This is a genomic window from Acinetobacter sp. ANC 4648 (assembly GCF_002135345.1).
GTDB lineage: Bacteria > Pseudomonadota > Gammaproteobacteria > Pseudomonadales > Moraxellaceae > Acinetobacter.
In genome coordinates this window covers 461,374-576,716 of the sequence record NZ_NEGI01000002.1, presented here as the reverse complement: position 1 = coordinate 576,716, position 115,343 = coordinate 461,374, and the positions used below count along the sequence as shown (strand labels likewise).

102 protein-coding genes (2 of these 102 only partly in view) are annotated in these 115,343 nt (G+C 38.2%); 71 read left to right on the top strand and 31 right to left on the bottom strand.

What is annotated here, in order from left to right; genetic code table 11:
- The 4 genes from tig to B9T27_RS05745 form a co-directional block, all read left to right on the top strand.
- Nucleotides 1–920 carry the 3' portion of a trigger factor gene (gene tig, locus B9T27_RS05760; protein WP_086205879.1) on the top strand. Its footprint begins 412 nt before the window's first position, so 920 of the gene's 1,332 nt are visible here — the last part of the coding sequence; its start codon lies beyond the left edge, outside the window; the stop codon is at nucleotides 918–920.
- A gap of 192 nt (nucleotides 921–1,112) precedes the next feature.
- On the top strand, nucleotides 1,113–1,724 hold the full coding sequence (gene clpP, locus B9T27_RS05755) for an ATP-dependent Clp endopeptidase proteolytic subunit ClpP (protein WP_086205878.1): 612 nt from the start codon (nucleotides 1,113–1,115) through the stop codon (nucleotides 1,722–1,724).
- A gap of 48 nt (nucleotides 1,725–1,772) precedes the next feature.
- Nucleotides 1,773–3,083 (top strand): ATP-dependent protease ATP-binding subunit ClpX, encoded by a 1,311-nt coding sequence (gene clpX, locus B9T27_RS05750; RefSeq protein ID WP_086205877.1) that lies wholly within the window; start codon nucleotides 1,773–1,775, stop codon nucleotides 3,081–3,083.
- Nucleotides 3,084–3,246: 163 nt separating this feature from the next.
- On the top strand, nucleotides 3,247–3,999 hold the full coding sequence (locus tag B9T27_RS05745; protein ID WP_086205876.1) for a DUF2846 domain-containing protein: 753 nt from the start codon (nucleotides 3,247–3,249) through the stop codon (nucleotides 3,997–3,999).
- A 286-nt stretch (nucleotides 4,000–4,285) separates the two neighbouring features.
- Here the strand turns inward: B9T27_RS05745 and B9T27_RS05740 are convergent, their stop codons facing one another.
- Nucleotides 4,286–4,822, bottom strand: a complete 537-nt coding sequence (locus B9T27_RS05740; RefSeq protein WP_086205875.1) for a DUF2059 domain-containing protein — start codon at nucleotides 4,820–4,822, stop codon at nucleotides 4,286–4,288.
- 108 nt (nucleotides 4,823–4,930) lie between these two features.
- Entirely contained in the window at nucleotides 4,931–6,457 is a 1,527-nt protein-coding gene (locus B9T27_RS05735; RefSeq protein ID WP_086205874.1) for a fumarate hydratase, read from the bottom strand.
- Nucleotides 6,458–6,995: 538 nt separating this feature from the next.
- Here B9T27_RS05735 and B9T27_RS05730 point away from each other — a divergent pair.
- A complete protein-coding gene (locus B9T27_RS05730; protein WP_086205873.1) occupies nucleotides 6,996–7,640 on the top strand; it encodes a class I SAM-dependent DNA methyltransferase in 645 nt (214 codons plus the stop codon).
- A 209-nt stretch (nucleotides 7,641–7,849) separates the two neighbouring features.
- Nucleotides 7,850–10,060 carry a TonB-dependent receptor gene (locus B9T27_RS05725; RefSeq protein ID WP_086205957.1) on the top strand — a complete coding sequence of 737 codons (2,211 nt, stop codon included), beginning with the start codon at nucleotides 7,850–7,852 and terminating at the stop codon, nucleotides 10,058–10,060.
- Between the two features lie 176 nt (nucleotides 10,061–10,236).
- Here the strand turns inward: B9T27_RS05725 and pta are convergent, their stop codons facing one another.
- The 3 genes from pta to B9T27_RS05710 form a co-directional block, all read right to left on the bottom strand.
- Nucleotides 10,237–12,375 (bottom strand): phosphate acetyltransferase, encoded by a 2,139-nt coding sequence (gene pta, locus B9T27_RS05720; protein WP_086205872.1) that lies wholly within the window; start codon nucleotides 12,373–12,375, stop codon nucleotides 10,237–10,239.
- Nucleotides 12,376–12,444: 69 nt separating this feature from the next.
- Nucleotides 12,445–13,662 (bottom strand): acetate/propionate family kinase, encoded by a 1,218-nt coding sequence (locus tag B9T27_RS05715; protein WP_086205871.1) that lies wholly within the window; start codon nucleotides 13,660–13,662, stop codon nucleotides 12,445–12,447.
- A 448-nt stretch (nucleotides 13,663–14,110) separates the two neighbouring features.
- Nucleotides 14,111–15,376, bottom strand: a complete 1,266-nt coding sequence (locus B9T27_RS05710; RefSeq protein ID WP_086205870.1) for a glutamate-5-semialdehyde dehydrogenase — start codon at nucleotides 15,374–15,376, stop codon at nucleotides 14,111–14,113.
- A gap of 293 nt (nucleotides 15,377–15,669) precedes the next feature.
- On the opposite strand from B9T27_RS05710, the gene B9T27_RS05705 reads away from it, so the two are divergent.
- The gene (locus B9T27_RS05705; RefSeq protein WP_086205869.1) at nucleotides 15,670–16,995 is read left to right on the top strand and encodes an alpha/beta fold hydrolase; all 1,326 of its coding nucleotides are present in this window, start codon (nucleotides 15,670–15,672) and stop codon (nucleotides 16,993–16,995) included.
- 124 nt (nucleotides 16,996–17,119) lie between these two features.
- On the opposite strand, the gene B9T27_RS05700 is transcribed toward B9T27_RS05705, so the two are convergent.
- Both B9T27_RS05700 and nagZ read right to left on the bottom strand, forming a co-directional pair.
- Complete coding sequence (locus tag B9T27_RS05700; RefSeq protein WP_086205868.1) at nucleotides 17,120–17,965, bottom strand: class I SAM-dependent methyltransferase; 846 nt, start codon at nucleotides 17,963–17,965, stop codon at nucleotides 17,120–17,122.
- 121 nt (nucleotides 17,966–18,086) lie between these two features.
- Entirely contained in the window at nucleotides 18,087–19,106 is a 1,020-nt protein-coding gene (nagZ, locus tag B9T27_RS05695; RefSeq protein WP_086205867.1) for a beta-N-acetylhexosaminidase, read from the bottom strand.
- 185 nt (nucleotides 19,107–19,291) lie between these two features.
- On the opposite strand from nagZ, the gene B9T27_RS05690 reads away from it, so the two are divergent.
- The 8 genes from B9T27_RS05690 to B9T27_RS05655 all read left to right on the top strand — a co-directional run bounded on the left by B9T27_RS05690 (nucleotide 19,292) and on the right by B9T27_RS05655 (nucleotide 32,054).
- A complete protein-coding gene (locus B9T27_RS05690) occupies nucleotides 19,292–21,478 on the top strand; it encodes a carboxy terminal-processing peptidase (protein WP_086205866.1) in 2,187 nt (728 codons plus the stop codon).
- 206 nt (nucleotides 21,479–21,684) lie between these two features.
- Nucleotides 21,685–23,751 (top strand): EAL domain-containing protein, encoded by a 2,067-nt coding sequence (locus tag B9T27_RS05685; RefSeq protein WP_086205865.1) that lies wholly within the window; start codon nucleotides 21,685–21,687, stop codon nucleotides 23,749–23,751.
- A gap of 118 nt (nucleotides 23,752–23,869) precedes the next feature.
- Entirely contained in the window at nucleotides 23,870–25,462 is a 1,593-nt protein-coding gene (locus B9T27_RS05680; protein WP_086205864.1) for a peptide chain release factor 3, read from the top strand.
- A gap of 101 nt (nucleotides 25,463–25,563) precedes the next feature.
- Complete coding sequence (locus B9T27_RS05675) at nucleotides 25,564–26,376, top strand: hypothetical protein (protein WP_086205863.1); 813 nt, start codon at nucleotides 25,564–25,566, stop codon at nucleotides 26,374–26,376.
- A 91-nt stretch (nucleotides 26,377–26,467) separates the two neighbouring features.
- On the top strand, nucleotides 26,468–27,451 hold the full coding sequence (locus B9T27_RS05670) for an RsiV family protein (RefSeq protein WP_086205862.1): 984 nt from the start codon (nucleotides 26,468–26,470) through the stop codon (nucleotides 27,449–27,451).
- Nucleotides 27,451–28,278, top strand: a complete 828-nt coding sequence (locus B9T27_RS05665; RefSeq protein ID WP_086205861.1) for a TatD family hydrolase — start codon at nucleotides 27,451–27,453, stop codon at nucleotides 28,276–28,278. Before B9T27_RS05670 ends, B9T27_RS05665 begins: the two co-directional genes overlap by 1 nt.
- Nucleotides 28,279–28,393: 115 nt before the next feature.
- Nucleotides 28,394–31,153 (top strand): aconitate hydratase AcnA, encoded by a 2,760-nt coding sequence (gene acnA, locus B9T27_RS05660; protein WP_086205860.1) that lies wholly within the window; start codon nucleotides 28,394–28,396, stop codon nucleotides 31,151–31,153.
- Between the two features lie 130 nt (nucleotides 31,154–31,283).
- Complete coding sequence (locus B9T27_RS05655) at nucleotides 31,284–32,054, top strand: ThiF family adenylyltransferase (RefSeq protein WP_086205956.1); 771 nt, start codon at nucleotides 31,284–31,286, stop codon at nucleotides 32,052–32,054.
- Between the two features lie 18 nt (nucleotides 32,055–32,072).
- Here the strand turns inward: B9T27_RS05655 and B9T27_RS14855 are convergent, their stop codons facing one another.
- Nucleotides 32,073–32,216: a hypothetical protein gene (locus B9T27_RS14855; RefSeq protein WP_171263328.1), complete on the bottom strand. Its 144-nt coding sequence runs from the start codon at nucleotides 32,214–32,216 to the stop codon at nucleotides 32,073–32,075.
- Between the two features lie 105 nt (nucleotides 32,217–32,321).
- Between B9T27_RS14855 and B9T27_RS05650 the strand changes: the two genes are divergently transcribed.
- Nucleotides 32,322–33,224: a LysR family transcriptional regulator gene (locus B9T27_RS05650; protein ID WP_086205859.1), complete on the top strand. Its 903-nt coding sequence runs from the start codon at nucleotides 32,322–32,324 to the stop codon at nucleotides 33,222–33,224.
- Nucleotides 33,225–33,262: 38 nt separating this feature from the next.
- Here B9T27_RS05650 and dusA read toward each other — a convergent pair whose 3' ends face one another.
- Entirely contained in the window at nucleotides 33,263–34,267 is a 1,005-nt protein-coding gene (gene dusA / locus B9T27_RS05645; RefSeq protein ID WP_086205858.1) for a tRNA dihydrouridine(20/20a) synthase DusA, read from the bottom strand.
- Nucleotides 34,268–34,471: 204 nt separating this feature from the next.
- On the opposite strand from dusA, the gene B9T27_RS05640 reads away from it, so the two are divergent.
- The gene (locus B9T27_RS05640; RefSeq protein WP_086205857.1) at nucleotides 34,472–35,116 is read left to right on the top strand and encodes a HEPN domain-containing protein; all 645 of its coding nucleotides are present in this window, start codon (nucleotides 34,472–34,474) and stop codon (nucleotides 35,114–35,116) included.
- A gap of 207 nt (nucleotides 35,117–35,323) precedes the next feature.
- Here B9T27_RS05640 and B9T27_RS05635 read toward each other — a convergent pair whose 3' ends face one another.
- Entirely contained in the window at nucleotides 35,324–36,514 is a 1,191-nt protein-coding gene (locus tag B9T27_RS05635; RefSeq protein ID WP_086205856.1) for an MFS transporter, read from the bottom strand.
- Nucleotides 36,515–36,534: 20 nt separating this feature from the next.
- On the bottom strand, nucleotides 36,535–36,963 hold the full coding sequence (locus tag B9T27_RS05630; RefSeq protein WP_086205855.1) for a RidA family protein: 429 nt from the start codon (nucleotides 36,961–36,963) through the stop codon (nucleotides 36,535–36,537).
- A 71-nt stretch (nucleotides 36,964–37,034) separates the two neighbouring features.
- Between B9T27_RS05630 and soxR the strand changes: the two genes are divergently transcribed.
- A complete protein-coding gene (gene soxR / locus B9T27_RS05625) occupies nucleotides 37,035–37,556 on the top strand; it encodes a redox-sensitive transcriptional activator SoxR (RefSeq protein WP_086205854.1) in 522 nt (173 codons plus the stop codon).
- On the opposite strand, the gene B9T27_RS05620 is transcribed toward soxR, so the two are convergent.
- The gene (locus B9T27_RS05620; RefSeq protein ID WP_086205853.1) at nucleotides 37,539–38,429 is read right to left on the bottom strand and encodes an LD-carboxypeptidase; all 891 of its coding nucleotides are present in this window, start codon (nucleotides 38,427–38,429) and stop codon (nucleotides 37,539–37,541) included. The two genes, soxR and B9T27_RS05620, sit on opposite strands and share 18 nt — an antisense overlap.
- 12 nt (nucleotides 38,430–38,441) lie before the next feature.
- Nucleotides 38,442–39,368 (bottom strand): DMT family transporter, encoded by a 927-nt coding sequence (locus B9T27_RS05615; protein ID WP_086205852.1) that lies wholly within the window; start codon nucleotides 39,366–39,368, stop codon nucleotides 38,442–38,444.
- A gap of 894 nt (nucleotides 39,369–40,262) precedes the next feature.
- On the opposite strand from B9T27_RS05615, the gene B9T27_RS05605 reads away from it, so the two are divergent.
- The 4 genes from B9T27_RS05605 to B9T27_RS05590 all read left to right on the top strand — a co-directional run bounded on the left by B9T27_RS05605 (nucleotide 40,263) and on the right by B9T27_RS05590 (nucleotide 44,808).
- A complete protein-coding gene (locus B9T27_RS05605) occupies nucleotides 40,263–41,390 on the top strand; it encodes a Re/Si-specific NAD(P)(+) transhydrogenase subunit alpha (protein WP_086205851.1) in 1,128 nt (375 codons plus the stop codon).
- An 11-nt stretch (nucleotides 41,391–41,401) separates the two neighbouring features.
- A complete protein-coding gene (locus B9T27_RS05600; protein ID WP_086205850.1) occupies nucleotides 41,402–41,716 on the top strand; it encodes a proton-translocating transhydrogenase family protein in 315 nt (104 codons plus the stop codon).
- 12 nt (nucleotides 41,717–41,728) lie between these two features.
- Nucleotides 41,729–43,183, top strand: a complete 1,455-nt coding sequence (locus tag B9T27_RS05595) for an NAD(P)(+) transhydrogenase (Re/Si-specific) subunit beta (protein WP_086205849.1) — start codon at nucleotides 41,729–41,731, stop codon at nucleotides 43,181–43,183.
- A 398-nt stretch (nucleotides 43,184–43,581) separates the two neighbouring features.
- Nucleotides 43,582–44,808, top strand: a complete 1,227-nt coding sequence (locus tag B9T27_RS05590; protein WP_086205848.1) for an ammonium transporter — start codon at nucleotides 43,582–43,584, stop codon at nucleotides 44,806–44,808.
- A gap of 58 nt (nucleotides 44,809–44,866) precedes the next feature.
- Here the strand turns inward: B9T27_RS05590 and rsfS are convergent, their stop codons facing one another.
- From rsfS to B9T27_RS05565, 5 genes are all read right to left on the bottom strand, one after another.
- Entirely contained in the window at nucleotides 44,867–45,268 is a 402-nt protein-coding gene (gene rsfS, locus B9T27_RS05585) for a ribosome silencing factor (protein ID WP_086205847.1), read from the bottom strand.
- A gap of 87 nt (nucleotides 45,269–45,355) precedes the next feature.
- Nucleotides 45,356–46,153, bottom strand: a complete 798-nt coding sequence (locus tag B9T27_RS05580; RefSeq protein WP_086205846.1) for a hydroxypyruvate isomerase family protein — start codon at nucleotides 46,151–46,153, stop codon at nucleotides 45,356–45,358.
- A 51-nt stretch (nucleotides 46,154–46,204) separates the two neighbouring features.
- Entirely contained in the window at nucleotides 46,205–47,071 is an 867-nt protein-coding gene (locus B9T27_RS05575) for an NAD(P)-dependent oxidoreductase (protein WP_086205845.1), read from the bottom strand.
- An 86-nt stretch (nucleotides 47,072–47,157) separates the two neighbouring features.
- On the bottom strand, nucleotides 47,158–47,949 hold the full coding sequence (locus tag B9T27_RS05570; RefSeq protein WP_086205844.1) for a crotonase/enoyl-CoA hydratase family protein: 792 nt from the start codon (nucleotides 47,947–47,949) through the stop codon (nucleotides 47,158–47,160).
- Nucleotides 47,950–48,047: 98 nt separating this feature from the next.
- On the bottom strand, nucleotides 48,048–50,852 hold the full coding sequence (locus B9T27_RS05565) for an ATP-binding protein (protein WP_086205843.1): 2,805 nt from the start codon (nucleotides 50,850–50,852) through the stop codon (nucleotides 48,048–48,050).
- A gap of 152 nt (nucleotides 50,853–51,004) precedes the next feature.
- Between B9T27_RS05565 and cysM the strand changes: the two genes are divergently transcribed.
- The 4 genes from cysM to B9T27_RS05545 are packed head-to-tail and all read left to right on the top strand — an operon-like array spanning nucleotide 51,005 to nucleotide 56,529.
- Nucleotides 51,005–51,931 carry a cysteine synthase CysM gene (gene cysM / locus B9T27_RS05560; protein ID WP_086205842.1) on the top strand — a complete coding sequence of 309 codons (927 nt, stop codon included), beginning with the start codon at nucleotides 51,005–51,007 and terminating at the stop codon, nucleotides 51,929–51,931.
- Nucleotides 51,932–51,969: 38 nt separating this feature from the next.
- Nucleotides 51,970–52,791 carry a 3'-5' exonuclease gene (locus tag B9T27_RS05555; protein ID WP_086205841.1) on the top strand — a complete coding sequence of 274 codons (822 nt, stop codon included), beginning with the start codon at nucleotides 51,970–51,972 and terminating at the stop codon, nucleotides 52,789–52,791.
- Between the two features lie 9 nt (nucleotides 52,792–52,800).
- Nucleotides 52,801–54,177 (top strand): 23S rRNA (uracil(1939)-C(5))-methyltransferase RlmD, encoded by a 1,377-nt coding sequence (gene rlmD, locus B9T27_RS05550; RefSeq protein ID WP_086205840.1) that lies wholly within the window; start codon nucleotides 52,801–52,803, stop codon nucleotides 54,175–54,177.
- A gap of 45 nt (nucleotides 54,178–54,222) precedes the next feature.
- Entirely contained in the window at nucleotides 54,223–56,529 is a 2,307-nt protein-coding gene (locus tag B9T27_RS05545; protein ID WP_086205839.1) for a RelA/SpoT family protein, read from the top strand.
- A gap of 49 nt (nucleotides 56,530–56,578) precedes the next feature.
- Here the strand turns inward: B9T27_RS05545 and B9T27_RS05540 are convergent, their stop codons facing one another.
- Nucleotides 56,579–57,355, bottom strand: coding sequence for an SDR family oxidoreductase (locus tag B9T27_RS05540; protein ID WP_086205838.1), 777 nt, complete (start codon nucleotides 57,353–57,355; stop codon nucleotides 56,579–56,581).
- A gap of 129 nt (nucleotides 57,356–57,484) precedes the next feature.
- Between B9T27_RS05540 and mazG the strand changes: the two genes are divergently transcribed.
- From mazG to B9T27_RS05490, 10 genes are all read left to right on the top strand, one after another.
- Nucleotides 57,485–58,273: a nucleoside triphosphate pyrophosphohydrolase gene (gene mazG / locus B9T27_RS05535; RefSeq protein WP_086205837.1), complete on the top strand. Its 789-nt coding sequence runs from the start codon at nucleotides 57,485–57,487 to the stop codon at nucleotides 58,271–58,273.
- Nucleotides 58,257–58,694: a ComEA family DNA-binding protein gene (locus B9T27_RS05530; RefSeq protein WP_086205836.1), complete on the top strand. Its 438-nt coding sequence runs from the start codon at nucleotides 58,257–58,259 to the stop codon at nucleotides 58,692–58,694. The genes mazG and B9T27_RS05530 overlap by 17 nt, the downstream gene beginning before the upstream one ends.
- Before the next feature lie 160 nt (nucleotides 58,695–58,854).
- Nucleotides 58,855–60,330, top strand: coding sequence for a polynucleotide adenylyltransferase PcnB (pcnB, locus tag B9T27_RS05525; RefSeq protein WP_086205835.1), 1,476 nt, complete (start codon nucleotides 58,855–58,857; stop codon nucleotides 60,328–60,330).
- A complete protein-coding gene (folK, locus tag B9T27_RS05520; protein ID WP_086205834.1) occupies nucleotides 60,327–60,815 on the top strand; it encodes a 2-amino-4-hydroxy-6-hydroxymethyldihydropteridine diphosphokinase in 489 nt (162 codons plus the stop codon). Before pcnB ends, folK begins: the two co-directional genes overlap by 4 nt.
- A 43-nt stretch (nucleotides 60,816–60,858) precedes the next feature.
- Nucleotides 60,859–61,668 carry a 3-methyl-2-oxobutanoate hydroxymethyltransferase gene (gene panB / locus B9T27_RS05515; protein WP_086205833.1) on the top strand — a complete coding sequence of 270 codons (810 nt, stop codon included), beginning with the start codon at nucleotides 60,859–60,861 and terminating at the stop codon, nucleotides 61,666–61,668.
- Between the two features lie 2 nt (nucleotides 61,669–61,670).
- Nucleotides 61,671–62,516 (top strand): pantoate--beta-alanine ligase, encoded by an 846-nt coding sequence (panC, locus tag B9T27_RS05510; RefSeq protein WP_086205832.1) that lies wholly within the window; start codon nucleotides 61,671–61,673, stop codon nucleotides 62,514–62,516.
- 27 nt (nucleotides 62,517–62,543) lie between these two features.
- Nucleotides 62,544–63,395 (top strand): RNase adapter RapZ, encoded by an 852-nt coding sequence (gene rapZ, locus B9T27_RS05505; RefSeq protein ID WP_086205831.1) that lies wholly within the window; start codon nucleotides 62,544–62,546, stop codon nucleotides 63,393–63,395.
- Nucleotides 63,392–63,661 (top strand): HPr family phosphocarrier protein, encoded by a 270-nt coding sequence (locus tag B9T27_RS05500; RefSeq protein WP_086205830.1) that lies wholly within the window; start codon nucleotides 63,392–63,394, stop codon nucleotides 63,659–63,661. The genes rapZ and B9T27_RS05500 overlap by 4 nt, the downstream gene beginning before the upstream one ends.
- Nucleotides 63,662–63,663: 2 nt before the next feature.
- Nucleotides 63,664–64,200 (top strand): ribosome biogenesis factor YjgA, encoded by a 537-nt coding sequence (yjgA, locus tag B9T27_RS05495; RefSeq protein ID WP_086205829.1) that lies wholly within the window; start codon nucleotides 63,664–63,666, stop codon nucleotides 64,198–64,200.
- Nucleotides 64,201–64,534: 334 nt separating this feature from the next.
- Nucleotides 64,535–64,999: an OmpA family protein gene (locus tag B9T27_RS05490; protein ID WP_086205828.1), complete on the top strand. Its 465-nt coding sequence runs from the start codon at nucleotides 64,535–64,537 to the stop codon at nucleotides 64,997–64,999.
- Between the two features lie 302 nt (nucleotides 65,000–65,301).
- Here B9T27_RS05490 and B9T27_RS05485 read toward each other — a convergent pair whose 3' ends face one another.
- From B9T27_RS05485 to B9T27_RS05475, 3 genes are all read right to left on the bottom strand, one after another.
- Nucleotides 65,302–66,765, bottom strand: a complete 1,464-nt coding sequence (locus tag B9T27_RS05485) for an amino acid permease (protein WP_086205827.1) — start codon at nucleotides 66,763–66,765, stop codon at nucleotides 65,302–65,304.
- Between the two features lie 2 nt (nucleotides 66,766–66,767).
- On the bottom strand, nucleotides 66,768–67,799 hold the full coding sequence (locus B9T27_RS05480) for a class I SAM-dependent methyltransferase (RefSeq protein ID WP_086205826.1): 1,032 nt from the start codon (nucleotides 67,797–67,799) through the stop codon (nucleotides 66,768–66,770).
- Nucleotides 67,800–67,871: 72 nt separating this feature from the next.
- The gene (locus tag B9T27_RS05475; protein WP_086205825.1) at nucleotides 67,872–69,242 is read right to left on the bottom strand and encodes a uracil-xanthine permease family protein; all 1,371 of its coding nucleotides are present in this window, start codon (nucleotides 69,240–69,242) and stop codon (nucleotides 67,872–67,874) included.
- A 172-nt stretch (nucleotides 69,243–69,414) separates the two neighbouring features.
- On the opposite strand from B9T27_RS05475, the gene typA reads away from it, so the two are divergent.
- The 3 genes from typA to B9T27_RS05460 all read left to right on the top strand — a co-directional run bounded on the left by typA (nucleotide 69,415) and on the right by B9T27_RS05460 (nucleotide 72,608).
- Nucleotides 69,415–71,250: a translational GTPase TypA gene (gene typA, locus B9T27_RS05470; RefSeq protein ID WP_086205824.1), complete on the top strand. Its 1,836-nt coding sequence runs from the start codon at nucleotides 69,415–69,417 to the stop codon at nucleotides 71,248–71,250.
- A gap of 190 nt (nucleotides 71,251–71,440) precedes the next feature.
- A complete protein-coding gene (gene mscL, locus B9T27_RS05465; protein WP_086204078.1) occupies nucleotides 71,441–71,869 on the top strand; it encodes a large conductance mechanosensitive channel protein MscL in 429 nt (142 codons plus the stop codon).
- A gap of 124 nt (nucleotides 71,870–71,993) precedes the next feature.
- Nucleotides 71,994–72,608 (top strand): hypothetical protein, encoded by a 615-nt coding sequence (locus B9T27_RS05460; protein ID WP_228146146.1) that lies wholly within the window; start codon nucleotides 71,994–71,996, stop codon nucleotides 72,606–72,608.
- Nucleotides 72,609–72,628: 20 nt separating this feature from the next.
- On the opposite strand, the gene B9T27_RS05455 is transcribed toward B9T27_RS05460, so the two are convergent.
- A complete protein-coding gene (locus B9T27_RS05455) occupies nucleotides 72,629–72,913 on the bottom strand; it encodes a peptidylprolyl isomerase (protein WP_086205822.1) in 285 nt (94 codons plus the stop codon).
- Complete coding sequence (mutM, locus tag B9T27_RS05450; RefSeq protein WP_086205821.1) at nucleotides 72,910–73,770, bottom strand: bifunctional DNA-formamidopyrimidine glycosylase/DNA-(apurinic or apyrimidinic site) lyase; 861 nt, start codon at nucleotides 73,768–73,770, stop codon at nucleotides 72,910–72,912. Before mutM ends, B9T27_RS05455 begins: the two co-directional genes overlap by 4 nt.
- Nucleotides 73,771–74,201: 431 nt before the next feature.
- On the opposite strand from mutM, the gene B9T27_RS05445 reads away from it, so the two are divergent.
- The 4 genes from B9T27_RS05445 (at nucleotide 74,202) to B9T27_RS05430 (ending at nucleotide 79,765) form a co-directional block, all read left to right on the top strand.
- On the top strand, nucleotides 74,202–75,473 hold the full coding sequence (locus B9T27_RS05445; protein WP_086205820.1) for a carbohydrate porin: 1,272 nt from the start codon (nucleotides 74,202–74,204) through the stop codon (nucleotides 75,471–75,473).
- A gap of 18 nt (nucleotides 75,474–75,491) precedes the next feature.
- Nucleotides 75,492–77,627: a TonB-dependent receptor gene (locus B9T27_RS05440; RefSeq protein ID WP_086205819.1), complete on the top strand. Its 2,136-nt coding sequence runs from the start codon at nucleotides 75,492–75,494 to the stop codon at nucleotides 77,625–77,627.
- 14 nt (nucleotides 77,628–77,641) lie between these two features.
- Nucleotides 77,642–78,754: an NADH:flavin oxidoreductase/NADH oxidase gene (locus tag B9T27_RS05435; RefSeq protein WP_086205818.1), complete on the top strand. Its 1,113-nt coding sequence runs from the start codon at nucleotides 77,642–77,644 to the stop codon at nucleotides 78,752–78,754.
- 87 nt (nucleotides 78,755–78,841) lie between these two features.
- Nucleotides 78,842–79,765: an AEC family transporter gene (locus B9T27_RS05430; RefSeq protein WP_086205817.1), complete on the top strand. Its 924-nt coding sequence runs from the start codon at nucleotides 78,842–78,844 to the stop codon at nucleotides 79,763–79,765.
- Between the two features lie 54 nt (nucleotides 79,766–79,819).
- Here B9T27_RS05430 and B9T27_RS05425 read toward each other — a convergent pair whose 3' ends face one another.
- Both B9T27_RS05425 and B9T27_RS05420 read right to left on the bottom strand, forming a co-directional pair.
- On the bottom strand, nucleotides 79,820–80,617 hold the full coding sequence (locus tag B9T27_RS05425) for a tetratricopeptide repeat protein (protein WP_086205816.1): 798 nt from the start codon (nucleotides 80,615–80,617) through the stop codon (nucleotides 79,820–79,822).
- A 238-nt stretch (nucleotides 80,618–80,855) separates the two neighbouring features.
- Nucleotides 80,856–81,563: a DsbC family protein gene (locus tag B9T27_RS05420; protein WP_086205815.1), complete on the bottom strand. Its 708-nt coding sequence runs from the start codon at nucleotides 81,561–81,563 to the stop codon at nucleotides 80,856–80,858.
- Nucleotides 81,564–81,786: 223 nt separating this feature from the next.
- Between B9T27_RS05420 and B9T27_RS05415 the strand changes: the two genes are divergently transcribed.
- Entirely contained in the window at nucleotides 81,787–82,032 is a 246-nt protein-coding gene (locus B9T27_RS05415) for a hypothetical protein (RefSeq protein ID WP_086205814.1), read from the top strand.
- A gap of 50 nt (nucleotides 82,033–82,082) precedes the next feature.
- Here B9T27_RS05415 and B9T27_RS05410 read toward each other — a convergent pair whose 3' ends face one another.
- Nucleotides 82,083–82,805: a YgfZ/GcvT domain-containing protein gene (locus B9T27_RS05410; RefSeq protein ID WP_086205813.1), complete on the bottom strand. Its 723-nt coding sequence runs from the start codon at nucleotides 82,803–82,805 to the stop codon at nucleotides 82,083–82,085.
- A 236-nt stretch (nucleotides 82,806–83,041) separates the two neighbouring features.
- Here B9T27_RS05410 and acnD point away from each other — a divergent pair, with 236 nt between their 5' ends.
- From acnD to B9T27_RS05315, 19 genes are all read left to right on the top strand, one after another.
- Nucleotides 83,042–85,648 carry a Fe/S-dependent 2-methylisocitrate dehydratase AcnD gene (gene acnD / locus B9T27_RS05405; RefSeq protein ID WP_086205812.1) on the top strand — a complete coding sequence of 869 codons (2,607 nt, stop codon included), beginning with the start codon at nucleotides 83,042–83,044 and terminating at the stop codon, nucleotides 85,646–85,648.
- 125 nt (nucleotides 85,649–85,773) lie between these two features.
- The gene (locus B9T27_RS05400) at nucleotides 85,774–86,166 is read left to right on the top strand and encodes a hypothetical protein (protein WP_086205811.1); all 393 of its coding nucleotides are present in this window, start codon (nucleotides 85,774–85,776) and stop codon (nucleotides 86,164–86,166) included.
- Between the two features lie 124 nt (nucleotides 86,167–86,290).
- Nucleotides 86,291–86,425, top strand: coding sequence for a zinc ribbon-containing protein (locus B9T27_RS14945; protein WP_086205810.1), 135 nt, complete (start codon nucleotides 86,291–86,293; stop codon nucleotides 86,423–86,425).
- A 138-nt stretch (nucleotides 86,426–86,563) separates the two neighbouring features.
- On the top strand, nucleotides 86,564–87,142 hold the full coding sequence (locus B9T27_RS05390) for a DUF4126 domain-containing protein (RefSeq protein ID WP_086205809.1): 579 nt from the start codon (nucleotides 86,564–86,566) through the stop codon (nucleotides 87,140–87,142).
- Between the two features lie 134 nt (nucleotides 87,143–87,276).
- Nucleotides 87,277–87,987, top strand: coding sequence for a hypothetical protein (locus tag B9T27_RS05385; RefSeq protein WP_416224388.1), 711 nt, complete (start codon nucleotides 87,277–87,279; stop codon nucleotides 87,985–87,987).
- A gap of 394 nt (nucleotides 87,988–88,381) precedes the next feature.
- A complete protein-coding gene (locus B9T27_RS05380; protein ID WP_086205807.1) occupies nucleotides 88,382–88,828 on the top strand; it encodes a hypothetical protein in 447 nt (148 codons plus the stop codon).
- A 491-nt stretch (nucleotides 88,829–89,319) separates the two neighbouring features.
- A complete protein-coding gene (locus B9T27_RS05375; protein WP_086205806.1) occupies nucleotides 89,320–89,568 on the top strand; it encodes a DUF6868 family protein in 249 nt (82 codons plus the stop codon).
- 55 nt (nucleotides 89,569–89,623) lie between these two features.
- Entirely contained in the window at nucleotides 89,624–90,325 is a 702-nt protein-coding gene (locus B9T27_RS05370; RefSeq protein WP_086205805.1) for a DUF1003 domain-containing protein, read from the top strand.
- A 130-nt stretch (nucleotides 90,326–90,455) separates the two neighbouring features.
- The gene (locus B9T27_RS05365; RefSeq protein WP_086205804.1) at nucleotides 90,456–91,121 is read left to right on the top strand and encodes an RluA family pseudouridine synthase; all 666 of its coding nucleotides are present in this window, start codon (nucleotides 90,456–90,458) and stop codon (nucleotides 91,119–91,121) included.
- A gap of 79 nt (nucleotides 91,122–91,200) precedes the next feature.
- Nucleotides 91,201–91,488: a hypothetical protein gene (locus B9T27_RS05360; protein ID WP_086205803.1), complete on the top strand. Its 288-nt coding sequence runs from the start codon at nucleotides 91,201–91,203 to the stop codon at nucleotides 91,486–91,488.
- A gap of 99 nt (nucleotides 91,489–91,587) precedes the next feature.
- Nucleotides 91,588–91,959: a ribonuclease E inhibitor RraB gene (locus tag B9T27_RS05355; protein WP_086205802.1), complete on the top strand. Its 372-nt coding sequence runs from the start codon at nucleotides 91,588–91,590 to the stop codon at nucleotides 91,957–91,959.
- A 153-nt stretch (nucleotides 91,960–92,112) separates the two neighbouring features.
- A complete protein-coding gene (locus B9T27_RS05350; protein ID WP_086205801.1) occupies nucleotides 92,113–92,559 on the top strand; it encodes an SRPBCC family protein in 447 nt (148 codons plus the stop codon).
- A gap of 97 nt (nucleotides 92,560–92,656) precedes the next feature.
- The gene (locus B9T27_RS05345; protein WP_086205800.1) at nucleotides 92,657–92,998 is read left to right on the top strand and encodes a DUF2004 domain-containing protein; all 342 of its coding nucleotides are present in this window, start codon (nucleotides 92,657–92,659) and stop codon (nucleotides 92,996–92,998) included.
- 524 nt (nucleotides 92,999–93,522) lie between these two features.
- On the top strand, nucleotides 93,523–93,864 hold the full coding sequence (locus tag B9T27_RS05340) for a zinc ribbon domain-containing protein YjdM (protein WP_086205799.1): 342 nt from the start codon (nucleotides 93,523–93,525) through the stop codon (nucleotides 93,862–93,864).
- Nucleotides 93,865–94,076: 212 nt separating this feature from the next.
- Nucleotides 94,077–94,418 carry a YegP family protein gene (locus B9T27_RS05335; RefSeq protein WP_086205798.1) on the top strand — a complete coding sequence of 114 codons (342 nt, stop codon included), beginning with the start codon at nucleotides 94,077–94,079 and terminating at the stop codon, nucleotides 94,416–94,418.
- Nucleotides 94,419–94,566: 148 nt separating this feature from the next.
- Nucleotides 94,567–95,190 carry a DUF2939 domain-containing protein gene (locus B9T27_RS05330; protein WP_086205797.1) on the top strand — a complete coding sequence of 208 codons (624 nt, stop codon included), beginning with the start codon at nucleotides 94,567–94,569 and terminating at the stop codon, nucleotides 95,188–95,190.
- Nucleotides 95,191–95,308: 118 nt separating this feature from the next.
- Nucleotides 95,309–95,773 (top strand): YybH family protein, encoded by a 465-nt coding sequence (locus B9T27_RS05325; RefSeq protein WP_086205796.1) that lies wholly within the window; start codon nucleotides 95,309–95,311, stop codon nucleotides 95,771–95,773.
- A 143-nt stretch (nucleotides 95,774–95,916) separates the two neighbouring features.
- Nucleotides 95,917–97,086 carry a low temperature requirement protein A gene (locus B9T27_RS05320; RefSeq protein ID WP_086205795.1) on the top strand — a complete coding sequence of 390 codons (1,170 nt, stop codon included), beginning with the start codon at nucleotides 95,917–95,919 and terminating at the stop codon, nucleotides 97,084–97,086.
- A gap of 12 nt (nucleotides 97,087–97,098) precedes the next feature.
- Entirely contained in the window at nucleotides 97,099–97,503 is a 405-nt protein-coding gene (locus B9T27_RS05315; RefSeq protein ID WP_086205794.1) for an NUDIX hydrolase, read from the top strand.
- A gap of 157 nt (nucleotides 97,504–97,660) precedes the next feature.
- Here B9T27_RS05315 and B9T27_RS05310 read toward each other — a convergent pair whose 3' ends face one another.
- Nucleotides 97,661–98,593, bottom strand: coding sequence for a tRNA-dihydrouridine synthase (locus B9T27_RS05310; RefSeq protein ID WP_086205793.1), 933 nt, complete (start codon nucleotides 98,591–98,593; stop codon nucleotides 97,661–97,663).
- A gap of 118 nt (nucleotides 98,594–98,711) precedes the next feature.
- Entirely contained in the window at nucleotides 98,712–99,521 is an 810-nt protein-coding gene (locus B9T27_RS05305) for a cytochrome C assembly family protein (RefSeq protein WP_086205792.1), read from the bottom strand.
- A gap of 143 nt (nucleotides 99,522–99,664) precedes the next feature.
- Here B9T27_RS05305 and ffh point away from each other — a divergent pair, with 143 nt between their 5' ends.
- On the top strand, nucleotides 99,665–101,071 hold the full coding sequence (gene ffh, locus B9T27_RS05300) for a signal recognition particle protein (protein ID WP_086205791.1): 1,407 nt from the start codon (nucleotides 99,665–99,667) through the stop codon (nucleotides 101,069–101,071).
- A gap of 96 nt (nucleotides 101,072–101,167) precedes the next feature.
- Here the strand turns inward: ffh and B9T27_RS05295 are convergent, their stop codons facing one another.
- Both B9T27_RS05295 and B9T27_RS05290 read right to left on the bottom strand, forming a co-directional pair.
- The gene (locus B9T27_RS05295; RefSeq protein WP_086205790.1) at nucleotides 101,168–101,899 is read right to left on the bottom strand and encodes a type III pantothenate kinase; all 732 of its coding nucleotides are present in this window, start codon (nucleotides 101,897–101,899) and stop codon (nucleotides 101,168–101,170) included.
- A gap of 35 nt (nucleotides 101,900–101,934) precedes the next feature.
- Nucleotides 101,935–102,687 carry a biotin--[acetyl-CoA-carboxylase] ligase gene (locus B9T27_RS05290; protein ID WP_086205789.1) on the bottom strand — a complete coding sequence of 251 codons (753 nt, stop codon included), beginning with the start codon at nucleotides 102,685–102,687 and terminating at the stop codon, nucleotides 101,935–101,937.
- Between the two features lie 411 nt (nucleotides 102,688–103,098).
- Here B9T27_RS05290 and B9T27_RS05285 point away from each other — a divergent pair, with 411 nt between their 5' ends.
- The 7 genes from B9T27_RS05285 to ligA form a co-directional block, all read left to right on the top strand.
- Complete coding sequence (locus tag B9T27_RS05285) at nucleotides 103,099–103,521, top strand: hypothetical protein (RefSeq protein WP_086205788.1); 423 nt, start codon at nucleotides 103,099–103,101, stop codon at nucleotides 103,519–103,521.
- A 325-nt stretch (nucleotides 103,522–103,846) separates the two neighbouring features.
- Nucleotides 103,847–107,608 carry a BapA/Bap/LapF family prefix-like domain-containing protein gene (locus B9T27_RS05280; RefSeq protein WP_086205787.1) on the top strand — a complete coding sequence of 1,254 codons (3,762 nt, stop codon included), beginning with the start codon at nucleotides 103,847–103,849 and terminating at the stop codon, nucleotides 107,606–107,608.
- A 553-nt stretch (nucleotides 107,609–108,161) separates the two neighbouring features.
- Nucleotides 108,162–108,965, top strand: coding sequence for a sulfite exporter TauE/SafE family protein (locus tag B9T27_RS05275; protein WP_086205786.1), 804 nt, complete (start codon nucleotides 108,162–108,164; stop codon nucleotides 108,963–108,965).
- Between the two features lie 152 nt (nucleotides 108,966–109,117).
- Nucleotides 109,118–109,813, top strand: coding sequence for a GntR family transcriptional regulator (locus B9T27_RS05270; RefSeq protein WP_086205785.1), 696 nt, complete (start codon nucleotides 109,118–109,120; stop codon nucleotides 109,811–109,813).
- Nucleotides 109,814–109,823: 10 nt separating this feature from the next.
- The gene (gene smc / locus B9T27_RS05265; RefSeq protein WP_086205784.1) at nucleotides 109,824–113,276 is read left to right on the top strand and encodes a chromosome segregation protein SMC; all 3,453 of its coding nucleotides are present in this window, start codon (nucleotides 109,824–109,826) and stop codon (nucleotides 113,274–113,276) included.
- 1 nt (nucleotide 113,277) lies between these two features.
- Nucleotides 113,278–114,294 carry a cell division protein ZipA C-terminal FtsZ-binding domain-containing protein gene (locus B9T27_RS05260; RefSeq protein WP_086205783.1) on the top strand — a complete coding sequence of 339 codons (1,017 nt, stop codon included), beginning with the start codon at nucleotides 113,278–113,280 and terminating at the stop codon, nucleotides 114,292–114,294.
- Between the two features lie 79 nt (nucleotides 114,295–114,373).
- Nucleotides 114,374–115,343: the beginning of an NAD-dependent DNA ligase LigA gene (ligA, locus tag B9T27_RS05255; protein WP_086205782.1), read on the top strand. The gene runs 1,073 nt beyond the window's last position; the window shows 970 of its 2,043 coding nt (coding positions 1–970); it begins with the start codon at nucleotides 114,374–114,376; its stop codon lies beyond the right edge, outside the window.

Here is a 115,343-nt window from a genome sequence, read left to right as displayed (position 1 = left end):
TGCTTGAAAACTTACAAAAGCAACGCCAAACTTGGGCTGAAACCAAAGGTATGGCTAAAAAAGATATGCAAGTAACTTTCGATTTCGAAGGTACTGTTGATGGTGAGAAGTTTGAAGGTGGTGCTGCTGAAGACTTTAAACTTGTTCTAGGTTCAGGTCGTATGATCCCTGGCTTCGAAGACGGTATCATTGGTATGAAGAAAGGCGAAGAGAAAGTAATTGATGTTACTTTCCCTGAAGACTATCAAGCTGAAAACCTTGCTGGAAAACAAGCACAATTCAAAATTACTGTGAAGCAAGTTGAAAAAGCAAAACTTCCAGAAATTGATGCTGAATTCCTTAAAATCTTTGGTTTGACTGAAGAAGAAGGCGTTGAGAAATTAAAAGCTGACGTTCGTAAAAACATGGAACGTGAAGTGAAAAATGGCCTTCGTAACCAAGTGAAAAGTGCAACTTTTGATGCGCTTGTAGCTGCAAACGAAATTGAAATTCCAGCTGCGATGATGGCTCAAGAAATTGACCGTCAACGTCAACAAATGATTCAACAATTCACTCAACAGTTTGGTGCTCAAGGTGCGCAAGCATTTGATAGCAGCATGCTTCCAGATGATTTGTTTAAAGAACAAGCTGAAAAAGCAGTTAAACTTGGCATCTTGGTCAGCAAAGTTTTAGCTGATGCGAAACTTGAAGTTGATCCAGCTCGTGTTGAAGCATATATCAATGATATGGCTTCTTCTTACGAAGATCCAACTGAAGTGATTGAATACTTCAAAAATGATGAAAAACAACGTGCTCAAATTGAAGGCGTTGTCTTAGAAGATCAAGTGGTTGATTACATTTTAGCTTCAGCTAAAGTAACTGATACCGCTGTAAGTTATGAAGAATTGTTGAAAGAGCAACAAGCTCGTCAACAAGGTTAATAGCTTGTAGTAATAAAAAGGCGCTTTTAGCGCCTTTTTTTATGTTGTTGAAACTTTGTTAAATGTCCTGTATTCACAATGCATATCCAAAAAAAATCTGTTATTTAATGGGGAATATTTTGCATTTTCAGTAATTATCCCTCATATTGTGAATATGAGTTAAGTAACAAAAAATTCAGGAATAAATAACGTATGTATGTTCCAATGATTGATAATGCTTTAGTTCCGATGGTTGTAGAACAATCTTCTCGTGGTGAGCGTTCTTTTGATATTTTTTCACGTCTTTTACGTGAGCGTGTGATTTTCTTGACTGGTGAAGTTGAAGATAACATGGCGAACTTAATTGTTGCTCAAATGTTATTTTTAGAAGCTGAAAACCCAGAAAAAGATATCCATCTGTATATTAACTCACCGGGTGGTTCTGTGACTGCCGGTATGGCGATTTACGATACCATGCAATTTATTAAACCCGATGTGGTGACGTATTGTATGGGGCAAGCAGCCTCTATGGGTGCTTTTTTGTTGAATGCCGGTGCTAAGGGCAAACGTTATTGTCTTGAAAATGCGCGTGTCATGATTCACCAACCATTAGGTGGTTTCCGTGGTCAGGCATCTGATATTGAAATTCATGCACGTGAAATTCTATATATTAAAGAGCGTTTAAATCATTTGATGGCAGAGCATAGTGGTCAGGATTTTGCTCGAGTAGCACGTGATACAGACCGTGATAATTTTATGACAGCTCAAGCTGCTAAAGAATATGGCCTTGTGGATGAAGTGCTTTCGAAACGTCCGAAAAACTAAGTCGTTACAAGTGTTCAAACAAACAAAGATTCAAAATTTGGAGTGAAAATGTCCGAACATCCTCAAGGACAAAAGCATTGTTCATTTTGTGGTAAAACACAGTCTGAAGTTGGGAAACTAATTGCAGGCGAGGACGCTTACATTTGTAATGAATGCGTAGATGTGTGCTTAGACCTCGTCCAAACCAGTCAGCAGGTTGAAACTGGTGATTGGGCAACGCGTCCTTTGCCTAAACCACATGAAATTCGTGCGGCTTTAGATCAGTATGTTATTGGGCAGGATACTGCAAAGAAAACCTTATCGGTTGCGGTATATAACCATTATAAACGTCTAAAAGTGAGTCAATCGGGTCACAAACGTGAAGATGCTGTAGAAATTGCCAAAAGTAATATTTTGCTGATTGGCCCGACAGGTTCGGGTAAAACTTTGTTAGCACAAACGTTGGCTCGTCTTTTAGATGTTCCTTTTGCGATGGCAGATGCAACCACCTTAACCGAAGCAGGTTATGTGGGTGAAGATGTTGAAAACATTGTACAAAAGCTTTTGCAAAAAGCTGACTATGATGTAGAAAAAGCGCAAAAGGGTATTATTTATATCGATGAAATCGACAAGATTACCCGTAAATCAGAAAATCCATCGATTACGCGTGATGTCTCTGGTGAAGGTGTACAGCAAGCGCTTTTAAAAATGATTGAAGGTACCGTTGCTTCTATTCCACCACAGGGTGGTCGTAAGCATCCGCAACAAGAATTCATTCAAATTGATACTTCAAATATTTTATTTATTTGTGGTGGTGCTTTCTCTGGACTTGAGCGTGTCGTACAACAACGTCAGGAAAAAGGTGGAATTGGATTTACCGCTGATGTGAAAAGTAAAGATGATACTAAAAAAATCTCAGAACTTTTCCGTCAAGTTGAAGCTTCAGACTTAGTAAAGTTTGGTTTAATTCCAGAATTTATTGGTCGTTTACCTGTAATTGCAACATTGGAAGAGCTGGATGAAGAAGCATTAATGCTTATTTTGACAGAACCGAAAAATGCTTTAACACGTCAATATCAATATCTGTTTGAAATGGAAAATGTGGATCTTGTTTTTGAAGATTCGGCATTGCGTGCAGTAGCGAAAAAAGCATTAGCACACAATACTGGTGCACGTGGTTTACGTTCAATTCTAGAAAAAGTATTGCTTGAAACGATGTATGACTTACCTAGTCGTGTAGATGTAGGCACTGTAGTCATCAATGAAGCGGTGATTAATGACAAGGCTGAACCTGAATATCAAACAGCACGTCAAGTAAAAGTGGATCAGAAAATTGAAGAGAAAGTTGATTTAAAAGTGATTGATAGTAAATCAGCATAATCTGATTGACGTTTATTGCTTTGCAACTCATCTGAAACGTGCAAGAAGTTTAACTTTTTGCACGTTTTTTATGTCTAAAAAGACATTGCAATGTTAAGCTCGCTATGGAAAATAGAGTCTTGATTAAAAACGAAAAATAAAAAATACGTGATGAGGGATAATCATGCGTTACCTAGGTTTAATATTTTTAGCGAGTTGTAGTCTAACTGCATGTCAGAGCCACAAAGCTCCCGAACAACTGCATGCAACTCAAGTGCTCTCAACTTTAGATGCAATTAATTTTGAAAAAGAAAATTCATCAATGCATGCTAAGTTGGATCAATATAAAATTGGGAAATTCTCAGTAGGTTCTTGGGTCAATCAGGAGCCTGGTCAATTTTTTAAATTGGTCAAACCACAAAACCCACAAGCGGCAGTCATCTATTTTTATCGTCCAGACAGTCGTTGGAATCGACAAGAAATTATTGCATCTAATTTTTTCTTAAATGGTAAGCGTGTGCCGAGCTTGATTAGTAATCATTACTATTGGGTAGAATTGGCTGAAGGGGATTATAAATTGAGTTTAAGCCGTCCTCTAGCGGCAATACATTTCCAGAAACCTAAAATAGCTTATCTGACTGTCAAATCGGGTGAGCAATATTTTATCAAATATGAAGAAGAGCAATTCCGTGGTGGTCCAAATGGTGAAGCAGGGTTATTACGTATGGGGCCTTTGATACAAATGCCAACCCGTCAAGCCTTAAAAGAAATTGGTATGACCCAATTGAAAACACCGGGCTTAAATTTTGTTGCTCAAGTGACGCCTGAAGGTCGAGTGATTAAGCCTAGAGAAGAAATAGATAGTGGGGTTTACCATACCAGTGATGATGCTCATTTAACCCAACCTTTTAAAATTTGGAATCCATTAACTTGGTAAGTTGATAATCGAGTGTTAAAAAGGTGATTAATCACCTTTTTTATGGGGCTTATCAAGTCTTAATTTATTAGTGACTATTATTTATTATTGCTCATGATTTTAAATGTAATTCTGACACGATTAATATTGGTTTAGAACGGATTGAATAAAGCTGTTGTGGTTGAATTTTACTCAAATTCACTTAAGATTTTAAGTCGCTATTTAGTGCAAGATATAAGGGCTTTAAACATACTTCGCCTTGCGTAGCCATTTGAGTTCACGCAGGCGATGTGATTTGGTGAACAGTCTAATTATTCGATTGTGCTGCTTTTTTTAAGGCTTCAAGTTGAGCATTAATCTCTTTAAAATCCTGTTCAGAGTTTTGCATGCTACTGATTAAGCGTGAATTCATGATTTTCATAGATTCTTGAGCGACTTGTGGGGCTTTATTTAAAATTGATTGGCCTATCGGACTAGAATAAAATTCAATTTGAGCCTGAATTTCTTCTGCGTTATACACATCTTTATAAATTTTTTGATAGATCGGCTGCATTTCTTGCCACGAAACGGTCTTTTTACTTTGCTCATACATTTTATCAGCCAGTTGATTCGCCACGATTTGTTCTTGTGGTGTTAATTGTTCATGCTTAACAATATTTTGTACAATACTATATGCTTGCTGATCCAGCTGAGGTCGAATTTGTTGCATCGTTTTTTGTAAGAGTTGATCAAGGTTCATGACTTGCATCAATTTGTGTATAGCTTGATCCGTAGGTTGTACAGCAAAAGACATACTTGAAAAAAGACTGATAGTACAAGCCAACATCCACTGTTTAGTTTTCATTTATTTATCTCAGAGTATAAAAAAGCACCCTAATCATAGAGTGCTTTTAAAAGTATATTCAAGTATTTAGCACGATTTATAACGAAGTTCTAAACTGTGTATTTATACTTAGTTTACTGCAGCATCAACTACTGGGATTTTACCAATTTTGGCTTGCCAGATTTTTGGTGCAATTGCATGGATTGAAGTACCATTTACATCTACAGCAACCGATACAGGCATATCTTCAACTACAAATTTGTAGATTGCTTCCATACCTAAATCAGCAAATGCAACCACTTCAGCTTGGCGAACTGCTTTAGAAACAAGGTATGCAGCACCACCAACAGCCATCAAATAGGTTGCTTTATGGTCTTTGATTGCTTCGATTGCAGTTGGACCACGATCAGCTTTACCAATCATACCGAATAGACCTGTATGTTCTAAAACCTGACGGGTGAATTTATCCATACGTGTTGCAGTCGTCGGGCCAGCAGGGCCAACCACTTCGTCACCAACAGGATCTACAGGGCCAACGTAGTAAATAAATTTACCTTTAAGATCTACAGGTAATTCTTCACCTTTGTCGATCATTTCACACATACGTTTATGTGCAGCATCACGACCTGTATAGATTGTACCGTTTAGAAGCAAAGTGTCACCTGGTTGCCAAGCGTTCATTTCTTCTTGCGTAATATTGTCTAAATCTACACGTTTAGATTTTGAAGAATCCCAAGTCACTTCAGGATAATCAGAAAGTTTAGGTGCTTGAATATGCGCAATACCTGAACCATCGAGTTGGAAGTGTGCATGACGCGTTGCAGCACAGTTAGGAATCATGCCGACTGGTTTACCTGCAGCATGGCAAGGATAGTCTTTGATTTTAATATCAAGAACAGTGGTTAAACCACCTAGACCTTGTGCACCAATACCTAAAGCATTTACTTTTTCAAAGATTTCCATACGGAGTTCTTCAATTTTATTTTCAGGTCCACGACGAAGTAATTCGTCCATGTTGATTTCTTCCATGAGCGATTCTTTCGCAAGCATCATGGCTTTTTCAGCAGTCCCGCCAATCCCAATCCCAAGCATACCAGGAGGGCACCAACCTGCACCCATGGTTGGAACAGTTTTAAGCACCCAATCAACAATTGAATCAGATGGATTCAACATTGCAAGTTTAGATTTATTTTCTGAACCACCACCCTTAGCAGCAACAGTGATATCGACTTTATTACCCGGAACGAGTTTGTAGTGAATCACAGCTGGAGTATTATCTTTGGTATTTTTACGACCAAAAGCAGGATCAGCTAAAACAGATGCACGCAGTACATTCGAATTTTCTAAGTAACCTTGGCGTACACCCTCATTAATTGCATCATCTAAGCTCATGGTTAAATCGAATTTAACATCTAAGCCGACTTCAAGGAATACGTTAACAATACCAGTATCTTGACAGATTGGACGATGACCTTCTGCACACATACGAGAGTTAATTAAAATTTGTGCGATTGCATCTTTTGCGGCTTGGTTTTCTTCGCGGTCATACGCACGACTCATCGCTTGGATAAAGTCTTGTGGATGGTAATACGAAATAAACTGAAGCGCGTCCTTGACCGATGTGATCAAGTCATCTTGTTTGATAATAGTTGTCATACCAAAAATCTCTTGAGCGGGCTGTTAGCTGGCGGGCTAAATTATACGGCATAAAGCAAGTTTTGTGGGTATTTGGCTGTAGTTTTAAGCTAAAGTTTAATACATTCAATCATACATTTATGATCATCAAATTTGCTGATGCAGAAGTATATTTTCATGGAATAAGATACATATAAATTTTAGAAATATTTTAAATTTTTTATGGTTGTATTTTATGGTTTATAAATTACTTTTATTCCATTTGCTAAAAGATCTTTCAAGATTAAACTTTTGTCATAAAGCTGTCATAAAACTTTTAGATAATATGCACATTAAATAGTAAAGATATGCAATATGACAGTTACAAGTGTATTGATGGTGGTTGGGTTTAGTATTTATATCGCAGCGACTTGGATGTATGGCCAAAAAGAAGATTAAGTCTGATTGCTTGATCTTTTTTTTCATCGATTACTTTTGATTGATCAGTATACTTAACAATAATATATTGCCTAAATTTGTTAATATTTTGCGTAATAATTTTTAAAATAAATCCAAATTTATGTCAGAGCAACCACATCTTACAGATCAGTCTTTTCTTGCACAGAATATTATTGAAATTTATAAAAAACACGCTCGTGCATGGACGGAATTACGGGGTGACTTTCTTTATGAAAAGGCATGGTTAGATCATTTTTTATCTTTCATTTCGCCGCAATCAGATATTCTCGATTTAGGTTGCGGTTCAGGTAAACCAATTGCAAACTATTTAATTCAAAATGGTCATGTCATTACGGGTGTTGATAGTTCAGATACGATGATTGCGATGGCACAGCAAAATTTTCTTCCCCAGAAATTTCCAGATCATCAATGGATTCATGCAGATATGCGCGCTGTGAATTTACAAAAAAAATTTCAGGGGATTTTAGCTTGGGATAGTTTTTTTCATCTGACACCAAATGATCAGCAGGCCATGTTTCAGCAGTTTTCAAAGTCCGCAGAACAAGGAACAGTATTGATGTTTACCAGTGGCCCTGCTGACGGTGAGGTGGTTGGAGATATGTTTGGGGAGGCTTTGTATCACGCCAGCCTTTCGCAAGATAAATATCGTCAGTTATTGTCTGAGCATAGTTTTGAATTAGTGAGCATGGTTGCAGAAGATGTGGAATGTGCAGGGCATACAGTGTGGTTGGCGAGACACATTTAAATAATAACGATATAAGGTCAGCTGCTATTAGAATTTTATTGTCTGGTATTCGCAAAGATGAGAAAGGATCTAGTCTTTTTTACGATCATTTTCAGATTTTTAATCTATAGGCCATTAATCTTTTGTTGTTATATTTACTTATTATTGTAAGTGTTGATGATAAACTGTATTATAATGATAACTATTCTCATTTGTTTTCTGGTGTGACGATGCCCTTTGTCAAGAAAAGCTTAACTTTAATGATGTTATCAACAGGAGGGCTTTTTGTTTCCTCTGTGACATTTGCCAATTCAGATATCAGTGATGAGCAGAAAACAGCCACAACAACGCTTCCGACGATTGTAATTGAAGCAATGGCTGATGGTGACCCAATAAAAACATATGTAGATTATAAGCAAGCGAACGTTACTAGAAATGGTCTGGATAAAAAAGATATACCACAAACCATTGATACAATTGATGTTTCCAAGTATAAGCTGTATGGCGCAAATGATTTAAGTGTGATGTTACAAGGTACACCTGGTATTTCAACCAGTTATGATACGAGAAATGATGGAATATTTATTCGTGGATTTAATGCCGATACAAATGATATTTATCGTGATGGCATCCGTGAAAGTGGGCAGTATCGACGTAGTACAGCAAATGTTGAGCGTATAGAAATTCTGAAAGGTCCTGCATCAGTCTTATATGGAAGAAGTGCAGGTGGTGGGGTGATTAATATGGTGACTAAAGTTGCCAATTTTGACTCGAAAAGTTCAGTCGGGGCATATGTTGGCTCGTATGACAATGTGGGCGGAACGATCGATATTAATCAAGCATTCAATGATAATTGGGCTGTGCGTTTGGTTGGAGAAAAATCAGATACCAATAGCTTTCGCTCAGGAATTGGATTTAATCAGGAAATGCTTTCCCCGAGTGTGACCTATCGTAGTGATGATGGAAAACTGCTTTGGAGTACAGAGTTTACCTACGATAATTTAAATAGAACACCTGATAGAGGTCCAAGTTACGATAATTTACCTTCAGGTGTTTCTATTAAAACAGGTTTTGCTGGAAGCAATGATAATATTGTTGATGAAACCAAATCATTTAGAACAGATGTTAAATATGAATTTGCACCGAATTGGAATTTTCATTGGGCTTTGAGTCATCGTGAATCTTTTCAGGATTTTGATAACTTCTTTGGTGGCACATGGTGTTCTGCTGCTGGGTTGCAAAATGATGGTAAAAAATGCAACTGGCAGGGGAAAATACGTCAAAGCTATGCTTGGCAGCAAACCACAAATAAAACGTTGATGAATACATTTGATATTACCGGACAATTTAAAACTGGTGCTTTAGACCATAAAATTATGTTCGGTAGCGATTGGTCAAATGAAAAAAGAGAGCCAATCCTTGGGAATTATTCAAGTGGTGATAAGGCTGGGCTTTATTATCGTTATGTTAATCCATTTAATCCATCGGATAGCTCACTTTCATCGGGTTGGTCAACGCTTAATGGTACACGTCCGGCAGAAACATCACATAGTCAGACCGATGCAAATTCTTTAAGCTTCTTTCTACAAGATCTAATTTCATTTAATGAAAAATATAAAATGATGCTCGGTCTTCGCTATGACAGCTATGATTTTGCAACCAATGATATTCGCAATGATAGTAAACGATCATATCGTGATGAGAGTTTAAGTCCAAATATTGGTTTCGTTTGGCAGCCAGTTGAAAGCCAAAGTTTTTACACATCGTATAGTAAAAGTTTTTCACCTTATGGTGGTCGTGGATTGTTAGGGGTGAGTACAACTATAAATCCAAGCTTGTATGATGCTGAACCCCAATATAATGAACAATATGAAATTGGTGTGAAAAGTGATTGGTTGGATGGTCGTTTAAATACTCAGCTTTCTGTATATGATATTACTAAAAATAATATACGCTATCAGCCAGATTCGATTAATCGACCGAATGAGTGGGAAGTGGGGCAAAAGCAGCAATCTCAAGGGGTAGAGCTTAGTTTTATTGGTCGAATCTTGGATAACTTATATGTCCGAGGTGGTTATGGTTATACTGATGCTGAATGGAAAAGTGATAGCCGTACGACTGTAAAAGAAGAAGATCGTTTAAAAGGTAAAAAACTAGCTGGAATATCTGAAAATACAGGAAACCTATTTGTTCGTTATTTACCAGTAGAAAAGTGGTATGGCGAGCTAGGCGCAACCTATGTGGGTTCTTACTTTACATCAGATAAAAACACGACAAAAATGCCAGACTGGACACGCTTAGATGCTGCGATTGGTTATAAAGACGATAAATGGGGCGCAACGATTGCTGTGAATAATTTAACGGATAAAGAATATTGGCGCTCAAGTTCTATGCCGGGAACTCCACGCAACTATTTATTCCGATTGAACTATTTCTTCTAAGTTTACTTGTTTAAAGAATAATTTAATCATGGCTTCTTATATATTGGTTTGAAAACAATCAAACCAATATGATGGGTTGATGTAATATCTTAGTTCCAAAATAAAATACTTGTTCCACAAAACCAAAAACCACCGGATTTTTCAATGCGGTGGTTTTTAGTTTTACATCAAAAGACTTATGCTTTTTGTTGTTCTGCTTGAATCGCAGTTAAAGCGATGGTAAACACAATGTCATCTACCAATGCCCCGCGGGACAAATCATTTACAGGTTTGTTTAAGCCTTGCAACATTGGCCCAACACTCACTACATTTGCAGAGCGTTGTACTGCTTTATAGGTAGTGTTGCCTGTATTTAAATCTGGGAAGATGAATACATTGGCACGACCTGCAACTTTAGAATCGGGTGCTTTCGATTTTCCAACACTTTCAACAGATGCCGCATCATATTGCAATGGGCCATCAATCAATAAGTCTGGACGACGTTGTTTAGCAATTTCAGTGGCTTTGGCAACTTTTTCGACTTCTGCACCTGCACCTGATGTCCCTGTTGAATAGGAAATCATCGCAATACGTGGGTCAATACCAAAGGCTTTAGCTGAATCTGCAGATTGAATTGCAATTTCAGCCAATTGTTCAGCATCTGGATCGGGATTAATGGCACAGTCACCGTATACATAGACTTCATCAGGTAATAACATAAAAAAAACAGATGAAACTAATGAGTAATCAGGCGCTGTTTTAATTAACTGGAAGGCAGGGCGAACTGTGTTTGCAGTAGTATGCACAGCACCAGAAACAAGCCCATCCACTTGATCAAGTGCCAACATCATTGTGCCCAAAACAACGGTGTCTTGTAGTTGTTCACGCGCTTGTAATTCATTGATTTTACCTTTACGTAACTCAACCATATGAGTAACATAATTTTCACGAATTAAATCTGGATCAATGATTTCTAAATCAAATGGTAGTTCGATATTACGTGCTTTGGCAACTTCAATGACTGCTTCTGGTTTTGCAAGTAATACACATTGTGCAATACCACGAGACTGACAAATTGCTGCCGCTTGAATGGTACGCGGCTCATCGCCTTCAGGCAGTACAATACGTTTTTTCGCAGCAATCGATTTTTGTACCAGTTCGTGACGAAATGCAGAAGGGGATAAACGCGGCTGGTAATCGCCATTTAATAACTGAATTAACCAGTCTGGATCAATGTGGCTTGATACGAAACGGGTGACTTGATCTGCACGTTCAGTATCATCAACAGGAATTTCATTACTTAAATTTGAAAGCTGTTGGGCTGTTTCAAAAGTACTGAGCGTTGTATGTAAAATGGGTAAACCATTTTTAATCGCAGTTTGGCAAAAATCTAAGACTAAAGCATTTGGTTCATGGTGTTCAGTTAATACTAAACCAGCCAGTGGAATGCCATTACTACTGGCTAGGCTACTGGCTAATAACACATCAATACGATCTGATGCACTAATGATGAGTTCGCCTGCAATAAATTTATGTAATTCATGTTCAATATTTGAAGCAATGAGACTGCTATGTAATACGCGACGGTGTTGCGCTTTACCTTGATTAATCCAAGCGGCTTGAATATGCGTCGCTAAGTCTGAAACACGAGGTACACTTAAGGTGTCACTAAAAGGCACGAGTCCAATAATCGGTAATTGAGCCGAACCAATATATGCATGAGATTTTTGCAAATCTGCTGCAAATTTTTGAGTGTCATGAATCAATCGTAGACTCGGATCAATGGTAACAGGAATTTGTGCTGAATCCGCTGGTAAGCCACGAGTACGCATAAACAGCACCCCAGCATTACGTGATGATGTTGCACCACCAAAGTTGCGTAACTGTGTTTCTACTTTTTCAGCAGTTTGATCGGGACGTTTAATATCTGCATTACTGACAAAGATAACTTTGGCATCCAATGCTTGCGCCAATGATGCATTTAAGTTGCTGGCAAAAGAATCACGTGCAGTCGGAACTAAACCTTCAACAATGATAATGTCGTGCTGTTTGGCTACTTGACGATGCAGGCTTACTGCTTCTTCAAGCAATTCGTCTGTTTCACCCGCATTCAGTTGGTGCGTCATTTTGGCAAAGGAAATCGGCTCAACGGTATCTGACTTGGAAATATGACGATAAAGTGCAGTGGTGCGATCAGCTTCTGCCTTAACTTCTTGTGAAAATGGTTTTACAAAGCCGGCTTTAACACCTTGGCATTCAAGTGCATAAACTAAGCCTAGGCATGCAGAGGTTAAGCCTACGCCTTCTCCAGTAGGAACTAATAAAATTGTTTTCATACAAAGTTCTTTAATTAAGAGTTCTGAAAGTATTTTAAAATTTTTTCAATATAGAAGGATTACGATTGCTTATGCAATCGTAATTTCAGCTTCAGACTTTTTTGCAGCCTGTTGAACCTCACTTTGTACAACCAAGTCAGTTTCTTTGGCGATACGACCTTCTTCATCGGTTGGAATAACCCAGATTTGAGGGCCTATGCCTGTATCAATACGACCTTCAGTACCGCGTTTTAAGCCATCATTCTGGTCTTTGCTGAGATTAAATCCAAAGTGAGGTAAGTAAGACATGGTTTTTTCACGGATATAAGCCGAGTTTTCACCAATTCCACCAGTGAAAAAGAGACCATCAATGCGAGGTAGGCCACAGCTCAATGCTGCCAGAGATTTTGCTAAGCGATAGCAGAAGACTTCAATGGCAAGTGTTGCATCTTCATTGCCTTGTTCTGAGGCTTCAATGAGTGTGCGCATGTCATTGGATAGATCAGATAACCCTAATAGACCACTTTGGCTATTGAGCATTTTATCAATTTTATAGATATCCCAACCCAGATTACTGGCTAAGAAGCTATGAATACTTGGGTCAACATCGCCACTTCGAGTTCCCATGACTACACCTTCAAGTGGGGTTAAGCCCATAGAGGTATCGACACTTTGACCATTCCAAATAGCACAAGTTGAGCTACCATTGCCTAAATGTGCAGTTAACCATCCACCTTGTTTATAGCTGCCGGCTAATTCCGAACCACGTTCTGATACATAAGCATGGCTAGTTCCATGAAATCCATAACGACGGACATTATGTTCTGTATAAAGAAATTTCGGTAATGCATAACGATAAGCATGTGCCGGCATGGTCTGATGGAATGCGGTATCAAATACGGCAACTTGTGGTAATTCAGGGAATAAACGCATAGTCGCATCAATACCGACTAAGTGCGCTGGGTTATGTAAAGGGGCAAGCGGTGTTGCTTGACGAATACGTTCTACAATTTCAGGTGTCAGTAATTCTGCTTTAGTTAGTGTTCCACCATGAACCACACGGTGACCAATGGCTTTTGGTTTATATTGTGCCAATCGACCTAAAATGGTTTCTAATGCCTTTTCATGGTCTGCATATGGAATGGCAATTTCGAGCGGTAGGTTACCAGCTGTAACACCTTTAATACGCGCATCAGCAGAACCTAAGTTTTCTGCTAAACCAAAGATTCGATCTTCACGACGCTCTGAAACAAGCGCATATTTAATGGATGAAGATCCGCAGTTAATCACTAATACTGATGTAGACACGTTTTATTACCCGCATTGTAATTTGAAGTAGTCGTCCTATTGATCTGATTACGCTTTTTATTGGTGTAATTTAGATCAGTAACAATGTTGTACCATGTGTTGTTTTTCTGTTCTAGCTAGACTTTAGGTGATTAGACTTAAGCCTTATCGACCCTTGGTTGATTAATATTTAATATTTATCAGTTAATTACCCTAACTTAGCATCACTATCTTGTCGTTAGCGTATAATATTTGCTGAAAAACGCAGATTTTTGTAAGTCTAAACTTTTTTGTTTATCCAACTTTTTTTCTCAATGAATTTTGATCCATATATCAAAAATTAGAGCATTATTTTCTTTCATTACTTTGGATATCATTTCTTTGTTCTAGTTAAAACGATGCTTGGGTAGCTATTCAACTGGATAACCTACTGAACAGCTACTATATTGTGATGATCGTGGACTGGTGATTATTGGCGAATTTGCCCATCACCTAAAACAATCCATTTTTGCGAAGTTAAACCCTCTAGTCCAACTGGGCCGCGGGCATGAATTTTATCGGTTGAAATACCAATTTCAGCACCTAAACCATATTCAAAACCATCAGCAAAGCGAGTTGAGGCATTAACCATGACTGAACTTGAATCAACGCGGGCTAAAAATTGGCGTGCCAAACTAAAGTTTTCAGTAATAATGGCATCGGTATGATGCGAGCCATACTTATTAATGTGTTGAATTGCTTCTTCCATACCGGACACAACTTTTATAGCTAAAATTGGCCCTAAATATTCCTCATACCAATCTTCTTCGCTTGCTGGTCTGACAGTTGCACCTAAAATGCGCTGTGTTGTTAGACAGCCACGTAGTTCAACTTGCTTTTCAGCATAGAGCTCTGCAATGCGTGGTAAAAATTCCTCAGCAACCTTTTCATCAACCAAGAGCGTTTCCATGGCATTACAAACGCCATAACGATGCGTTTTAGAATTTAATGCAATAGGTAGCGCTTTATGTAAATCTGCATGTGCTTCAACAAAGACATGGCAGTTCCCATCTAAGTGTTTAATTACCGGAATAGTGGCTTCACGCGTAATTCGTTCAATGAGCCCTTTACCCCCACGTGGCACAATCACATCGACATATTCAGGCATGGTAATCAGTTGGCCAACTGCTGCACGATCCGTCGTGTTAATGACTTGTACACAAGTTTCAGGTAAACCCACCGTTTTTAGGCCATGTTGAATTGCTTCAGCAATGGCTTGATTAGAGTGTAGTGCTTCAGAACCACCACGTAAAATAATGGCATTTCCAGACTTCAGTGCCAGTGATGCAGCTTCAAGTGTGACATTGGGGCGTGACTCATAAATCATGCCGACCACGCCCAAAGGTACGCGCATTTTACCAATTTGAATACCAGAAGGGCGGTAAGCAAGGTCTGTGATTTCCCCAATTGGATCAATCAAGCGAATGACATCTTTTAAACCTTGTAACATGTCTTTAAAACGTACGGGGTTAAGCTCTAAGCGATCAAGCAGAGCACTATCCAGATCATTATTTCGACCTTGAATCATATCAATTTGATTGGCTGCTAAAATTTTTGGCTCATTATTTTCTAGAGCAGTATAGATTGCAGATAAGGCATTATTTTTTACAATCGTAGATGCTGCTGCCAAAATACTTGATGCTTGGCGAGCTTGTTGACCTACAGTTTGCATATACTGTTCAATTGAATCTTGCATAGTATTCTATTTGATCGCTAAAAAACTCTATTTGATAGTAGCAGTCGGTGTGGTAACAATCTATGGATTTTCAAGAAAAAATAGCGAGTCAATTCAAGCCAGTCGTGTGTATTTGGCATATTTGACCGTTTAAACTCGATAAGCGGTCAATTAAGCGATTGCGGATAAAACAAATATTTGTATAGAATGAAACAATAAGGACATTGACCCACTGCAAATTTTATTATTTGTGATGACTGGAAGAACAACGGATCTTGCAAAATAAAAAAATAAAGCAAGAATGGAGGCAGGAAATGAATTCCATTATCCAAATGGACGCGGAATCACAACAATCTTTTTCAAGTTTTGGTTTTTTCGACACTTATCATAAAAACAGCTTTAAACAACCTGCACGAACCACGTGGATTGATGGCTGGAAAATTGAATATATGGCGATTGCTGACCCAAAAACAGCACATAATACGCCAATTGTTATTGTCGGTGGGGCATTCCAAAATTTTAATTCCTATAAATATTGTGTAGAACAGTTCTTTGAAAGTGGTCCAGTTATTCTCATTGATCTTCCTTCTATGGGAGCAAATCAACAAATTAGGAATGTGGATTCTGGACTTTCAGCAGGAACATTGGAGCTACCTGATTTATCACAGATGTTGGGTCAGTGGCTTGATATTATTAGTGTCCCGAAAGTTGCTGTGGTTGGAATTTCTTTAGGTTCTGTGATTGCTTCTTTTTTTGCAGAGCAACGTCCAGATTTAATTGAAAAAATAATTCTGATGGGGGTTATGCAAAAAACGCGTAAAAGTTGGAGAATGTTGTTAGAAGAGTCGCTTGCGCTAATGAAAGAACAGCGTATGGATGAATTTGGCCAAGCTGTGATTCTCTATTTAGTGAATCATGCCAAACTTGATAAAACTCGCATGTCTCCAACAGCGAAGCGTTTATTTTTTAAACAGATGGCGGAGTTTACAAGCACTGAGCAAGAACGCTACGAAATCAATTGTAATCGTTTATTGCGTTTATCTAATGTGCCAGTACCCATATGTAATACGCTGGTTGCATGTGGGCAATACGATAGTTTTACCTTGCCGTATGAAAATGCTAATTTTGCGTTGCAATGTCCAGATATGCAGTTTGCCATGATTGCGAATGCTGACCATCTACCCCAGTTACAACGCCGCAAAGAAACTATGAATTTATTCACCACCTATCTCAAGGGTGAATCGGTTGAAAACTTAGATGGCATCATCAATTTAACCCGCGAACAAATGCAAAATATGGAACGCCGTGGCGAGGAGCGTATCCAAGTTTTAGAGCCAAATCGTCAATTAAGCCATCGTCATTCAGATCAAGAGGTTGCCGTTGCGATTGTAGATTTAAATTACTTTGGACTTTTGATGACACTGAATGATCAATCACAGTTAAATTTTGTTGATTCACACCTGCGAGATTTGGCTTTAAATTTGTGTGATGATGAAGGTGAATTTAAGATTGAATGCTTAATTTTCGAAACCTCTGAATGCGGCATACGTGCATTATTTAAACATGGTAGCTTTGAAAATGCAGATCGTTTATTGCGGTTTATTCAACGCCAAAAGCGACTGGTAGAGGTTGCTGTATAAGTTGTTGATATAGGGTTGTATGATGATAGATTTACATGGTGTAAATCAAAAAACCAGTCCGATTTGACTGGTTTTTTATGGGCTGATCATCGATTTTAGTATTGGAAATTAAACTTACAGGTGATTAATCTAATTTTGCATGAACCATCCAGACTAAGTCTCCCAAATGCTCATTAGCATTGGCATCGGATATTTCTTGAAAATAGGTACTTGGTTGTACAACGTCTACTTGATTGAAGCCAGCTTGCTGAAAGAAAGCACAGACTTCAGTAGGCTCAATAAAATGAAAACTAAAAGCACTACGTGATATGATTTTTAATAACTTACTACTATTCCAGATCAGTTTCGCCAATTTATTTTTAACTGGTTCTGGGTACAAATCGGTTAGATAGTGTAGTGTTTTAAAACCTTTTCCATAATGCACCATAGACTGTAATAATTGTTGTAACAAGGCTTTATCAAAGTAGTTAATGAGCCCCTCACTGATAATCACCAGTGGCTTAGTGGGATCAAACTCATCGAAAGCTGTTTTAAAATCTGACGTAAATAAGTCAGCAGAGAGTACATCTGGGCTATTAGCATCTATTTGTTTTAAAGCATCTTGTTTCGTTTTTGCCATATCTGGTAAATCTAATTCACGATAATCAATCGCGGGATAGTTTTTTCTAAACCACCAGCCGCGTGGTGAAAGCCCAGCGGCAATTTCTAAAACTTGTATCTCAGGATATTGCTCAATGAGTTGAGTCAAATGTTCATCCAATAAGGTATGTCGGGTTTTTAAGGTCGTCCGCATACTGCCACCGACATATTTTTCAGCCCAACTTTCAGCAGGGTGCGCTAGATAAGCCAGCGATTTTCCTTTAGCGGTAGCAAGTAATGGATGTGAAATTCCCATTTGATACCAGATATACCCCGTATAATGTGCAGTAAAGGAAATATGGCGATGTTTGGATAGTTGTGGCTGTGTCATGGTCATCCTTAACTTAATTTATTTTTCTAAGCTTTATTGCTGTAGTTTTGAATGCTTATTTATTTGTTTGAAAATACTCAAGCAAATTAAAAAAGGAACATCTGAGATGTTCCTTTATCTTTTAACGAGAATTTTTAAACTCTTCAATGGCTTTTCTGACAGATTGCCATTCATTGCCTAATTCAAGTTGTTCTCCAATTTTGATATTGGGGATTTTTCCACGCATACGTTCCAGTCTGGCTTGGTTGGGTAAAGGTAAATTTTCGATGCCTGCCAAAGCCGTGCGTGCCGATTCACGATGATTACAAACTAAGCCCATATCACAACCTGCATTTAATGCTGCTTGAATCCGTGCATCAGCACCGCCAACAACGCAAGCGGCTTGCATCGTTAAATCATCTGAAAATAAGACACCGTCATAATTGAACTGTTGACGTAAGATTTTTTGTAGCCAAAACTCTGAAAAACCAGCAGGATTCGGATCAACTTTTTCATAAATCACATGGGCTGGCATTAGTGCATCTAGCTGTGGCATGAGCTTGATAAAGCTTTGCATATCTTTGTTATAAATTTCGTCATAACTGCGTGTATCGATTGCAGCTGCGACATGAGAGTCTGCCTTGACGGAGCCATGACCGGGAAAATGTTTGCCTGTGGTTGCCATTCCTGCACGTTTCATTCCGTGCATAAAGGCATCGACCAGTGGAACAATATCTGCCATATTTTGCGCAAAGCCGCGATCTCCAATCACATCACTGATGTCGTTGAGGTCAAGAACTGGAGCGAAGCTGAAATCAATACCCACGGCTAAGACTTCAATGGCCATTAGCCAGCCACATTTTTCAGCAAGTGCTAAAGCTTTTTCAGGTTCAGTTAAGTAGAGTTCTCCAAACTGTCCCATGGCAGGCAGTAGACTAAAGCCTTTTTTTAAACGCTGTACCCGACCACCTTCCTGATCAACTGCAATTAAAATATCAGGGCGAATTTGGCGCATATGATCGGTTAAAGCGCGGACTTGAGCCGGAGATTCTATATTTCGTGCAAATAAAATCATGCCACCGACTTGCGGAGCTTGTAATAGTTCAATATCTTCTAAGGTAAGTTCAGTACCTGCGATGTCTAGCATCAATGCGCCAATCATAGAAAATCCGTGGTTGTATTTTTAAAAAGCAACAATACTCGAATTCTGCAATGATTTGCTACATTTTGTCAGTACCGATTATGATAAAACTACACCAGATAAAGTTGTTTCAGATTTTGAAACTGTTGAGTGCAGATTGAAAAACAACATAGAAATTGGATAATCCAAGGAAGTATTAAGAATTTATGAAACTTCAAACAATCGCTTGCGCCGTTGCTATTGCGACGGGTAGTTTGTTCTTTACCCATACCATCAATCAAGCTATGGCGGAAACTAATCCTACTTCCGTTGCTCAATCTATTCATCCGAGTCAAGAGCAAGCCTTGGTGACACGCCAGTTGGCAACACTGATCGATCGTCAACATTATTTAAATATGCGCTTAGATGCAAATACATCGAATCGCATTTTAGAGATGTATATTGATAGTTTAGATCCTGAACATACTTTATTTTTAGCACCAGAAATAGAAAAATACAAAAAGCAATATGGTGCGACTTTAGGTGCTTCACTTAAAGCTGGTGATTTATCGGGTCCTTACGGCATACATGCACAATATCGTGAACGCTTAAAAGAATTTTATACGTTTATGTTGGCAGAGCTGAAAAAACCGCAAAATTTACATCAGCCCAATGAATATATAGAAGTTGATCGTGAAAAAGCGCCATTTTTTGCGACTAAAGCTGAGTTAGAAAACTATTGGCACAAAATGCTGGTCTCTCAGTTGATTAATCTGACGATTTCTAAGCAAGAAGATCAGGCCAAACAAAAAGCATTGAAAGATGATCCTTCACTTGCTAATGGTCAGAATCTAGCGTCCCCAGAAGACTTAAGTCCAGTACAAATGTTAACCAAGCGTTATACCCGACAGTTAGAGCGGATTGGACGCACCAAAAGTGATGATGTGCTTGAACGTATTCTTAATGCGATGACCTTAACTTACGATCCACATAGTAACTATTTCCCACCTGTAGATGCGATGGAGTTGAATCGTCAAACCACCTTGCAATTAGAGGGGATTGGGGTGTCGATTCGTCCAGAACGTGGTAATGAAGATTACACCAAGATAGAAACTATTGTCGATGGTGGTCCTGCAAGTAAGTCGGGACAAGTCAAATCTGGGGACCGCATTATCGGTGTGGCACAAGATGGCGACAAAATGGTGGATGTCATTGGGTGGCCAAGTTCTGAAATTGTAGGTTTGATTCGTGGTAAACGTGGTACCAAAGTTGCGGTTAAGCTGTTAGGTGCAGGTGCATCAATGAATCAGGCACGTGTGGTGACTTTAACGCGTGATGTGATCCAAGAAGAAGATGCGGGCGTTCGTACACGAACTGTTGAAATTAGTCGAGATGGTCAAAAACATAAGTTTGGTGTGCTTGAAATTCCATCTTTCTATTTAAACTATCGTGCACGTCGTGCGGGGACTGAATATCGTTCAGTCGCTGAAGATACCAGTAAAGCGTTACAATCACTTGCAGCGCAAAATGTCGAAGGCATAATCATTGATTTACGCAACAATCCTGGTGGTTCACTGGAGGAAGTGGCTAAAATGATTGGACAAGTCATTAAAGATGGTCCAGTTGTTCAAATTCGTGATGGTAATGGTAATGTTAGTGTCTTCCAAGATACTGATGGTGGAGCGCAGATTTATTCTGGTCCATTGGCAGTGATGATTAATCTTGCTTCAGCATCGGCAAGTGAGATCTATTCTGCAGCAATCCAAGATTATGGTCGTGGTGTTGTCATTGGTAGCACCACAACAGGAAAGGGAACAGCACAAGTTCAGTTAGATAGTTTAGCCTATGGTCAAGCGACATTAACCCAACGCAAGTTTTATCGTATTACAGGTGGCAGTACTCAGAATAAAGGGGTCATTCCTGACATTAAATTGGTTGATATTTATGATGAAGAGTTTGGTGAACGTAAAGCAAAAAATGCTTTAAAATGGGATACAATTCCGACTGCGCCATTTAAGCGTGAGGGAGAAATTCAAAAATATATTCCACAACTCTCTGTTCTATCACAAAAACGTGTGGCCCAAGATCCACAATTTCAATTGCTAGATACACGTAAAGCTATTGCGCAAAAAAGCAAAGAGCAGAAGAAAGCAGTGTTAGATATTGATCAACGCAAAGCTGAATTAAATGCTTTAGAGTTAAAATCACTACAAGCTGAAAATACGCGACGAATTGCAACAGGACAAAAACCATTTTCAAACTGGGAAAGTTATCAGACATCATTGGATGCATTAGCTGAATCTCGAGCAAAAATGAAAGCAAATCAGCGACCTGCTTTACCTGAAGAAGAGACTTTTGTAATAGAATCTGCGAATGTGCTATTAGATTTAGCAAATTTAAAAAAAACTAACTAAAAAGAGTTTTAAGGTATAATTGAAAAAAGCATATTCCGGTATGCTTTTTTTCAATATGTTGCTTAAAAAATAACTTGACCTTCAATGGGATAGTGATATTTTAAGCTGATTATATTCTTTAAAAAAGGTGAACCTTCGCGCAGTGATGCGTTGTATCTTTGGGGTTTCGAATAACAATAATCGATTCATTTTGGAAGCGTTGTTTTATGATTCATGTGAGTTATGACAGTAATCTCGTTATAGGTTCTGCAGTTATTGCAGTTATTACCTGTTACTGGGGTATTTCATTTGAACAACTCATTTTTAAACAATCAAATTTAAAACGTCAAAGACGATTACTTTGCCTATGTGGTTTAATCTTTGGATTCGCGATTTGGAGTATGCATTATGTAGGAATGCTGGCCTGTTATTTACCTGCTGGTTATTCTTTTGACTTAGGTTTTACTGTTTACTCATTTATTATTGCAGCCGCTGCTTCCACATTTGCTATTTGGATTACCACACGAGAAACTTTGCCTTTAGCCAGATTGGTGCTTGGGGCAATGCTCATGGGACTAGGTATTTCTGGCATGCATTATGTTGGCATGATGGGATTGAAGGTACCCAATCAAGACATTCATTATGATCCTTTATTGGTTGTTTTTTCGGTATTGATTGCGATCAGTGGATCAGGTCTGTCCTTTTGGCTAGCGTTTAAATATAAAAAAGCCATTTATTATAAGAGCCTAATCAAATTTTCGATTGCATGTATGATCGCATTTAGCATTATAGGCATGCATTATACTGGGATGGCAGCAGCTTCATTTTATACCTTAAATGATATTGCTCATGTTCTGCCACAGAATCAAGAAGGGCATGGAATTTTACTCTTTACGATTATATTGGTGACCAGTTTAATTTTAGTCGCAGCATTTGCGGTTGCTGTACTTGAACTTCGTTTAGAAGAACGTAATTTACAACTTTTAAGAGTAAATAAAGAGTTAGAGAATTTAGCTCTACAAGATAATTTAACCAAATTACCGAATCGATTATTTCTTGGTGACTACACCGAATCTTTATTTTCAGCATACAAAAGTGATAACAAAATTGCATTTGTTTATATTGATTTAGATCGCTTTAAATCTGTTAATGATGCGTTTGGACATCATGTGGGGGATGAATTACTTGTTAAATTGGCTCAAAGATTACATGTTTTACTGAAAGCTAATCAACAGTTTATCCGTATTGGTGGTGATGAGTTTTTATTGGTTTTAGAACAATCTTCGCAAGCGCAAGCTGAATATGTGGCAGAGATGGTACTGCAACAAATTCAGGAAAGTTTTCAGATTTTAGGTAAAGAAATTAATATTTCAGCCAGTATAGGAATCGCATTTTATCCAGATCATGGTCATAATTTACAAGATTTATTGATTTGTGCTGATGCCGCAATGCTACGTTCCAAAGAGCAAGGACGTAATACCTATAGTATTTTTAATTATTCAATTGACCAACGACAAAGTAATCGGAGTCAATCTAAACTGATTAATGATTTGTATAAAGCCGTTGAAGAACAACAATTTGTTTTATTTTATCAGCCAAAATTTACAGCAGAGTATAGAATTTGTGGTGTTGAAGCGTTGATTCGTTGGAAACATCCAAACTTGGGTTTACTGGCACCAGGAATGTTTATTGATGGGGCAGAACAAACGGGCTTAATTATAAAAATGGGTTATTGGGCATTGGAACAAGCCTGTATGCAAATTCAAGCATGGACGAAAAAGGGCTATGAATTTTGTCCAATTGCGGTCAATCTCTCAGCAGTTCAATTTGAACATAAGCATTTAATTCCCACTTTAGAACAACTGATTCAAAAATATCAGTTAAAAGAGGATAGTCTAATTATCGAAATTACTGAATCAACCGCAATGCATCATATTGAGATCAGTATTCAAACTTTCGAAAAATTAAGAAACTTAGGGATCCGCTTAGCGATTGATGATTTTGGTACAGGTCATTCAAGCTTTTTATATTTAAAAGATTTACCTGTAGATGAGTTGAAAATCGATCGTGAGTTCATTCGTAACTTATCGGAAGGCTCGAAAGAAGAAATTATTTTAGAAAGTATTATTCAGTTAGCGATTCGATTGGGTTTAGTTGTTACGGCTGAAGGTGTTGAAACTGAACAACAAGCGACTATTCTAAAACGTTTAGGTTGCCAGCAATTACAAGGTTATTTATTGGGTATGCCCCTGCCGGTAGAACGTTTAGAAGAAAACTATTGTTATAAAATTTGAAAGTTATCGCTTTGTAAATCCCCTCATTTAAAATAGCTGTTGATCTGCTACAATATCGCCAATTTTTAATATTGATCAATTTGGTCTTTGTGCTGCGGTTCTGCAGTAGGTATTTTTCATGAGCTTTAAAAATGAATTAGCGGCGCAGGTCGCACAGCGACGTACGTTTGCAATTATTTCCCATCCCGATGCTGGTAAAACCACCATGACAGAGAAACTGTTGTTATGGGGTAAGGCGATTCAGGTAGCAGGCATGGTGAAAAGCCGTAAGTCGGACCGAGCAGCCACCTCTGACTGGATGGAAATGGAAAAAGAACGTGGTATTTCGATTACCACTTCAGTGATGCAATTTCCTTATAAAAAGCATGTCATTAACTTGTTGGATACACCGGGACATGAAGACTTCTCGGAAGATACTTATCGAACATTGACGGCGGTTGATTCTGCACTGATGGTCATTGATGGCGCAAAAGGGGTCGAAGACCGAACCATTAAATTGATGGAAGTGTGTCGTATGCGTGACACACCGATTATTTCATTCGTTAACAAAATGGATCGTGAGATTCGTGAGCCACTTGAATTACTGAATGAAATTGAAAATGTCTTGAAAATTCAGTGTGTTCCAATTACTTGGCCTATGGGTACTGGACGTGATTTCGCAGGAGTATATAACCTTCTCGAAGAAAAATTTTATGTGTATAAGGCTGGTTTTGGTTCGACCATTACCGATATTGAAATTCGTGATGGATATGATTATCCAGATCTGCGTGAAAAAGTTGGTGATTTAGCCTTCGCTGCATTTGAAGAGTCGCTTGAACTGGTACAAATGGCGAATGATCCGTTAGATCGTGAGTTATTTTTACAGGGTAAACAAACGCCAGTATTGTTTGGTACAGCCTTGGGTAACTTTGCGGTTGATCATGTTTTAGATGCTTTCCTCACGTGGGCACCAGAACCAAAAGCACATCCGACCAAAGAGCGCACTGTAGCAGCGACTGAAGAAGGCTTTTCAGGTTTTGTCTTTAAAATTCAAGCGAATATGGATCCAAAACATCGTGACCGTATTGCATTCATGCGTATCTGTTCAGGTAAGTATGAGAAAGGTCTAAAAATGAATCATGTTCGTATTGGTAAAGATGTGCGGATTAGTGATGCATTAACCTTTCTTGCAGGTGAGCGAGAGCAGCTCGAAGAAGCATGGCCAGGCGATATTATTGGTTTGCATAACCATGGCACGATTCAGATTGGTGACACGTTTACATCAGGTGAAAATTTACATTTCACTGGTATTCCACACTTTGCTCCTGAAATGTTCCGTCGTGTACGTTTAAAAGATCCTTTAAAATCGAAACAATTGCAGAAAGGTCTGAAAGAGCTTTCAGAAGAAGGTGCAACGCAGGTCTTCATGCCACAAATTAATAATGATTTAATTGTTGGTGCAGTTGGAGTATTGCAATTTGAAGTGGTGGCTTATCGCTTGAAAGAAGAATACAAAGTAGATTGTGTTTATGAGCCCGTTAATGTGAATACCGTACGCTGGGTTTCTTGTGATGATGAAAAGAAATTTAATGAATTTAAGAAAAAAGCCCATGACCAATTGTCTGTAGATGGCGGTGGCCATTTAACTTATTTAGCACCGAGTCGTGTGAATTTACAAATTATTCAAGAGCGCTATCCTGAGATTCATTTCCGTTCAACACGTGAACATTAAGTATTTCTGCTAAAATTTTTTGTAAATATAAAAACAGCTTCCTTGTGAAGCTGTTTTTATATCAAAATAACTTGTTAAAAAATCTATAAGGATTCATGCCCATGCAAAATCAAAAAATCATCATGCTGATACTGTGTATGAGTAGTTTGGGCTTGGTGGCATGTGATTCTAAAAAAGTAGATCAGACTGCTGCATCAGATTCAAGCGCAATAGAAGCGAAAGCCGAAGTGTTACCTTATTTGAATCTTCAGCCAGTCAAAGCTGATTATGCGTTACCTTTTTGTGAAAAGAAAAATTGTATTGAAATTGATATTCAAACCCTTAAAACTCAAGATCCTTGGATGAATCAGTGGATTGCAGCCAATCAGTCCAGCATTATTCAACGTCAAATTGATTTAAAGCAAAATATGACTTTGCAACAAGCCATCAATGCATACGTCAAAAAGTCAGATGCTTGGCAGGATGATTTTAGTCAAAATAAGGCCTATGAATTACATATGCAGACGCGCATGGCTTCGCAGCGTAACCAATATGTATTATTACAAATTTCAGTACATAGTCTACAAGCTGGTGTTTCTGTCAAAGAGCGCCAGTACTTCTTTGTTGGAGATCGTAAACTTAAAAAAAGCTTAAGTATTTTAGATGTGATCCAAGCAGATAAACAGAATCAAATGAATATTTGGGTACAAAAAAAATATCAAGCTTGGTTAGATCAGCAAACACAAGACGTTAAAAGCACAGCACCGAAAAAAATATTTTGGGGGCAAGCTGACTGGTTTTTTGATGGAGAGGGAATTGGTTTACATTATCGTGCCAGTGAAATTGTTCAAGATGGGGCCCAACTGGATATTTATTTCACAAAACAACAAACACAGCAAATCCTTAAGCCTGAAATTTATCAACAGATGTTCTAAGGGTAGATACAAAACTTGATTGAGCATTCGGATTAAACGAGCTAGGCTGCTGATGAGTAATCAATTTTAAATCTCGTATAAGGTTTGTGAGATGTTAATGAATAAACATACTTTGCTATTTGGCGTGTTGGTTTCAGTTTTTGCATTATCTGCATGCCAAAAACAGGATGCCAAGAAACAGCCACAAGAGACTGAACAATCGAGTACGTCTACTGTGCCTGAGGTAACATTAAGCTTACAAGGGGAAACTGAAAAGCTGCGATTCAATTTACCTGAATGTGATGGTAATCGTTGTCCAGAATTTTCAGTGGATCGTTTGCATACCAATCAGTTTGTGGTGGATGAGATTATCGATCAAGCCATCTTAAAGCAGCTTGATCGAATTTTAGATATTGGTCATCCAAGTAAAGTAATTAAAACTAAACAAGATCAAGTACATCAAAAGCATGAGTCTGCCGATCAACAACAAACGAGTGCTGCAATTCAAAATAATGCAATAAAAACACCCGCCGAGCAAATGGCTGAGCAAGTCCAGCCTTATCTGAATGCATTTTTAGCACTAGACCAAGAGTTAAAAAATTTAGGTGCGAGTAATAAAATTAATATTATGGTCAGCCCTAAAATTCTCAATGCAGAAGATCCTTTGGCAACGGTAGTTTTAAATACCAGTAGTTATCTGGGAGGGGCGCATGGTTCATCGTCACAAACTTATTATAATTTTGATTTAAAACATCAAAAACAAGTAACTTTAGATGATATTCTCATGCCAAATCAAAAAGCCAATTTAGAAAAATTAGCATATCAAGCCTTTAAAACTTGGGTCACGGATGCCAAGCTGGCTGAAAATATAGCAGACTATGAGCAAGTGTGGAAATTTACTCTGTCGAATAATTTTTATTTGGGTAATAATGGTCTTATTTTACAGTATTCTGAATATGAAATTGGTCCCTATGTGGTCGGTTTACCACGTCTTGAAATTCCGTATGAGAAGTTGCAAAATATTGTAAAAAAACAATATTTACCAGAAAAATTGCAAGCAGCTGTTGCCACAACACAGGTGAAGGCGCAATCATAATGACTACTTATGCTTTGTTTGATACGCACACACATTTTGATGTTGCTGACTTTGATCAAGATCGTGAGAATCTAGCGTATCAAGCCAAGCATGCTGGGGTAGAGGGTCTGGTTTTAATTGGAGTTGTACAAAAACGTTTCCCCGATTTAATTAATATTCATCATCAATTAAATCAGCTTCCAGATGCACCTCGAAGTTATTTAGCACCGGGTCTACATCCTTTTTATATCGAACAGCATCAAATTGAACACTTAACGGATTTAGCTCGAATTTTAGTAACTGAAGAGTGTGTGGCAATCGGTGAAATAGGTTTAGATACCTTTTTAAAACAGCATAAGCAGCCGGAGTTATACCAAAAACAAAAAGATTTTTTTTCTGAACAAATTGAATTGGCACAACAGTTTGATAAACCTATTCTTCTGCATATTCGTAAGGCACATGCAGATGTACTGTCGATTTTAAAAAGACATCAATTTAAACAAGGTGGTATCGCGCATGCTTTTAGTGGAGGGATAGAGGAAGCCAAGGCTTTTATTAAACTTGGATTTAAATTGGGTGTAACGGGACAAATCACTAATCCAAATGCGAATAAACTGCAGACTGTCGTTCAAGCAATCGGTGCAGAGCACTTGGTTTTGGAAACGGATTGTCCAGATATGCCCCCCTTATGTTGTCAGACTTCGAATGAATATCATACTCGAAATACACCCGCTAACTTAACTTATGTGCTGAATGGATTAGCTCAAAGCTTACACATGTCGAAACCAGATTTAGCTATGCATTTGTGGAAAAACTCACTTCAAGCTTTACATCTTTCTATTCAATAGTCTTACTATTAAAAATAACCAATCAATAACACGCTGCCCATTTTTTTGGCATACATTAGTATAAGCACTGAGCACAGCCGAATAATAATTTCATACTAAGCTGGAGAGTTAACTTATGCTGAAGTACAGTAATATCAATAGTTTTAATGCATTAAAAACACTGAAATTGGCATCCGCTACGTATAAAATTTTTAGTCTAAAAGATGCTCAGAGCCATTTCGGTGATATTTCACAACTTCCTAAATCTCTTAAAGTTCTTTTGGAAAACCTACTGCGTTTTGAAGACCAAAAAACTGTAACGAAAGAGCATATTCAAGCCTTAGTTGATTGGCAAAAAACGAAAACATCAGATCAAGAAATTCAGTACCGTCCTGCTCGTGTTTTGATGCAAGATTTTACTGGTGTACCTGCAGTGGTGGATTTAGCTGCAATGCGTACAGCTGTTGAAAAAGCAGGGATTGACCCTGAGCGTATCAATCCTTTATCCCCAGTAGACCTTGTGATTGATCATTCGGTGATGGTGGATTATTTTGCAACCAATAAAGCTTTTGATGAAAATGTTGAAATTGAAATGCAGAGGAATGGCGAGCGTTATCAATTTCTGCGTTGGGGGCAGTCTGGTTTTAATAATTTTAGGGTAGTTCCACCAGGTACGGGAATTTGTCACCAAGTGAATTTGGAGTATCTTGCTCAAGCAGTATGGTTGGGAGAAAGTGATGGAGAGACCTATGCTTTTCCAGATACGTTAGTGGGGACAGATTCACATACAACCATGATTAATGGTTTAGGTGTACTGGGTTGGGGTGTTGGGGGGATTGAGGCAGAAGCAGCGATGTTGGGGCAGCCTATTTCTATGCTCATTCCGGAAGTAGTGGGCTTTAAATTAACGGGTAAATTGAAGGAAGGGATTACTGCAACAGATTTGGTTTTAACCATTACCCAAATGCTCCGTAAGAAAGGAGTAGTAGGTAAATTTGTAGAGTTTTATGGTGATGGTCTGGCCGATTTACCATTGGCTGACCGTGCCACGATTGCCAATATGGCACCTGAATATGGTGCAACGTGTGGTTTTTTCCCGATTGATGAAGTGACCTTAGGATATATGCGCTTGACGGGGCGTAAGGATGATCGAATTACTTTGGTTGAAGCTTATTGCAAAGAGCAAGGTTTATGGCGAAATATGGGAGATGAACCTATCTTTACCGATACCCTTGGCTTAGATATGAGTAGTGTTGTTGCAAGTGTTGCTGGGCCGAAACGTCCTCAAGATCGGGTTGAATTACCGAATATTCCAGCGACTTTTAACGCATTAATGGAACTTGATTTAAAACCTGCAAAAATTGAACAAGAGCGTTTGATCAATGAAGGTGGTGCAGGTGCAGCAGTCGATGCCCAGCAATCCTCTCTACAAAATGATCATCCCCATTGTGTGATTGATGGTAAGCGTTATCCTTTGGTACATGGGGATGTGGTGATTTCTGCTATTACTTCATGCACCAACACCTCCAATCCGAGCGTTATGCTTGCTGCTGGATTGTTGGCTAAAAAAGCCGTTGAAAAAGGTTTACAGCGCAAGCCATGGGTAAAAAGCTCACTAGCACCCGGTTCTAAAGTGGTGACAGATTATCTTAACGCATCGGGTTTAATGCCGTATTTAGATCAATTAGGATATAACTTAGTAGGTTATGGTTGTACTACGTGTATTGGGAATTCTGGACCATTACCGCAACCGATTGAGGATGCGGTTCAATGCTATGACTTGAATGTTGCCTCGGTACTGTCAGGAAACCGTAATTTTGAAGGGCGTGTTCACCCATTGGTGAAAACCAATTGGTTAGCATCACCACCTCTAGTGATCGCTTTTGGCTTGCTGGGTACGATTCGAAAAGACATCACCACGGAAGCATTGGGCGTAGACCAACAAGGAAATAATGTCTATTTAAAAGATATTTGGCCAACACAATTGGAAATTGATACGGCACTACAAAGTGTAAACACAGAAATGTTTCATAAAGAATATGCGGCTGTATTTGATGGTGATGCAAAGTGGCAAGCCATTCAAATTCCAAAAACTAAAACCTATGTTTGGAATGAAAAATCGACCTATATTCGCCACCCACCATTTTTTGAAGGAATTGATCAACCAGCAAAATCGATTCAAAATATTAAAAGTGCACGCATACTGGCGGTACTCGGCGATTCCGTTACCACAGATCACATTTCACCAGCTGGAAATATTAAAAAAGACAGCCCCGCAGGACATTATTTACAAGCTCAAGGGGTTGATCCGAAAGATTTCAATTCATATGGTTCACGTCGTGGTAATCATGAAGTCATGATGCGTGGTACTTTTGCCAATATTAGGATCAAAAACGAAATGTTAGGTGGTGAAGAGGGCGGAAATACTATTTATATACCGAGCGGTGAAAAACTTTCTATTTATGATGCTTCAATGCAATATCAACAGGCTGGAATACCCTTGGTGATTATTGCGGGTAAAGAATATGGGACTGGTTCATCACGGGATTGGGCCGCGAAAGGAACCAATTTATTGGGCGTAAAAGCCGTGATTACCGAGAGTTTTGAGCGAATCCATCGCTCAAATTTAGTTGGAATGGGCGTACTTCCATTACAATTGATAGAGGGTCAAACGCGTCAGAGTTTAAATTTAACGGGGCATGAAACTTTATCGATTCATGGTTTATCTGATGATTTGCAACCACATCAAATGCTGGATGTGGAGGTAAAACGCGCAGATGGCTCACTATATCGTTTCAAAGTGTTATGTCGTATTGATACTTTGAATGAAGTGGAATATTTTAAAGCAGGTGGCATCTTACATTATGTGTTGCGAAATATGATTGCTTCTGAATAATTTTATGAAAGAATTTAGAGTTCTCCAAGCCCTGCTATATGCAGGGCTTTTTTTATTTGTAATGTCAGGCAAGACGTCATTCAAGAAAAACAGTAAAATAGGTTTAAATAAATTTATTTCGATGTATGCAATGACTGATCTGCTCCAAGATGATGAATATGACCGCCGTTTTGTAGGTGTAGCTAAAATTTATGGAGATGATACTTTTAGTCATTATGAAAAAAGCCATGTCATGGTGATTGGTATTGGCGGTGTTGGCTCATGGGCTGTAGAAGCTCTCGCACGTACAGGGTTAGGTGAACTCACCTTGGTGGATATGGATGCTATTGCTGCCTCTAATATTAATCGTCAACTTCCAGCGATGACGTCAACTTTAGGTCGTGAGAAAATTGAGGTAATGGCTGAGCGCTGTTATTCAATTAATCCGAGGATCAAAATTAATTTAATTGATGATTATTTAACGCCTGAGAATGTGGTTGAAATTTTAGCCAATACGCCCGATATCATTTTAGATTGCATCGATGATGTGAAAGCCAAATTGGCACTCATGTTACATTGTCGTTTTAATAAAATTCCATTGATTGTGTCTGGTGGCGCGGGTGGAAAACTAGATCCCTTAAAGATCCGAGTCGCTGATTTATCTAAAACAGAACAAGATCCGATGTTGGCAAAACTTCGGACTCAGTTACGTGCAAAAGGCATTTGTAAAAAGCCCAAAGAAAAGTTTGGTATTAGTTGTATCTATTCAATTGATAATCCTTTTTCAAGTGAAAATGTATGTGCCAGTGCTGGTCTCCGTTGCGGTGGTTATGGCTCGGCGGTTGTGGTGACATCAAGTTTTGCAATGGTGGCTGTAGCAGAAGTATTAAAAAAGTTAGATATGAAAAAAGCGAAGTCTTAGACTTCGCTTTTTTGGATATTAATCATTGAGCAGAATTGAATTATCTTGAATGTGATTCGATTTATTTCCTGAGATATCGGCTAATTTTTTATCGTAATAATTCAAAAATAAAATAAATAAAACAATGAGCGCAAGCATTCCAATTTTTTGAGCTTTATGCATTAACTGACCTCTTTTATCGCCTCATCAAGTTTTTAAATTCTAGTGAAATTTAATGTTCTAATCTAATATGAAAAACAGAGTTATCTATCTAATTTTGAGATGCATATGCCCACACTTAAGCAATTTAACTATCTGATTAGAATTGTAGAAGAAGGTAGTTTTACTGCAGCTTCTGAAAAATTATTTATTGCACAGTCTGCTTTAAGTCGACAAGTTAAACTGCTTGAAGAGGAAGTAGATTTCCAAATTTTTGATCGAACTGAAAAGCGTGTCAAACTTACATCTGCTGGTGAAGTTTTTTATCGAAAAATTAAAAATAATTTACAGAATATGGCTGAAATTATTGAGTTTTCACAGAATATTGCAAAAGGTGCAGATCAGATTATTAAAATTGCACACTCAAGTAGTATTTTGATGGATTTTACGAAAATTGATGCATTAAAATCGGTAGGTTCAACCTATCACGTTAATTTTGAAATCAATACTTTATCTTCGGAATACCAAGTTATGGCGCTATTAAAGGGGGAAATTGATATTGGCTTTATTCGGCCACCTGTTTTACATACCTTAGATGAGTTGAATGCTGTGACAATTTATGCTCAGCCTTTATATTTAGCATGTCATAAACACCATCCATATTTTAATCAGGTTGAGGCCGTAAAAGTTCTTGATTTAAGGGAAGAAAAATTTATTTCAACGCCACACGCAATGCGTGGTGGCTTAAGTTATTTGGTATCAAACTTATGTTTAACTCAGGGTTTTTTCCCTAGAAAAGCACAGGTTCAATCCAGAAAAATATCGCAATTACAATTAGTTGCTGCAAACTTGGGTATTTGTATCGTGCCTGAAGAATTCCAAAGTATTTTACCTGAACAGGTTCAGTTATTGCCTTTAGAAAATGGACGAGTACTTTCAGAAGTTATGATAGTGTGGAACAAAGAGAAAGAGCAGTTAATTCAGGATTGTGCAGCAGCATTAGCGGACTATTTTTTAAAGCATCAATTTTAATATGAAAAATAAGGCTCCCAATCAGGAGCCTTCATTTCTTATGCTTGATTTTCTTGCAAATAATCTTCAGTACGTTGCATCGTCTCTTTAATATTCTGAATAGCATTTTCAAGGTCAGCAAAAGTTTTTGCATTACCGCCACTTAAAGCCTGACGCCATTTACGAGCACCTGGAAGATTTTGGAAGAGTCCTAAAATATGGCGGGTAATAATTGAAAGCGGTGCGCCTTCTTGTAGACGTTTAGCAATATAAGGCAGCATTTGCTCGATAATTTCAAAGCGATTCGGAGCTTCTAAGCTCCACAATTGCCCAAGTTCAGCCAATAAATACGGATTATGATAGGCCTCACGACCAATCATTACACCGTCAACGTGTTTTAAATGCTCTTGTGTTTCGGCAAAAGTTTTAATTCCACCATTGATTTCAATGATTAAATTTGGACGATCTTGCTTTAAACGGTAAACGTCTTCATAACGCAAAGGTGGCACATCGCGGTTTTCTTTTGGCGATAATCCTTGAAGTAATGCAATACGAGCATGTACGATAAAATTATCACAACCTGTTTTGGCAACAGTGTCGACAAAATGTAGCATCTCTTCATAAGACTGCATATCATCAATACCAACACGGTGTTTGACTGTAACTGGGATCTCAACAGCGTTGCGCATTTCGGCAATACATTCTGCAACCAAGTCGGGCTCCGCCATTAAGCAAGCACCAATCTTATTATTTTGTACTCGATCACTTGGGCAGCCAACATTTAAATTAACTTCATCATAGCCCCAATCCTGAGCCATTTTAGTACAGGTTGCTAAATCTTTCGGATTTGAACCGCCAAGCTGTAACACAATTGGGTGCTCTTCGTGGTTGTAGTCTAAATGACGGTTTGCTCCACCAAATAGGATTGCACCTGTCGTCACCATTTCGGTATATAAAATTGCATTTGGATTAAATAGGCGCGCAAAAAAACGATAATCACGTGTCGTCCAATCCATCATCGGGGCAACCGAGATACGGGGCTGTAAAGCTTGGATTGAAGACATAGACTAGACCTAGAGTATTAAGAGCGCAGAATTATACGTGCTTTATTGAAAAAGCAACAGTAAAGCCTAATAATCATATTATTAATACAGCTTAACAATATGATTGTTATTACAAAAATAAGAATAATCTAGCCAATTGAAGTATTGTGAAATAAATGATATTTACGTATGTTAAATAATCAATAAAAATAATTTGGGGGCATAATGTTTGTTTTAGAAGAAATATTTAAAAGTAAAAAGTGTGAAAATACAGATCAATTTAATTTAAGAATTCATCGTGGTCTCAGTTGGTTTAAAAGAGCTGTGCAATTGGATGATGATTTAGATATGAAATTTATCTGTCTTTGGATTTCATTTAATGCAATCTATGCACAAGAGTTGGTTGTTACGCAAGATAAACCAACCTTTAGGACATTTTTAGAAGCGATTTTTCAGGCAGATGCTGAGCATAGAATTGATTATCTTCTTTGGGAAAAAATGAGTTTACCAATTCGAGTACTTTTAAATCATCCTTATGCTTTCCAAGAATTTTGGGACTACCAAAATAATAAAATTAGTCAATTTTCTTGGAAAAAAGAGTTCGAGCAAGAAAAACAAAAAGTTTATCAAGCGCTGCAAAAAAAGGATTCAGTCGATATTTTATGTATGCTTTTTAGTCGCTTATATACGTTAAAACAGCAAATTTTATCTGGTGGAGTTACATATAAAAGTTCTGTGAATCGCCAGCAATTACAAGACAGTTGTAATATTTTGTCTGCGTTCATTCCTATTTTTATTCGTCTGTTATTAGAGAATGCTCAAACTCTAGATTTAGAAAAACCTTTTTATCCCGTTGTGCAGATGTCTTAGTTTCTAGACTCTATCTTTAAAGGAGAATTTAACTTTTACTGATATATCATTTAATGGATGCAATATTTAGCTAAACTATCAGGGTTAAGAATAAATCAAATTTATGGGCTGAATGGATCTCTTGATCATTCACAAGATAGGCAATGTTTATATTACCTATCTTGTGCTGTTTAACGATAATTTTTATATTTAGCCGTGATCTTTTGTTTATGCTGTTTGTGTTTTTGAATGATAAAGCATATCGAGCAAAGCGAAGAAAGCAGAGCCGATGACTAGGCAAAGTCCCGCGATACAAGTCATGACCCATCCACCATGGTGCCATGCATATATACCGAGTGCCGAACCACATGCACCACCGATGAAATAGATGGTCATATAAATTGAATTAATTCGAGACTTAGCATCAGGACGTAGTCTGAAAATAATATTTTGATTACTACTATGTACCGTGGCTAAACCGAAGTTGATAATGCCATAACCAATCACATAACTGACTAGTGACTGTCCACCGAAATAAAGGAAGCCCCAGCTGATTGCAAGAATCATGATCCCAATCCAAGTCAGTGCTTTAGTGTGTCCACGATCTGCAATTTTACCAATTTTAGTGGTCGATAATGCACCAAAGACACCAATCAGAGTCGCTACCCCTACCAGTACATCGGGTAGGTTAAAGGGTTCAGAGGTGAGTAATACTGCGATGGTAGAAAATAGAATACTCATGGCTGCAAAGGCAAAACCACCGACCAATGCTCGATACAGTAAGCGAGGCTCTTGCTTGAGTAAATGACCCATCGATTGGAAAATTTTGGCATAACTCATTTTCATGATAGGGACATGCGGTAATTTTAATTTGAGTAAAAAAGCGATAATGAGCATTAATACTGCACTAACCGCATAGATTAGCTTCCAATTGAATAAGTTGGATAGCAGTCCTGCTAAGCTAGTGGATAGTAATAGCCCCACAAGAAGACCACTCATCAGGAAGCCAACCACTTCTCCAGTTTTTTCAGGTTTTACTGCCATGGTTGCTAAGGGAATCAAAACTTGTGCTGCTACAGAAAAAAGCCCTGCAATAATGGTTCCAGCCCATAACATAGGCAAATTTACTGCAAAGGCACAGAGTAATAAACCGATTGCAGCAAAGAACATCAGCACTGGAATGAACTTGGTTTTATTTACAATGTCACCCATAGGAACAATAAGTAACAGTCCTAGAGCATAAGACACCTGAGCAAAAGTAACAGTCAAAGCCACTTGTGACTCTGGCACATTAAAGTATTGTTGAATGGAATGTACTAGGGGTTGGCAGTAATAGTTGGCACCAGCACATAAACCGCAGGCAATGGCCATGAGCCATAATAAGGGTTTATTTTGGCTAATATCGAGTGGGGGATTCATAAGACTTCCTAGCTTGTTTGTTACATACAATAAGCAGTAGCTTCAATTTCAATGAGCATACCTTGTATCGCAAGACACGGAACAGGAATAAGTGTACAAGCAGGGAAATCTTGATCTTTCCAAAGCTGTTGCATTTCCTGAATTAAAAACTGATGCTTTTTAGAGCTGTGATCAACCACTAGAACTCTTAACACAGCAATATCTAAAAGAGCGGCATCGACCGCTTCCAAAGCATTTTTTAAATTTAAAAAAGCTTGTTGTGTCTGTTCAGAGAAATCTAGAGATAGTTGTCCTCGTTGGTTTTCACCACCTTGTCCTGAAATGTGAAGTACACGTAGAAAGTGTTTAACTTCAGCGATGTGACTATACGCAAAAGGTCGTGGATTATAAAGTGTCTTTGGGTTAACGAGTTGAAAGGATCGCATTGGAAAACCAATTTTTGAATTCATAAGTTTTTCCATATCTAGTTTGATAATTTTGTTAGTATCAAAGCTAAAGTTAACTTGAGGTCAAGCTTAAATTGATAGAAAAAATAGATGATCAAAAACAGTTAAATCAATGGCTCAGCATTGGTGAGTTGGCTGAACGAAGTGATGTCAGTGTGCCTGCTTTAAGGTTTTATGAAGCCAAAGAACTCATTTGGAGTACTCGAACTGCAGGAAATCAGCGTCGCTATCAACGAGCTATGCTGAGGCGAGTCGCGATTATTAAAGTTGCTCAACAAGTGGGAATAAGTTTACAACAGGTCAAGGATGCATTTTCTGTGTTACCGAAACATGAGGTTGCGAGTAAACAGGATTGGAAGAAGATGTCACAAACTTGGCAAGCACAGCTAGATCAAAATATTGTGAGTTTATTGCAAATTAGGCAGCAATTAGATAAATGTATAGGCTGTGGATGTTTGTCATTGAAACAGTGCCCCCTACGTAATCCAGAAGATCAATTTGCACAGGAGTCAGCAGGGGCTCATTTTCAAGATGTACTCAGTACTTTATTAAACCAGAATGTTTCATCTGCTGAAATTTTAGAGGATGAGTTGTGAATCTTGTATTGATCCCGACTGACCAATCCAAAAAGGACGATTATGAGTCCCATGACCAAACCAATTACATTGATAAAGTGGTATGGCTAATGGATTAAAATGCTCACTGAAAATTTCGGTAATACTGTGCGGTACATTTTTTTGTGGGCATTGATAGAAATCTCCAAGCACTACCGCTTTAAGCTGAGTTGTATCAATGCTTTGTAAAAGTTGGACTAATGAGCGTTCTAGACGATAGTAGGGTTCACCGACATCTTCCAATAATAAAATGCTGGGTTGCTTCACTTTAAGAGCATTTGCTGTGCCTTGTAAGCTGCATAGAACAGTTAAATTTCCGCCTAAAAGCTGTAGCTTGTTAAGTTTTGAATCTTGTTGAGCGAAGGTATTTAATGCAGATAAAGCATAATGGCTGTTTTTATTTGATTCAGTAGTTGTTTGCGCTGTCGAAAGTAAGCGAATGACCTTTAATGCATCATAAGAAAGTGGTTCGTTATTTAAATTTTTGACTGCAATTTCCTGAAATACAGGGCCGTGTAAGGCTTGGCCTCCTTGCATTGCAATATAATTCAGTAAAACAGTACTGTCAGAATAACCAATAATAGGTTTTTTTAAAATCCAATCACTTAAATACGGTACTAATTCAGCGGCACCTGTACCACCACGACCACACCAAATGGCATCTACAGTAGGGTCTAAACAAGCATTTTTTAAATCTAGAATACGTTGCTCTACAGTGCCAGCTAAATAACGATATTGCGCAAAAACATGTTCAGATAAACTGACTTGGTGTCCTAGGTTTTCAAGTAGATTCTGTGCCAATTGTATTTTTTCAATATCGACGCAAGCACTGGGGGAAACAACTCTGAAATGCATATTTAATCCTGACTAATGTGCAAGTTTCTTCTTAGATAAGGTAATCATCATGACACCAATGATATTCAGTAAGCAACCAAACCATTGTATTGCATTCATGTGTTCGCCTAAAAAAGCCACAGCTAAAATAATCGTCAGAATAGGGCCAATCGATCCAATCATGGCCGATTGTGCTGCGCCTAAACGTGAAATACTTTGCGCAATCAGAATGGTTGGAAGGACGGTAACCAATAAACCTAATGCAACCCCATACCAAATTACTTCAGCTGGTAATTGATTGAGTAAGCGAACAGGATTTGGGGTGACCATGATAAAATGAGTCAAAGTACCTAAACACGCAATACTTAAAGCTAAACCAGTAAAGTTCCAAGAACCAAATTTTTGAATCAGTCGTGGCGTAAGTAATAAATAACTTGCAAAACTAATGGCACTCGCAAAGATCAAGCTAACGCCTAACCAGAAGTTTCCTTCATGGGGAACCGTACTTTGTTCTTGTAGCATGACAATGACTGTTCCACCGTAGCTTAATGCAATCGCAAAGATGCTTTTGAAACTAAGTCGTTGTTTATAAATAGCACTTGATGCAATAACCGTTAACGTTGGATATAAAAATAAAATAATACGTTCCAAGGAGGCACTGATGTACATCAAGCCAGTAAAGTCGAGCCAACTGGAAAAGTAATAGCCGATTAATCCAGCTAAAACGAGCAGCATCCAATCTTGGATAGAAATATTTTGATTACGATGACGATTCAACCAGCAGATTAAAAGGAAGAAAGGTAGGGCACTGGTCATTCTTAGTGCCATTAAGACTGTACTATCGACCAAAGGGGAGAGTGCATAGGTCTGTTTAATAAAGATAGCTTTGGTGCTAAAGAGGAAGGCAGCACATAACGCAAAGATAGAACCTAATTGCGTGCTTGATAATTTAAACTTCATACCACTCACTTTATCGAATTTGTTTTATCTAGAGGCATAAAACATGTGAAGGATGAAGTATAAAGATTTTCGTTTTAGAGGTGAAATGCAAAAAAAGAATCAGTTCTATCAAAAAACGGAATGTTAATCAGCTGTAAAAATGGCAAATTTCTCATTTTCGGCTCAGATATTAGTAGTGATAAATAAAAATAAGATGATATATAAAACAAATTTATGATTGAAATTGCATCAATTTGGTGCAAATCAGTGATTTAGAGAGTGATTCCAATCGAACATCATCATTTGGCAAAATGGCGAATAAATTTTTTAAAATATTATCTTGATCTTTTTATACTTCTTGTTCATAAAATTACTCAGGTCAAGCCAAGTATATTGAATTGTTAATTAAATTGATTTTCTATTAAAAAAATGACTCACTATGCTGACCAAGAATAGTGAATTATCAGCCAATTAATCATCTCAATTATCTGTTATAAATTGTCAGAAATGCTAATTTAATTAAAAAATAAGCAATAAAAGTTAGATTCCCTATACAAATAAAGTCATTTGGAAAATCTAAAAAAATGAAGAATTTTGTTGATTAGGTCAATCAGACTAGGGAGAAGAAAATTTTGAGGATCAAATTATGAAAGACGTTCTACAAATAAAATGTTGTATGCAAGTGGAATTGGAACTCAGAATGTAGATTTAAATATCACTTAAATATATATATGGTATGTCGTGTAATTATATTTATGAACCGTCAGTTCAAAATATAGGCATTTATTAAATAAATATTGGGTAGTAATTTAAATTAGTTCAATTAGAATCCAAAAATTCAGAACAACGCATCCTAGAGGGAAGCATCGTTATTCGCGATGTTGACTTGAAGAAAAATTAGCTTGAGGAATGCTCATGCAGATCGGAATCCCAACCGAAACTGTCGTCGGTGAAAATCGTGTAGCTGCTACGCCAGAGACAGTAAAGAAGTTGATTAACGCAGGTCATAGCGTAGTCATTGAACGTGGAGCAGGTGTAAAAGCTGCTTACATTGACAGTGCCTATGAACAGGTCGGTGCAAAAATTACGGAAGATGCCTATACAGGCAGCCAGATGATTTTGAAGGTTCGTTCACCACAAGGTGATGAGATTCAAAAACTTGCGGCGAATACAGCATTAATCGCAATGTTTGACCCCTACCGAAATACACTACTTGACCAATTTGCCTCACAACAAGTGTCTGCATTTGCATTAGAGCTTTTGCCTCGTACGCTTTCTCGTGCACAAAATATGGATGTTTTATCTTCACAAGCCAACTTGGCAGGTTATAAATCTGTACTGTTGGCTGCTGCGGAATATCAACGGATGTTCCCTATGTTGATGACTGCTGCAGGGACTGTTAAGCCTGCGCGTGTTGTGATTATGGGTGTTGGTGTTGCGGGCTTACAAGCGATTGCGACTGCAAAACGTTTGGGTGCTGTGGTTGAAGCAACAGATTTACGTCCGACTGCACGAGATCAAGTTGAATCTCTAGGTGGTAAGTGGTTAGACGTACCAATGTCTGATGAAGAAAAGCAAAAAGCTGCTGATGCTGCAAAAAATGGTTATGGATGGATGCCAGGTGAGCAATACATTCAAGATCAAGCCGCTATTGTCGATAAAGCAGTTGCGAATGCAGATATTGTTATTACCACTGCACTATTACCTGGTCGTGATGCACCACGTTTAATTAAAACTGAAACTGTGAGCAAAATGAAACCGGGTTCAATCATCCTTGATATGGCAGTTGAAACGGGGGGTAATGTTGAAGGTTCTAAATGTGGTGAAAATGTTGTCACGAGTAATGGGGTGACAATTTTAGGTATTCCCAACATTCCTTCTACAGTGTCGACGGAAGCTTCAGCACTGTATGCACGTAACGTTTTTAATTTCGTAGAAACTTTGTTTGATGCAGAGAAAAATTTTGCAGTCAATCAGGAAGATGAAATCCAAAAAGCTCTACTGGTAACTCATGGCGGCCAAGTGCTGTTAAAGCGTGGTTAAGGAGAAATTTCATGGTTGAAACGATTACAATTTTCGTCCTTGCCATCTTTGTGGGTTACTACGTGGTTTGGGGGGTAACACCTGCATTACATACGCCACTTATGGCTGTAACCAATGCACTTTCATCAATTGTTGTGGTTGGTGCGATGTTACAAACTGTGGGTATGCCTGTTTTGGGTGTCGATGCCAATGTCGCATTTCAAAGTGTTAACGTTGTAAGCGTACTTGGTGCGGTTGCGGTATTTTTGGCAAGTATTAATATTTTTGGTGGCTTTGCAGTAACTGCACGCATGCTAGAAATGTTCAAGCCTAAGCAAAAGAAATAAGAGGGCATTGATATGGAATTTATTCAAGCAAATGCAAATTGGTTGTACCTCGTTGGCGCGATCCTCTTTATTTTGACGCTTCGTGGTTTGTCAGGTCCTAAGACGGCAATTCAGGGTAATCGTTACGGTATGATCGCAATGGCTATTGCGGTTATAACTACATTTTTTATTGCCAATCATCCTGTAATTTGGATGATTGGTGGCGCGATGGTGTTGGGTGCAATTGTGGGTGTTGCTCGTGCACGCACAGTACCAATGACACAAATGCCAGAAACTGTGGCTTTGATGCACTCATTGGTTGGTTTGGCTGCGGTATTGATTGCAATTGCAGCAATTCTACATAATAACCAATTAACTGCATTGTTTACTCAGAATGAAGCGGCTTTAACGGCAGCTGGCGTTCAACATACACATATGAGCAAGGTTCATTTATTTGAATTGTTTGTCGGCTGTTTTGTTGGTGCGATTACTTTTACAGCCTCAGTATTTGCTTATGGTAAATTGGCTGCGAAAAAATGGGCAAAAACCATTTCTGGTACATGGGTTAAGCCTGTTCAAGCTTTAGTATTTGTTGCGATGTTGGCATGTGGTATTTACTTCTTTACCACGGGTAATATGCAAGCATTTTGGGCAATGACAGCATTGGCATTGCTCTTAGGTTGGGTTTGGATTGCGCCAGTCGGTGGCGGTGATATGCCGGTAGTGGTTTCGTTATTGAACTCATTCTCGGGTTGGGCTGCGGCAGGTATTGGTTTTACCCTTGAAAATAACATGTTGATTGTTGCAGGTTCATTGGTGGGTTCTTCTGGTGCGATTCTGTCTTATATCATGTGTAAAGCCATGAATCGTTCGATCATCAATGTATTATTTGGTGGGGCAATGGGTGGCGCAGTTGCTGCAACAGCGCAAACTGGTGATAAAGTTCAACGTAATCATCGTTCAGGGTCTGCCGATGATGCTGGTTTCTTGATGTCAAATGCCGATAGCGTGGTCATTGTACCGGGTTATGGTATGGCTCAAGGTCGTGCACAAAATGCAGTAAAAGAACTAGCTAATATTTTGAAAGAACAAGGTGTTACAGTTCGTTTTGCGATTCACCCAGTGGCTGGTCGTATGCCGGGTCACATGAACGTATTACTGGCAGAAGCAGATGTAGCGTATGATGATATCCTAGAAATGGATGAAATCAATACAGACTTCCCTGCAACAGATGTGGTACTGGTGATTGGTGCAAATGACGTGGTTAATCCTGCGGCAAAAGATGATCCAACTTCACCAATTTATGGCATGCCAATTTTGGAAGCGCATAAAGCACGAACCATTATGGTAATTAAGCGTTCTATGGCAACAGGTTATGCTGGTCTAGATAATGACTTGTTCTATAATGATAAGACCATGATGATTTTTGGTGATGCAAAAAAAGTGGTTGAAGATATGACCAAGGCAATTAATGGTTCTGGTCACTAATATTGAAATATTGATGTTAAAAACCACCTTCGGGTGGTTTTTTTATTTTCAAATAAATTAGTAAGATCAGTTTTGAATTTAGGTTGAGTTCTAAGCATCCAATATATAAAAGATTATATGATGTAGCCTCTTTGGTTGACTGAAGTTATTTGGACAGAGTCTTGCTCAAAAATTGAGAGTAGATGTTTGATCTACATTTAGATATGGTTTGAGTATTTTTGAACTGAGTAATTGGGAAGACAGTCTGAATTGTGCTCTAATTTGGAGCAAAGATCATTTGATTTTATTTGAAATATGGATAATATGTTTCAAATTGAATAAAATATGTGACATTAGTTAATTATTATAATGATTTTAAACTCTATACGATTGGCAAAAGCCATTTAGGGTGCTTCAAGATGAAGATTTTAAAAAGTTTTATTTGTTTGTTCTTGGCCTTTCTTCCGACTCAAATATTTGCACAAGTACAATTGTTAGATGGTGATTTTAAAGTTCTAAATGCATTACATGATGTTAAATTACTGGTGTTGGGAGGTTTTTTTGTACTCTTGATGCAAGCTGGATTTGCAGTTGTGGAGGGTGGTGGTGAACATAATTTAAAATCAATTCAATTCTTATGTGTGAACTATGTGGCGGCAATTCTTGGTGGGATACTTTTTAGTGGTCTAAGTTTTGTGATGAGTGGAGTGGCAACATACGATGTAACGCATCCGATACTCACAATTGTGCATGGTTGGCACTGGAATTTAATGTTCTTTTATACGCTGATGACGACTACGATAACAACAGTCGTAGGACGAATTATTCCATCAACAATATCGATTCATATTTATGCTTTGATTAGTTTTATTATTGCAGCTTTTATTTTTCCTTTATTTAGTAGCTGGGCTTGGGGTAATTTATTTTATGGCACTGGTTGGCTAAAACAATTAGGTTTTATTGATTTTGCTGGTTCGACGGTGGTTCACTCAATTGCTGCTTGGATTGTATTAGCTGGATATTATGTTTTAAGAAAAGATCAAAAACATCAAATTAAGAAACGAGCTATTATTTTTGGTGATTATAAAATTTTATCCCTAGCACTTGCTGGATTTGTATTATGGTTAGCGTGGTCTGGACTTAACGTGGTTTATATTTCGGCAATTCATGTTGATATTGGTGAGATTGTAGCAAATGCAATTGCTGCCTTGGTTGGTTCTGTTTTGGCTGCACTTTGTTTGTCTTTACTGTTTCTTAAGCACATGTCTTGGGAGGCTTTAATTAAGGCGGCACTGGGTGGTTTAGTTGCTATTACTGCAAGTTGTGGATTTGTGAGTTTATCTGCGGCAGCAATTATTGGTATGACTGCAGGGGCTTTAACATTATTTATCCCGTCATTATTAAAACATTGGATACATGCAAAGAATATTCGTGAAGTGGTCGTTGTACATGGGGTTTGCGGGGTGTGGGGAACATTGGCAGTAGCATTGACGCCGCATCCTGCAATTGAAGACATGTCTCAAGGGACCTTGTTTACGCAGAGTATTGGTATCTTAGTTGCATTTATTTGGAGCTTTGGGATCTCTTATATACTGTTTAAGGGTATTGTTTCTTTTCAACCCAAGCATGCCAATCAAATTGATTGAATCACGACAAAAGGTGCGACAATAAAAAAGCGACCTATAGTCGCTTTTTTATTGAAAATTATGCTACAGACTCGGGAACACCACGCCATAAGCTTTCAAGGTCGTAAAATTTACGCGCAGTTGGAAGCATGACATGAACGACAACAAGTCCGAGATCGACTAAGATCCATTCGGCATCTTTTTCACCTTCGACCCCAATCGGGCGAAATCCTGCTTTACGCGCTTCATCAGCAACATTATCGGCAAGTGCTTTCACATGACGGGTAGATGTACCGCTTGCAATAACAATGGCATCAGAGACATTGCTAATCGCGCTTACATCCATTTCAATAATTTCTTTGGCTTTTACATCTAAAAGCGCTTCATGTACAACTTTTAAACAAGTCTGTACAGCTTTATTTTGAGAATTCGTTGCGAGTTCGTGAGAATTAGAAGCGCTGGGCGATGGTTCTAAATTCATATGAAGTATATTTTCCTGACAATCACTCATCGTCTAATATAACGCCTTTAGCTAAAAAATTCAAATCACAAAATTACCTAATGCGTTTTATTCAGAAGATTGATGATGATTAAAATATTTATCTTTCCAGGTAAAGGATTGATCTGAATGTGATTGTGGCTTGTATTCAGCAGAAATAAAACCTGTATAGGAACTTTGCGATAACCATAAAAAAATGGGTTCGAAATTAATTTGAGCGGTATCAGGTTCATGCCGACCAGGACAATCTGCAAATTGAATATGTCCAATCCAATCAATATTCTCTTTAAGAGTCTCTAGTAGATCTTCACCCATCATGGCCATGTGATAACAATCATATTGCATTTTAAGTGCTGGATGCTGCACGACCTCTAAAATTTCTTGAGCTTGTGCAATATTTTGCACCAAAAATCTGGGCATATCTGTACTGTTAATCATTTCAAATACGGGTTGAATATTATGTTCTGATAATAAGTAACAGGCGAGCTTTAAATTATTGGCTAAAGTATTTAAGCATGGCAGTAGATCGGCATCTTCAGGTTGTTTGCCGGCAAGAATATTAACACTTGGAATATTTAAGGCACTTGCATACTCAATAGCAAGTTCCAGAGCTTGGTGAAAGGCAATTTCTCGACCTGGAATTCCAGCAAGCCCATAGCCACCCTGCATTAAATCTCCAGCAGGTACATTGATGAGGCAAATATCTAAATCGTAAAGTTGTATTTGTGAGCGAAGATCATCAATGCTGAGCTCATATGGAAATTGAATTTCAATATGCTGAAAACCATGTTGATGTGCCAATGCAAAGCGCTCAATTAACGGGACTTCAGTAAAAATCATAGATAAGTTTACTGCGAGTTTTGTCATTATATTGCTCCTTGCATCACGGCGTTCACTACCAATGTAGTAGGCAATGCTTTATTTTTCAACTTGTTTAATGATACTGGCTAAATCAGCAGCTGAAAAACCATTGTTTTGATGTGCTTGCAACTGAGATAAGGCTTGCTGCGCGACAGGAATATTTAGATTAAAGTGTTGTGCTAAAGTCACAGCATTATTCAAATCTTTAGAGAGCGTCTGTACTTTCCATTGCACGGGGTCAAAGCAATGTGTTGCCATGCGAGGGACTAAGATTTGAAGCGGTTTGGAGTCAGCAAAACCACCTGCGAGTGCGGGTGCCAGTAAGCGTGTATCCACACCCGCTAAATCTGCTAATGCCACGGCTTCAGCAATTAAAGCACTGTTTGCAGCTACGATGAGTTGATTGCAAATTTTTGTTGCTTGACCAGTTCCTGTAGTGCCCATACGAGTGACTCGTTGAGAAAGTACATTGTAAACAGTGGATAAGTTTTGAATGGTTGATGCATCACCGCCAGCAAAGATCACTAAGGTTCCATTTTCTGCACCAGCTGTTCCGCCTGAAACAGGAGAATCAATCCAAATGACTTGTTGTTGCTGAGCTTGGTGTGCAAGCTGCTTGGTTTTATCCACGGACAGACTTGAAAAGTCGACGATAATTTGATTCTTGGTTAAAAAAGATCGGATCTGATTAAAAACATCATCTACCGCAGTATCATCAGCAAGACAAGTGAGGATAATTGGATAGTGGTTAATTTCCTCGAGTTGTAATATTTTTGCGCCCATATCTAGCAATGCTTCGCAGGCAGAGGACGTTCTATTCCAAATGGCAACATCAAAACCTGCTTGTAATAGTCGAGTTGCCATGCGACTACCCATTAAACCCATACCTAAAAATGCAATTTTAGTTTCGCGGTTAAAACTCATAATAGAATTCTCAAATAGCTCAGATACTCTTAAAAAGTTGGAACAGTTTCAAAGAGAAATAGTTTTGAAACTGCTCTGAGATGAAATTATTTATATTGACGTGGCAGAAATTGAATTTCAGGGTTTTTATCTTTTTTACGTGCAATCTGACTATTTTTTCCAAGCAATAATTTGAGTTGCCAAATTTTCTCTAAACGTAATGATTTTTGAGGTGCATGTTGCATTGCATCTAGTACTCGTTTTGCTGCCATCAACGCATCCGGTGAGCGTTGTAGCATCTCTTTTGCTATGAGTTGTGCTTTAGCTAGAGGAGTATTGTCTAAATGCGTAACGAGGCCAATTTCTTTGGCATAGTTACCATTAAAAATTCGTGCTGTCAGGGTCAATTCTTTAGCCAAATCTAAACCAATGATGCCTTTAATCGAGCGGGTGAGACCCATGTCGGGAACGAGTCCCCAACGGCTTTCCATTATCGATAATTGTGTATCAGGATGTGCGATCCGAATATCAGCGGCCAAGGCCAATTGCATTCCAGCGCCAAAGCAAAAACCTTCAATGGCAGCAATTACAGGTACAGGTAAGTCTTGCCAAATCAGGAAGGCTTTTTGAAATAAACTTTGGCCTGGTTTAATCAGTTCCCAAGCTGCATAGGCAGTGTTTTTAGGGCTATTTAAATCTGCTAAATCGATGCCTGCACTAAATACATTGGCTTCACCTGTTAAAATAACACAACGAATACTGCGATCTTTTTTAATGTGTTGTGCCGTGCTGACCAGTTCGCGTAATAATGCAAAGCTCATTGCATTACGTTTTTCAGGACGGTTCAAATAGACTGTTGCAATACCATCTTTCTTTTCTATACGCAGTAATGTTGTCATGTTTTTGACTCTTATTTTCTTAAGCAAGAGCATAGCATGTGATGCTTTTTGATGCATGACAGTGCAGTCATTATCAATTGTCGTACAAGTAATATTGGCTAATTTGAAAAAATTTGTTGAGCTGCAGCTTCTACTTCATGAATCACCAATTGTAATTCATCTAAGCGCTTTATCGTGTCTTGAATAAATTGTTCATCTGCTTTACGACGTTCTTTGCGCAGGATTGAAATAAACTGTTCAAAACTGCCAGTGACCTGTTGTAATTTAGGCGTGCCTACATAGCGGGTTGCGCCATAAAGTCGATGTAAGACATGTTCTAGTTGTGGGAAATCCTCGAGTTCAATTAATTGTCGTATTTCTTCGATTTCAGTCGGAAAACTATCAACGAGCATTTTAAGTAAATCTTGGGCCAAATCTTCTTTATTAGCGGCCAATTGTAAACTTTGTTTCCAATCTAAAATATTGGGATCCATCGCTTCTAGAATTATGGTGCTTTCAGTTTGTTGGACTGGTTTTATAAATTTATCACTGGTCCAATGCGTTAAAATTTGAATGATTTGCTCAATTTGAATTGGCTTCGTTACATAGTCATCCATCCCAACTTTAAGTAATTTCTGTTTTTCATCTGCCAAAGCGTGTGCTGTGAGGGCAATAATAGGCATTCGCATTCCCTCTAAAGTTGATTCTAGTGAGCGAATGGCACGTGTCGTATCAATCCCTGACATGACAGGCATTTGGATATCCATAAACACCAGATCAAAGGGTTTATCTCCTTGATCTATAGTCTGTTGAATAATGTTTAGGGCCTCTTGCCCACTTTGTGCTTTAGTGGTTTTAACATTTAATTCACCTAATAGTGCTTCAAGTACAATTAGGTTGGGAAGGTGATCATCAACCGCCAAGACGTGTAAATCTTGGCCTTTAAAATCGGCATGTTGCTCTGTTTCAAAAATGGGTTTATTTTCAAGTAAATGAATTAAAGCTGTTCGACTTAAAGGTTGGTAGAGTGGTCGTGCACGATACTCATTTAACATATCTGGTTCTAGGGTCATTTGATAACCATATACAGCTAAATGACCTTGATATCGACTACGAATCTCTTTGAGTAGTGCTTCGGTATCACCACTATGATCAACAATTAGCCATGTGTTTTCACTTTCTTGCGCAAGTGATTTTAAGCGACTAAATAAATCTAAAATAGATTGTGTTTCAGTGTGTTGGACGTGGTAGTTTTCCAAATAATGTCTTAGAACATTGGCTGTCGCAGGATGGGCAAGATAGGAAACCACATGTATATCTGAGAAATCTGGATGATAAATGGCTTCATCTTCTCCAACAATAAACATGGCTGTAAACCAAAAGGTCGAACCTTTTTCTGTGGGTGCTCGTTCTTGATTATCTTCAAAGCCAATTTGTCCATGCATTAAGCTGACCAATTGCTTGGAAATCGCAAGGCCTAATCCTGTTCCACCAAATTGGCGAGTAACCGATGCGTCGCCCTGTGAGAAGGATTCAAATAATCGCTTACGGTCTGTGCCACTGAGACCAATACCACTATCTTGTACACTAAAATGTAATAAACATTGACCAATATCATCATGTTCCATACGAGCACGCACGATAATTTCACCATCTGGGGTGAATTTGATGGCATTCGAAATTAGATTAGTTAGAATTTGTTTGACCCGTAATACATCACCAATCACATGCTTAGGCACATTGTCAGCATAGTAGAATGCCATATCAATTTGTTTTTGTGCTGCTAGGGGCGACAGCATATCCATCACATCGAAAATCGCTTCTTCTAAATCAAATGGAGCTGTTTCTAATTCAAGTTTACCTGCATCAATTTTAGAGAAGTCCAACACATCATTAATTAGCGCTAATAAATGAGCAGAAGACTTGCGAATCGTTTGTAGATAAAGGCTCTGATCGTTACTCAAGTTGCCTTGACGTAATAACAGATGGATAAAACCATCAATACTGTTTAATGGGGTGCGTAATTCATGGCTAATGTTGGCGAGAAAAACAGATTTTGCCTGATTTGATGAAATGGCATGGTCACGCGCTTGTTTGTAGGTAATATTTTGGACTTCTAACGTGTCTAAAGTACGACGTAAATCATCTTCAGTTTGTTCAGTATGTTCTTTGAGTTCTAAAAAGCTAAAGTGTAGACGTTTGACTACATTAGCAATATCACGCTGTAATAAACGCAATTCGCCAGTACTATTAATGACCATATGTTGATCAAGAGTATCGGCATTTAAGCGCTGTAATTGCATCCGTATTTCGTACATCGGAGCAATCCAACGTCTTGAGTAGAAATTTAGGCACAGGAGTAACAGCAGGAGGGTCAATAATGCGGTGGTAATGAGTACAATTAATACACGGTAATGTGAAATTTCTAAAGGCTGGTTATCTAACTCAATCATCAGCCATAATTTTTTATTATGATCCATCTTGTTGAGGCGGATGCCATAAATATTATTGTGTTGATTTAGGATTGGACCAAAAAAAGTATTATTTTGCGGCGGATTTGGCCATGTTTTTTGGAATTGAGAGCCGATGCTTAAATACTTAGTATTTTGTTCATCTACGATTGCTGCACTTAATAGGTGCTTTTCATTGAACATATTTTGCAAAATATGTTCAGCGCGATCACGTTTGCTGGGGTCTTGTTGAATCAAGTCAATCAGTTTATCGGCAATATATTGATAGCGACTTAAAATGGCGATAGCTGCAAAACGTTGTTGTGCTTTGGATGAGTTGGCCGTTTCAGAAAGAACCAATGCAGTACCCACGCAAGACAAAATCATGATGGGAACAAAAATTAATGCAATTAACTGTCCGTAAGCATGATTGAGTTTTAAACGTTTGAAGAGTTTTTTATTAAAATTTGACATGCATTCAGCCACACATTCCCCATGCAGGGCATATTAACATGCTTTATAAAAAATGCTGGCGCTTTCATTATATTCAATAAAAAGGCGTGGAAAGGTGTGCAGGCTGGAAAGTTTTTTCATACAATAGGCGCACCTCGATATAGGTACACACCATGAGCAATATACAACTAGATTTTTCCGCAGACGAATTTTTATTAGACCATTATGTCGGAAAGACACCGTTGGTGCGTTTACAGCGTCTCGCAAGTCATACTCAAGCAACAGTTTTGGCGAAACTTGAGGGCAATAATCCTGCCGGTTCAGTTAAAGATCGTCCAGCCTATAATATGATTATGCAAGCTGAAAAGCGTGGTCAGATAAAGCCTGGTGATACCTTAATTGAAGCGACCAGCGGAAATACTGGAATTGCTTTAGCCATGGTTGCAGCCATGCGTGGTTATAAAATGCAACTGATTATGCCTGATAATATGAGTCAGGAACGTAAAGATGCGATGCGTGCTTATGGTGCCGAACTGATTGAGGTGACTAAAGCAGAAGGGATGGAAGGTGCACGTGACTTAGCCTTGAAAATGCAAGCCGAAGGTCAAGGTTTTGTCTTAAACCAATTTGGTAATCCAGATAATGTTGAAGCACATTACTTAACCACGGGGCCTGAGATCTGGCAACAAACGGGTGGTCAAATTACCCATTTTGTGAGTTCTATGGGGACCACAGGTACCATCATGGGAATTTCAAAGTATCTTAAAGAGCAAAATCCAGACATTCAAATCGTGGGTTTGCAGCCAGAAGATGGAGCAAGTATTGCTGGTATTCGCCGTTGGCCAGAACAATATCTCCCAACGATTTTTGATCGTAGTCGGATTGATCGTATTATTGATATTCCGCAAATTGCAGCTGAAAAAATGATGCGTAAATTGGCACGTGAAGAAGGTATTAGTGCTGGAACATCCTCAGGTGGTGCGGTATGGGCTTCGATAAAATTAGCAGAAGAACATCCGAATGCTGTAATTGTCTGTATTGTTTGTGATCGTGGAGACCGTTATCTTTCCACAGGCTTGTTTTCAGTAAAAGATGAATAAACAGCTGAAAGTTTTTTTAAATTTTTGAGTAAATAAACATGCGTTTACCCGTTTTAGTGTTTGATATCGAAACTCTCACCGATCTAAAAGCGGGAGCGCATTTGTATGGATTAGATCTTCCACAACAGGATCTTGAACAAGCCTTGGCTAAATTACGTCGTCAAGAAGCGGGTACGGATTTTCAGCGGATTGCTTTACATGAAATCGTGTGTATTTCAGGTTTGTGGATTGATGAAAATGGGGTGATGAAATTATTTTCTTTTAGCCGAGAAAATAATTCTGAAGCTGAAATTTTGAAAAAATTTCTATCCATTTTTGATAAGCGAAATCCAACGCTAGTCAGTTGGAATGGCTCACAATTTGATTTACCTGTTATTTTATTTCGTGCGATGTATCATGGTTTATCTGCACCAAGTTTGTTCGATCAGGGTGAGATTGACACACAAAAACGTTATAATAACTATCAGAACCGTTATCATCATCGTCATGTTGATTTGATGGATGTGATGGCTATGTTTAATGGTCGGCATTTCCAAAAACTAGATGATATTGCTCACTTGTTGGGTTACCCCGGTAAGCGTGGTATGACTGGTTATTTGATTCCAGACTATGTCAAAAACCAGCAATGGCTTGAGCTGACCAGCTATTGTGAAGGTGATGTACTGAATACTTGGTTGATTTTCTTACGTTGGTCATTACTCAAAGGGCAAATCACTTTAGAAGACCATCGTTTATGGACACAAGCCACTATTCATTATTTACATGGTCAGCCACAGCAGAATGAGTTTCTAGCAGTATGGCATGACATGTCACAACATACCGATTTCACCGTTAAAGATTTTCCATCCTCCTCCATATAGGCTATTCCTTTGAAACATAGAGCTCAACCTCAATCCTCTCAACTTCCCCAGTATATTTTTAAAGTTGAGACACTTTCACATGAAGGGCGAGGGATAGCGCACTATGGTTCTGAAATAGATCATCCCAGTGTCAAGCAGGGTAAGAAGGTTTTTATCCGTTATGCATTACCGGGTGAAACGGTAAAAGTACAAATTACCCGTCAGGTCAGCAAGTTAGAAGAAGCGGATTGTATTGAAGTAATAAGTGATCCAAATCCGAATCGTATTGAACCAATTTGTCCACATTTTGGGATTTGTGGGGGCTGTAATATGCAACACATTCATCCTGATGAACAAATTCGTGTAAAACATGATGTACTTAAATCTCACTTGATGCATTTTGCTGGCTTACAACCCGAACAATGGTTGGAACCCTTGCGCTCAACGCGTACGGATTATCGGCATAAAGCGCGGATTGGGGTGCGCTATTTGCCGAAGAATAATAAGTTGTTAATGGGCTTTCGTGAGGCACAAAGTAATCGACTTACTGAAATTGCCACCTGTAAAATTTTAGATCAGCAACTCGATGCTGCGTTGCCAGAACTGAAGGCATTACTCGAAAGTCTAAAAGGCAAAGCGGCTATTGGTCATATAGAATTAGCCAAAGGTGATAGTGAAATCGCTTTGTTGGTGCGTCATACTGAAAAATTAAAAGATGTGGATGTCAACCTATTACGAGAATATGCGTCACAGAAGCAATGGCAGTTGTATTTACAATCTGCAGGTGTGGAGAGTTTACAACGTATAGATGATCCTAACGCAGCGATGCAATTACATTATCGTTTAGAGGACTTTAATGTTGAATTTGGATTTAATCCCACAGATTTTACCCAAGTAAATCCAAGCGTAAATCCTCAAATGGTCAAATTGGCATGTGATTTGCTTGAGTTACAACAGGGAGAAACGGTACTTGATTTGTTTTGTGGATTAGGTAATTTTTCTCTTCCTCTGGCACGTAAAGTCGGTGTAAGTGGAAAAGTAGTAGCGGTTGAAGGTAGTGAAGAGATGGTGAGACGGGGTACAGAAAATGCACTGAACAATCACATCACTAATGTTACATTTTATTCACAAGATTTAACAAAAGACTTTTCACAGTTTTCTTGGGCAAATCAAGGATTTGATGCATTATTAATAGACCCCCCACGTGCAGGTGCGGAGCAAGTAATGCATTATGTGCCTAATTTTGGTGCGAAAAGAATCGTTTATGTGTCATGTAATCCTGCAACTTTGGCAAGAGATGCTGGAATATTGGCACAATATGGCTATCAGTTAATTAAAGCGGGTGTGATGGATATGTTTACCCATACGGGACATGTCGAATCCATTGCTTTATTCGAAAAGAAATAAGAGATATACCATTAAAAATGAGTAATACAGTCAGAGGAGAATGGTATGGTCACAGTGCGTGAACAGTTACCTGGACGACTCACAGAGTTATCTGAGGAAGCGACTGTAGAACATGCCGAAGAAGCACAGCTCGATTTAGCAACATGGCTTGATCGGGTGAGCGGAATTTTAGACGGTGTTCGACTTGATCAGTTAAAAGAAGTCGCTCAACTGGTCTTAGATAAAGAATTGGAAACCGCACTCAATCATAAAACCAATACCTTTTCCACCGGTTTGGGGATTGCGGATATTTTGGCGCATTTGCATGTCGATGAGGATACGCTCTCTGCTGCGTTGCTATATCGGAGTGTGCGTGAAGGAATTACCTCGATTGAGGAAATCCGTAAAAATTTTGGTGAAAATGTATATAACCTCGTCACAGGTACTTTGGCGATGGGTAAATTATCTGAACTAATTGAAAAAAATAAGCGTTTAGAAGATCACTTTAATAATAATCAACGAGAACATTTATCGGGCATTTATAAGATGCTGATTTCTGTGACTGAAGATGTTCGCGTTGTATTGATTAAATTAGCTGAACGTACTTATTCATTACGTGAGCTCGCACATTCTTCAAGAGAACGTCAGGAACGTGTTGCACGTGAAATTCTGACCATCTATTCACCTTTGGCGCATCGTTTAGGTATTGCGCAACTAAAGTGGGAACTTGAAGATTTAGCATTCCGTTACTTAGCACCAGAACGTTATAAAGAAATTGCGTCTTTACTTAATGAGAAGCGTTTAGAGCGAGAACACTATATTCAATTTATGGTTGAAAAACTGAAAACTGAATTGGCAGAGAATGGAATACAGGCTGAGATTACAGGTCGGGTTAAACATATTTATTCGATTTATCGAAAAATGAAGAGTAAGAATCTGAGTTTTGACCAGCTTTATGATATTCGTGCATTACGTGTTTTGGTAAAAACAGTGCCTGAGTGTTATCACGCATTAGGTCTGGTACATCAAAATTGGAGACATATTCCACATCAATTTGATGATTATATTACCAATCCTAAGGCCAATGGTTATCGCTCATTACATACTGCGGTGATTGCGGAAAATAAGTCTCTCGAAATACAAATTCGTACTATGGAGATGCATGAAGAAGCAGAACTCGGTGTTTGTTCACACTTTAATTATAAGGAAGGCTCTAAAACCACCGATTATTCATTTAACCATCGTTTGCATTCGTTACGTGCTGTACTTGAACATTACCAAGAGCGTAATGAGTCTAGTGCTCATCCGAACGAAGATGAAATTGAAGATTTCGAACAAATTCAGAGCTTTGAAGGTTTTGAGAAAATTTATGTATTCAGTCGTGATGGTGATATTAAAGAATTACCACGTGGCTCAACGGTTCTAGACTTTGCCTACCACGTACATACTGAGGTTGGAAATAAGTGCTATGCAGCACGTGTAAACCAACGTTATGTACCACTCACCTATACTTTAAAAACGGGTGAGCAGGTTGAAATTTTAACTAAAAAAGATCGTGAACCGAATCGAGATTGGTTGGTTAACTCGCTTGGTTATATCAAGACAGCACGAGCACGTGACAAGCTACGTCATTGGTTTAGGCAGCAAGATCGAAGCAAGAATTTAGAAGTTGGACGTGAGATTCTCAATAAAGAATTATTACGCTTAGCTATTCATCCAAAAAGTATTGATTTAAGTGATTATTGTAATCATTTCAATGTCAAATTGGGTGAGGATATTTTGGTTTCATTGGTGAGTGGCGACATTAGTCTGCATGCATTGATGAACCAAGTTAATCGTCATATGCATTTAGATCAGGATGAGCCTGAACTGGTGCTCAAACCGGCGTTAAATCCACGTGCTAGTCATACGTTATCAGCACATGGGATTCTGATTGATGGTTTAGACAATGTTGAGCTACATGTTGCACAATGTTGTCAGCCAGTACATGGTGAGTCGATTGCGGGCTATATCACTTTAAATCGTGGTGTGAGTATACATAAGGTTGCGTGTTCTGATTATATCCGAATGATTGGTTTAGAACCTGATCGTGCTGTGGAAGCCGATTGGGAAATGCAACCTACACGTGGTCAGAGTGTGCAAATTGTGGTTGAAGCGTATGATCGCCGTGGTTTGTTAAAAGACTTAACGCAGGTGATTTTTTCTGATCAAATTAATATTCGTCAGGTGAATACCATTTCTGAAGCAGATGGTATTGCAAATATGAAGTTATTGATTGAAGTGAAAGGCTTGGCTCAACTTTCTCGTTTGTTGGCACGTTTAGAGCAACAGCCTGGGATTATTAGCGCGCGACGACTGGTACAGGGCAACTAGTCCTTTTGTACTCTTAATGGAAAATAGCTCGCAATGCGCGAGCTATTTTTTATGCTTTTTTACTTAAGTAGATATTGGATAGTCTATTTAAAAATTGTGGGCTGATTGATGAAAGTGTAAACATGATTTTTGTTTTAAAACCTACTGGTGTATGGGTTGCGGTTAAAATAGAATCTTTTGCTTGAGCTAATGTGAAAATTTGTTCGGCTACATCTTGTGGGGTTAACTCAACGCCCATGTTTTGAATACTGCCAGCATCCATGTCTTTAACCATGGCTGTTTGTACAAATAAAGGCATTACATCTAGAACCCGAATACCATACTTTTTCCATTCAATATCTAAACCTTCGGTAATACCACGTACTGCAAATTTACTGGCAGAATATGATAAGAGATCAGCTTGTCCATAAATAGCTGAAGCGGAAGATAAATTAATCACACGGGCAAAAGTAGCTTTTTTGAGAAAGGGTAGTGCGGCATGACAGCCATTTAAAACCCCTTTGACGTTAATATCGATAGTACGATGATGGGCATGGATCTCTGTTTTTTCAAAATCACCAGAATATAAAATTCCTGCATTATTAACTAAAATATTTAATTCACCTGCCCATTCCACAAATTCATTTAAGGCTGTTTGCCATTGTTCATAATTGGCAACATCCAATAATCCAGCTTTGGCATGAGTACCCAATTGGTCGGCGAGTATTTGAGCTTGTAATTGATTAATATCATAAATACCAACTTTATAGCCTTGTTGGTAAAATAGACGCGCAATAGCAGCACCAATTCCTTGTGCAGCACCGCTGATGAAAATACTTTTTCCCATAAGATAGTTCTCTTTTATTGTTTGCTATTTCATGATTTTGTGCAGCAGTTGAACATATTTTTTGTACTTTTGACAAGCTGTGATCAGCCACTACATATATTATTATTTCTTTTAAACGAGGACATTCTGATGGATCAATTACTGGCAATTATGCAACAACTCCGTGCAGAATGTCCTTGGGATCGGGCGCAAACACCTGAGTCTCTAACTGAGTATGCCATAGAAGAGGCATATGAGGTTGAGGAGGCAGTTCGATCTGGTAATGTAAATAATGTACGAGATGAATTGGGTGATTTGCTATTACAAGTGGTGTTCCAGTCACAAATGTATAGTGAGCAAGGTGCTTTTGATTTCAATGATGTTGTTGAGGCTATTTCTCAAAAGTTAATCCGTCGTCATCCGCATGTTTTTCAGAAACACCAGTTTGGTCAATTAACATCTGAACAAGTAGCAGCTTTGTGGAAAGAGATTAAGCAGCAAGAACGACAAGGTGAAAAAAAGAGTCGCTTAGATGATGTGAAGCATGCTCCAGCAATTATTCAAGCTGAGCAAATACAAAAAAATGCAGCTCAAGTTGGTTTTGATTTTGCCAATGCTCAGGAGGCCTTTATTAAGTTAGAAGAAGAAATTGATGAATTTAAACAGGCTATGAGTCAGCAAAATTCCGATGAAATGCTGGATGAATTTGGAGATTGTTTGTTTTCTTTTATTAATGTTGGTCGTAAACTTGGCTTGTCGAGTGAAAAAGCCTTATTAAGTACGATTTATAAGTTTAGAACTCGGTTTGCTTATATCGAAGAGCAAGCCCAATTACAAAATAAAAATATAGATCACATGAGCTTAGATGAAATGAATCAACTGTGGGATCAAGCGAAGCAAATATTAAAACAACAGGTTGTATATGAAAAATCAAACTAAATTGAATGCTGTATTCATTATGCTGCTGTTGAGCCTATTGCCGACAGCCTATGCTCAACAATTTGATCATGCCTATTTAAAGTGGAAAGCTGAACAAGAAGCACAAGATACGCAATTAAAGCAGCAGAGTAGCGCGAATTATTATTTGTCTAAGCCAAGTGTCAGTCAGCATGCATCAGCGAAGCATAGTTCTAATCGATCTAGTAAAACCTCAGCCGTCCCTACAGGAACTAAGATTAGTTTAAACTCAAGCAATCTTGAACAATTGCAGCAATTAAAAGGCGTTGGTGCGAAGAAAGCGCAAGCTATTATTGATTTTCGAAATCAAAATGGTGCTTTTAAAAGTATTCAGGAGCTAGATAAAGTGAAGGGGATTGGGCCTAAATTGCTTGAACAAAATAAAGCTGTTCTCGGTTTATAGTTTGTTTTAATTGATCTGAAGATTGAGAATTTCATAAAATATTCGATTCCGATGAAATATTCAAGCCGAGATGAAAAGAATCAAATTGCCCTTTGATTGGGTTAGAGCTATGATTAGCGTAATTATTATTTTTACGTCCTGACGTAGGAGACAACGTCTTTTGCAAACTTTGCGTGCGTCAAAGTGTGGATTATCCACCGCCCAATTACCTCCATCTATTTTAGATGTTATTGATTCTTTAACCAAAGCTGGCTATGAAGCATACATCGTTGGTGGGGGAGTGCGTGACCTCATGCTTGGGTTAAATCCTAAGGATTATGATGCAGTCACAAATGCAACTCCTGCACAGATCAAAGATGTCTTTGGCCGCCGTTGTCGAATTATTGGGCGGCGTTTTGAGTTAGCTCATGTCTATTCGGGACGAGAGTTGATTGAAGTTGCGACTTTCCGTGCACCACCTAAAACAGCAGTTACATCTGCTGCAGGTATGATTTTACGTGATAATAATTGGGGAACGATTGAGCAAGATTTTGCCCGTCGTGATTTTTCAATTAATGCCATGTATTATCAACCGCGTAAAAGTGAAGTTTTAGATTTTTGTAATGCAGTTGATGATATTCAGAATAAAACTTTACGCTTGTTGGGCGATCCTGCATTACGTTTTGAAGAAGATCCTGTACGGATGTTGCGGACGCTACGTTTTGCTGCGAAATTAAATTTCAGTATTGCTCCTGAAATTTTAGCAATTTTTACGCCTAAAATGACGCAATTATTACGTGATGTTTCTCCGCATCGTTTATATGATGAATCCCAGAAGTTATTCACTATGGGGTATTTGCATCGTGTGATGCCAATGTTGATTGATTTTGGTATTTGGGAACAGTTGTTTGCCGAGCTCCCGACTGAGATCACGCCATTTATGCAGCGTGCGGCTAAGAATACAGATCAGCGTATTCAAATTGGTAAAACCATCAATCCAGCATTTTTCTATGCCGTATTACTGTGGAAACCATTTTTAGAGCGTTGTCAGGTTCATTTAGCTAAAGGTATTGCGCCCGCTGAAGCACGTGCACAAGCTGGACTAGATGTACTAAAACGTCAAGCGACTCGAACTATTATTCCACGTTTTGCAGAGACTTTTATTCGTGAAGTGTGGGAAATGCAGACTCGTTTGTTGAATCCTAAACCGCAGCAAATTGAAGCTTTATCTAGTCATGCACGTTTTCGAGCTGGATTTGACTTTTTGCTACTGCGTGAAAAATCAGGTGATGATACGACACAAGGTATGGGGACTTGGTGGGATAACTATCAAACCATGTCTGTGGATGAAAAAGAGCGTGTGATTGGTCAGTATAATCGTCAGCGTGCCAAAAGTCGTCGTAAAACAGCAGATGTTTCGCCAGTCGAAGATACGAAAAGTAATACAGCAACGATTGAGCCTTTAGTCAAAGAGTCTGAAACTCGTAGTCGTCGCCCACGTAAACCAGCAGCTACAACATCATCGAATGATTTTAGAAGTCGTAATGATCAGCGAACGAAACTGAACACGGGTGAGATTAATGCCGATCACCCGATTATGAAACGTAAACGTGTGCAACGTGATTTGAGTCAAGTGGTTTTTGGACCGACTCAATGAGCGTTATCACCTATATCGGTTTAGGTAGTAATTTAGGTGATTCACAACAACTTCTTGCTGCAGCAGTACAAAAGTTAGCAGTGCTGGGGCATGTTAAAGTGTCTAAGTTGTATCAAAGCCTTCCGATGGGACCGCAAGATCAGCCTCATTATCATAATGCCGTGGCGCTATTAGAAACAGATTTGCTGCCATTAGCATTGTTAGATGAATTGCAAAAAATTGAGCAAGAAGCGGGGCGAGTTCGTTTACGCCATTGGGGAGAGCGCACTTTAGATTTAGACTTGCTGCTGTATGGTCAGGAAGAAATACAAAATGAGCGATTAACTGTACCACATGTCGGTATTTTAGAACGTGATTTTGTGGTTATTCCACTTCTAGATCTAGATCCTGATTTACAAATTAAACAACAGCGATTAAAAGAGTTGGCTTTAATTCAGCAAACGCAATTGAAAGTACTTGCTGATGAGCATTGGGTTGATATTTAACTTTTTACATGTGGTTTGAACATATATAGATAGAGGATACGTCATGATTAGTCTAAGTGATTTAAGACAATTTAAACAACAAGGACGTAAATTTTCATGTCTTACTTGTTATGATGCAAGTATGGCTAAAGCAATGGAACTTGCTGAAGTCGATACCATTTTAATTGGTGATTCTCTGGGCATGACGATTCAGGGGCGTGACTCTACGTTACCCGTTACTGTTGAAGATATGATCTATCACACTGCGTCAGTTCGTCGTGGTAATCAGCATGCGTTAATTATGAGCGATCTTCCTTTTATGAGCTATGCAACCTTAAATGATGCATTATATAACTCAAAAATGGTCATGCAAGCAGGTGCACAAATCATTAAAATTGAAGGTGGTGCTTGGCTCAGTGAAACCGTGAATGTTTTGACACGCAATGGTATTCCAGTGTGTGTACATTTAGGTTTAACGCCACAATCTGTACATGTCCTTGGTGGTTATAAGTTACAAGCCAAAACTAGAGCAGCGGCAGATCAATTGATTGCGGATTGTAAAGCAGTTGTCGATGCTGGTGCTGCATTGTTGCTACTTGAATGTGTGCCTGCGCAACTTGGCAAAGAGATAGCGGAATTATTTCCAACCGTACCTGTCATTGGTATTGGTGCTGGAGTTGCGACGGATGGTCAAGTTTTGGTAGTACAAGATATGTTAGGTTTAACTTTTGGTAAGGTAGCGCGTTTTGTGCGTAACTTTATGAAAGAACAAGCCGGTGAAACAGCCATTATGGATGCGTTTAAAGCGTATCATGTCGCGGTATTGGATCAATCATTTCCTGCTCCAGAACATACCTTCCAAGTCGAGCTGTAAATATGAAAACAGAAATCAGTATACAAGGATTATCTGCATCACTTCAGCCAGCTCGCTCGGCACGTAAAATCATTGGTTTTATTCCAACCATGGGCAATCTTCACCAAGGACATTTAAACCTAGTCCGTGAAGCACGTCAGCTTTGTGATGTAGTTGTTGTCAGTATTTTTGTGAATCCGATTCAATTTGGTCCAAATGAAGACTTTGATAACTATCCACGCACTCTAGAGCAGGATAGTCATCTACTCGCAGAAGTCGGTTGTGATATTGTTTTTGCACCTTCTGTAGAACAAATGTATGGCCATCACCCACGTTTAACCAATATTCGTGTCGGTGAAATCACTAATGATTTATGTGGTTTACAGCGGCCAGGTCATTTTGATGGTGTGGCTGTAGTCGTAACAAAATTGTTTAATATTGTACAACCTAATTATGCTTTTTTTGGGCAGAAAGATTATCAACAGTTGGCAGTGATTAAACAGTTGGTTCGTGATTTAAATATGCCAATTGAGGTCATTGGTGTGCCGATCGCACGTGCTGAGGATGGTTTGGCTTTGAGTTCTCGTAATGGGTATCTCAGTGCAGAGCATCGCCAAACAGCACCTGTGATTTATCAGTCTTTAAAAAATGCTGAACAAAATTTACATGCTGGGAATGCATTGCCAGATATACTTACTCAAATTGGTATCCAGCTCACACAGGCCGGTTTAGTGGTTGATTATGTAGAAGCACGTACACCGATGTTACAAAAAATTGATCAGTTTGATCAAGATATTGTATTATTTGTTGCAGCCAAACTGGGTGAGACACGTTTGATTGACAATTTACAGATCAAACATACGCTTTAAAACGGTTAACTTTAGGATCGCCATGCCATGAAACGCATACTTATCGTGACAGGACAATCTGGTTCAGGTAAGTCATCTGCTTTGCAGGTGCTTGAGGATTTAGGTTATTACTGCATCGATAATTTGCCTTTGGCATTGCTACCTGAAATTGTCGAAAAGCTGGATAAAGAAAATAATTTAGAACAATTGGCTTTAGGGGTTGATGTTCGTAGTACACATGCAGATTTACAAGAATTTGACCATGTTTTTCAACAATTACAAAGATTTGGTTCAGTTGATGTGATTTATCTGACGACTCAGGATCAAGGTTTAATTTCACGATTTAGTGCATCGAGAAGACCACATCCACTCTCTAGTCGTTTTCCAAGTCTGAATGAATGTATTCAAGAAGAAAAAATTTTACTGTTGCCTATACAGCTGAGAGCCACGGTACATATCGATACTACCGATAAAAGTGTACACGACTTAAAAGATATATTGTTGTCGAAGTTGGGACAGTCAGATAAACTGATCCTAATTTTACAGTCATTCGGTTATAAGCATGGCATTCCTTTGGATGCTGATTTTGTCTTTGATGTTCGCCACTTGCCAAATCCACATTGGGATTTGGAGCTTCGTAAATATTCAGGTTTAGATGAACCGGTACGTATGTTTTTAGAGGATAGCGAGCAAGCCAATGAAATGTTTGAAGATATCAACCACTTTTTAAATAAATGGTTGCCTGCATTTGCAGAAGGACATCGTCATTATATTACTGTGTCAATTGGCTGTACGGGTGGGCAACATCGTTCCGTTTATATCGTGGATAGACTGCAAAAGGCTTTAGAGTCAAAATGGTCTATTCAGGTCTTGCATAGGGAAATGAAGCACTGGTCATGATTGACACAACTGTTGACGTAATTAATAAATTAGGATTACATGCGCGGGCATCTGGAAAACTGATAGAAGTCACTACTAAATTTCGATCATCGATTCAAATTGGTAAGGGCGACAAATTAGTCGATGCCAAGAACATTCTTTCTTTACTTATGCTTGGAGCAGGTAAAGGAACCACTTTGCGTCTAGTGATTGATGGTGCAGATGAAGAAAAAGCTTTATCTGAAGTTCAAGCACTTTTCGCTGATAAATTTTACGAGGCAGAATAATCGTGGCACGTCGTACGCAACGTTTTACTGAAGATGATTTCGACTCTTTAGAAGGACGTGCAAGTAAAACTGAACAAAAGAAAGCCGTGCATCGCATGGCTGCTCTTGGTGCACAACTGGCAGAGTTGTCAAAAAAGAAGATTGAACAACTTCCTGTAGAGGAACGTTTAATTGATGCATTGTTAGAGGTGCAGCAGATTACGTCATTTGAAGCACGTCGTCGTCAATTTCTACGTATTGGTAAATTGTTGCGTAATGAAGATGAAACTGTCATTTTATCTTATCTAACACCGCAACAAGGCATCAAAAAGACAGCACAGTTGCTACGTTGGGTTGATCGCATGATTGCGCAGGGAGATCCTGCAATTAAAGAGTTTATTAAGACTCATAATGCAGCCGAACATCATGCTATTCGCCAACATATTTTGCGTATACAGCGTGATATTAAGCAGGAACTTGGAGAGGAGGCGATTGCTGAATCCAAACTCAAGTTGATTAATTATGCTCAACAAGTTGCATTGATTTCTGATAATGGTTAATCAGTTTTTAAGTGATTAAAATAAAAAAACGACCATCAAGGTCGTTTTTTATTGGATTAGAAATAAGTTTTTTTATGCGTTAAAAACAGAGGTAGTTTCTAAATGTTGTATAGGGTTGGATTATCCTATAATTTAATGAGTTCATGGAAAATAGGAAAATCAGTCAATTAAAATTATGATCGATTTGATCTAACGTTTTGAAATGTTGTTTTTTATAAATAAAGTGTTCTGTTTTGTTCCGGCTAAAATTAGCTGTATTCATCTTTTTGTTTTTATCACATGTTATAATTGAAATGTAATTTCTAATAAAAAATGATATTTAAAGAGAACAGCAATGAAATTTATTATTCCAATCATTATTTTAAGCAGTTTGTTTTTAAACGCTTGTACATCGAATCAGCATGTCTCAAATTCAACTCAGAGTGTGTTAAATCAAAATCAAAAATTTGTTGATGAATTGAAAAAAGGTATATCCTTATATTTTAATAAAAATTCTTCCGAACTTGATTCAAAATATCTCATTTATTTATCCACAGCAGCAGAAGTGTTGAATAGTAATCCATATTTTATTTTGGTTTTACAGGGTCATACGGACAGTAGTGGTTCTGCAAGTACCAATAAACGGATTGCATATATGCGAGCCAATACGGTACGTAGTCAGTTAGTGACACAATATGGTGTTTCACCTGAACAAGTGACAGCAGAAGGCGTTGGCTCAGCCAATCCTATTGCTTCGAATGAGACAGCTGATGGTCGCGCACTCAATAGGCGAGTAATGGCAACCTTAAGAATTAAATAATCCATATTGTAAGGAAAGTATTGAAGTTGCTTTTAAGTGGTTTTAATCCCTTAAAACCTGTGCGAATAGTTGCTTTCTACTTGATCAAAATCTCTTTACTAAAGTGACATTCATTGTATATGGAGTTCCAGTAGTTCTTCATTATAGCTTGAGTCATTTGTAGTGTGATAATACCGAATCAGTTGTATTCTAAAACTAAATATAACATTCATATTTATTTTCAAAAGTATCTCTAGTTTGGGTATTAAATATTGTTTGATCATAAAAAAGCAGCCTGTGGGCTGCTTTAAAAAGATTTGAGCTTATTCTTTATCGATATCGAAAGGTTGAACATCCATCTTTTTGTATGGAATGAGCTTGGTTTTGTATTTCCACTTATAACCTAACCAAATGATCAAGAAGAGTGGAATACTGATATATGTCGATAAAACACTCATCCAATCTCCATCAAGTGCAGCTTGGTAGTTCTGCCCTAAGACCACAATAGTACACAGGATAAAAGCAAACCAAGGTGCAAAAGGAAAGAATTTGGCACTGTAAGCTAAATCTTCAAGCTTATGACCTTGTGCTAAATAACCTTTACGGAAACGATAATGTGAAATAGCAATCCCTAACCAGACGATGAAACCACACATCCCTGACATATTTAGGAGCCAAGTAAATACCTGTTGCTCACCGATGAAAGTTGTTAAGAAGCAAAGTGCGGCAATAACTGTCGTTGCATAGAGTGCATTCATTGGCACGCCACGAACATCTAATTTTGCAAACCACTTAGGTGCACGGCCTTTGCGAGCCATGTCGAATAACATTCGTGTCGATGAATACATACCTGAATTACCTGCAGATAAAATTGCAGTTAAAATGACGGCATTCATTAAACCAGCAGCAAAGGCTAAACCTGCTTTTTCATACAGTAAGGTAAATGGTGAAAGGGTAATGTTACCATCGCCGACAGCTGCTAATTTTAAGTTTGGATCTGTATATGCGACTAATGTGCCAATAATGAAAATACACAAAATATAAAATAGCAGGATACGCCAAAAAATTTGTTTGATCGCAATCGGAATTGTTTTTCTTGGATCTTTCGATTCACCCGCGGCAACACCGACCATCTCTGTGCCTTGGAATGAGAATCCAGCAATCATCGCAACACCAACCAGAGCTTGAAAACCACCCACAAATGGAGCTTCACCAATGGTCCAGTTTTTCAAAATGCTTTGCGTTGGATCAAGCATGATTTTACCAATCATGAATAAACCAATTACAATAAAGACAATGATGGCAATGACTTTCACTAATGAAAAGAGGAACTCACTTTCACCAAATCCTTTTACAGTTAAAGCATTGATAAAGAAGATAATTGCAAGAAAGAGTGCGCTCCACCAAAAACCTGGAATATCGGGAAACCAAAATTTCATGATGAATTGTACCGCAACCAATTCAAAAGCAACGGTAATGGCCCAGTTATACCAATAGTTCCATCCTAGTGCAAAACCAAAACCTTCTTCTACGTATTTGGTTCCATAGGTGAAGAATGCACCTGATGTTGGATTGTGAGTGGCAAGCTCACCTAGGCTGGTCATTAAGAAATAAATCATTAAGCCAATGAGCGCATAGGCGAGTAATGCACCACCTGGGCCTGCTGTTGCAATGGTTTGACCTGAGGCAAGGAATAAACCTGTACCAATAGAACCGCCAATGGCAATCATATTTAAATGTCGCGCACCAAGCTTACGCTTGAGTTGCTGATGATCTATTTCGCTCATCGTTATTCCTTAAGATTTTTTTGAGTGTTGGCGAACAGCACTTTAAAGCCTTGTTGATCTGCTTTAGTCGTGCATCGACTAAAGTTTTGTTCAATGAGTAATGGGTAATTGAGAAAGCGGTTTGCGACTATCCATAATTCACCACCCGATTTTAAATGGCGACGCGCAGTTTTACATAAAGTTTCACTGGCATTGTAATCGGTATGGATCCCTTGGTGGAATGGAGGATTACTGACGATGGCGTGCAAAAATAGAGGTGCATCCTCAATACCTGAAACTGCTTTAATTTCGAGTTGTTCAAGAGGTAGATTATTTTTTTCAAAGGTCATTTTTGTTGAGGCTAAAGCAAATGCATCAACATCTAGCGCAAAGATACGGTTTTTAGGGTTTAATTTTGATAGGTAAGCGCTAATCACGCCAGCACCACAACCAAAATCTGCAATTTTCCCTGAAGTAACTTGAGATAAAAATGGCAGTAAAACGGCAGTTCCAATATCTAAACGATTTTGGCTAAATACCCCAGGCAGGGCACAAATAATTAAGTCACCTTTTGGTGTGCTGACCGTATATTTTTGTACCCAATCTGCTAATGCTTTTGCTTTAACCGTTGATTCAATGGTCATTTGCCACATTTGACAGTGACGTGCGCTATCTAGCTTGAGTGTAGGGCCATAAGGCTGTAACTGTTTTGCAGCACGTTCAACCCCACTTTTCTTTTCACCGACTAAGAAGATAGATGCACCTTTGGCTAAGCGGCTGACTAAATTATGCAGAATATAGTTGAGTAATTCTTTTGATTTCGGCACAAAAACGACAGCTTGATCGAAACTTCCTTCTGGAAGATCAACCCCAAAATGTACATTTGCTTGTTGGTTTTGGAAAAACTGAAATTCGTTGTAGTCCCATGTCCACAATAACGGCTCGATGTCATGCGCTAAATTCGAAAGCAAGTCATCTGTAGGTGCGTTAACGAATAATACACGTCCAGAAAGATAGTCATGCTGTCGAATGACAACTTCACTTTTAGGCTCCATTTTTACCATCCATCATCAAAATTAAGAACGATAATGCCCAGTCTAAGCTGGGCATCCTAACGAAATGATTCATTATTTTTTGTTTGCAGGCAACACAATATTTAAAATGAGTGCTGAAATACCACCAGTTGCAACACCTGAGCTAAAAATATTTCTAACTAATTCAGGTAGATGTTCTAGAATTTGTGGTACTTGTGCTACACCTAAACCCAATCCTAGGGAAATGGCAATAATGAGTAATGCACGACGATCCAGTTGAACACCTGAAAGAATATTAATCCCCGAGGCGGCAACAGCACCAAACATCACCATCACAGCACCACCCAAAACAGCTTGTGGTACCGCTTGGATAATACCAGCAACAGCAGGGAATAGCCCGAGGATCACTAACAATACAGCAATCCAAATGCCGACATAACGACTTGCTACGCCAGTAAGTTGAATGACGCCATTATTTTGCGCAAAAACTGAACTTGGAAATGTGTTGAAAATACCTGCAAGGAATGAGTTGGCACCATTGACCAAGACACCACCTTTAATACGTTCCATCCATACTGGACCATCTACAGGCTGATTCGATATTTTTGAAGTTGCTGTCACATCACCAATCGCTTCTAAAGAAGTGACGAGATAAATAAATGCCATGGGTATAAATAAACCCCAATCGAAGCTAAGACCAAAATGCATCGGTGTTGGAATTTGAATGAATGGTGCTTCTTTAAGACCTGAGAAATCGAGGTGACCCATGAATCCCGCAACAATATAACCAATCACCAATGCAATCAGAATAGCTGAGCTTTTGACCCAAACAATGCGAACACGGTTTAATAAAATGATGATCGCCAACACTGTGCAAGACATAATTAAGTTATCTGTACTTGCAAAGGTCTGATTAGACATGGCTTGATAACCGCCACCCATGCTGATCAAGCCTTCCTTAATTAAGGTTAAGCCAATCAATAGCACGACAATACCCGTAACTAAGGGGGTAATTAGTTTTTTAACCCATGGTAAAATCCGAGATACACCCATCTCAATAAATGAACCCGCAATGACCACACCAAAAATGGCGGCCATGACATCATTAACCGGTACACCAGAAGCGACCATGGCTGAACCAATACCAATCATCGGACCGATAAAGTTAAAACTTGTCCCTTGAACAATGAGTAAGCCTGCCCCAAAAGGCCCAACTTTTTTACATTGTAAAAAAGTTGCAACACCTGAGATCACTAATGACATAGACAAAATCATATTGGTATCTTGTTTTGATACGCCTAATGCCAAACAGATTAGTAAACCTGGTGTGACAATCGGGACAATAATGGCTAGTAAATGTTGTAGTGCAGCAAAAAAAGCGATAAGCGGTTTAGGACGATCGTTCAAACCATAAACAAGATCTATCTGACCTTGTGGGTCGGGAGAGTTATTTAAATCAGACATGAGAGTGTTGGTACAGCAGGAATTTGACGCTATTCTAGTCGAGTTACACACCTTTACAAAATAAAAAGACACAATTCATTAAAAAAACTTGTAACTGTCAATAAACTGTCACTACTAAAAGTTAGTATTTTTCTGTATAATTTGCCCTCAAATTTAAAGCGTATCGAATTTCATGTCAGATATTAAAACTCTCCGTAATATTGCCATCATCGCTCACGTCGATCATGGTAAAACCACTCTTGTAGACAAACTTTTACAACAATCAGGTGCTCTCGGTGATCGCGCGGGTGAGATTGAGCGTGTTATGGATTCGAATGCGCTTGAGTCTGAACGTGGTATTACCATTCTTGCAAAAAACACTGCAATCAAATGGTTAGACAAACGTACAGATACTGAATACCGCATTAACATCGTCGACACCCCAGGACATGCTGACTTCGGTGGTGAAGTTGAACGTGTAATGTCTATGGTTGACTGTGTACTTCTTCTTGTTGACTCACAAGACGGTCCAATGCCACAAACTCGCTTTGTAACGTCTAAAGCGTTTGCTCGTGGTTTAAAACCAATCGTAGTATTAAACAAAGTTGACCGTCCAGGCGCACGTCCGGATTGGGTAATGGATCAAGTATTTGATTTGTTCGACAACCTTGGTGCTACTGATGAACAGTTAGACTTCCCAGTTGTTTATGCTTCAGGCTTAAATGGTATTGCTGGTCGTGAAGTAGATAACTTGGCTCCAGATATGACGCCATTGTTTGAAACTATTGTTGACATCGTTGAACCACCTAAGGTTGATGTTGATGGCCCATTCCAAATGCAAATTTCATCTCTTGACTATAATAGTTTCGTAGGTGTAATTGGTATTGGCCGTATTCAACGTGGTTCTGTGAAAACCAATACACAAGTTACTGTGATTGATAAAGATGGCAAAACACGTAACGGCCGTATCTTAAAAATCATGGGCTATCATGGTCTTGACCGTGTAGACGTTGAAGATGCTTCTGCTGGTGATATCGTATGTATTACTGGTCTTGATGCACTTAACATTTCTGACACAATTTGTGATCCGAAAAATGTTGAAGCAATGCCACCGTTGTCTGTAGATGAACCTACAGTTTCGATGACATTCCAAGTAAATAACTCACCATTTGCTGGTCGCGAAGGTAAATTCGTTACTTCACGTAACATCCGTGAACGTCTTGACCGCGAGTTGATTCATAACGTTGCTTTACGTGTTGAAGATACTGATTCTCCAGACCGTTTTAAAGTTTCTGGTCGTGGTGAGCTTCATTTATCTGTTTTGATTGAAACCATGCGTCGTGAAGGCTTTGAGATGGGTGTATCTCGTCCTGAAGTAATCATGAAAGAAATTGATGGTGAAAAACAAGAGCCATTTGAAAATGTAACTTTTGACGTTGAAGAACAACATCAAGGTTCAATCATGGAGCAAATGGGCTTCCGTAAAGGCGAAATGACCAATATGGAACTTGACGGCAAAGGCCGTATCCGTATTGAAGCAACTGTTCCTTCACGTGGCTTAATCGGTTTCCGTTCTGAATTCTTAACCATTACTTCTGGTACTGGTATTATGACTTCAAGCTTCTCTCATTATGGTCCAGCGAAAGCAGGTACTGTAGCGAAGCGTCAAAACGGTGTATTGGTTTCAATGGTTAACGGTACTTGCTTAGCGTTTGCATTGTTTACATTACAAGACCGTGGTCGTCTATTTGCTGAACCACAGTTAGAAGTTTATGAAGGTATGATTGTTGGTATGAACTCACGTTCTGACGACATGACTGTTAACCCGACTAAAGCGAAGCAGTTAACGAACATGCGTGCATCTGGTACAGATGAAGCATTAACATTGACTCCTGCTATTCGTTTCACGCTTGAACAAGCGCTTGAATTCATCGAAGATGATGAATTAGTTGAAGTTACACCTAAATCAGTACGTATTCGTAAACGCTGGTTAACTGAAAATGATCGTAAACGTAACCGTGGTAAATAATTTTTAATTAGCCACGTTTGTTTAAGAAGCCGCAACGTTGTTCATCAGCGTTGCGGCTTTTTTTTTGTATAAAAATGACTACAATCTATTGGAAAGTTTAAAAAACCGAGTAAATTAGATGGAAATGTATATGCAAAAATAATGTATAGTTCGTCACAAAAATAGATAAGCAAAAGTTCTGGAGATTTATATGAGTATTGTTCAAGAATTTAAAGAATTTGCCATTAAAGGCAATATGATGGATTTAGCTATTGGTGTCATCATTGGTGGTGCATTTAGTAAAATTATTGATTCGTTGGTTAAAGATATTATTATGCCGTTGATTTCTATTATCACGGGTGGTGGTGTAGATTTTACGCAAAAGTTTATTGTTTTAGGTAGTAATCCAAATAATTTACAGTCCTTAGATGCGTTGCAAAAAGCTGGGGTTAACGTACTGACCTATGGGAACTTTTTGACGGTTTTCCTTAACTTCCTTATTTTGGCATGGGTCGTATTTTTGATGGTCAAAGGAATCAATCGTTTACGTAAACCTCAAGAAGCGGCTGCAGCTGCAACGCCTGAAGATGTTGCATTACTTCGTGAAATTCGTGATGAGTTGAAACGTCGCCCACAATAATAAGATTGATCTGTTATATTTTAAAACGGTACTTTTGAGTACCGTTTTTTATGTGTAGGATAATGCTTAAATGCTTAAATGCTTAAATGCTTAAATGCTATAAAAATATAAAGAGGTAACTATTATGTATAGAAACATGATTGTACTTTGCATGCTGCTGGGTTTGTTGGCATGTTCCGAGCCGCAGAAAACTGAAAATAAAAATGCACCAGTCGAAAAAAAAGAGTTAAGTTTTGCGGATATGCCAAATGAACAAACCAGATATGAAACGATTACCACGCAGGCTTTAGCGGGAAATGATGCAGCTCTGGTTGCTTTGCAAACACAATTAATCAAAGATAATTTTGAGTTTATTGAAAAAGATAGTGGAAACTCATGGTCGATTCATGATTGTCAAAATAATATGATTATTGATGTTAAAGGTGAGGGCGTGAGTACGTATACGGCCAAAAGTAAGGTCGGGGTTGGTGAAACTGGCAATGATTTTCCAGATTTTCTGTTACTGACCTTTGAATTTCCAACGATTGAGGAAACGACTGCAAAATTCAAATTGTTAAATGATGCAGTTCATTCTGGCGGTGGGTCTTGTAATGGTAAAGTACCAGCAACAGTGGTGATGAGTGGTAATGCAATTTTCTACTTTACAACGCGGTCCGAAAAATTTAGAGATTATATTAATCGCTATGCTGCTATTGTTCAAAATTTAGAAACTGAACCCGCGACAGTGGCAGAGTATTAAATGATGACTCCATAACTGAGTTAAAAATCCATCCGAAATTTGATTTCTAACAAATGCCAACCAAATTGACTTTTAATTGGCCCGTGTAATTCTTTTTCTTTTAAAGTGAAGACGGCTTTATCAATAGGTGTAACCAGTTGCCCTTTTTTGATTTCACCCAGTTCACCGCCTTTTTTGGAAGATGGGCAGGTGGAATTTTGCTTGGCAATAGTTGCAAAATCTGCACCTGATAGTATTTTCTTTTTGAGTTGTTCTGCTAGATCTTTATCTTTAACCAGAATATGACGCACGATAGCCGTTTTCATTTAGTTTTACCTTGAACAGATTTTGTAACTTTTACAGTGGTTTTACTATGCTGTAGTGCTTGGCATTGGGGGCAAAAAACACTGGCACGTTGACCAAGTTTGAGATTTTCTAAAGTTGTTTCGCAATTTACACACATTTCACCAGCACGACCATAAGCAAGTAATGTTTGTTGAAAATAGCCATTTTCCCCCATGGCATTACGATAGTCACGTAAGGTTGAACCACCTAAATCAATTGCTTGTTTTAAAATACGTTTAATCTCTAATACTAATTTTTCAATTTGTTGCATGTTTAGACTAGAGGCGGGCTGAGCTGGATGAATACCTAAATTAAATAAGCTTTCAGTGGCATAAATATTACCGACTCCCACCACCACGTGATTATCCATAATAGCAACTTTTATGCCGACATTTTTCGATTTGAGTTTATTGGCCAAGTAGGCAGCATCAAATGCATCACTCAACGGTTCAGGCCCTAACGTATCAATGAGTTTACGTTGACTATTCTGGTCTAACCATAAAATACAGCCAAAACGACGTGGATCATGATAACGGAGTTGAATATCTTCAAATTGAATAATCAAATGATCATGTTTACGCAATTCGATATCAGCTTCAGAGAGTTGAAAACTCCCCGACATGCCTAAATGCCAAAGCATTGTATCTTGTTCAAATTCCGCCAAAATATATTTAGAGCGACGTGTAAGTTGGATTAAGCGTTGTCCTTCAAGTCGGGTAATATCTTCAGGAATTGCCCAACGTAGTCTAGATTCACGCACTTGAACCGAAACTACCTTTTGATGAATTAAAGGCAAGAGACTGGTTTTTGTGGTTTCTACTTCGGGTAATTCAGGCATTGAGTTCTCAACAGATATGCTTTAAGCGACATTGCTCATTGTAATCAAGATTGAAGTATCTATAAAGTTGTAGGATAGGTATTTAGTATTTTGAGGATATATTTTGAGAGAATAATATTTTGATTAAAATCTCAACATTTAAAATTAAATTGAACAATTATCTAATCTTGTTTTTATATAAATAATTGTTATCAATAATAAAGTTTATTTATAACTTTTAGTTTCTTTATTCATAAAAATAATCTGATAGAGAAAATTAAATAAATATGTAATTTTCTCATTAATTTATTGTATATCAATGGTTTTAAACCGAATAAATACAATGCTTATTGTTTTTTAAAAACAAGATATTTCAACTATAAAATGAATGTCTTGGTGACTTAAATAACGATTCGATGAATTTAAATTTTTTTCTGAATGTTGGATGTCCCATGAAAAAAAATACGCTTTCTGTATTGGCTATATTAATCACTACATTAATGTCACATGCATATGCTCAAAATGCCTTTGACTCCCGTGCAGCAGTGATGACAGGTGATTGGAATGGGACACGAACTGAATTTGCTGAACAGGGTGTGAAGTTCGATGCCAATATTGCCATGGACAGTTCTTATTTGGCCAATGGTGGATACGACGCACATCAAGCCGCAACCTTTGCAAGCCAATTTTGGTTGGGTACTACTCTTGATATGAATCAACTGGCTGGATGGCAAGGCATCACCATTCGTGGGGTGATTACGGCACGGCAAGGTCAAAGTACGACTGTGAATGGTATTCAAAACCCAGCAGCACCGCAATGGGCCAATTCACAAGCAAACTGGGGCCGTGGTAATTCAGGCAGCCGTTTAAGTGAATTATCTATTGAGAAAAACTTTGCAGAACAAGGTGTGAATGTCAAAGTGGGTCGCCTCGGACTGGGTACAGATTTTAATACCATGGCATGTGACTTTCAGAACAATGCCTTTTGTGCGGCACAGATGGGTAAATGGCAAGGCAAAATTTGGTATAACACTCCTGTTTCACAGTGGGGTGGGCGTGTGAAATATCAAATAAATCCTGAATTATTTGCGCAAGTAGGGGTCTATGAATATAACCCTGAAAATGCTTTAGAGCGCCATGGTTGGAATTTAGATACTCGACATGCTGATGGTGTCAATATTCCTGCAGAAGTGGTGTGGTCGCCAAAACAAGCAGTCAATGCTTTACCCGCTAGCTATCGTTTTGGTGTGCTATATAACACAGCCAATGATGCCAAGAATCAATATGATATTGCATATAAAGCAGGTGCCGTCGGTGAAGATCGGACGTATGGCGGCTGGATTTCTTTTGAACAGCAATTAACTTCAGCAGGAACAGGCCGTCGTGGTTTACACAGTTTTGGTAATTTTACTTTTCATGATCGTACTACCACAGCCGTTGATCAGTCACAGCAATTGGGATTGAAATACATCGGCTTATTTGATGCACAGCCCAATGATATTTTAGGTTTAGCTGTCAATCGCGTGCATTTGAATGATCGTTACCGTGCTACAAAAGCCATCTTGAATAAAAGTGCTGAATATAATATTGAGTTAAATTATTCATATTATCCTGCCAAATGGTTGATGCTTCGTCCTTTAGTACAGTATGTGATGCATCCAGGTGCGACAGACAAAGTGGATAACGCATTGGTGATTGGTTTTGGCTCTAAAATTATCTTTTAAAAAAATAGGAACACGCTTATGCAAAGTACCAGATGTTTTAAATCTTTTAAACCCTCACTACTTTGCTTAACAGCATGTATCACTCAAAATATGTATGCTGATACAGAGACAATGAGCTCTGTTCAGCAACTTCCCACCATTACCATTACAGCGACTCGAACGAATACTGATTGGCTTGAAACCCCTGCTTCAGTTTATCGAATCGAGCAAGAAAATCATCAAAATAATCTGGGCGTTAATCTTTCCGAAACGTTAACAGGCGTTCCCGGATTACAACTGAATAACCGTGAAAACTATGCCCAAGATTTACAACTTTCTATGCGCGGTTTTGGCGCACGCTCAACGTTTGGGGTACGTGGTATTCGTTTATATGTCGATGGAATTCCTGCCACTATGCCAGATGGACAAGGTCAAACTTCAAATATTGATTTAAGCAGTTTGGACCACATCGAAGTATTGGGCGGACCATTTTCTTCCTTGTATGGTAATTCTTCTGGCGGAACAATTTTAACCACTACCAAAGAAGGGCAAGGGCCTGATTCGATTGAACTGGGTTATGCTGGTGGTAGTCACAATAAAGGTCGAGCCGACATTATTCTACAAGGAGGCGCAGAAAATCCTCATCAGCCCAGTTATGTGATTAGCTCATCTTATTTTGATACCGATGGTTATCGAGAGCATAGTGCAGCACGGAAAGCATTGAGTAATGCTAAACTGACTTGGAACTTAGAGGATGGCTCTAAAGTGAATTGGGTGGTGAATTATGTGGACATCAAGGCCGATGATCCACAAGGGCTGACCCGAGAGCAATGGCAAGCAGATCCCAAACAGCAAGTTCCGTTTTTAAAACAGTTTGATGTGCGTAAAGAGATTAATCAATCCCAAACAGGGCTCACTTGGCACAAGCCAATTAATGATCAAAATGAACTTTATAGTATGCTGTATTTGGGGCATCGAGAAGTGATGCAATATCAATCCATTCCTATTACAACACAACTGAATCCTCGTCATGCTGGAGGTGTGATTGATTTCTCTCGTGATTATTATGGGACTGATTTTCGTTGGACAGGTAAAGATTTATTGCCTAATACACGGTTTAGTGTAGGTCTGGCCTTTGATGCGATGGATGAGGATCGTCAAGGTTATGAAAACTTTATTTTAGAGAATAATAAGCCACATTATGGTGTCAAAGGAAAGTTACGCCGTGATGAAAATAATCGTTTATGGAATTTAGATCCTTATTTACAAGCATCATGGCAGTTTCTACCGACTTGGCACGTAGATACGGGCTTACGCTATAGTAATGTGCATTATGAATCTCAAGATCATTACATTAGTGTCGCGAATGGTGATGATAGTGGTCAAAGAGACTATCAAAAAGTTTTACCATCAGCCGCTTTGACTTGGGAAATCACACCACAGCTCACCACATATGTAAGTTATGCTCAAGGTTTTGAAACACCAACCTTTACTGAAATGGCGTATCCCACTGTTGGGACTTCTGGGATTAACTTTAGCTTAAAGCCTTCAAGCAGTGATAATTATGAGCTCGGCTTAAAAACTAAAAACACTTTAGGTAACTTTACTGCGGCTGTTTTCCAGAGTAATACACAAGATGATATTGTTTCAGCAGGAAATATAGATGGTCGTGCGACATTCCAAAATGCCGATAAAACCTTACGCCAAGGCTTAGAACTTTCATGGAGTCGTAAACTCTGGCGTGATCTCACTGCTCAAGCCAGTTATAGTTATTTAGATGCAATTTTTGATGCTGATATTCCAAATGCTGATCCCCAAAAAGTGGTTCAGCGTGGAAACGCTATTCCCGGCGTTGCAAGGAATCAAGCTTATGCCACTTTAGCTTGGCAACCTGAAACGGGCTTGAATGCAGGGATTGATATCCGTTATATGGATAAAATTTATGTCGATGATATCAATTCAGATGTTGCACCCAGTTATAGCGTGACTTCAGCAAATATTGGTTATGTCTGGAAAAATAATGATTGGAAAATGAGGACTTATGCCCGTATTGATAATTTGTTTGATAAAAACTATGTCGGCTCTGTAATCGTTAATGATGGCAATGGTCGCTTTTTTGAGCCAGCCGATGGGTTGAATTGGAGTGCGGGTCTAAGCCTAACTAAAATATTCTAACAGGGAGAGTAAACGTGTCTTTATTGTTTCAATCGATTCAGTTTGGTTCATTAAAACTGAGTAATAAAATTGTGATTGCACCCATGTGTCAGTATTCCGCGACGGATCAGGGTGAAATTAGCTATTGGCATGAAGAGCAATGGGCAAACTATGCCTTGTCAGGTGCTGGGCTTTGTATTGTTGAAGCGACTGCGGTACAGGCTAAAGGGCGGATAAGCTATGCAGATGTTGGTCTGTGGAATGATGTGCAGCGTGATCAAATTAAAGCTGTATTAGCAAAAGTGAAAACAATTTCGCCTATGCCATTTGCTATTCAGTTAGCACATGCAGGGCGTAAAGCATCAACCGATAAACCGTGGGATGGACGTGGTCAACTTCCACCAAATCATGCGCAAGGTTGGCAGACTGTTTCAGCCAGTGAAATCGGTTTTAATCCAACAGATCATCCTCCACATGCATTAACAAAAACAGAAATTCAAGTGATCATTGCTGATTTTGCCAGTGCCGCAAAGCGTGCCGTGGAAGCAGGTTTTGATTTGATCGAAATTCATGCGGCACATGGTTATTTATTGCATCAATTCATGTCGCCATTATCCAACCATCGTGAAGATGAATATGGGGGAAGTTTTGAAAATCGGATTCGCTTTACAGTCGCTGTTTTTCAAGCGATTCAGCATGCTGTTCCAAAAGGCTTTCCGATTGGTATTCGAATTTCCGCAACAGATTGGATGGAGAGCGATCAAGCTTGGAATGTTGAATCCAGTATTGAACTCTCTAAAGTGCTGGAAGCATTGGGAATTGATTATATCCATGTTTCTTCAGGTGGTTTACATGCCCAGCAAGATATTAAGATAGGGGCACACTATCAAGTTCCATTTGCTACTGCAATTAAGAACCATGTGAAAATTCCAGTTATTACTGTGGGTTTAATTACAGAAGCTGAACAAGCGGAACAAATTCTACAGAGCGGAGAAGCGGATGCCATTGGCTTGGCAAGAGCAATATTGTATGACCCACGTTGGCCTTGGCATGCTGCAGCACAATTGGGTGAAACGATTGCAATTGCACCACAGTATTTACGTTGTCAACCGTATGGCTTAAAAGCACTTTTTAAAGCTTTTACATAATAGTATTCATTTAAAGTATTTAAAATTTGAAGAGATACATTCTAGGATGTTGCTCTTCATCTATATTTATTCTTAAGGGAACTCAGAATGGTATTTTCGGTCATCGTACCTATTTTTATTTTACTATTTTTGGGTTATATCAGTGTCAAAGTTGATCTTATTAACAAAGTACAAATCACAGCATTAAGTGCATTTATTATTAAAATTGCTTTACCCGCACTGCTGTTACATGCCTTATCTTCAAAAGACTTACATGAAATTTGGTATCCCGAATATTTTTTAGTCTATGCTGGTGTTGCGATTTTTTTATTCGCTTTGAGTTTTTATCTCGGTTTAAAACTATTTAAAAATACGATGACTGAGACCTCAGTGCTTTCGATGGGTGCTGCAATGTCGAATACAGGCCTGCTAGGAACAGCAGTATTAACCTTATTAATGGGCAATCAGGCAACCATCTATATTTCTTTGATTGTTATTCTTGAAAGTGTCTTGGTTGTACCAACCGTCTTAGTGCTAGCTGAACTTGGCCTACAAAAACAATCCAATTACCGTGCCATATTAAAAAATACAGTGCAAACACTGTTTAAAAATCCATTATTTTTGGCTGTTATGTTGGGGATGAGCTGTGCAATTTTTCAAATTAAGTTACCTCAGCAAGTTGATCAAGTTTTGGCGTTAATCGGACAAACAGCATCACCACTGGCATTATTTGTGATTGGTGGTGGCGTTGTCGGTTTGTCGGTTCGCTATATCAATGCTCAAAGTATTTATTTAGTGATCTCTAAAAACGTTGTGATGCCGCTATTGGTCTTCGTTGGTTTATCGACCTTTACCCATGTCAGCCAAGAAATGATTTATGCTGGAACTCTCATCGCAGCATTACCAATGCCATCTATTTTTGGAATTTTAGGGCAAGTCTATGGTTTAAATGAAAAAGCGTTGACCCCCTTAATGTTGAGTACTATTTTAGGTTTTGCTGTAATTAGTACACTGATTACTTTGTGGTGGTAAATAAATAGTGTTAAAAAAATACTCTTCGAAAAGAGTATTTTGATGGTTAGTCTATTATTTTTTAGCAGGTGCTTTGGCTTGTTCAGCAATCAGTTTATTCACAACCTCTAAAGATTCTTTGGCACGTGGAACATTGTCTTTTACTAAAGCGGTATAAATATTTTTAGCTTCAGGTAAGTTTTGTTCCACAATATTGCCATTGGTCATCATATTGGCAACGGCCATTAGTGCCGGAATATAGCCTTTTTGTGCTAAATTTTGAATTGCATCTAGACCTTGTTTAATCGAAGCTTCATTCTTTGTTTTAAAGCCTGCGGTAATATCATATAAAGCTTTAGCATGAATCGCTTGGAAATTTCCTTTTTTGATTAAAGGATCAAGTTTTTGTAAGCCTTTTTTATCAGATTCAGGTTTGTTTTCTGAAAATAATAAAACTGCGAGTTCTACAGTTGCATCAGAAAAACCTTGAGCAGAGGCTTTTTCTAAATACTCACGCGCTTTTTTATCATCTTTGGTTAAACCCAATGAACCTGTGGCATAACTTTGGGCTAACACATAATTTGCGACTGGATAGCCTTTGCTCGCGGATTCTTGATAATACTTGAGCGCTTTCTTATCATCTTTAGCTGTACCTTGTCCCATTTGGGTTAAGAAACCTAAATTATATAAAGCCTGTGCATTACCTGTCTTCCCCATTTTATCGAGTTCTTGATAGGCTTCGGTATAATTTTTAGCTTTAATCAGTTCCTGAACTTTAATAAAAGCAGGATCTGTTTGAGTTTGAGGGATATCTGCTGCGAAAACGCTAGAACAGGAAAGAGCAAGCAACGCAGAAACTAAAATTTTTTTCATAGTGGGTCATGACCTTATTAAACTTCAACATAATTCCATTTATGTAGAATGAGAATATGTTCTTATGATGAGATTTATCATAATTTGAATTTTTTGAATGTAAACATCTGAATTGTATAAGATGATGTAATTATGTCTATTTTTATTAAAAAAATTAGCAATGAAGCTGTTCTTAATAAAATCATCCTTCAAAATATGACAAGACTCGAAGCAGTTTATGTGCTTGGAGTCTAGAACATTATTGAACGGCTTTTAATAATAATTCAATTTCGGCAGCAGAGCGTGCACCCGAAATTTTACGGCCATCTTTTAAGAAAAAAGTCGGTGTACCATCAATGGCTAAAGTTTTCGCGAGTTGAATGTTTTTATTAACAGGTGTGTTACAGCTCATGGTTTTTTGTGGGGCTTTTTTATTTAACAGATAATCTTGCCAAGCTTGATATTGATCTTTTGCACACCAAATTTGTTCAGAAATCTGGGCTGAATTTGGGTGTAAGCTAGTAATTGGATATAAAAATAGATAGATGGTGACATTATCCACTTGCAATAGTTCATGTTCTAACTTTTGGCAATATGGGCAATCTGGGTCACTAAATAAATAGATAATGCGTTCGCCATTACCTTTAACTTGTTTAATCGCTTGATCGAGGGGGAGTTTTTTTACATCAATCTGCGTTAAAACTTGTTCACGCTCTTCGGTAATATTTTTTTGAGCTTTTAGATCAATCAGATTTCCGACAAAAAAATACTTGGCATCATCATTGGTATAAACAATCCGTCCCCCCATATAGACTTCATAAATATCTTTGATTGGAGAGCTATTCACTGATTTCACAGCAATCTCTGGAAAATTCTTTTTTAGGTTTTGCTCGACGGTTTTTATATCTGCATGTGCAGCGGTAAAAGCCAATAAACTTAGGCAAAGGGCAGTGAAGTAAGTTTTCATGCTTAAACTCGAAGAATAATGAGTGCTATTTTGTAGAGAATGGTTCTAAAAATATATACTTATCGAGTAACAAAATTGTAGGACGAGTTAATTATTCTATCTAGTCATATTGTTCAATTGCATATGTTGTATGGCGATAGTTTGATATTTTAGCTAAATTGCCTTTGTTTTCTTCCCTAGATTTGTTTAAATCCCTTTTGCATAAAATTGAGTGAGTAGAGCCATGTTCATCAAAGGTATTAAAAGAGCGTATGACAAGATTGATCTTGATGAAAATATTGCTGATGAAGATAAGATAGATGCCTTACTGATGAAATTAGGTGGTGAATTTTTGGTGAGTAAAGATGATCGTATCTATATTTTTGAAAAAGACGGTCATACAGCAAAAATAGATGCGAAACATGCGCGCGACTATAGTTTTAAACAATATGTAGTCAAAGACATGAACAAGTTATTTCACGATTTTTAAGATAAAAAGCCTCCAAAATCGGAGGCTTTTAAATTTTTGATTTAAAATGCTTATTGTGGGCGAGCCACATCACCATTTAAATATGCAGGCAAATCTAAAATAGTTAAACTCAGTTGTTCAAGTGCCGCAGGTTTAGCCACAACCAACGCCTTATAGGTATCATCCAAAGCAATACTATTCACGACTTGTACACTATTGTTCAATTGTGTTGCGGGTGCAGGAACAGCACCACCGCCAAGCACCAAATGTAACCATGCTTTTGGTTTTGCTTTAAACCAAAGACGGGCAATAATTTCTTGACCGATATAACAACCCTTGTCGTAATGTACGCCTTCACGCTGATGCAAACGTAATTCTTGTGGTTGGAAGAGTTCCGCAGTACTTGCAGAAATCCAAGCCTGACCTGCATCAATCGCTTGAAGTTGCCATTCATTCACATCGGTTTCAGTACTACCAAAATCTGTTGTATTACCATTGATGGTTGGGAAAACCTGAGCATCCTGTTCTAATTTCATTTTAGAAAATGCACCAAATTTTTTAATATGCTTTGCAAAATCTTCCGCTTGGTCTTCAGTGGTGACAATCACGAAATGTTCAGGATTAAGTTTTTTTAACCATAAACCAAACTGAATCCGACCTTTTAAACTACAGATTGCCGTATAGCGAGTGATATTCTCAGCCAAGGCCTCAGCATTTAAAGTCACTTGCCCTTGTAAGAATTTTTGTGCATCCACACCAATTAAAGTGAATGAGGAGAAAGCTAAATCGCTCATAAGATACTCACTTATTTTCAATCTAATACTAAAGAATTATCCCGATTCTCCACTATTTTTCAAAAAAAATCATAATTAGTGCAAATAACTCAAAAAAATTGTTACTAAATGTTTCTAAAACCCTTATTTTTGTATCTAAGTTCATGAAATATAAGCGATTTGGGAAAAGGCTTTTCAGCAGTGTACTATGCCAATCATTAGGCAGCACTAATAAATGATGCAAGAGGCACGAACCAATGAATAACAATTACCGTAAAGCACTGCAAAACACCCAGCTCGAATATTTTGATGTGCGTCAAGCCATTGAAGATATTCAGCCAGGCGCTTATGCAAAACTTCCATATACCTCAAAAGTACTTGCAGAACAATTGGTTCGCCGTTGCGACCCTGCAATTTTAGAACAATCTTTAAAAGAACTGATTCATCGTAAACAAGAGCACGATTTCCCTTGGTATCCTGCACGTGTGGTGTGTCATGACATTCTTGGGCAAACAGCATTGGTTGACCTTGCAGGTCTGCGTGATGCAATTGCAGAGCAAGGAGGCGATCCCTCTAAAGTGAATCCTGTTGTTCCAACCCAACTCATCGTAGACCATTCTTTAGCAGTAGAGTTTGGTGGTTCTGACCCTGACGCTTTTGAAAAAAACCGTGCAATTGAAGACCGTCGTAATGAAGACCGTTTCCACTTTATCGAATGGACAAAAACAGCTTTTGAAAATGTTGATGTGATTCCTGCGGGCAACGGCATCATGCATCAAATTAACTTAGAAAAAATGTCACCTGTGATTCAAAATCGTGGTGGTATTGCATATCCAGATACCTGTGTAGGTACAGATTCACATACGCCACATACGGATGCATTGGGTGTGATTTCCATTGGTGTTGGCGGTTTAGAAGCTGAGAATGTGATGTTGGGTCGTGCATCATGGATGCGTCTACCAGACATTATTGGTGTGGAATTGGTCGGTCAGCGCCAAGCAGGGATTACTGCAACGGACATCGTTTTGGCTTTAACTGAATTCTTGCGTAAAGAGCGCGTAGTGGGTGCATATTTAGAATTTTTTGGTGAAGGTGCAGACAGCATGTCAGTTGGTGATCGTGCCACGATTTCCAACATGACTCCTGAATATGGTGCAACGGCTGCGATGTTCTACATCGATCAAAACACCATTGATTATTTGACATTGACTGGCCGTGAAGCAGATCAAATCAAACTTGTAGAAACTTATGCCAAAGAAATTGGTCTTTGGGCAAGTGATATGGCACAAGCTGAATATCCGCGTGTATTACGTTTTGATTTATCAACTGTTACCCGCAACATTGCAGGCCCATCAAACCCGCATGCACGTGTATCTACCTCTGATCTAAAAGCGAAAGGCATTGCAGGTGTGGTAGAACATCGTACGGATGGTTTAATGCCTGATGGTGCAGTGATTATTGCGGCAATTACCTCATGTACCAATACTTCAAACCCACGTAATACGGTTGCAGCAGGCTTGCTTGCACGTAAGGCCAATGAGCTGGGTTTAGAGCGTAAACCTTGGGTGAAATCATCATTTGCACCGGGTTCTAAAGCAGCGGCTTTGTACCTTGAGGAAGCAGGGGTATTACATGATTTAGAAAAGCTAGGTTTTGGTATCGTGGCGTATGCATGTACCACTTGTAACGGTATGTCAGGTGCGTTAGATCCTAAAATTCAGCAAGAAATTATTGACCGTGATTTATACGCAACTGCGGTTCTTTCGGGTAATCGTAACTTTGATGGTCGTATCCATCCTTACGCGAAACAAGCGTTCTTGGCTTCACCACCGTTAGTGGTAGCATATGCGATTGCAGGTACGATTCGTTTTGACATCGAAAAGGATTCGCTAGGCAATGACAAAGATGGCAATCCAGTTTACTTAAAAGATATTTGGCCGTCGGATGAAGAAATTGATGCTTTGGTCAAAGTCGCTGTGAAACCAGAACAGTTCCGTAAAATTTACATTCCAATGTTTGATTTGGGTGTGCATGAAAAAGCGGCTAGTCCTTTATACAATTGGCGTCCGCAAAGTACCTATATTCGCCGTCCGCCATATTGGGAAGGTGCTTTGGCTGCACCACGTACTTTAGCCAATATGCGTCCACTCGCAATTTTGGGCGATAACATCACCACGGATCATTTGTCACCTTCGAATGCAATTGTATTAGACAGTGCTTCTGGTGAATATTTGAAGAAAATGGGTGTACCTGAGGAAGACTTTAACTCGTATGCAACCCATCGTGGTGATCATTTAACCACGCAACGTGCGACTTTCGCCAACCCGAAACTATTTAATGAAATGGTTCGTCGTACTGATGGTACGGTAAAGCAAGGTTCGAAAGCGCGTGTAGAGCCTGAGGGCGAAGTGATGCGGATGTGGGAAGCAATTGAAACTTATATGAACCGCAAGCAGCCATTGATCATTATTGCAGGGAAAGATTATGGTCAGGGTTCTAGCCGTGATTGGGCTGCGAAAGGTGTGCGCCTTGCAGGTGTGGAAGTCATTGTAGCTGAAGGTTTTGAACGGATTCATCGCACGAACTTGGTGGGTATGGGCGTGTTACCGCTTGAGTTTAAAGAAGGCGTGGACCGTAAAACATTAAAGTTGGATGGTACGGAGTTATATAGTGTGATTGGTAATATTGCACCGCGTTCTGACCTGACTTTAGTAATTGAACGTGCCACTGAAGATGGACGTGATGAAATTGTAGAAGTAGCTGTGACTTGTCGTTTGGATACGGAAGAAGAAGTGCATGTGTATGAAGCGGGTGGTGTATTGCAACGCTTTGCACAGGACTTTTTGGAAGGGCAAGTGGCTTGATGTTTTAAGCTAAAAGCTATTGATATTTTTAATAAAAACTCTACTGTAAAGTAGGGTTTTTAATTTGAGAATAAAAATTGAAAGATATTGTAATTTAGGATCGAATTTATATATCTTGATGTTTTATGAAATGTAGAAAAAATGAAAAACCAACTTTAGTAGAAATAAAACAAGCTTTTATACAGGCAAAAGAACATTGTGAAAAAAATGAATTTTTACCAGATATGATGGATGATTCAAAAAATAAGTATGCTCGTCGCAGCAAGTCTTGGATAAACTATCTTGCCAAGCAACTTTTAGTATCAACGGAAAAAGATAGGCTTGAAACGGAAGGATACTTAGCATTCTATCAAGCTAATAATGAAAAAAGGCAACTTTTAGGTCTAAATGAATTCTTGTTTGATGTTGTGATTGCAAAAATGACCAATATTAAAACAGCAAGTGGATTTCGTAATCCTCATCCTAAAGATTGGTTTAACTTAAAAGTAGATGATATTGAATTAATTCAAATTTCATAGCTTTAGTATTATTCTAAAAGTTTATCTTGCAATTATGCCGCCATCACTTGTCGAAATGGACAATCAATAATCATCACATCCAAGATATACTACCTCAAAATATCGATAAGATAGAGACAAAATCATGGTTACAGCTGGCGAGAAACCCGGAACAGGCTTTTATTTCTGTACTCACTGTGGACAACGCGTATTTTTAGAAATTAATACAGATCGCCTACCGCCTTGTCTAAAATGTACTGGAACTGAGTTTAAAAAATAAAATTGCTTAAGTAAAATATATAAAACAGACGATTCTGTTTAAACAAAAAGCCCTATCACTAGATGGGGCTTTTTGTTAATTTATTATTCAAGATAAAATAATAACAGCCAATCACAATAAATAAGTTTGGAGATCATTATGGAAACAATCTTAGGTTTATGTATCGGCGTAGGATTAAGTGCTGCCTGTGGTTTCCGTGTTTTTGTACCATTATTGGTGATGAGTGTAGCTGCACTTATGGGTTGGTTTGAACCAATGAACGGTTTTGAGTGGTTAGCCATGCCAACGGTCTGTTTCGGCTTGGCAGTCGCAACACTGTGTGAGATAGGGGTTTATTATATTCCGTGGGTAGACAATGCACTGGATGCAGTTGCAACACCTGCAGCAATGGTTGCAGGAACACTGGCGACAATGGCCGCTAGTAGTGGAGAAATGTCACAGTTTGCCAGTTGGGCAGCCGCGATTATTGTCGGTGGTGGCACAGCAGGGACTATACAAATGAGTACTGTGGCAGCACGTGGCTTATCGACTGCAACAACGGGTGGTATTGCCAATCCTGTGGTGTCCACAGGAGAATGGATCGGGGCATTTTTACTGTCTATTTTCTCGTTGATTGTGCCTGTACTGGTGGTGATAGTCGTTTTGATTATGATTGTTTGGATAGTGCGTTGGATCAGACATAAGAAACAAGAAAATATTAAAAAACCCGTAGTGTGATTATAAATTCGATATAAAAAACCATGATTTTAAAAGCTTTAGTACGACTATGCTTGATATACTGTTTTTAGACAAAATATAAGTTTTGCTCGTAAATTATCGACATTCACTTTTGAGAGTTCCAATAAAAAATGATGAAGCTTAAACGAGTCACCGTATTTTTAATGCTCTCAGCAATCTTTACAACTTCACAAACTACTTTTGCTGAAGTCAAAAAACCGACAGCCGAAGCAGTCAAACTACAAAAAGATCAGATCAAATATAAAGCCTATATTCCTGCAAAATATATGCTGTTTGAGGCCATTGAAGGTGATCTAAATAAAGATGGCGCCAAGGATTTGGTTTTAATAGTAAAAGGCACAGATCTGAAGCAATGGGTGAATGATGAATATCGAGGAAAGCTTGATCGAAATCGTCGTGGCATGATCGTATTGCTTGCTGAAAAAGGAAAATATAAACAAATTATTAGTAACCTTAGTTGTTTTTCCTCAGAAAATGAAGACGGTGGTGTGTATTTTGCACCTGAATTATGGGTGTCTATCGAAAAAGGCTTGCTCAATGTTCATTATGGGCATGGCCGCTATGGGTATTGGAATTATAGTTTTAGGACACAGGATAATGACTTACGTTTAATTGGTTATGATGATTCTAGTAATCATGGGCCATATGTTGAAAGTGAAACCAGTATTAATTTTTTAACAGGTCAAAAAGTCATTCGAAAGAATTTAAATGAAGACCCTGAAGGTGATCCAAAATTTAAGGAAACATGGCGTAAAGTTCATCTAGTTCCTATTTATTTATCTAAAATTAAAAGGTTTGATGAACTCGATTTCTCGGGACATTAATGACTTATACACTTTGAGAATATTTTAAACTTTGATGGCTATTGACTGAATGTTAGATAACGTTGAAATGATCAAAAAATATGTTTAAAAAATTCTGATCATGATTGAATCTGCTCCATAAAAAACGGCGATATTTATTTAAAATACAGAAATTTCTTCAGATTTAAATGAAGTGAAAAATTGTTTGATTACCCTTAAATTTTAAAAAGTATGAAAACTCAATTTTTAACATTAAACCTGTATTTTATTTTCTACATTTAAAATGTGATTTAAATCCTAAAAGCGACAGTTTTTAAGTAACGACCTATCATTTACAGATTGAAAAACAAAATGATAAAGCATTGCAGTACTGATAAAATACTAAGTTGTTTTATGGGGATGAGTTAGAAAAATAATGAAAAAATTCAATCTAGATGTGCGTTATCCACATCATTTAAATGAAAATGACGCAGAACAATTTGGGAAAATGAATGGTATTGATGCCTTAATCAAATTTGATGGGATTAATTGGCGACAGCAACAAGTCCGACAGTTACAAATGGATGGAGCCAGTGCTAGTTTTACCGTGACAAATCAAATCAGTAAGCAGTCTTTACGTTTAACCTTAAATGGGTATTCAAAAACCAGTCAACTCGAATTTAAAATTGATAGTGATATACAAATTATTGTTCAACAGAAGGATTTATTTGGATTAATTACGCGTAAAACGAAAGACTATATTACGTTTAGACAACTGAGTTTAACGACAGTCAGAACATATCTGATTGATTTCTTAGACGGGCAAATTGAGGTTTTAGAGGAATATTATAAAAATAGTTTAAAAAAACCAATCAAATCTTGATTTTAATTAAATGTCATCAGAAAATTATCACAATAGGCAAGGATCTTGCCTTTTTTAACTTTAAAAGAATGGTAAATAAAATTTCCAATAAATCGCTATTTTTCGCAATAAAAAATCATAAATTTAGCTGATATAGTAAAAAATTCTCTCATTCAAACATTTAGCGAAAAATTTTCCTAAAAAATATAAAAATCAGTATTTCTTAGGGAAATAATTCCGAGCCTCTTTGATTAAAGTATATCTCAAGGGTGTGAAAGGGATCGAAAAGAGTAGCATGCACCGAAACGTATAACGTTAGTGTGTACTCACCCAAAAGGTCTCGATTCGGCTTAGGACGCTATAGATCACAAGTTTATAGGCATAAGGTTATGACTTACAAAGTCATGGTTGTTGAAGTAAACCACACACGTTTTCCCTCACACCCTAAAAAATTTTTAACAGAATAAAAAATAAGACTAAAATAAATAAAATTTAAAAAAGAAGACAAAAATATGAATTATCCAATGCTTAGCCAGTTTTTAATTTATTCACTGATGATGAACTATATGATTCTATTTCTATGGTTTTTTATTTTTATCTACGCACGTAACTTTCTAAAAAAATTGCATAGCCAATGGTTCAATCTATCGGATCAGACTTTTGATACTATTCATTATTCAGGTATGGCCATGTATAAAATTGCTATTTTACTGTTGAATTTAGTGCCATTTATTGCGATTGTGTTGATTCAAAAAACTTAAATACGAATTACTGAATAAAAAAGTTAATATCATAATTCGCGTAAAGAGAGCACTTATGGATGGCAAATACGAAAGTCATATTTGTATAGTATGTAAAAAGAAATTTCCTAGAAAAAAACTTATTGTAGGCGGCACGATCCGTGAAGTGATTGCTCAAGAAATTTTACAAGATTTCCCAGAATGGTCATCGATGAGCTATATTTGCCAAACAGACTTGAGTAAATACCGAATTCAATATGTCCATTCATTATTAAAGTCTGAAAAAGGTGAGCTAAGCAACTTAGACTGTGAAGTTTTGGAGAGCTTACGGCATCATGACCTGATTACCAAAGATATTGATGTTGAAGTTGAGCAGAAGTGGTCTTTTGGCGAGCGCTTGGCAGATAAAATTGCATCATTTGGAGGGAGTTGGTCATTTTTGATTTGTTTTGCTATTTTTTTGGTGATTTGGATTGTGGTGAATACCGTGGTAATGGTTACACATCCCGCTGATCCTTATCCGTTTATTCTTTTAAATTTAATTTTGTCCTGTATCGCAGCCATTCAAGCCCCTGTGATTATGATGAGTCAAAATCGACAAGAAGCCAAAGATCGATTACGTTCTCAGAATGACTATCAAATTAATTTAAAAGCGGAACTTGAAATTCGGCATTTACATGAAAAATTAGATCATCTGTTATCAAATCAGTGGGATCGGCTCGCACAGATACAAGAAATCCAAATTGACTTGCTCTCCGAAATGACGAAGAAGCACTAAATTTGAGAGGTCAAATGAATAGTTTGATTTCGCAGAGTGACCGCTCAAAGTATGCAAAATTTCATGTTGTTGACACGGTAGAGTTACATTGTTATTTTGCGCTGAATGTCTCGCTATAATTTTAAATTTTATGTCTGCTCGTGACAACTTTATTTATATGCCACCACTGGAACCGCTGTTTATTGTCTATGAGGATAATGATTTAGTGGTGATTGAAAAGCCCGCCGGTTTGTTGTCTGTTCCAGGGCGTTTGCCTGAGCATCATGATAGTGCTTATTTTCGGGTTCTAGAACAATATCCCAATGCTAAAATTACGCATCGTTTAGATATGGCGACTTCAGGTCTTCTGATGTTTGCAAAACATCGTGATGCAGAAGTCGCGATGAGTAAAATGTTCCAAGCGCGGACGGTAAAGAAACATTATATTGCATTAGTGCAAGGGAAATTAGAGCTTGAGGGCAGTGTGGATGTTCCACTTCTCACGGATTGGGAAAATCGTCCTCGTCAGATAGTACATTTTGAACTGGGTAAGTCTGCTAAAACGTTGTATCAAGCACTTTCATATCATGAAGTGGATGATATTACACGGGTCTTATTGACCCCTATTACAGGTCGTTCGCATCAGCTACGTGTGCATATGCAATATATTGGCCATCCGATTACGGGCGATAAATATTATCATCCTGAGTATCAAAAAACGCCCTTAAAGCGCATGGCTTTACATGCCAGTTATTTAGCATTTAAACAGCCGCTGAGTAGAATGGATGTCGAGATAAAGGGAAATGTACCTTTTTAAGCCAACTTAACCGCGTTGGCTAGGTTAATATACGCAGTATCTTGATTGAAAAAAGCATTTATTGCTGCGGAATAATGAAATGAGTTTACTAATTAAACGTTTATATGCTGTAGGCACCAAAGGGAAAGCCAAAGATAAAATCTTTGAAGCAAAAAGAAATTCGTTGGAAAAATTTGTATTAAATATAAAAAAAGTAGCGGATTCAGAAAATCCAACCGATAAGGCAGTCACCAAAGTATTTGTTGATACTTTAGATGAAGCTTATGCGTTATTAAGCCAAGATAATGGTCACTTACTGAATTTAACCAGTCAGGATGGGCAACGCGCTTTACATGAGTTATCTAAAGTGAAAGTCGAATACTTTTAATGCGATGCAAGTTTACTGACTTGACCTTCAAACTGAAACAAAACTGAGCTAAGCTACCATCTATGGTATAAAGCAAAAGAAAGATAATAAGGATCTCCCATGACACGTAATTTTGAACAATTCCCAGACGATGACAACGGTAACGTACTTTGGCAAATGGCTGAAGATGGTGATGATTTAACCGAAGCACATGAAATTGAATTTTCAATTGCATTCCAAAGTGAAGAACTTGCAGAAAAATGTGCACTTTATCTTTTGAAAGAAGAGCAAAAAATTAGTCTGTTTGAAGATGAAGAATCAGATATTAATGAATGGATCATCACTGTCTATATCTATATGGAACCTGAGTATTCAGATATCGTAGATTTAGAAGAGTGGTTCACGACCATTGCAAAACAACACGGCGGTGAATACGACGGTTGGGGTTGTATGGCTTATGTTTATGATGATGAAGAGATTGAAGAAGAGTAATTAATCTCTCCTCAATTGAAACTAAAAAAGCATGCCAAAAGGTATGCTTTTTTTGATCACAATAAAAATTGAGCATACAAACAAATACAAAAATAAATGAAGACCGTCGTACACTAGAATATCAAAAAACAATAACTCTGCTGGCAAATAAAAATGACCAATACCATAAGATTACATCGTATATTTAGTGCACCGCCTGAACGTGTGTATCGCGCTTTTTTAGACCCTGATGCATTGGTAAAATGGATGGCTCCACACGGCTTTACTGCCAAAGTAGATCACTTAAATGCCCATGTAGGTGGTAGCTATAAAATGTCATTCACTAATTTTTCTACGGGCTCAACTCATGCTTTTGGAGGAACCTATATTGAACTGATTCCCAATCAACGCATTCGTTATACTGACCAATTTGATGATCCAAATTTGATTGGTCAAGTTGAAATGAGCATTGAGCTTAAAGCGGTTTTGATGGGGACAGAAGTCAATATTATCCAATCTGGTTTGCCTGATGTAATTCCCATTGAAGCTTGTTATTTAGGCTGGCAAGAATCTTTACAGTTGTTGGCTCTATTGGTTAATCCAAGCATTCCAGATCAATAAAATATAAAAATATGTTTTGTTCGAGTCGATTGAATTTGTGGGGGGATTGGCTCGGATGCTATATAACCAAAGATCATAAAAAGGAGCATCGTGCTAGATGATAAATACTGAACAAATTCAAAAATTAGAGCAGAAAGCTCGAACAGCAATATTATCTGCATATCAGCAGGATGCTGATGAAAATCAAGTGCACTTATATGTAGAACATCATCTGGAAGAGCTTGAGCCAGATTATTGGGTGAACAATTTAGGTACAGCAATACCTCAACCTGTACAGGTTTTAAATATTTTGGAAGTGAGTCCTTATGTGGATTGGATGCCGGAAGAGGATGAAAATTATCGGATAGATTTCACTCTGCCAGAAGATGTGACGCAATATGTTTTGTGTGTTGAGTTGGATCGTCATGAGACATTCGTCGGAATCTTAATGGAAAGCTAATAGATACAAAAAATAGATAATCTATGAATATTTATATGAAACGTATTTATACCACAGCATCTGAAACGGATGCTCAATGTATTTTGGTTGATCGGCTTTGGCTATGAGATATTAAAAAAGAGGATGTCCAAATAGCCCTCTGGGCAAGGGAGGTCATGCCATCCAATCAATGCACTACGCAAGTGCTACTATGAAGGTGTTGATACGTGGCGGGATGATTTTCAACACGACTCTCAAATGATAGTTAGCAACACATACAAGCCAGATTTAAGAGCTGCAGAAGCTTCTTGCTAAGCAGGAGATATTACCTTAATTACTGTAGCTAAGCATGAAGTGCATAATTATGTAGTTGTACTTAAACAGCCGTTGGAAGCAGATGATATTTAAGGCCATAATTGATTGTTCAATCAAACATATTTAACTATAAAGTTAAAACCCTTATAGAAAATAAGGTATTTAACTTTATGAAAAAAAGATAAAAATGTTATAGTTAATTTTTTGTTTTCCTTATTTTTGAGGTTTTTATGTCTTTACCCAATTGCCCCAAATGCAACTCTGAATATACTTATACCGATGGTGATTTACTGATTTGCCCAGAATGCTCGCATGAATGGAAAGAAAGTGAAATTAAGGCTGAAGACACCATAATAATTAAAGACTCTAATGGTAATATCCTAAGCGATGGCGATACGGTGACAGTGATTAAAGATTTGAAAATTAAAGGCTCTTCATCTGTGGTGAAAGTGGGCACAAAAGCGAAAAATATTCGCTTATTGCCAGACGCGAATGATGGTCATGATATTGATTGTAAAGTAGATGGTTTTGGCCCAATGAAACTCAAGTCAGAATTTGTAAAAAAAGCTTAGTAATTAAATTTTAGCACTTGTCCTGAATCTAATGTTTGGGTTAAGGACAAGTTTTACAATGTAAATATTCTTAAAAATTACATATACAAAAGAATTAAAAAATAAGCTTTTTAAAGTGGGTAAAGTCATTTATATTTTATAATTGAAGCATAATTTTTATTCACAACAACGCTGTATATCAACAAGAATGGACAATAACGAGAGGTTTGAAAATGTCAGGCACTTATGAAATTAGTAAAGCAAAAGATGGGCAATATCGTTTCGTTTTAAAAGCTGGTAATGGTGAAGTCATTCTGACCAGCGAGTTGTATAAAGCCAAAGCCTCAGCTCACAATGGTATTGAGTCGGTTCAAAAAAATAGCCCAGACGATGCACACTATGAGCGTTTAGAAGCAAAAAACGGTAAGCCATATTTTAATTTAAAAGCACTCAATCATCAAATTATTGGAACGAGTCAACTCTATTCAAGTGAGGCTGCACGCGATCATGGTATTGAGTCGGTGAAAATAAATGGGCCTACAGATAAAATCAAAGATTTAAGCCTAGAATCGTAATCTAAAGATTTATTCAGAAGCATGTGAAAACATGCTTTTTTATATTCAGCATCATATTTTTATTGAAAAATAAAACTGTTATAAAACAGCCTATTTAAATAAGGAGCCAAGCTTAAGCTACGATCGAACTAATGATACTGGAGAGTGTATGCATAAAGTTAAAATAGGAATCAGCATCGGTGTAGTGGTCTGTTTGGTGATGTTCTTTGCTTCACCTTATTGGATGCTTTATCAAATTAACCAAGCGATAAAACACAACCAAGCTAGCGAAATATCAAAATATATTGATTTTCCAAGTGTCAGAGCCAGTTTAAAACCGCAAGTGGATACATTATTCAGGCAAAAAATTGGCATAGAGCATATTGATCATCCTTTGGCAATTTATGCGACTCGATTGACGAGCCAACTCTCTGAACAGATTGTTGATACTGCGGTTACCCCACAAAGTATTGCGTTGTTGATGCAAGGAAAGCAGCTGAAAGAATCGATTGAACTGCCTAAACTGGATCGATATCAATGGGCGTATAATCTCATTTTTCAGCAAAAAAATCCGCAGCAAATTATTCATTCTGATGTGCTCAGTCCCGAATCTTTGCATGCGCAAGCAGAGACCACACCAGCGCAATATCAGGCTCATTATGTTTCTTTAAGCACTTTTGAAGTCGTTGTACCCACGGTCGATGCAAAAAAAACTCGCTTTATCTTTCGAAGATATGGCATGCATTGGAAATTGGTCAAAATTGACTTGAGCGAGGTACTTCTGAATTTCTGATTTATTTTAACTTCTTATAAGAATAAATATTTTGTAACAGAAATGCGATGCAATTTAATTAACATTAATACAATAAAGTGATAAATTCATCACATAAAAATAAATGAAGGTTCATATCATGTCTATTCAGATTGATGGGAATACTGAAGTTGCTCAAGAGGTACTGCATCAAATTGAGCTATGGGATCAAGCTGTAGTTGGTAAACATATAGAAGATTTAGTGGATCAATGTGCCAACGATGTCAGTCTATTTGATGTCAGCTCTCAGCTTGAAGGTGTAGAAGCATATAAAACAGAATGGGATAAGCTTAGCCCTTACTTTAACGATGATATGCATATTACACGACGAGATATTAAGCTCTATACATCAGAAGATTTAGCTATTTTACATTGTTACTCTAAAGTCGAAAATACCGCACTAAAAGCTAAATTACAGATGCCTTGGTGTAGAACAACCTTATGTCTGCAAAAAAAAGATGGGCAATGGCGTGTGGTACATCAACATATTTCCATGCCAATTAACATGATGACGGGTAAAGCGGTTATGTTAAAAGTCAAACCAAAACTTAGATTAGTTGTTTAAAGGTACAATAAAAAAGTCTTGTTGTTACAAGGCTTTTTTATTGCAGAAAAGAAAGGCGCATATTCAAAAAACATTCGAGATGACTTGTTTATTGGTCTTATTTTTGAAAAAATCCATTTAATAAAATAAAGAATATCTTCATCATGCCCAATCCCTTTTTCGCTCCACATGAGTGGCTCAAACCATTATCTCCTCGAAATCCTCACGAATCTCACAGAGTTGCTACATCCTTAGAATTGCTTTTTGATTTGATTTTTGTCGTCGCAATTGCAACGGCAGGACAGCAATTTCATCATAGTATGATCGAAAATCACATTGCTGCGGGTCTAAGTAATTATCTGATGGTGTTCTTTGCACTGTGGTGGGCATGGATGAATTTTACTTGGTTCGCCTCCGCTTATGATAATGATGATGCGTTTTACCGGATCATGACCTTTGTGCAAATTATTGGATCCTTGGTCATTGCCGCAGGAATTCCAGCCGTTTTTCATAAGCATGATTTTGATGTGATTATTATTGGCTATGTAATTATGCGACTTGGCTTAGTTACACAGTGGTTACGCGTCGCAAAGAATGATCCTGAGCGGAGAACAACCGCATTACGCTATACATTTGGAATCATTGTTGTGCAGATGGCTTGGCTACTCATGCATTTTACACCAATTAATTTTTCGGTTTATCTGTTTGTTTTATTGGTTGTAGCTGAATTAATTGTTCCTGTATGGGCTGAGTCGCATCAGATGACACCATGGCATCCCCATCATATTGCGGAACGTTATGCCTTACTCACGATTATTGTATTGGGTGAGTCTATTGTTGGGAGCTATGCTGCGATTGCGGATGCACTACAAAACCAACTTTTCAGTATTGAGTTATTATTTCTGATGGTGGGTGGATTAGCCATCATGTTTACCATGTGGTGGGCCTATTTTGATCATGAAGTGGCAGAACGTTTAAATAGTCGTAAGCGGGCTTTTACTTGGGGATATGGGCATTTTTTTATCTTTATTAGTATCGCGGCGATTGGTGCCAGTCTTGCTGCTTCAGTTGATGTTACTGTGGGACATGCTGAAATCTCGGATCAACTTGCAGGCTATTTAGTGGCAATACCATTGGTTATTTATACCACTGCATTATGGATCTTGCATGAAGCACATCATTTACATGGTATTAAAAAATGGTTGTATCCACTGACCACCATTATTGTGTTATGTATTCCAATGTTTGCAGTGGATATTGGTTATAGCGTTTGTGCCATGGCATTGGTATATGCATTGCGGTTGATTTTTTCAAAATGCTATTTAGCACGTTAATTGAGGTTTCGTATGGAATTTAATGATTTATATCGTCTGAGTTCTCATGCGGTGATTAGCAATGCTTGTGGACAAGTTTTATTACTTAAAGCAACTTATGCTGCTGGTTCATGGGGTTTGCCTGGTGGTGGTCTCGATATGGGGGAAACTATTCGTGATGCGTTGCTTCGTGAGTGTCGAGAAGAAATGGCTTGTGATATACAGATTGATTATTTATCTGGTGTCTATTTTCATTCGGTGGTGACTTCACATGTATTTATTTTCCGTTGTCATTTAGCTGAAAATGCTCAAATACATTTAAGTAACGAGCATTCAGAATATCGATGGTTTAATTTGGAAGACCTCTCAGCGATTCAGAGAACACGGGTTGAGGATTGCTTAAATTTCAACGGGGATATTATTAGTCGTCATTTTTAAAGATTAAAAACTGGGCTTAGCTTCTTGAAGGTAATCTATTTGATTTAGTTCAATATATATTCCATTCGATAGAATGAGCTATATTTTTAAAAGTTTTGAGTAAATGAAGAAACCTTTGAACTTGATAAATCAAAGGCTTCGTTTTAATTTGAATCGTTTAACGTTGTAATTGCACTTTTTCGATAATTTCATCTAACTTTTTCAGGCGTTTAATTTCATCCCACAAAACTTTGGCTTCAGGATAGTGCTTAGACATCATGCCCACCCATTGTTTATACCGTCCCACCATATTAATTTCTTTTTTATAAGGGCCACTTAAAAAACGAACTTGAAGTACTAATAGTTCATTCCATCTCATCAGTGGTTCATCTGTATTTTGACGAATACATTGGGTTAAATCTGGTGTAGTCACTGCACCGCGACCAATCATTAAATCGTCACAACCAGATTCTAAACGACATTGTTTAGCATCGGTATTGGTCCAGATTTCACCATTAGCAATCACATTAATTGTCAGTGCTTCACGAATGGGTTGTAACTGATCCCAAAATGCAGGTGGGGTATAACCTTCGGCCTTGGTGCGCGCATGTACTGTCACCCAAGCAGCACCAGCATCTTGAATGGCATGGGCATTTTCTAGCGTAAAGTTTCGATCCATATATCCAAGGCGCATTTTTGCTGAAACAGGAATATGGCTCGGAACAGCCTCGCGAACAGCCTTGATCAGTTGGTAAACCACTTCAGGTTCATCTAGTAGCACAGAGCCACCACGGTGGCGGTTGACGGTTTTGGCGGGACAACCAAAGTTCATATCAATTGCTGGCGCACCCAGCTCTACTGCTTTAACCGCATTAGCTGCTAAAATTTCAGGATTATTTCCTAAAAATTGCACATGTACTGGCGTACCAGATGCAGTTTTACCATCATGCAATAATTCGGGACAATAGTTATGATACACATGATCAGGGAGTACTGAATCAGTGACACGAATAAACTCGGTTACACACCAATCAAAGCTGCCGACATGTGTAAGTACATCACGCATGATAGGATCGGTTAAGCCTTCCATGGGCGCGAGGATGAGTTTCAACGTGATATTACCTAATGATAGAAAACCTGCGTTATACGCATTTTGTAGAATATTGTCTAGTTTTTAAATGCTTCCCACACTCACTTTGAAAAGGTGAGTTCAAAAGAAAGGATGAAAACTATCGATGTAAAATCATCTCTAAAACAAACTTGCTCCCAATAAAACCGACTGCCAATAAAAAGAAGCCAAGTAGGGTAAATCGAATCGCTTTTTGTCCACGCCAACCAAATTTACAGTGACCAATGAGCAATGCACCATAAACAAACCAAGAAACAATACTAAAGGCTGTTTTGTGGGCTAAATGTTGAGCAAAGAAATTATCAATGGTAAAAAATCCAAAGCCTAAAGCCAATGTAAGCAGTGCAAAACCTGTAATCAAGATATCAAATAAGAGCGATTCCATGGCTTGAAGTGGAGGCAAGAAATTGAACCAAATTCGATTTTTTTGTTTTTTCTTTAGCTCTCGGTTTTGAAACCAGAGGAGGACAGCATGGATAGTTGCCATCAGTAACACAGCATAAGCAGATAAAGACAAAATAATATGAATGTCTAAACCTAGAGAGTGTTGTTCGATAAATTGATTGGCTTTACTAAAGCTAAATCCTAAAATCAGTCCCAATGCAGCAACAGGGATTCCAATCAGGTTTAAAGAAGCGACAGGTCGATAGGTACTATACAACAGACTCAATAACAGCATTAAGGCTGATGTAAATGACATTAAATTAAATACATCATAGTTAATGCCTTGTGGCGTAACCATGTCGATATATAATACACTTGCATGTAAAATCAGTCCTAAACTTGAAATGACAGCAATAAACCACGGGTTTGACGGACGCTTAGACATTAAGTGCATAAACAAATACCAAAAAGAAGTGGTATAGGCAATTAATGCTAAAATCGTGTAAACCAAGGGCAGGCTAATCATGTCAAACCTTTTTCAGGATGATGAATATTCATGTTATGAGATATAAATTCCATGCGAACTAAAGTATCCTATAGCATCTTATGCATAAATTTTCTATTTTAAGAAAGATTTTTTTGCAACAACCATTTTAAGCGGATTTTGCAATGTTTGATACCTTAACAGAACGACTCACGCAGAGTTTAAGAAATGTTACTGGCTCAGGGCAACTGACCGAAGACAATATTAAAGACACCCTACGTGAAGTGCGTATGGCACTGCTTGAAGCCGATGTTGCTTTGCCTGTAACTCGTGAGTTTATCGCGAAAGTTAAGGAAGAGGCATTGGGTCAAGAAGTCATGACTCAGCTTTCACCTGGGCAAGCGTTTGTAAAAATCGTCCATGACGAACTCACCAAAATGATGGGTGAGGCGAATGAAAGCCTAGATTTAGCGGCGAAACCACCAGTAGTGATTCTGCTTGCAGGCTTGCAAGGTGCGGGTAAAACCACAACTGCCGCGAAGCTTGCACGCTTCTTAAAAGAACGTCAAAAGAAAAAAGTAGCGATGGTTTCTGCCGATGTCTATCGTCCTGCAGCCATTAAACAGTTACAAACTGTGTCAGGCGAAGTCGGTGCTATTTTCTTAGAATCTAGTGCTGATGAAAAGCCAATAAGCATTGTCACACGTGCCATTGAACAAGCAAAAATTCAGTTTGCTGATGTCTTAATTGTCGATACTGCGGGTCGTTTACATGTCGATGAAGACATGATGGACGAAATTAAAGCATTACATGCTGCGATTAATCCGACTGAAACATTATTCGTAGTCGATGCCATGACTGGGCAGGATGCAGCCAATACTGCCAAAGCCTTTAATGATGCTTTGCCATTAACGGGTGTAATTCTAACTAAAACGGATGGCGATGCCCGTGGTGGTGCTGCACTTTCAGTGCGTGCGATTACTGGTAAGCCAATTAAATTCTTAGGCATGGGTGAAAAACTCGATGCTTTAGAGCCATTCCATCCTGAGCGTATAGCACAACGTATTTTAGGCATGGGTGATGTACTTTCTTTAGTCGAAGAAGTTGAACGTAAAATCGACAAAGAAAAAGCTGAAAAAATGGCGAAAAAATTGCAAAAAGGCGGAAGCTTCAATTTTGAAGATATGCTGATGCAATTTGAACAAATGAATAATATGGGCGGCATGATGGGCTTCTTAGACAAGTTGCCAGGCATGAGTAATTCAGGGATTCAAGATGCGATTGCGCAAGCGAACCCTGAAAAGCAAGTGAAAAAAATGGAAGCGATTATCCAATCGATGACCATTAAAGAGCGCCGTAACCCAGACTTGATGAACCCAAGTCGTAAAAAACGTATTGCAGCTGGCTGTGGTATGGAAGTGACCGAAGTCAATAAACTCATTAAACAACATAGCCAAATGGCGAAAATGATGAAAAAATTTGCTAACCCATCGGGTATGGCAAAAATGATGCGTTCATTGGGTGGTATGCAAAAACAATTCGGCGGTGGTGGGGGTATGGGACCATTGTTCGGTGGAAATAATAAGAAGTAATCACTTCTATTGTTGACTTAAAAAAAGATGCGCTAATCGCATCTTTTTTATATCTGGATGATTTTGATGACTGGATTATTTCAGTTTTAATCAAAATTATATCTTTTGGTTTTTAATATAAAGCTGTAAACCCTTGAGCAATAAATCAGTTTCAATACTCGGACTAAATTCTGGTAAAAATTTGGCAAATAATATTGAGTCACCACCAGTCAGAATTAATTGGCGAGGAGACTGCTGCATGACTTGACGTATGGTACTGACTAGGCCTAACAAAATACCGTGATGCACGGCATCAATCGTATTCCTTCCAGGATTTAGTTCAGAAAAGGCCACATCTGGAATTTTAATACCTTTGGTATTTTGAATGAGTGAATCTCTTTGTAAATAAAGATTCGGTAGGATATAGCCACCCAAATGTTGTAAACCTGCTGTTAAATCGATCGTTAATGCAGTACCACAGCTAATGATGCATAGGTTTTGCTCTGCCTCTGCGACGGCCAAAACTTGCAACCAGCGATCAATACCGAGTTGATCAACCTGATCATAGCCACAAATTAAACCTGAATATTCTGCATGGACTTTGGCAAACGTTACGGGAATATCCAGTAAGCCTAAAATTTGAATAATACGATCATTGTTTTTTTGATCTTGAACTGAAGAAATACCGACACGATGTAAATCTAAACTTTTAAAATGTTGAATCAAGCCTAGTAATAAATCTGCGGGGGATTGCAAGTGCATTTCTGCCACATGTTCCAATACCCCACCATTTTCAGTGATCCAGTATTTAAGACGCGTATTACCAATATCTAGCCATAATTCTTTCATTTCAGTGCCTTTTACTTCTTGGTCTAATCACAATATTAATCGGCTAAACGTAAACGTCCTTGATAGACATTCACCAAACCTTGAGCTGTTTCTAAATTGACAGAACCATCATCGGAAATACCTCTGAAAACTCCCGATATAGGGCCTTTCACTTGTTCAAAATGAACATTCTGATCCATAAAAGCAGCATAGTGATTAAAACGTGCAGCTAAATTATAACAGCCATGGTCAAACCATTGCCCAGCTTGCTGAATGGCTAAATATATTTCACTAATTATTTGAATACGGTTGGGGTATTGCACTCCTAATTGCATTACGGACGTGGTTTGTTGATCAATTTGATCTGGTGGTAATGGCATTAGATTGAGACCAATTCCGACAATCGCTTGATGCGGAGAAATTGGTTCAACTAAAATTCCTCCCCATTTCCCTTGTGGGCTATATAGGTCATTTGGCCATTTGATTTGTAAGTGCTTGAGTGCTTTTAGACTTGGACTTTGTAGTACATTTAAACCAATTTCTAAAGCTAACCGGCCATCTAAGGCAGTTCGTGTTTCGAGTAATGTGCTCAAATAAATATTACCGACGGGAGAGATCCATGTACGTTGGTGTTGACCGCGTCCTTGGGTCTGCATTTCACTACAGACCAAAATGGTTTTGATACCATTTTGTGCAATTTCTCGCACATCATCATTGGTCGAAGTGGTGCTTTGTTTTAGCAACAGGACTTCGGGAAGTTGCTGTGCATTACTTAATAATTGTCGAAGATGACGAGTCTCTAAATCCATGTTAAAGCGGAGAAGGATAGGGAAGATTTGTGGAGTTAATCATATATTTGGCTATTGGTGCAATCGCTAGATGTATACCATAAGGATGTGCTACCGATCGTAAATAATATTTATGCATTTTAAATATTTAAACTAACGATAAGGTACTGAGTTTATTTATAATAGTTAGATTTTTACAAATTATAATCTAAATCTAAAAGTATGAAAAATAATTCTTAAATAGAGAAAATATTAAAAAAAATACACTTAGATCAGTAAAAGATTCGCTTTTTATATGGTTGGCAGATAGCTAAAAAATAGAATGTCCCAATAGACAATATTTTCAATATATAGGAAATACATTGCAAAAAATGACATTAATATATAAAATTGTGAATTGTTTATCATTTTTTATGCTTAGGGTGTTTTGTCTTGCTAAAAATTATAAGTGTTAGTGCAGTTGCTATTATTCTTACGGCTTGTAGTATGTCTTCAAATTATAAAAGACCTGTAAATTTACTTTTTCAAGAAAAAAGTGCAGAAAAAAATCAGGTTATCCATGTTAAAAGAGATAAAAAACTATGTGGTGAAGATTCTGCTAAGCAGCAAGAATGTCCAATCAGTTTTTATGTGGATGATTTTAAGGCCGGAACATTTTATATAAACAATCAAGCGAACTATAACTTATATCCAAATACTTATACTTTAAAAGTAAAAAACTGTACTGCCAAATGTGATAGCCATGAAATTGATATCAAAATTGATGATGAGCTAACCAATCGTGAATTCATTCTTTCAGTAGATAAAGACGGTAAGCCTTTTATTATCCATATGGATACATTGCAATCTCAGTAAAAAATTCAAGCAATTACATCTATTCTATCTATAAGTATGATTAACCTGTCCATAGATACTCTTTTAAAACTGAAAAGATTGATCTATGGATAACTGTTGTCAAAAAATTGTTTATACACTTCAAAAGCATTACTAAAAACTCAGTTTATAAAGCAAATTCAAACAAAGCTCAGTTTTGTAATAAATGGCTGTTTGAGAATTTTGCTATGCAAATTTTTGAAGAAATGCTTGTAGGTAGATAGTCGTGTAACTGCTGAAATTACTGATATTCGTAAAATTTAAAAATAGATCATTTTGTACGAATTAAAGTTTAAGGTAAGAATCCATGACAAAATTTACGGTTATAGAAAAAGACTCACTACAGAAAGCTGAATTTGATAGCTCTCAACTGGTTTTGAGTGAAGCATCAATTATTCATACCAAACTGCATCGTGATGATGTCGCAGAGTTTAGCCAGCAAGGCACAACGTTGGTAATTCACCTTAAAAATGGCGAAGTTGTAATTATTGAAAATTTCTTTAAAAATTATGAAGATGGCTTGGTTTCTGATCTTGTTTTTGAAGAAGATAATTGTGTATTACTCTGGCTTGATGGTGTTTCTTCATTTAAGGAAATAGCTGGTCTCGAAGCATTATTGCCTGCGACTAGCTCAAGTTTAGGTGGTTTACCTTGGATTATTGGCGGAGTTGTGGGTGGAGCAGTTATAGGTGGTGTTATTACTGCGAATAAAGATGACCATAAATCTCCAGATATAGATCGAGTAGATGGTGCGATTACGGTGAAGGTCGATACACACGGTCAAATTACTGGTGCTACAACGGATGTCGCTGCAGGTTCCAAAGTCACGATTCAGATTACCGGCCAAACAGCAGAGGGTCAGCCACTCACAGCAACCGTAGAAACCACGGTCAATCCAGATGGCAGTTATACGGCAGACGTTCCAACGACGTTTGCGGATGGCGATTTGACGCTAACGGCAATCACCACAGACCGCAATGGTAAGCCAGTCGATGCAACAGATAGCTTGGGTCGAATAAAAACAGATGATCCGAGCACAGCAGAAGATGAAAGCAAAGGCCTAGATCGAGTAGATGGTGCGATTACGGTGAAGGTCGATACACACGGTCAAATTACTGGTGCTACAACGGATGTCGCTGCAGGTTCCAAAGTCACGATTCAGATTACAGGCCAAACAGCAGAGGGTCAGCCACTCACAGCAACCGTAGAAACCACGGTCAATCCAGATGGCAGTTATACGGCAGACGTTCCAGCGACGTTTGCGGATGGTGATTTGACACTAACGGCAATAACTACAGATCGCAATGGCAAGCCAGTCGATGCAACAGACAGCTTGGGTCGAATAAAAACAGATGATCCGAGCACAGCAGAAGATGAAAGCAAAGGCCTAGATCGAGTAGATGGTGCGATTACGGTGAAGGTCGATACACACGGTCAAATTACTGGTGCTACAACGGATGTCGCTGCAGGTTCCAAAGTCACGATTCAGATTACAGGCCAAACAGCAGAGGGTCAGCCACTCACAGCAACCGTAGAAACCACTGTCAATCCAGATGGCAGTTATACGGCAGACGTTCCAGCGACGTTTGCAGATGGTGATTTGACGCTAACGGCAATAACCACAGATCGCAATGGCAAGCCAGTTGATGCAACAGATAGCTTGGGTCGAATAAAAACAGATGATCCGAGCACACCAGAAGATGAAAGCAAAGGCCTAGATCGAGTAGATGGTGCGATTACGGTGAAGGTCGATACACACGGTCAGATTACTGGTGGTACAACGGATGTCGCTGCGGGTTCCAAAGTCACGATTCAGATTACAGGCCAAACAGCAGAGGGTCAGCCACTCACAGCAACCGTAGAAACCACTGTCAATCCAGATGGCAGTTATACGGCAGACGTTCCAGCGACGTTTGCAGATGGTGATTTGACGCTAACGGCAATAACCACAGATCGCAATGGCAAGCCAGTTGATGCAACAGATAGCTTGGGTCGAATAAAAACAGATGATCCGAGCACACCAGAAGATGAAAGCAAAGGCCTAGATCGGGAGCTTAATGTTAAGATTACTGGTTATGAGGATAATGTCGTTGGTGGTAAGACTGGCGTCATTCATCATGGGGAATTAACCAACGATAATAAACCAACTATTACTGGTACAACCCATAATGTACTTGAAGGTTCTATTCTCGTGGTAAAAGACCAACATGGGAATGAGATTGGTCGTACAACGGTTGGTTTAAATGGTGCTTGGGCTTTAGCTGAAACACAGCTAAAAAGACCTTTAGTTGATGGTGATAACAAACTGATAGCAACAGTTGTGGATGCAAATGATAAGGTTCTGTCCACATCAGAAACTACTTATGATGTAAAAGTGGATACAGTTACTAATGCTGGAAAACCAACCTATCAAACTGATACGAATGGACAAACAACGGTTAAGACCCAAATAAACCCAGATGATATTGATACTACAGATTTGACGAGTGTGAAACTGGTTGATGAAGATGGGAATGCTTTGGGGGGAACAGTTCATATTGATAACAGTGGTAATGTGATCTTTACTGGCGTTATTTTAAATGGAAAAGTACCTTCGATTCAGGTCATAGATAAAGCTGGTAATACAGATATCAAAGTTGCTGCAAATGTAACACCTGAATTAAATGTAGAGTCAAATGGTAATAATACTATTATTGGTGGAGCGGGCGATGATGTGCTTGTTGGTGACCGTGGTGGTGTAAAAACTAACTTTGTGAATGGCAAAGATTATAATGTTGCGTTGATTTTAGATACATCAGGAAGTATGTATTATCCGCTAAATTCTCAGAGTGCTGAAACGCGAATGAGTATTGCGAAAGAAGGTATAAAGCTTTTTCTTGATCAAATTGCAGGTAATGCTGGTACAACCAATTTTACATTGATAACCTTTGATTATGCTGCGAAGAGTTATGGCAGTTTTGTGGTCACACAGAATAATTTAAATGAAATTTTTAATATCATTGATAGTATTCCACAAGAAAATCAAGGAACATCTCCTGAAGCTGGCTTTGCGGAAGCACATAAATGGTTTACTCAACATAATAATGGTTTTGAAAATCAAACCTATTATATTACCGATGGTGATCCGAGTGATAAATCAGATGCTGCATGGAAAAATCGAGATGATAAATTTAAGCTCATAGCAGAAGAAAGTAAGGTATTTTCTGTTGGGTTAGGTGAAGTCGATCTAGCCAATGTTAAAAGATATGACAATACCGATGATAATGGTCATAAAATTGACAACTGGAGTCCTACTAATACAGGATCAACACAAGTATTAGAGACTAAAGAAGCATTAATTTCTTATATGATTGGTGGATCGAAAAACTTTGAACCTATAGCGGTAGGTGATGATATTGTTGAAGGCGGTGCAGGCAATGATATTCTGTTTGGCGATTCAGTAAATACAGATCATTTAACATGGATAGGCCGCGATGTCCTTAAAAATCCACAGTATTCTGGTTATTCCACGTTAGTCGATTATCTAAAAGCAGAAGTAACGGGTGGGATAGCACCAACTGAGCAACAAGTATATGGCTACCTAAAAGAACACTTTCGAGACTTTATTGCCGCTGATGCTGCTGACCCTACAACGAAAGGTGGGAATGATACGATTAAAGGGGGTGATGGAGATGACATTATTATTGCAGGTGCCGGTGATGATATTGTCGAAGGAGGAGCTGGTGATGATATCATTTCAACTGGACGTGGTAATGACACGCTTATTTATAATGTATTAGATGCTGTCGATGCAACGGCTGGAAATGGTAAAGATACCTGGGTTGACTATGAAGCAAATGATAAAATTAAGTTTGATAAAGACTTCTTTGTAGGCTTGCTAGAAGATCAGAGCAATATCAGTGAGTATATTAAACTGGATAATGATAATCATGGTAATGTTGTGATGAAAGTTGATCGTGATGGTAAAGTCGGTGATACACATGCTTGGAGTGATCTACTTCTAATTGAAAAGCAAGGTAATTTGAACTTAGATGATTTACTTCATAATGGTCAAATTATTATTGGCTAACTTAATAAATTTATATTGATACATATAATAAAAAGCCAATTGATACGTCAATTGGCTTTTTATATTTGTGAAGGAAAAAATTTGTTTTTTAGAAATAATACTTAAAATCAGCAGTTTATTGTGTGGATCTAAGCTCTTGTATAAATGTCTTTTTAGTAATAACGAGTGTAGTAAAAAATAAATGTATTCTGAATGCTGATATAAAATAAGACTATAAATTGGAAGTGAATATTTACTTGGCAACGCTAAGAATTAAGATACTGGCATATTAATTTTAAGACCATTTGGCAGAGAGATTTTGATGGGGCTTGATAGTCTAATGTTGTATTTAAGAAGTATAAATCTATAATATTCGTGAATTTTAGATGCAGAAAATCTACATGATATGGCGCATAAATATCACAAGTTGCATTAAAACTTAATGGTGATTTGAAAGTTAGGAAGTTCTAGTGGTTATACTAGTTTAGCGAGAAAACTAGATGTAAGAAATATTGCATCAGGATAGATAGGTTATAAAGTTTAATTTGAATCTGAAAAAAATGAGGGAACATTTGTGGAGTTAATTATATATTTAGCGATTGGTGCACTCGCTGGATTTGCAGCTGGATTATTTGGTGTGGGTGGTGGATTAATTATTGTCCCAATTTTATATGTGGTTTTTACGCATATGGGCTACGACTCCAGCATTATTATGCATCTGGCATTGGGAACTTCGCTTGCCACAATTATTGTGACATCTATTAGTTCTGTAACTGCGCATCATAAAAAAGGGGCGGTATTATGGCCTGTGTTTAAGAATCTTGCACCAGGCTTAGTGATTGGATCTTTTATTGGTGCGGGAATTGCCGGTATTCTTTCAGGTTCAAATTTGCAACTGATTATTGGTATATTTGCCATTTGGGTGGCCTTTAAAATGTTTAAAGGTGCCCATGTTGCAGTGGATGAATCCAAACATTTACCAACAGTACCGATGCAACTTTTGGCTGGCGGAGGAATTGGGATGGCATCGGCAATTTTTGGGATCGGTGGTGGTAGCCTGACAGTGCCTTATTTAAATAAAAATGGGGTGGTGATGCAGAAAGCTGTAGCGACTTCAGCGGCTTGTGGCTTACCGATTGCAATAGCTGGTGCAATAGGATTTATGTTTTTTGGTGCGCAAGAACATGTTGAAATCAAAAATGCGATTGGCTATGTGCATATTTATGCCTTTATCGGGATTAGTATTATGAGTTTTATTACCGCGAAACTCGGTGCCAAAGTGGCACATGCACTATCTGCGGTGATGTTAAAAAAATGTTTTGCTTGTTTACTGACGGTCATTGGTCTTTATTTCACTTATCAAGGGATTATGTCTTAAGGTTGAGAACAATCGGACTCAGTAAGACAAACCAATTGACATAAAATTTAAAAAATTGTCTGACAATGACATAGTCAAACCGTGCTTCGATCAGTTAAAAACATCATAATTGATCGAAGCACGGTCATAATAAAAAACAAGACAGGATATCTATGCAAGTGGATGAAGTAGAGAGCCTATCAGAACAAATCGCCAAACATATAAGTGAACAAATTATCAGTGGTGAGTTGGTCGAAGGTGAGAGAATACAAGAATTACGTATCGCCAAAGAAATGGATGTAAGCCGTGGTTCTGTGCGTGAAGCGTTGCTATTATTAGAGCGGACCCGTCTAATTGAAATATATCCGCGTCGTGGTGCGATTGTTTCGGAAATGTCTGCACAACAAGTTCGTGCCTTATTTGAGACCAGCGCTTTATTTTTGGGGCAAATTGTACAGCGCATGAGTGAGACGTGGCGCAGTCATGAAGCGGAAGCCTTACAACAATTACTTGATTTTCTGATTGAGCAAGTCAAGCAAGGCAATACTGAAAAATTTTATGATGCAATTTTTCACTTTTTATCTGAACAGCAAGAGATGGTCGCAAATTCATATTTAATGAAATTTTATCAAGAATTACTTCCATCTATCCGTCGCAGTTATTTTTTAACCTTAAATACTTCACGGCGTGAGCTACAAGAAGCTTTAGAACTGATAAAATTGGTGATCGATGCAATTTTAATCCGAAAATCACAACAAGCTACTTTATTTATGGAAGATTTTTGTCGACACTTGCGCAATCTCGTGTTGGAATCACTGACACGAATGAAACAAATTGAATTAGCTTGGGCGCGTAGATCGCGTCGATAATTAGGACACTATGCGATTAAGCAGCTTAAAACTTTCTGGCTTTAAATCATTTGCCGATAGTACAACATTACAATTTAAACAAAATCGTACCGCAGTGGTTGGGCCAAACGGTTGTGGAAAATCGAATGTCATTGATGCCATTCGTTGGGTTATGGGAGAGTCCAGTGCGCGGCAATTGCGCGGTGGCAGTATGCAGGATGTTATTTTTACAGGAACGGTCAAGCGAAAACCTGTGGGGATGGCCAGTGTAGAACTACGCTTTGAAAATACTTATGGCAAGTTGGGTGGTACATATAAGGCCTACACAGAGCTTGCTGTACGGCGCCAAGTGACCCGAGATGGAAGGTCAGAATATTTTCTGAATGGTACTAAGTGTCGTCGTCGTGATATTACCGATATTTTCTTAGGTACAGGTTTAGGGCCACGTTCTTACTCGATTATTGAGCAGGGCATGATTAATCGTTTAGTCGATGCCAAGCCAGAAGAGATGCGTATCTTTATTGAAGAAGCTGCAGGTGTATCGCGTTATCAAGCCCGTCGTCGGGAAACGCTGCAACATTTAGAACATACGTCACAAAATTTGGATCGTTTACAAGATATTGCTTCTGAACTTAAGTCACAACTGAAAACCTTAAAGCGTCAGTCTGAAACAGCCGTTCAATATAAAACATTAGAAACTGAAATTCGGACGCTTAAAATTGAAACTTTATCTTTTCAATGTGAACAAAGTAGTCGTTTGCAGGAAGAATATACTGTTCAGATGACAGAGTTGGGTGAGCATTTTAAACTGGTTCGCTCTGATATGACCACGCTGGAACATGATTTAAGCTCGACCAGTGAATTGTTTCAACGTTTGATTCAGCAATCCACACCTTTACAAAATGAGTGGCAGCAGGCAGAAAAAAAGTTATCTGAATTGCAGATGACCTTGCAACAAAAGCAAACCTTATTTCAGCAAAATACAGAAATTTTAGGGCAGCTGGAACAACAGAAAATTCAAACTAAAGAACGAATTCAGTTGATAGATCTACAATTGGAAACATTGCAAAGTCAGTTGGAAGTGCAGAATGAAGCATTCACTCATGCTGAAGCAGATATTCAGCAACGTAACCAGAGTCTGATCGATTTAAAATCACAACAGCTACATGCTCAACAACAATTTGAACAGATCAAAGTTCAAGTTGAAAAGCAACAGCAGCAAAAAGTACAGATGCAGACCCAAATTGAACAGTTGGCCAAGAATGTTGCGCGGATTGAACAGCAAAAAGAAATTTTAAAAACTCAAGCTACGCAGATTCAACACCAGTTTCACCAAGATGATGTGCTGCAACTGCAACAAGATCAAGCCAAAGCACAGCATGAAATTGTTCAACTTGAACAGAAAATGAGTGAGTCGAAAATCCAGTTAGAATTGGCTCAAGCACAGATTACCCAACAAAAAATGCAGATTTCAACCTTAAAATCTGAAGTTCAAATTTTGCAATCTGAACAAAAAAATTTAAATCAGCTTATGGCCAAAAATACGGTCAAAGTAGATGCCAATGCGGTACAATTGCTGCATGTCTTACAATTGAGCCAATTAGGCAAAATACATGCCCATTTAGTTGAAACATTTTTAGCGAAATGGTTGGCTGCACATCTGGTTGATGACATATCGTCATTTACAGATGGCTTGGCTCGTCAATTAAATCCAGTCACAAATATTACATCAATTCAAATCGAAGGCTTAAGCTGTTTGGCAGATTGGATCGAATCTCCGCAATCTTCTTTGTGGAGTGAAGTTGCTATTGCAGAAAATTTACCACAGGCACTGACAATGCAGTCGAAACTGCAAATTGGTCAATCTATCCTGAGTTTGGATGGTTATCAGGTGGGGCCAGATTGGGTCATCGGATTATTCTTTGATGAAGCGAGTCAGGCGGCACAAGGTGCATTGAGCCATCGTATTCGTTTAGAAGAAATTGAAAGTTCACTTACAAGATTAAATACGAAGTTGATGAATGCGGAAGCTCAACTTCCAAATTTACAAAAATATTTTGCTGATTTACAAGAGCGTTTGCATGTCGATCAGGAAAGACTAAAAACACAACAAAAACAGTTACAGCAATTGGATCTTCAATTTGCCAAACAACAAGCTGCAGCTCAGGCATTTGACCTACAAAAAGTACAGCTTAGTGATCAATTACAGCAGCTTGATGTGCAACTTGAAGAAGATGCCATGCAAAAGGATGATGTCGAAATTGATTTACATGCTTTAATGTTAAAGTTAGAGCAGAACTTACCTGAATATAAGACTTGGCAATATAAATTAGATGAGTTAAGTGAACGGGTTGATGAGCTGCAACAACAGTTCATCTTAAAGCAACATGAGCTGGAAGCGGCGCGTCGTTTGATTGTACAGAGTCAGCAACAAGTTGAATTGTTGGAAAAAGATTTAACATTCATGCAGGCGCAATATCAGCAACTATTAAACCAAATAGATCAGGCTAAAAAATTTGTTGATCCGATACAGTTGGAATTACCAAGTTTAGAGTCACAATATATTGAGCAACAACAACAGACTGAAAAGCTGGAAAAAATGTGGGGTGATTGGCAAGTTGAATTGAACAGCATTCAAGCCAAGCAACAACAGCTCACAGAAATGCGTCATTTACATCAACAAAATGATGAGCAATTACGTAGTAAGCTTGAAGATAAACGGTTGGCTTGGCAAGCAGCTAAATCAGATTTGCAACATTATTCAGATCAACTTAATGCATTGAATAGTGAGATGAAATCAGGTCTGTTGATTGACTTAGCCAGTCATCAGCAAAGAATGGATCAAGCACAGCAACAATTTGAAAAATTGGGTGCGGTAAATTTAGTGGCTTCGCAAGAATATGTAGAAGTATCACAGCGTTTTGAAGAATTGAGTCATCAAATCCAAGATTTAGAAAATACTGTGGGGCAATTGAAAGATGCGATGCACAGCATTGATCAGGAAACCAAAAAACTGTTTATGAGTACCTTTGATCAGGTGAATGTTGAGCTGCAAAACTTATTTCCTAAAGTCTTTGAAGGTGGAGAAGCCAGTTTAAGTCTTGAAGGTGACTGGCAATCTGGGGTTAAACTGATGGCTCGTCCACCAGGAAAACGCAATAGTTCATTGGCTCTGCTTTCAGGTGGTGAAAAAGCATTAACAGCACTGGCTTTAGTGTTTGCCATCTTTCGATTAAATCCAGCACCATTTTGTGTATTAGATGAAGTGGATGCGCCTTTAGATGATGCTAATGTTGGACGTTTTTGCAATTTAGTAAAAGAATTATCCGAACAAGTACAATTTATTTATATTACCCATAATAAAGTTGCAATGACGATGGCTACAGATTTATTAGGTGTTACCATGCCTGAACCAGGTACATCAAAACTCGTCACTGTAAATTTAGAAGAGGCAAGAGAGTACGGTCTAACCGCGGAGTCTTAGTATGGAAATCACCACAATTATTGGAATTGTTGTTGCAGTTATTATTATTCTAGTTGGCTTAAGAATGGTCATGAGAAAGTCAAATGATGCAGCACCTTCATTAGAATCAGAACTACATGTTAATTCAGACAGTAATCTGCCTGTGATTCCGCGACATGTTCGTGATCAATTACAATCAGAAACTGAAACATCTGCAAATGTACAACGTGTAGAGCCACATTTAAATTCGCTGGCATCTGTCGATCTTGCTGAAGATGCAAAAGCAGCCCCAAAAGTGGAAGCTGAAGCATCAGTAACACAAGCTGCTGTAGCGACTGAAACAGCATCGGAATTAGCTTCCTCATTAGATACTCAGACACCTTCAACTATCAAGCAAGAACAACAAAATCAAATTCAAGCTGTGATTACTCAAGAGAAAATAGCTCCAACACAAATGGGTGCTGAAGTTAAACCTCCACAAGCAGATGCTGAATTTAATCTCAGTTCAAATGTTGAAACTGCTGAAATTAAAGAGTTTGATGAAGAAAGCAGTATTTTAGATGTGCATTTACATGAGCAACAACGTTTTGATGATGAATGCTCTTTGGCTAATGCTGAAAGCTTAATTGCTTTAAATGTTCATCCCAATCCACGTAAGGCATTATCGGGTGATAAAACACTTAAAGTTTTACTAAAATATGGTTTACGTTATGGTGAAATGTCATGTTTTCATCGTTATGAAAACATTGAAGAAGTCAGTCCACTCATGTTCTCTGTTCTGCGTTTGACAGATGAAGGCCCCGCTGGTTTTGATTTAGAGACGTTGTCTGGCGAACAAGTACAAGGCTTGGCATTTTTCTTGGCTTTACCACATGCAGATGTGCAAAAAGGTTTTGATACTATGGTTAGTATTGCGGGGCTGATTGCACGTGAAATAGATGGTACGGTTTATGATGAAAATAATTTAGAATTTACGCCACAATTGAAAGAACATTGGCGCCATAAGGCCATTGATTTTCGTTCAGGACAAGAAGTTTAAATGCGGAATCAAAATTGATTTATAATGAATTGAAATAATCTTGGGCGGAATTTTCCGCCCTTTTATATGGTGAAATTATATGGAACACACTGCTGTATTGGCGCAAATGCGTCAGCTTATTCAACTATTGGCGCAGCATAATCATGCGTATTATGTCTTGGATCAGCCGACGATTGCAGACAGTGAGTACGACCAGTTATTTCATCAACTTAAAGCATTAGAACAACAGTATCCAGAACTCATTCAGCCAGATTCACCCACCGATAAAGTTGGTGCAGCACCGTTATCTAAATTTGAAAATATTACCCATACGGTACCGATGTTGTCCTTGGGTAATGTATTTAATCAAGACGATTTATTTGCTTTCGCACGTCGTATTGAAGAACGCTTACCCAACCAAAAAATTCAATACGATGTGGAGTTGAAATTTGATGGTTTAGCAATTTCTTTATGGTATGAAAACGGGATTTTAATTCGTGGTGTCACGCGTGGAGATGGTGAAACGGGTGAAGTGATTACGCAAAATGTTAGAACTATACGTAATTTGCCTAAAGTGCTGTCATCTGAGAAAGTTCAAGTGCCGACCCTGTTAGAAGTCCGTGGCGAAGTTTTAATGCCAAAAGCAGGTTTTGAAAAGCTAAACGCTGAAAATGAAGCCAAAGGTGAAAAAACATTTGCGAATCCACGTAATGCGGCAGCCGGTAGCTTACGTCAGCTTGATCCGAATGTTGCAGCTTCTCGACCATTGGCTTTTTATGCTTACGGGATTGCCCAATGTGAACCGAATAATGGTTTAACATCCATGTCTGAAAGTTTGGCATGGTTAACCAATTTTGGTTTTGCAGTAGGAGAGCGTCATTTTGTCTGCGATACCATTCAAGAAGTCCAAGAAAAATATGAACAGATCAATCAAGAGCGACCTCATTTATCAGTAGAAATTGATGGGATGGTGGTGAAAGTTGATGATCTTAAGCAACAACAGCAGTTGGGTTTTTTAAGTCGTGAACCGCGTTGGGCAATAGCTTATAAATTTCCTGCAGTCGCTGCTT

Coding starts and splice junctions, on each gene's coding strand:
- clpP (WP_086205878.1), top strand. CDS start 1,113: ATGTATGTTCCAATGATTGATAATGCTTTAGTTCCGATGGTTGTAGAA.
- clpX (WP_086205877.1), top strand. CDS start 1,773: ATGTCCGAACATCCTCAAGGACAAAAGCATTGTTCATTTTGTGGTAAA.
- B9T27_RS05745 (WP_086205876.1), top strand. CDS start 3,247: ATGCGTTACCTAGGTTTAATATTTTTAGCGAGTTGTAGTCTAACTGCA.
- B9T27_RS05740 (WP_086205875.1), bottom strand. CDS start 4,822: ATGAAAACTAAACAGTGGATGTTGGCTTGTACTATCAGTCTTTTTTCA.
- B9T27_RS05735 (WP_086205874.1), bottom strand. CDS start 6,457: ATGACAACTATTATCAAACAAGATGACTTGATCACATCGGTCAAGGAC.
- B9T27_RS05730 (WP_086205873.1), top strand. CDS start 6,996: ATGTCAGAGCAACCACATCTTACAGATCAGTCTTTTCTTGCACAGAAT.
- B9T27_RS05725 (WP_086205957.1), top strand. CDS start 7,850: ATGCCCTTTGTCAAGAAAAGCTTAACTTTAATGATGTTATCAACAGGA.
- pta (WP_086205872.1), bottom strand. CDS start 12,375: ATGAAAACAATTTTATTAGTTCCTACTGGAGAAGGCGTAGGCTTAACC.
- B9T27_RS05710 (WP_086205870.1), bottom strand. CDS start 15,376: ATGCAAGATTCAATTGAACAGTATATGCAAACTGTAGGTCAACAAGCT.
- B9T27_RS05705 (WP_086205869.1), top strand. CDS start 15,670: ATGAATTCCATTATCCAAATGGACGCGGAATCACAACAATCTTTTTCA.
- B9T27_RS05700 (WP_086205868.1), bottom strand. CDS start 17,965: ATGACACAGCCACAACTATCCAAACATCGCCATATTTCCTTTACTGCA.
- nagZ (WP_086205867.1), bottom strand. CDS start 19,106: ATGATTGGCGCATTGATGCTAGACATCGCAGGTACTGAACTTACCTTA.
- B9T27_RS05690 (WP_086205866.1), top strand. CDS start 19,292: ATGAAACTTCAAACAATCGCTTGCGCCGTTGCTATTGCGACGGGTAGT.
- B9T27_RS05685 (WP_086205865.1), top strand. CDS start 21,685: ATGATTCATGTGAGTTATGACAGTAATCTCGTTATAGGTTCTGCAGTT.
- B9T27_RS05680 (WP_086205864.1), top strand. CDS start 23,870: ATGAGCTTTAAAAATGAATTAGCGGCGCAGGTCGCACAGCGACGTACG.
- B9T27_RS05675 (WP_086205863.1), top strand. CDS start 25,564: ATGCAAAATCAAAAAATCATCATGCTGATACTGTGTATGAGTAGTTTG.
- B9T27_RS05670 (WP_086205862.1), top strand. CDS start 26,468: ATGTTAATGAATAAACATACTTTGCTATTTGGCGTGTTGGTTTCAGTT.
- B9T27_RS05665 (WP_086205861.1), top strand. CDS start 27,451: ATGACTACTTATGCTTTGTTTGATACGCACACACATTTTGATGTTGCT.
- acnA (WP_086205860.1), top strand. CDS start 28,394: ATGCTGAAGTACAGTAATATCAATAGTTTTAATGCATTAAAAACACTG.
- B9T27_RS05655 (WP_086205956.1), top strand. CDS start 31,284: ATGACTGATCTGCTCCAAGATGATGAATATGACCGCCGTTTTGTAGGT.
- B9T27_RS14855 (WP_171263328.1), bottom strand. CDS start 32,216: ATGCATAAAGCTCAAAAAATTGGAATGCTTGCGCTCATTGTTTTATTT.
- B9T27_RS05650 (WP_086205859.1), top strand. CDS start 32,322: ATGCCCACACTTAAGCAATTTAACTATCTGATTAGAATTGTAGAAGAA.
- dusA (WP_086205858.1), bottom strand. CDS start 34,267: ATGTCTTCAATCCAAGCTTTACAGCCCCGTATCTCGGTTGCCCCGATG.
- B9T27_RS05640 (WP_086205857.1), top strand. CDS start 34,472: ATGTTTGTTTTAGAAGAAATATTTAAAAGTAAAAAGTGTGAAAATACA.
- B9T27_RS05635 (WP_086205856.1), bottom strand. CDS start 36,514: ATGAATCCCCCACTCGATATTAGCCAAAATAAACCCTTATTATGGCTC.
- B9T27_RS05630 (WP_086205855.1), bottom strand. CDS start 36,963: ATGAATTCAAAAATTGGTTTTCCAATGCGATCCTTTCAACTCGTTAAC.
- B9T27_RS05620 (WP_086205853.1), bottom strand. CDS start 38,429: ATGCATTTCAGAGTTGTTTCCCCCAGTGCTTGCGTCGATATTGAAAAA.
- B9T27_RS05615 (WP_086205852.1), bottom strand. CDS start 39,368: ATGAAGTTTAAATTATCAAGCACGCAATTAGGTTCTATCTTTGCGTTA.
- B9T27_RS05605 (WP_086205851.1), top strand. CDS start 40,263: ATGCAGATCGGAATCCCAACCGAAACTGTCGTCGGTGAAAATCGTGTA.
- B9T27_RS05600 (WP_086205850.1), top strand. CDS start 41,402: ATGGTTGAAACGATTACAATTTTCGTCCTTGCCATCTTTGTGGGTTAC.
- B9T27_RS05595 (WP_086205849.1), top strand. CDS start 41,729: ATGGAATTTATTCAAGCAAATGCAAATTGGTTGTACCTCGTTGGCGCG.
- B9T27_RS05590 (WP_086205848.1), top strand. CDS start 43,582: ATGAAGATTTTAAAAAGTTTTATTTGTTTGTTCTTGGCCTTTCTTCCG.
- rsfS (WP_086205847.1), bottom strand. CDS start 45,268: ATGAATTTAGAACCATCGCCCAGCGCTTCTAATTCTCACGAACTCGCA.
- B9T27_RS05580 (WP_086205846.1), bottom strand. CDS start 46,153: ATGACAAAACTCGCAGTAAACTTATCTATGATTTTTACTGAAGTCCCG.
- B9T27_RS05575 (WP_086205845.1), bottom strand. CDS start 47,071: ATGAGTTTTAACCGCGAAACTAAAATTGCATTTTTAGGTATGGGTTTA.
- B9T27_RS05570 (WP_086205844.1), bottom strand. CDS start 47,949: ATGACAACATTACTGCGTATAGAAAAGAAAGATGGTATTGCAACAGTC.
- B9T27_RS05565 (WP_086205843.1), bottom strand. CDS start 50,852: ATGTCAAATTTTAATAAAAAACTCTTCAAACGTTTAAAACTCAATCAT.
- cysM (WP_086205842.1), top strand. CDS start 51,005: ATGAGCAATATACAACTAGATTTTTCCGCAGACGAATTTTTATTAGAC.
- B9T27_RS05555 (WP_086205841.1), top strand. CDS start 51,970: ATGCGTTTACCCGTTTTAGTGTTTGATATCGAAACTCTCACCGATCTA.
- B9T27_RS05545 (WP_086205839.1), top strand. CDS start 54,223: ATGGTCACAGTGCGTGAACAGTTACCTGGACGACTCACAGAGTTATCT.
- B9T27_RS05540 (WP_086205838.1), bottom strand. CDS start 57,355: ATGGGAAAAAGTATTTTCATCAGCGGTGCTGCACAAGGAATTGGTGCT.
- mazG (WP_086205837.1), top strand. CDS start 57,485: ATGGATCAATTACTGGCAATTATGCAACAACTCCGTGCAGAATGTCCT.
- B9T27_RS05530 (WP_086205836.1), top strand. CDS start 58,257: ATGAAAAATCAAACTAAATTGAATGCTGTATTCATTATGCTGCTGTTG.
- folK (WP_086205834.1), top strand. CDS start 60,327: ATGAGCGTTATCACCTATATCGGTTTAGGTAGTAATTTAGGTGATTCA.
- panB (WP_086205833.1), top strand. CDS start 60,859: ATGATTAGTCTAAGTGATTTAAGACAATTTAAACAACAAGGACGTAAA.
- panC (WP_086205832.1), top strand. CDS start 61,671: ATGAAAACAGAAATCAGTATACAAGGATTATCTGCATCACTTCAGCCA.
- rapZ (WP_086205831.1), top strand. CDS start 62,544: ATGAAACGCATACTTATCGTGACAGGACAATCTGGTTCAGGTAAGTCA.
- B9T27_RS05500 (WP_086205830.1), top strand. CDS start 63,392: ATGATTGACACAACTGTTGACGTAATTAATAAATTAGGATTACATGCG.
- B9T27_RS05490 (WP_086205828.1), top strand. CDS start 64,535: ATGAAATTTATTATTCCAATCATTATTTTAAGCAGTTTGTTTTTAAAC.
- B9T27_RS05485 (WP_086205827.1), bottom strand. CDS start 66,765: ATGAGCGAAATAGATCATCAGCAACTCAAGCGTAAGCTTGGTGCGCGA.
- B9T27_RS05480 (WP_086205826.1), bottom strand. CDS start 67,799: ATGGAGCCTAAAAGTGAAGTTGTCATTCGACAGCATGACTATCTTTCT.
- B9T27_RS05475 (WP_086205825.1), bottom strand. CDS start 69,242: ATGTCTGATTTAAATAACTCTCCCGACCCACAAGGTCAGATAGATCTT.
- typA (WP_086205824.1), top strand. CDS start 69,415: ATGTCAGATATTAAAACTCTCCGTAATATTGCCATCATCGCTCACGTC.
- mscL (WP_086204078.1), top strand. CDS start 71,441: ATGAGTATTGTTCAAGAATTTAAAGAATTTGCCATTAAAGGCAATATG.
- B9T27_RS05460 (WP_228146146.1), top strand. CDS start 71,994: ATGTATAGAAACATGATTGTACTTTGCATGCTGCTGGGTTTGTTGGCA.
- B9T27_RS05455 (WP_086205822.1), bottom strand. CDS start 72,913: ATGAAAACGGCTATCGTGCGTCATATTCTGGTTAAAGATAAAGATCTA.
- mutM (WP_086205821.1), bottom strand. CDS start 73,770: ATGCCTGAATTACCCGAAGTAGAAACCACAAAAACCAGTCTCTTGCCT.
- B9T27_RS05445 (WP_086205820.1), top strand. CDS start 74,202: ATGAAAAAAAATACGCTTTCTGTATTGGCTATATTAATCACTACATTA.
- B9T27_RS05440 (WP_086205819.1), top strand. CDS start 75,492: ATGCAAAGTACCAGATGTTTTAAATCTTTTAAACCCTCACTACTTTGC.
- B9T27_RS05430 (WP_086205817.1), top strand. CDS start 78,842: ATGGTATTTTCGGTCATCGTACCTATTTTTATTTTACTATTTTTGGGT.
- B9T27_RS05425 (WP_086205816.1), bottom strand. CDS start 80,617: ATGAAAAAAATTTTAGTTTCTGCGTTGCTTGCTCTTTCCTGTTCTAGC.
- B9T27_RS05420 (WP_086205815.1), bottom strand. CDS start 81,563: ATGAAAACTTACTTCACTGCCCTTTGCCTAAGTTTATTGGCTTTTACC.
- B9T27_RS05415 (WP_086205814.1), top strand. CDS start 81,787: ATGTTCATCAAAGGTATTAAAAGAGCGTATGACAAGATTGATCTTGAT.
- B9T27_RS05410 (WP_086205813.1), bottom strand. CDS start 82,805: ATGAGCGATTTAGCTTTCTCCTCATTCACTTTAATTGGTGTGGATGCA.
- acnD (WP_086205812.1), top strand. CDS start 83,042: ATGAATAACAATTACCGTAAAGCACTGCAAAACACCCAGCTCGAATAT.
- B9T27_RS05400 (WP_086205811.1), top strand. CDS start 85,774: ATGAAATGTAGAAAAAATGAAAAACCAACTTTAGTAGAAATAAAACAA.
- B9T27_RS14945 (WP_086205810.1), top strand. CDS start 86,291: ATGGTTACAGCTGGCGAGAAACCCGGAACAGGCTTTTATTTCTGTACT.
- B9T27_RS05390 (WP_086205809.1), top strand. CDS start 86,564: ATGGAAACAATCTTAGGTTTATGTATCGGCGTAGGATTAAGTGCTGCC.
- B9T27_RS05385 (WP_416224388.1), top strand. CDS start 87,277: ATGAAGCTTAAACGAGTCACCGTATTTTTAATGCTCTCAGCAATCTTT.
- B9T27_RS05380 (WP_086205807.1), top strand. CDS start 88,382: ATGAAAAAATTCAATCTAGATGTGCGTTATCCACATCATTTAAATGAA.
- B9T27_RS05375 (WP_086205806.1), top strand. CDS start 89,320: ATGAATTATCCAATGCTTAGCCAGTTTTTAATTTATTCACTGATGATG.
- B9T27_RS05370 (WP_086205805.1), top strand. CDS start 89,624: ATGGATGGCAAATACGAAAGTCATATTTGTATAGTATGTAAAAAGAAA.
- B9T27_RS05365 (WP_086205804.1), top strand. CDS start 90,456: ATGTCTGCTCGTGACAACTTTATTTATATGCCACCACTGGAACCGCTG.
- B9T27_RS05360 (WP_086205803.1), top strand. CDS start 91,201: ATGAGTTTACTAATTAAACGTTTATATGCTGTAGGCACCAAAGGGAAA.
- B9T27_RS05355 (WP_086205802.1), top strand. CDS start 91,588: ATGACACGTAATTTTGAACAATTCCCAGACGATGACAACGGTAACGTA.
- B9T27_RS05350 (WP_086205801.1), top strand. CDS start 92,113: ATGACCAATACCATAAGATTACATCGTATATTTAGTGCACCGCCTGAA.
- B9T27_RS05345 (WP_086205800.1), top strand. CDS start 92,657: ATGATAAATACTGAACAAATTCAAAAATTAGAGCAGAAAGCTCGAACA.
- B9T27_RS05340 (WP_086205799.1), top strand. CDS start 93,523: ATGTCTTTACCCAATTGCCCCAAATGCAACTCTGAATATACTTATACC.
- B9T27_RS05335 (WP_086205798.1), top strand. CDS start 94,077: ATGTCAGGCACTTATGAAATTAGTAAAGCAAAAGATGGGCAATATCGT.
- B9T27_RS05330 (WP_086205797.1), top strand. CDS start 94,567: ATGCATAAAGTTAAAATAGGAATCAGCATCGGTGTAGTGGTCTGTTTG.
- B9T27_RS05325 (WP_086205796.1), top strand. CDS start 95,309: ATGTCTATTCAGATTGATGGGAATACTGAAGTTGCTCAAGAGGTACTG.
- B9T27_RS05320 (WP_086205795.1), top strand. CDS start 95,917: ATGCCCAATCCCTTTTTCGCTCCACATGAGTGGCTCAAACCATTATCT.
- B9T27_RS05315 (WP_086205794.1), top strand. CDS start 97,099: ATGGAATTTAATGATTTATATCGTCTGAGTTCTCATGCGGTGATTAGC.
- B9T27_RS05305 (WP_086205792.1), bottom strand. CDS start 99,521: ATGATTAGCCTGCCCTTGGTTTACACGATTTTAGCATTAATTGCCTAT.
- ffh (WP_086205791.1), top strand. CDS start 99,665: ATGTTTGATACCTTAACAGAACGACTCACGCAGAGTTTAAGAAATGTT.
- B9T27_RS05295 (WP_086205790.1), bottom strand. CDS start 101,899: ATGAAAGAATTATGGCTAGATATTGGTAATACGCGTCTTAAATACTGG.
- B9T27_RS05290 (WP_086205789.1), bottom strand. CDS start 102,687: ATGGATTTAGAGACTCGTCATCTTCGACAATTATTAAGTAATGCACAG.
- B9T27_RS05280 (WP_086205787.1), top strand. CDS start 103,847: ATGACAAAATTTACGGTTATAGAAAAAGACTCACTACAGAAAGCTGAA.
- B9T27_RS05270 (WP_086205785.1), top strand. CDS start 109,118: ATGCAAGTGGATGAAGTAGAGAGCCTATCAGAACAAATCGCCAAACAT.
- smc (WP_086205784.1), top strand. CDS start 109,824: ATGCGATTAAGCAGCTTAAAACTTTCTGGCTTTAAATCATTTGCCGAT.
- B9T27_RS05260 (WP_086205783.1), top strand. CDS start 113,278: ATGGAAATCACCACAATTATTGGAATTGTTGTTGCAGTTATTATTATT.